Here is a 112,351-nt window from a genome sequence, read left to right as displayed (position 1 = left end):
GGACGACGCGGATGTCACCCGGGCGATGCCGCGCGGCGCGGCCGGTGGCGAGGATGCGGACGCGACGAGGGCCATACCCCGTGACGCGGCCGGCGGCGGGGACGACGTGGATGTCACCCGGGCGATGCCGCGCGGCGCGGATGCGGACGCGACTCGGGCGATGCCCCGCGACGCGGACGTCACGAGGGCGATGCCGGGTGACCGTGGCGGGGACGCGACGCGGGTCCAGCCCGGCGGCGCGGGCGGCGACGCCACCCGGCCGCTGCCCGGTGGCCCCTCGCGGCCCCTCGACGCCACCAGCCGGCAGGAGCCGGTCGGCGGTGGGGCCTGGTCGGGGCGGGCCGGGGTGCCGCCGCCGCGACCGGCCGGCTACCCGGAGCCGGGTGCCGAGTGGTACGGCGACGAGCAGGCCGGCCGCCGCTGGTGGATGCCGATCCTGTTGGGCGTCCTCGCCCTGGTCCTGATCGGGCTGATCGCGCTCGGCGTCTGGCTGGCGCTGCGCGCCGCGGACCGCGACTCCGGGCCGGGCACGTCGCCGTCGGCGGCGCCGAGCGCCTCCGCGCCGACGAGCGCCGCGCCGACCAGCGCGTCGCCGAGCAGTTCGTCGCCGAGCACGCCGCCGACCACGACGGCGGCGGAGGTGCCGATGCCGCCGTTGGTGGGGCTGCCGGAGTCGGCCGCCCGGGCGGCACTGGACCGGCTCGGTATCGACTACCGGGTGCAGCGCCGGCCGTCGGACCGGCCGGCCGGCACCGTGATCGCCACGGATCCGGAGGCCGGTTACTCCGTGGGCGAGGGCGAGCGGGTCACCCTCGTGGTGGCCGAGCCGGCGGAGCCCACCACCGGGGCGCCGACGACGGCGCGGACCACCTCGGGCTCCACGCCGACCACCACCGCGACCCCCTGACGCCTCACCACTGCCGGCGTCGGGTGCCGACCAGGCCGAGCCCGGCGAGTGAGATGGCGAGTCCGAGCAGCCCGGTGTAGAACAGCGACCGGCCGGGTTCGACCGGGTCGCCGGCACGGTCGGCGAGCGAGCCCTCCCCGGCACCGACGCCCGCCGTACCGGAGGTGGGTGGTGCCTCGGCGGCGACGCCCCCGGGTTCGTCCGGCTCGGGCTCGGTGGCCGAGCCGGCCTCCCGCTCGGCCACGGTGATCTCCGGGGCGGGCACGGGTTCGGCCAGTTGCTGGGTGGCGGAGAAGGCCGGGTTGCGGACCACGAGCGCGAGCGCGGTGGCGACCCCGAGGAACACGAGGAGCCCGAGGGCGTAGCCGATGCGGGACCGACGGTGCCGCCGCGCGGCGGGCAGTTTGACCATGACCATCCCTGGTTCAGGGTCCGGGGCGCGCGGGGTGGAACGTGCCGGGGTGGGCGTACCGATTCTATGGCGACGGCACGCCCACCCGGCCGGGAATCGTGAGGTCAGCCCACCCGGACCGGAGTCCGTGCGATCGGTCGCCGGGCGGTGCGGACGGTGTGCTGCCGAGGGACCGGCGCGGCCTGGACCTGCCGCAGCCCCTCCTGCTGTACGAAGATCGACCGTCGGTTGACCGCGTCCCCCGCCGCGTTCAACTCGTAGCCGTCGAGCCAGAGCCAACCGTCGTAGGTCGGCCAGTCGAGTACCCGGATCACCCGGAACATGATCGGTCGGAAGAACTGGACACTCGCCGCGCGCGTCACGTGCAGTACGTCACCGGAGCGGGGAAGCACATGGGCTCCTGGGAAGGTTCGGCCGGCGGCGGGGCCGGCGAGACTGAACGGGGGTCGGGTGCGGTCCGGTGACGGGGGTTCTGCCTCGTGGACCGACGGTCGGTGGGTCGGTGCTGGTCGGGCCGTACCCGCGGTGGCGGACCGCCACCCGACCATCACCCGGCTGCTCCCGGTTACCGCTCCCGCCGCCGCAGCCGAGCCGGCATGCAGCGGCGGGGTCTTCATTCCGGTGCAGGTCTCACGGCGCGGGACGGCTCCCCTCCGGCCGTCCCGCGAACCGTGGTGTCACCACGCCCGGAGATCAACCGAAGACGGTGAGTAACCCGTGCCATACGGACAGAGTGCATCAGCGACGTGCGTCATGCAAGTTGCACGTCGACTTTTGCCGATAGGTGAGCGGGACACGTGAACGGGACGCTTGAAGCCTCAGGTGTCGGGGCGGCACACTGGACGCCGGTTTCGCCCGTCGCGGCCGGTCGACGACCGGCACCACCCCCGCCGCGAACGCTTGCCCGCCGGCCCCGCAGCCGCGTACCGAGGAGTGCTCGTGAGCGAACGGCGCAGCCCGACCATCCGCCGGCGCCGTCTCGGGGCCGAACTCCGCCGCCAACGGGAGGCAGCCGGCATCACCATAGAGGCGGTCGCCGAGCAGTTGGAGTGCTCGGCGTCGAAGGTCTCCCGCATCGAGACCGGGCACACCACCGCCACACCCCGCGACGTGCGGGACATGCTCCGGATCTACGGGGTGGTCGGGGCGGAGAGCGACGAGCTGGTGCAGATCGCCCGGGAGGCGCGGCAGAAGGGCTGGTGGCACCCCTACAGCACGGTGCTGGTCGGCGCGTACGTCGGGCTGGAGGCCGCCGCCAGCTCGATCCGGGCGTACGAACAGCAGGTCGTGCCGGGCCTGTTGGAGACCGAGGAGTACGCCGGGGCGATGATCCGCGCCGCCCGGCCGGACTTCACCGCCGATCAGATCGAACAACGGGTGCGTGTCCGACTGGGCCGTCAGTCGTTGTTGACGCAGGACGATCCGGTCGATCTGTGGGTGGTGCTCGATGAGGCGGTGCTGAGCCGGCCGGTTGGCGGCGACGCGGTCATGCGTGGTCAGCTCAAGCGGTTGGTGGAGGTGGCCGAACTGCCGAACGTGACGGTGCAGGTCCTGCCCTTCGAGGTGGGTGCGCACGCCGGCATGGACGGGACCTTCACGATTCTCAGCTTCCCCGAACCTAGTGATCCGGATGTCGTGTACGCGGAGAACGCCACGGGTGGGCTCTTCCTGGAGAAGAGCGACGAACTGCAGAAGTACAGCTTCATCTTCGATCACATTCGAGCAGCGGCCATACGACCGGAGGAGTCCGTCGCACACATCGCGAAACTGGCAGAGGAGCCGCTGTGGAAATGGCGACCAAGGAGTTCCCCGTGGACCTGACGCAGGCGACGTGGTTCAAGAGCTCGAAGAGCGGGCCGAACTGCGACAACTGCGTGGAGGTCGCTTACGTGACCGGGGCGGTCGGCGTCCGGGACTCGAAGGACAAGGCCGGCCCGGCCTTGGTCTTCGCCCCGGGTGACTGGCACGCCTTCGTCGCCGGCGCCAGGGGCGAGGCCTTCGGCCGGAGCTGATCGGCACCACCCGAGCATGGTCCCGCCCGGCAGCGTCGCCGGGCGGGACCGTTTCGTCCGCCCGCACCGCCGCAGGCCGTCACCCGTCGCCAGTTCCGCTCCGCCTCGTTGAACCGCACGGATCGGCAACCGAACGAGGCAGGCGAGACGGATGACGACGATCGGTTCAGAGAATCTCACCAACGGCCCGGGCAAGCCGGAGCGGTTCGGTGGCAAGTACCGCGGCGCGCGCCGGGACACCGTCCTGACCGAGGTGGTCTCCGGTGACGGCGAGGAACCCGCCGGCCGGGACGCGGGCGCGCCGGAGCAGGCCGCCCCGGCGCTGTCCCTGCCGTCGCTCGACCCGAACCCGCTCACCGAGCCGTCCTTCCCGCCCAGCGGGTGGCCGATGGAGCAGCAGGAGTCCCTGGTGGACCATCCGCTGCTGCGCGGCCTGCTGCTGGAGTTGCCCCCGAAGGGCAGCGTCCCCCCGCCCGGCTGGCTGGACCGGTGGTTCGAGGCGACCCGGGCGATCCTGGAGCTGCTATACGTGCAGGGCGCGAGCCGGACGCGCTGACACCGCGCCGGCCGGCGGCATCGCCCGCTCGGCGAGCCGGTTGTGCCGCAGCGCGTGGCGTACCCCGATCGCGGCGACGCCGAGCACCGCGACCGTGATCGCCGGCCCGGCCACGCCCGGCGCGGCGAACAGGTCGAGCCCGACGGCCGGGAGCATCGCCGCGAGCACCGCGAGCGTTGTCGCGTGCAGCGGCAGGGCGATCAGCGGGTGCGCGGCGGCCGCCCGCAGTCCGTGCGGCGCCGGGGTGCCCGGCGCGGTGGCGAAGGCGCCCGCGCCGGCCCGCAGCCGGCGGACCCGGCGTACGGTGCAGGCCGCGACGAGCGTGGCCGGGACCGCAGCGACGGCGAGCCCGGCGGCGGCCCGGTCCAGCGCCGTGTCGCCGGCGCTCTGCAGGCCCGCGCCCAGGGCCGCCGCGGTGAGCGCGAGGCCGGTCAGCACCAGGGCGGACAACCATCCGGTACGCCGGCGCAGCGCCCGGGCGCGGTCCAGCCCGGGCAGGCCCTCCGCCACGAGGGCGGCGGCCAGCCAGACGGCGGCGACGGGGAGCAGCACGGCGAGACGGTCATCCATGGGCCCAGCCTTGCCCAGTTCGCCGTCCACCGAATCCGGGACGCCACCCCGGTCGACCCGGAACGTTCTCCCGTAGGGGACGTCGGGTCAGACGTCGAACGTGGCCGGACGCTCGGTGGCCGGCGGCGGCGGGGTGGCCTTCCACATGCCGGTCTTCTGCGCCGCCAGCCGGGCGAGGTAGGCCGGGTTGAGGATGACGTACCGACGCCACAGCCGCTTCGGCTCCAGGCCGAGCCGCCAGAACCACTCGAGCCCGGCCCGCTGCATCCACGGTGGCGGATTGCGCAGCAGCCCGGCGTGGTAGTCGAACGCCGCCCCGACGGCCATCAGCGGCATGTCCAGCAGGGGCCGCATGGCGTACGCGAAGACCTCCTGCCGGGGGCAGCCCAGCCCGACCAGGACGAGGCGGGCGCCGCTGTCGCGGATCCGGTCGGCGATCTCGGCGTCCTCGCCGGGGGTGGCCGCCCGGAACTTGGACGGCTCGACCCCGGCGATCTTCAGGGCGGGGAACTTTCGCTCCAGCGCCGGGATCAGCCGGGCCAGGGTCTCCTCGGTGGAGCCGTAGAGATAGACCGGCAGGCCCTCGTCGGCGAACCGGGCCAGCACCCGCAGGGTCAGCTCCGGGCCGTAGACGCGGTCGGTGAGGCCGGCACCGTGCAGCAGGTTGAGCGCCCAGCGCACCGGCTGCCCGTCCGGGGTGACCACGTCGAACGAGTTGAGCCGGGCGTTGTGCGCCGGGTCGAGCACGCCGGTCATCACGCCGTGCACGGCCAGCGCGGTCAGCGCCAGCGGGCGGCGCTCGCGGGCGGCGTCGACCACCGCATCGGTGGCCCGGGCGTAGTCGGTGGCGTCGACCCCGACGCCGAGCACGTTGCGCTTGGTGTCGGCGGTCATGCCTTCGGCACCCACTTGTCGGCGTTCGCCTCGTGGATCTCACGGAGGATCATCGGCACGTCGTAGGTGATCTTCCAGGCCGGGTAGTGCTCCTCGAACCGGGCCATGCTGCTGACGTACCACTGGTGGTCGCCGGTGCGCGCCTGCTCGACGTAGTTGATCTGCGCCTCGCGGCCGGTGATCTCCTGGGCGATCCGGAACGCCTCGATGTGCGAGGTGTTCGAGTGCCGGCCGCCACCGAGGTTGTAGACCTGGGCGGAGCGCGGCTCGCGGAAGAACGCCTCGAACGCGGTGAGCACATCGTGGGAGTGGATCGCGTCCCGGACCATCTTCCCCTTGTAGCCGAAGAGGTTGTAGGTCCGGCCCTCCATCACGCACCGCATCAGGTACGCCAGGAAGCCGTGCAGCTCGGCCGCAGAGTGCGCCGGGCCGGTCAGCGTGCCGCCCCGGAAGCAGGCGGTCTTCATGTCGAAGTAGCGGCCGTACTCCTGGACCATCACGTCGGCGGCGACCTTCGAGGCGCCGAAGATCGAGTGCAGCGACTCGTCGATCGACATGTCCTCGGTGATGCCGCCGTACCAGTGGTGGTCCTCGGGCAGCTCGTAGCGGGTCTCCAGCTCGATCAGCGGCAGCGTGTTCGGCCGGTCGCCGTAGACCTTGTTGGTGGAACAGTGGATGAACGGCGCGTCGATCGCGTGCCGCCGGGTGTTCTCCAGCACGTTGAGCGTGCCACCGGCGTTGACGTCGAAGTCGGTGTAGGGCTCCTTGGCGGCCCAGTCGTGACTCGGCTGGGCGGCGCTGTGGATCACCACGGCGATGTCCCGCCCGTAGCGGGTGAACACCTTCTCCAGGCCGTCGCGGTCCCGGATGTCCACGGCGTGGTGGGTGTAGGCGGGCCCGAGGTCGGCGGCGAGCCGGTCCAGGCTCCAGGCGGTCGAGCCGTCCTCGCCGAAGAAGTACCGGCGCATGTCGTTGTCGATGCCGACCACGTCGAGACCGAGGCCGGCGAAGTGCCGGGCCGCCTCGGAGCCGATCAGACCGCCGGAACCGGTCACCAACGCGACACTCACACGCCACTCCTGGTCCATGGGAGGCAGGGAAACTCTCGGAGCATAGCGTGACGTCCGGTACGCCCCGATACGGCGCGAGGGCCCCGCAGCCTGCGGAGCCCTCGTTCTGGTGGGGATGGGGGGAGTTGAACCCCCACGTCCTTTCGGACACACGGACCTGAACCGTGCGCGTCTGCCATTCCGCCACATCCCCGTGGCAAGACCCGGAACACCATATCGCATCCCACGCCCGCCATCTGCGGCGGGTGTCGGGACATATTACGCTGTCCACTGGTCACGCCACGAACGATCACCGCTCGTGGCGGGCGAAACTGTAGCACGCTCGCGGGCCTGGTCACGAACGGGTCGACGGTAGCCGGCCGAGCGGCGTGTGAGCTGCGGAGGCGGTGTCCGGATACCATCATTGCCTCGGGACCCGAGGAGGAGCCGGTGAGCGTGCTGCAACGCTTCGAGAAGCGTCTGGAAGGCCTGGTCGAGGGGGCCTTCGCCAAGGTCTTCAAAGGGGTGGTCCACCCCGTGGAGATCCTCAACGCCATGCAGCGGGAGGCCGAGGCGCACAAGGCGATCCTGGCCGGTGGGCGCACGTTGGTGCCCAACCGCTACGTGATCGATCTCTCGCCCTACGACCACAGTCGGTTGGCGCCGTACGCCGCCGCGCTGGCCCAGGAACTGGCCCAGTCGCAGGCGGAGTTCATCGGCGAGCAGGCCTGGACGGTCTACGGCGACGTGATCGTCGAGGTCGAGCGTGGTGAGGGGCTGGACACCGGCATGTTCCGGGTGACCGCCGAGGTCTACACCGGCGGCGACGTCGCGCCGGTCTCCGCGCCCGGCGGCTACGACCAGGGCGGCGGCTACGACGCCGGCCCGGCCTACCCGTCCTACGACCAGGGCGGCGGCTACGGCCCCCCGCCCGGGCACGGCGGCGGCCGCAACGTGCGGCTGGTCTCCGGCGACGGCCGCACCTACCCGCTGCAGATGGGCTCGACGGTGATCGGCCGCGGTGACCAGGCCAACCTGCGCCTGCCCGACGTCGGGATCTCCCGGCGGCACGCCCGGCTCGACTTCGACGGCGGCCAGGTCGTGCTGACCGACCTCGGGTCCACCAACGGCACGATGGTCAACGGCCAGCGGGTCTCGGCGGTGGCCCTCAACCCCGGCGACATGATCCAGCTCGGCACCACGACGCTGACCTTCCGCGTGGACGGCTGATCCCCGTTGCCGGAGCTCGTCATCACCGTCGCCCGGTTCGGGTTCCTCATCCTGCTGTGGATCTTCGTCTTCACGGTGGTCGGCGTGATCCGCCGGGACCTCTTCGCGGGGGCCCGGTCGGGTCGGCTGGTGGCCGCGCCACGGGGGGTCGGCGCGTCGACCAGCCAGCCCCCGAGCGGCAAGCCGGCGAAGGTCAAGCGGGGTCGCGCCGCCCACCAGATGGTGGTCACCGCCGGTCAGTTGGCCGGCACGCGGATCACCCTCGGGGAGGCCCAGATCACCATCGGTCGGGCGGAGGACTCCACCCTGGTGATCACCGACGACTACGCCTCGGCCCGACACGCCCGGCTCGTTCCGCGCGACGGGCAGTGGTACGTGGAGGACCTCGGATCGACTAACGGCACCTACCTCGATCGCGCTAAGGTCACCGGACCAACCCCCGTCCCCCTCGGCGTGCCGATCCGGATCGGCCGCACTTCCCTCGAATTACGGCCATGACTCTGACCCTGCGCTACGCGGCCCACAGCGACCGCGGTCTGATCCGAGACGGCAACCAGGATTCCGTCTACGCCGGACCGCGGCTGCTCGCCGTTGCCGACGGCATGGGCGGCATGGCCGCCGGTGACGTCGCCAGCAACATCGTCATCGGTGCCATGGCGCCGCTCGACGAGGACGTCCCCGGTGACGCCCTGGTCGACGCGCTCCGATCCGCCGTCGGCACCGCCAACCAGCAGCTCCGCGACACCGTGGACGCCAACCCGCAGCTGGAGGGGATGGGCACCACGCTCACCGCGACCCTCTTCTCCGGCAGCAAGCTCGGCATGGTCCACATCGGTGACTCGCGGGCCTACCTCCTGCGCAACGGTGAGTTCGCGCAGATCACCAAGGACGACACCTACGTCCAGATGCTCGTCGACGAGGGTCGGATCAGCGCGGAGGAGGCGAGCAGCCACCCCCAGCGCTCGCTGCTCACCCGCGCGCTCGACGGCCGCGACGTCGACCCGGAGTACAGCGTCCGCCAGGTGCTGCCCGGCGACCGCTACCTGATCTGCTCCGACGGCCTCTCCGGCGTGGTCAGCGCGGACACCATCGGCGACACCATGCGGGAATACCCGGACCCGCAGCAGTGCGTGGAGCGGCTGGTGCAGCTCGCGCTGCGCGGCGGCGGCCCGGACAACATCACCGTGATCATCGCCGACGCGACCGACCAGGACATCGTCGAGGCGTCCCCGATCGTCGGCGGCGCCGCCGCCCGCGACCGGGGCATGGCCACGTCGGCCGACGACTCCACCCCGGCGGCCCGCGCCTCGGCGCTGTCCGCCCCGCGTCCGCCCGCTCCCGAGGAGCCGGCCGACAACCGCGACGACGAGCCCGACCAGCGTCGACGCCGGCCGCTGCGGACGGTGGCGATGGTGCTCGCGCTGGCGGTGATCGTCGGTGGCGGCATCTTCGGCGGCTGGACCTACACCCAGCGGCAGTACTACGTCGGCGCCACCGACGACGGTCAGCTCGCGGTCTTCCGCGGCGTGCCCGGCCAGGTCGCCGGGCTCGACCTGTCGGCCGTGCACGAGCGCAGCGGGTCCCGGCTCGACGACCTCACCCTGGCCGCCCAGGAGCGGGTGAAGCAGGGCATCCAGGCCAAGAGCGAACCGGACGCCGAGCGCCGGCTGGCCGAGCTGACCAGCGACGACCCGGCCAACCCGAACCTCAAGCCGCTCTGCCCGCCCGGCCCGACGCCCGGCACGCCCGGTCCCACCCCGGTGGCGACCGCCGGTGCGCTGAGCCCGGCGGCCACCGGCACGCCCGGGTCGCCGACCCCGGCGGCGGGCACGCCGACGCCCGCGCCGACGTTGACCATCACGCCCGACGCCGTACCCTCCGACACCGTTCCGCCGGCCGATCCCGCCGGTTGCCGGTCGCCGGAGTGAGCGCCGGCTCGATCCCGAGGACGCATCCGTGACCGCAGCCGCCGTACCGGCAGCCTCGCCCGCCTCGACGGGCGAGCAGTCCGGCGTACGCCTGGCCCGGTCCCGGCGTAACGCCGAGTTGTCCCTGCTCCTGCTGGCCATGGTGCTGGTGGCGGCATACTCGGCGATGATCGAGGCGAAGGCGCTCGACACGATCACCGGGGATTTCTGGATCCCCGCCGCCGCGCTGGGGCTGGTCTTCCTCGGCCTGCACCTGGTGATCCGGTGGCTGGCGCCGTTCGCCGACCCGGCGCTGCTGCCGGCGGTGGCACTGCTCAACGGCATCGGGGTCGGCTTCCTGCGTCGCTTCGACCTGGCCCAGGCCGCGCCGGCGGAGCGGGAGGACCTGGCCATCTTCGCCGGCACCGGTGGCCGCCAGCTGGCCTGGACGCTCGCCTCGGTGGTGCTCGCCGCCGCGCTGCTGGCGATCCTGCGCGACCACCGCACGCTCTCCCGCTACGCGTACACGCTGGGGCTGGCCGGCATCGTGCTGGTGATGATCCCGGCGATCCTGCCCGGCCGCTTCTCCGAGATCAACGGCGCCAAGCTCTGGATCATCGTGCCCGGGCTGGGGCAGATCCAGCCGGGTGAGTTCGCGAAGCTGGCCCTGCTCACGTTCTTCGCCTACTACCTGGTGCGCAAGCGTGAGGTGCTCTCGCTGGCCAGCCGGCGGGTGCTCGGGATCGACTTCCCGCGTGGGCGGGATCTCGGCCCGGTCCTGGTGGTCTGGCTGATCAGCCTCATGGTGCTGGTCTTCGAGAAGGACCTGGGCACGTCGCTGCTCTACTTCGGCATGTTCGTGGTGACGCTCTACATCGCCACCGAACGGGTCAGCTGGCTGCTCATCGGTCTGCTCCTGTTCTTCGGCGGCGCCTACCTGGCCTATGTGCTGGGCAGCACGGTGGGTGGACCGTTCGCCAACTTCTACGACCGGGCGCAGATCTGGCTCGACCCGTTCGCCGAGCCGTACGACCGGGGTTACCAGCTCGTCCAGGGTCTGCTGACGTTGGGCACCGGCGGCCTCTTCGGCGCCGGGCCGGGCGGCGGCCAGCCGACGCTGCTGCCCGAGGTGCAGACCGACTTCATCTTCGCCGGCATCGGTGAGGAGATCGGCCTGTTCGGCCTCTCCGCGCTGCTGGTGGTATATCTGCTGATCGTCGAGCGGGGCCTGCGCGCCGCGCTGGCGGTGCGGGACTCGTTCGGCAAGCTGCTCGCCGGCGGTCTGGCGTTCACCCTGGGCCTCCAGGTCTTCGTCATCGTCGGCGGCATCAGCAAGCTCATCCCGCTGACCGGCCAGACCACTCCGTTCCTCTCCGCCGGTGGCTCCTCGCTGATGGCGAACTGGCTGCTGATCGCGGTGCTGCTACGGGTCTCCGACGGTGCCCGCCAGCCGGTGACCGGCGGTCGCGGTCCGGCGGCCCGGCCCGCCGGGGGTCCGCCCGAGCAGTTGCACGGCGCCCCCACGGAGGTGATCCGACCGTGAACGCACCCCTGCGCCGCGTCGGTGTGGTCGTGATGATCCTGTTCGGGTTGCTCTTCGCGAACCTCAACTGGATCCAGGCCTACAAGGCCGACGAATACCGGACCAGCGACTACAACGGTCGGGTCCAGGTCGCCGAGTACGACCGCAAGCGCGGCAACATCGAGGTCGGCGGCACCGCGTACGCGTTGAGCAAGGAGACCGGCGGGGAGCTGAAGTACCTGCGCACCTACCCCGAGGGGGAGATGTACGCGCACGTGCTCGGCTGGAAGCCGGTCAACGGCAGCGCGAGCGGCATCGAGCGGGTGGAGAACGACTTCCTCGCCGGCACCAGCGACGCGCTCATCGCCAACCGCATCAAGGACATGTTCACCGGTGACGAGACCGGTGGCGGCAACGTGCTGCTGACGCTCTCCAAGCGGGCGCAGGAGGCGGCGTACAAGCAGCTCAACGACAACCAGGTCGGGGCGAAGAAGGGCGCGGCGATCGCGATCGACCCGCGTACCGGGGCGGTCCAGGCGCTGGTCTCGATGCCGAGCTTCGACCCGAACCCGCTGGCCAGCCACTCCAGCGCGGAGGCCGACCGGGCCTACAACGCGTTGGAGAAGGACAAGGACCGGCCGCTGGCCAACCGGGCGCTCGCCGAGGTGCTGCCGCCGGGCTCCACCTTCAAGATCGTCATGGCTGCCGCCGCACTGGAGAACGGCATCGGCCAGCAGACCCAGATCCCGGCCGGTGCGAGCTACACCCCGCCGACCTCGGGGGCGCCGATCCGGAACGCGGCGCCGTCGATCTGTCCCGAGTCGCAGGTGACCCTGCGGGAGGCGGTGACCGAGTCCTGCAACACCGGCTTCGCGCAGCTCGGGGTGCGACTCGGCGCGGACAAGGTGAAGGAGAAGGCCCGGCAGTTCGGCTTCGAGCAGGAGGACCTCACGGTCGGCCAGACCGGCGACGGTGGCCTGCCGGTGGCGGCCAGCCGCACCGGCGACATGCAGAACCCGGACGGCAGCACCGACCCGGCCGCGCTGGCGCAGTCGTCTATCGGGCAGAACAACGTGCGGATGACGCCGTTGCAGGGCGCGCTGATCGCCGCCGCGGTCGCCAACGGCGGCAGCCAGATGCGCCCGTACCTCGTCAAGCAGCTGCTCGGGCCGGACCGCACCACGGTCTACGACGCCGCCAAGCCGCGCGAGCTGCGCCGCCCGGTCAGCAGCCAGGTGTCGGCCGACCTGCGGTCGATGATGCAGAACGTGGTGAAGGAGGGCACCGGCCGCCGGGCCGACATCGACGGCTTCGTGGTCGGCGGCAAGACCGGCACCGCCCAGTCCGGCCCGGACACGCCGGATCACGGCTGGTTCATCGGCTTCGCCATGGACAAGGACGGCACCCCGCTCTCCGCCGTCTGTGTGGAGTTGGAGCAGGCCGGCAGCGGCGGCAGCGCCGAGGCGGCCCGGATCGCCGGCCGGATCATGGCGGCGGCCATCGCGGACTCCGGGAGGCGCTGACGTGCTCAGCCCGGGGGTGCAGCTCGGCAACCGCTACCGGCTCGACGAACGGATCGCCAGCGGCGGCATGGGCGACGTGTGGCGCGGCACCGACCAGGTGCTGGGCCGTACGGTCGCGGTCAAGAGCCTGCTGCCCGCGCTGCTCGACGAGCCGGGCTTCGCCGAGCGGTTCCGCGGTGAGGCCCGGACGATGGCCACCATCAACCACCCGGGTGTGGTCGACGTCTACGACTTCGGCAGTGACCAGCAGATCGCGTTCCTGGTGATGGAGTACGTGGAGGGCGACGCGCTCTCCGCCACTCTCGGCCGGGTCGGCCGGCTCACCCCGGCCCGCACCATGGCGCTGTTGGCCCAGGCCGCCGACGCGTTGCACGCGGCGCACGAGAAGGGCATCGTGCACCGCGACGTGAAGCCCGGCAACCTGCTGGTCCGGCCGAACGGCACGCTTGTGCTCACCGACTTCGGCATCGCCCGCTCGGAGCTGGTCGGCCAGCTCACCGCCGCCGGCTCGGTGCTCGGCACCGCCTCGTACATCTCTCCCGAGCAGGCCACCGGCGCGGTCGCCACCCCCGCCTCGGACGTCTACGCCCTCGGCGTGGTCGCCTACCAGTGCCTCGCCGGCCGGCGCCCCTTCGAGGGCGACAATCCCCTCGAGATCGCCATGAAGCACGTGCGGGACAATCCCCGGGCGCTGCCCGGCGACATCCCGCCGCAGGTGCGGGCCATCGTCGAACGGGCCATGGCGAAGGACCCGAAGGCCCGCTGGCCCAGCGCCGCGGCGTTGGCGAGCGTGGCCCGGCAGGCCAAGCTCGTCCTCTCCCAGCAGGCGCGCGGTGGCCGCCCGATCTCCGGCGTACCGGCCTCCCCGGCCGCACCCGCCGCGCGGGCGCAGGTGCCGACCGCGGCGCCCCGCCCGCAGCCGCCCCGACCGCCGGTGGCGCCGCCCCGACCGCCGGTGGCGCCGGCCCGCCCGCCGGTGGCGCCGCGCCCGACCATGGTCGCGCATCCCGCCCCGCAGGCCCGCCCACCGGTGGCGCCGCGCGGCGCGGCGCCGGTTCCGCAACCGCGCCCGCCGCACAACCCCCTGGGGTACGCTCGCCCGCCGGCCGCGCCACCGCCGGCACCGCCCCGCCGCTCGCGTTCCGGGCTCTGGACCACCGCGATCCTGGTGGCCGTGCTGGTCATCCTCTGCTCGGGTGTGATCTCGTTCTGGTACCGGAAGTACGTGGCCGACGCCGCGGGCGCACCCGGTTCCGCGAGTGTGAGCGTGACCTCCGGCGCGGTGCGGGCGTACGGGGGCGACTATCCGGTCCGCACGTCGTACCGTCGTGAGGTACGCCTCCAGCCGGCCGACGGCGGTATGACGACGAGCGAAGGACGAGAGACGCGATGACAGCGCAGGCCCGCCTGCTCGGTGGCAGGTACCAGGTCGGCGAGCTGCTGGGCTACGGCGGCATGGCGGAGGTGCACCGCGGTCGCGATCTCCGGCTCGGGCGGGACGTCGCGATCAAGATGCTCCGTGCCGACCTGGCCCGCGACGCCACCTTCCAGATGCGGTTCCGCCGGGAGGCGCAGAACGCCGCCTCGCTCAACCACCCGGCCATCGTCGCCGTCTACGACACCGGCGAGGAGACCGCGCCGACCGGCGAGACACTGCCGTTCATCGTGATGGAGTTCGTCAACGGGCGGACCCTGAAGGAGGTCCTCGGCGTCGAGGGGCGGCTCCAGCCGCGCCGGGCGCTGGAGATCTGCGCCGACATGTGCGCGGCGCTGGAGTTCAGCCACCGGCACGGCATCATCCACCGGGACATCAAGCCCGGCAACGTGATGCTCACCCAGACCGGCCAGGTCAAGGTGATGGACTTCGGCATCGCCCGGGCGCTGGCCAGCGGCGCCACCACGATGACGCAGACCAGCGCGGTCATCGGCACGGCGCAATATCTCTCCCCGGAGCAGGCGCGTGGCGAGGCGGTCGACGCCCGGTCCGACGTCTACGCGGCCGGGTGCGTGCTGTTCGAGCTGCTCTGCGGGCACCCGCCGTTCGTCGGGGACAGCCCGGTCAGCGTCGCCTACCAGCACGTGCGGGAGCAGCCGCCGACGCCGAGCACGATCAACCCGGACGTCAACGCCGCGGTCGACGCGATCGTGTTGAAGGCGCTCTCCAAGAACCCGCTCAACCGCTACCAGAGCGCCGGTGAGATGCGGGCGGACCTGCTCCGCGCCGCCGCCGGCCGGCCGGTGCTGGCCACCCCGGTGATGCCCACCGAGGAGACCATGCCGATGGCGGCCGCCGCGGGCGGCTACCAGGCGGCGCAGCAGACCCAGATGATGGGCCCGCAGACCCGGCAGCAGGCGCCGGCCCGGGTCGGTGACCCGCGTAAGCGCAAGAGTTCCTCCTGGGTCATCGCCACGTTCGCCGCGCTCGGCGTGCTCGCGGTGATCGCGTTGGGCACGGCGCTCTGGCTCAACCAGTCCGGGGCCGAGAAGGTCTCCGTGCCGCAGCTGGTGGACCGCACGCAGGCCGAGGCGCAGACCGCGCTCACCCAGGCCGGGCTGCGCTTCGTGGCCGGCGCTCCGGTCAAGAACGCCGAGTGCAAGAAGGGGACTGTCGTCGACCAGAACCCGCCGTTCGGCCAGCGGGTGGAGAAGAACACGCCGGTCACGATCCAGGTCTGCGCCGGCCCGGACGACGTCCAGATCCCGCCGAACCTGGTGGGCGGCACCTACGCCAGCGTGAAGGCGCAGCTGGAAAACCTCGGGCTCGACGTCGACCGCGAGGACGTCACCAGCAGCGCGGCGGCGGGGCAGGTGGTCGACGTGTCGCCCAAGGAGGGCAGCACGGTGGCCCCGAAGACGAAGGTGACTCTCAAGGTCTCCAAGGGTGACCTGACCGAGGTGCCGGACGTGCGCGGCTTCACCGAGGACCAGGCGAAGAAGCGGCTGAAGGAAGCCGGCTACGAGGTCCGGGTGGTCGAGGGCGAGCAGGTCGAACCGGCCCAGGCGGGCAAGGTGAGCGGCCAGAACCCGTCCGCCGGGAAGAAGCTGGCCAAGGGCGAGCGGGTGACCATCGAGGTCGACGTGCCGCTGCCGGAGGAGACGCCCAGCGAGACGCCGAGCGGCACCCCCACTGCGACGCCGACCACGCCCGGTGGCGGCGGTGGCGGCTTCCCGTTCCCGACCGTCCCGCCGGCGCGGAGCAACGGCTGACGGCCCTCGACGCAGACGCAGACGTGGCGGTCGCCCCCACCGGGGCGCCGCCACGTGGCGTTTCCGGGGTGGTCAGGCGGTGGCGAAGGCGGCCCGGCGGCGCGCGTCGACCTCGGCGGCCAGCTCCGGCGCACGCTCCAGCGCCGCCGGGAAACCACAGGTGGCGAGCCAGTTAGCCAGCATGAGATGGCCGCCCTCGGTCAGCACCGACTCGGGGTGGAACTGGACGCCCTCGATCGGCAGCGTCCGGTGCCGCATCGCCATCACCACCCCGGAGGCGGTCCGGCCGGTGACCTCCAGCTCGTCCGGGAGCGTCTCGGGGAGCACGGCGAGCGAGTGGTAGCGGGTGGCGGTGAACGGGTCGGGCAGGCCGGCCAGCACGCCGACGCCCTGGTGGCGTACCTCGGAGGTCTTGCCGTGCAGCAGCTCCGGCGCCCGGGTGACGGTGGCGCCGAACGCCTCGCCGATGGCCTGGTGGCCGAGGCAGACGCCGAAGAGGGGAAGCTTGCCGGCGTACTCGCGGATCACGTCCAGGCAGATGCCGGCCCGGTCCGGGCTGCCCGGACCGGGTGAGAGCAGCACACCCGCCGCACCGGTCCGGCCGACCTCCGCCACGTCGATCTCGTCGTTGCGGCGGACGTCGCAGTCCACGCCGAGCTGGCCGAGATATTGCACCAGGTTGAAGACGAACGAGTCGTAGTTGTCGATCACCAGGACGCGCATCGGGTCACCTGTTCGGGGTGGAGGGCGGGGCGTTGTTCGTCTCGGTGCTGTAGGGCAGTTCCTCGTCCTCGGCAGGCTGCCCGGTCGGGTCGGTGATGTCTCCGGAGCCGCCGCCCGGCTCACCGGCGGGCTGCTCGACCTGCACGTCGTCGAAGGGCAGCAGCGGCTCGGCCCACGGGAAGACCACGAGCCAGAGCAGGGCGACCGTGGCGGTGGCCAGCAGCACCGAACCGATCAGCTTGCCGGGCAGCCCCAGGGGCAGTTTCCGCCAGATCCACGAGTACACGGGTCAGCCCTCCAGCTCGGCCGGTCGGCCCGCCGACTTCGCCTGGGCGTGGTCGAAGCGGGCATGGATGATCAGCCGCTGGTAGTTGTCGAACTTGGGGTTGCAGGTGGTCAGTGTGAGCAGCTTCTCGGTGGCCCGGTTGCCGGGCTTGCCCGGCACCGGCGCGACCACCTCGACCTGGGACGGTTTGACGATGCGTTGCTGGTAGACCCGGTAGACGAGCCACTCGGTCTTGGTCTCGACCACGATCGTGTCGTCCGTCTGCAGTTCGTCCAGCCGCCAGAACGTGGACCGGATGCGGTGCCCGGCGACGGAGAAGTTGCCGACCTGGCCGGGCATGGCACTGTCCGGGTAGTGGCCCGGGGCGTACCGGATGTCGTCCGGGGAGACGCCTTCGACCACGACCCAGTGCTTGTCGAGCTTGGGGATGTAGAGGCCGGCGACCGGTTTCCCCTCGGCCGGCGGCTTCGGCTTGGTGCTCGGGCCGGTCGTCGGGCCGACCGTCGGGTCCGTCGCCCACTCCTGGGCGAGCTGGCCGTTCAGGTCGTTCTGGTGGGCGTCGACGATGACCGACTTGCCCCAGATCTCGTAGCCCGCGAAGAGGAGCACCACCAGACCGAACGTGATCAGCAGTTCCCCCGCGCCCCGGACGAGGCTGCGCACGCGGGAGCCGGTGGTGGGGCGGGTCAGCTCGGAGTAGACGCTCTTGTAGCCCTCACCGGTCTGCTCGGGCCGGAGCTGCACCACCCGCTCGCCGCGCCGTGGTCGCGGCGCCTCGGCGGGCGGCTCGGCGTCGTCGTCGCCGGTGTCGGGCCGTGGCGGCACCGCGCCCATCAGCCCGGTGGCGTCGAGCCGCGGATCGGCCGGCGGGCGCGTGACGGGGGGCAGCACCGCTGTCGCACCGGGGTCGGCCGGCGCGGGCACGTCCGGTCCGCGGCCGGTCGGGCCACCCGATCGGGGTACGCCGGCGTGTCGCTCGGCCGCGTCGGCACGCCGTCGGGAGCGTTCTGCCACCGGCGGGATGAAATGGGTCGGCCCGTCGCCCGGCGCGGCCGGTCGTACGCCGGCGCCGCGCGCGTCGCCTCCGCGGCCCGAGGGGGCCGCCCCGGGTCGACCCGGTGTCGCATCGGGACGGCGCGTTGTCGTCTCGGGCCGGTCCGGTCCGGCCAGGGGATGATCCGGCATTCCTCCGGGCCGGCCCGGTGTGTCGAGCGGGCGGCCCGGCCCGGCACCGGGACGGCCCGGGGCGGCCGGCGGGCGCTCCGGTGTGACGGGGGCGGGTGCGGCGCCGTGGTCCCGGCCGGAGCGGCGGTCGGACGGGCCGTCGTCGACCGGGCGGAAGTTCCCTCCCCGGTCGGGGGAGTCGAACCGTCGGCCGGCGGCAGCACCGGGCGGACCGGCGGACCGGCGGGGTTCGGTGGCGGGCGGCCCGGCGCCGAGTCGGTCCTGCGGTCCGGCGGCGAATCGCGCCTCCGGCCCGGCGGGCCCGGGTGGGCCGGCGGACGGTGGGGCGCCGGTCATGTTCCGGCTCTCCCCGGCCCGGCTTCCCGCAGCCCGGCGTTCCGGACCGGCGGACGGCCGATCGGGACGGCGCGACGGCTGGTCGGGGTGGCGCGACGGCTGGTCGGGGTGGCGCGACGGCTGGTCGGGACGGCGCGACGGCGGGTACGCCTCGGCGCGGGACGCGCCGCCCGGCGGGCGAGCCTGGTTGCCCGGCCAGGCGGGCGGCGGGACGGGCGGTCGGGCGGGACCGCGTCGGGCCGGGGCGGCGTGGTCCGGGCCGGCGTCCGGCCAGGGCAGGTCGAGCGGGGGCGGCGGCGCCGGGCGTTCACCCTGTGGGGGCGCCGGGCGCTCCACCTTCGGGAGGAACGCGGTCGGCTCCTCCGGTCGGGCCCGGCCGCGACGGTCACGCTCGCCGGGACCGTCGCCGTTCACCTGGGCACCGTCGCGGACTGCAGCGCGGTGGAATCCTCGAACGCCGGCACGGTGACGGTGGAGACCTGCTCGCTGTAGCCGAGCTGGTAGTGGTCGGCCACTTCCTTGAACACCCGGACTCCCTCAGAGGCGGCGAGCGCCCGCTGGAACTCGGCGGGATCGCCGATGGCCACGATCTTGAAAGGAGGGGAGTAAACCCGGCCGTGCAGCAGCAGGGTGTTACCGACGCAGCGTACCGCGCTGGTGCTGAGTACGCGGACGTTCATGATTGACATGGCCTCGGCGCCGCCGGCCCAGAGCGCGTTCACCACCGCCTGCACGTCGCCCTGGTGCACGACCAGGTCGTCGTTGCTGGCACCCTTGGGCAGCGGCTGGCCGGCCCCCCAGTCGGCGTCGTTCAGCTCGATCGTGATCCCGGTGCCGGTGAGCGCCGTGAACCCGGCGGCCTGCCGGATCGCGGCGGCCCGGTCCCGCTGCGTCTTCACCGGCCCGTCGGTGCCGGCCAGGGCCTCGGTCTGTTCCTCCACCTCGTCGCGCAGCCGGGCGGCCTTGGCCTCGCTGGCCGCCACCTGCTCGCGGCGGTCCTCGATCAACTGGGTGAGTTGGGGGCGCCGATCCTCGCGCAGCGAGGTGCCGCCGGCGGTGGTCGCGGTGGTGGTGAACAGGAGCCCGGCCGCGGCGGCGATCAGGGGCACGCCGATCGACCAGCCCGGGCGGCGCTGGCGCGCTCGCCGGGGCAGCAGGCCGGCCACCGCGCGGCGGAGAGCCTTCTGCCAGGAGGCGGCGCCGGACGTGTACTCCACCGGGCGTTCCCTTTCCTGTCGTCTCGGCCCGCACCGATGCGAACCACCCTGCTCGACCCGAAAAGTCCGCTCTTTTCGGTAACTCGGTGCACCGGCCCGACCCCATTCGTGGCCTGGACGGTCCTTCGGGACTACGCTAACTGTCGAACATTATTGGCCATGGACCGTCGCCCCCGCGCCCGGTTGTCAGGCCGGACGAGGTCGTACCCCCCTCTGGAGAGCGTCGTGCCCAAGTCTCAGGTCCGCAAGAAGAAGGTGTACACCCCGCCGACGGACGTGCGTCCGACGGCGACGGCGTCGACGCGCAAGCCTAGCCCGATCTGGCTGCCGGTCACGGCCGTCGCGCTGATCGTGGTCGGCATCGGCTGGCTGGTGCTCTACTACCTCTCCGAGCAGGCGTACCCGGTCGCCTCCTGGGGCTACTGGAACCTCGCGGTGGGCTTCGGCGCGATGGTCTCCTCGCTGATCCTGCTCTCCCGCTGGCGCTGACCGGGGCGGATTCCGCCCCGGTCCACGTCACGCCACGCCGCCCCTGCCCGGCGCACCGGCGCCGGTCCACCTAAGGTGTCCGCAGGGCGGCGTGGCCGATGCGAGAAGACTCACGTTACTGCTGAGTAACCTTCCGCGTAGGCTGCACTGACAAGCAGCAGACCGGGAGGCCAACTCGATGGGCAGCGTCCAGATCGTCACCACGATCCTCGCGGCCGCCATCACCGCCGTTGCGGTGTGGCTTGCGGTACGCGCGGTCATGAAGATGACGGCCGTCATCCGGCTCGGGCAGCCCGCGCCCGAGCGGTTCGCCGACAAGGGCGCCCGCACGACGAAGATGCTGGTGGAGACTGCCGGTCACACCCGCATGCTGAAGTGGAGCGTGGTCGGGGCCGCGCACTGGTTCGTGATGGTCGGCTTCATCGTGCTGTCGCTGCTGGTGCTCGAGGCGTACTTCGAGGTGGTCACGCCCGGCGGCGGGCTGCCGATCATCGGGCACTGGACGGTCTTCGGCCTGGCCACCGAGTGGATCGGCATCCTGGGCCTGGTCGGCATCGTGGTGCTGATGGCCATCCGGCTGCGCAACCGGCCGACCCGACCCGGCGGCCTGTCCCGGTTCACCGGGTCCACCATGTGGCAGGGCTACTTCGTCGAGTGGGTCGTGCTGCTGGTCCTGATCTTCGGGTTCATCATCCGCGGCTTCAAGGTCGCCACCGACCACTTCGAGTACCCGGTCTGGGCCACCCCGCTCAGTCACGCGGTCGGCTCGGTGCTGCCCGACTGGTCGGCCGGCGTCAGCGTGGCCGCCCTCATCAAGATCATGATTTCGATGACCTGGCTCATCGTGATCTCGCTGAACGTCACCATGGGCGTGGCCTGGCACCGCTTCCTGGCCTTCCCCAACATCTTCTTCAAGCGCGACCCGAAGAAGCCGGCCGGCTCCGGCCTGGGCCCGCTGCGCCCGATGACCAGCGAGGGCAAGCCGCTCGACTTCGAGGAGGCCGACCCCGAGAAGGACCAGTTCGGCGTCGCCCAGGTCGAGCAGTTCACCTGGAAGGGCCTGCTCGACTTCAGCACCTGCACCGAGTGCGGTCGCTGCCAGTCGCAGTGCCCGGCCTGGAACACCGGCAAGCCGCTGTCGCCGAAGCTGCTGGTGCTGAGCCTGCGCGACCACGCGTACGCGAAGGCGCCCTATCTGCTGGCCGGCGGCGGCAAGGACCTGACCGGTGAGGAGAAGGCCACCGAGGCGCAGCTCGCCCACATGGACGTGCTGGCCCTGGCCGAGGCGGAGCGGCCGCTGATCGGCACCGCCGAGGAGGGCGGCGTCATCGACCCGGACGTGCTCTGGTCCTGCACCACCTGCGGCGCCTGCGTCGAGCAGTGCCCGGTGGACATCGAGCACGTCGACCACATCGTCGACATGCGCCGCTACCAGGTGCTGATCGAGTCGAGCTTCCCCTCCGAGGCCGGCGTGATGCTGCGCAACCTGGAGAACAAGGGCAACCCGTGGGGTGCGCCGCAGAACACCCGCGAGGACTGGACCAAGGGCCTCGACTTCGAGGTGCCCAAGGTCGGCGAGGTCGAGGACTTCGAGTACCTGTTCTGGGTCGGCTGCGCCGGTGCCTTCGAGGACAAGGCCAAGAAGACCACCCGCGCCGTCGCCACGCTGCTCAACGAGGCCGGCGTCAGCTTCGCCATCCTCGGTGAGGGCGAGACCTGCTCCGGTGACCCGGCCCGCCGGATCGGCAACGAGTTCGTGTTCCAGATGCTCGCCCAGCAGAACGTCGAGACGTTGAACGAGGCGTTCGAGGGTCGGGAGAAGGCCAAGCGGAAGATCGTGGCCACCTGCCCGCACTGCTTCAACACCCTGGGCAACGAGTACGGCCAGCTCGGCGGCGAGTTCGAGGTCGTGCACCACACCCAGTTGCTGGCCCACCTGGTCAGCGCCGGCAAGCTCACCCCGGTGCAGCCGGTCGACGGCGGCGTGACCTACCACGACCCCTGCTACCTGGGCCGGCACAACCGCGTCTTCGCCGCCCCCCGTGAGGTGCTGGGCAGCGCCATCGGCGATGCCCGAGGTGGCGCAGCGGCCGATTCCGGCGCGGGCCGCGACAGCGGCCTCGTCGAGATGCCGCGCAACAGCGAGCGCTCCTTCTGCTGCGGTGCCGGCGGCGCCCGGATGTGGATGGAGGAGAAGATCGGCAAGCGGATCAACGTGGACCGGGTCGAGGAGGCCATCTCCACCGGCGCGAAGACCATCGCGGTCGGCTGCCCGTTCTGCTCGACGATGCTCAACGACGGCGTGAACGGCAAGGGCGCGGGCGAGGACGTCGAGGTGGTCGACGTGGCCAGCGTGCTGCTGCGCTCGGTCAAGCCGGACGCGCCGGCCGGCGAGAAGGAGACCGCGCCGGCGGCCGGCTGAGGCGTACCCCGGCGAGAGCCGGACCACGACGGCGGCGGCACCCGTGCGGTGCCGCCGCCGTCGTCTCAGCTGGCCGTGGTGACGCTGATGGCGGCGGTGGCGGTGGTCGCCACCATCACCGCCGCCTGCATCTCCTCGATCGCCTTCTTCACGGCGGCGGACGCCCAGTCGCCGGCGGCGATCTCGTTCAGCCGGGCCTTGACCCGCTCCTTCGGCAACTCGCGGAAGAGCTTGCGGTCCAGGCCGACGGCCCGGGTCAGGGTGAGCAGCGCGGCGGTCCGCGCGTCGACCGGCCCGTCGCCGACCAGCGCGTCCACCATCCGCCGTCGGGCCGCGGTCTCCACCGCCGGCTCCGCGCCGGTCGGCGAGGGATAGCGGGTACGCGGGAAGACCAGCAACACCCGGTCGGACTCCCGGCGCAGCACCCCGGCGCCGACCAGCCCGTCGAGCACCCGGTCCGGCAGGCCCTTCGCCAGCTTGCCGATCCAGTCCTTCGGCTTGCGTGGTCGCCCGGCCCCCACGGTGGCGAGCGCCTCGTCGAGCAGCGGCACGCCGGTCGGGGTGGGATCGGTCACCACCAGCCGCTTGTCCGCCACCTCCACCCGGCGGGCCAGGGCCAGCTCCAGCAGCACCGCCCCGGCGAGGCCGTAGTCGAGGTGCGGGCGGCCGAGCCGGTTGACGCCGCCGTCGTCGTACGCGAGCAGGACCAGTTCGTCGGTGATCAGCAGACCGTCCATGTCGCCACGCTACGGGTGGTCCGCCACCGGCGCGCGCGTGCCACAATCACGCCCATCGACGGCCTGCTGGTTCTGACGCTGTTGCCCCTGGTCGGCTTCGTGCTGCTGACCGCCGGCAACGCCTTCTTCGTCGCGGCCGAGTTCGCCCTGGTCACCGTGGACCGGGCGGAGATCGACAGGCGGGCCGGCGAGGGAGACGGCCGGGCCGCCACGGTCCGCCGGGCGCTGCGGGACCTCTCCTTCCAGCTCTCCGGCGCCCAGCTGGGCATCACCATCACCGCGCTGCTCACCGGCTATCTGGCCGAGCCCGCGCTGGCCCGGCTCGTGGCGCCGCTGCTGCGCCCGTTCGGCGCGGTGGACCGTTTCTCCGGGCTGCTCGCCCTGGCCCTGGCCACGCTCGTCTCGATGCTCTTCGGCGAGCTGGTGCCGAAGAACCTGGCGCTGGCCCGCCCGATGCCGGCCGCGCTGGCCACCGCCGCGCCGATGCGCGCCTTCTCCCGCACCTTCGGCTGGCTGATCCGGCTGCTCAACGACTCGGCCAACCGGTTGGTCCGCCGGCTCGGCGTGGAGCCGCAGGAGGAGCTGGCCAGCGCCCGTTCCCCGGAGGAGTTGGGGCTGCTGGCCGCGATCTCGGCGCGGGCCGGCGCGTTGCCGCCGGACACCGCGATGCTGCTGCGTCGCACCATCCGCTTCGGCGACAAGCGGGCCGCCGAGGCGATGACCCCGCGGGTCGACGTGATCGCGCTGCGCGCCACCGCCTCGGTCGCCGAGTTGCTGGACCTGTCCCGGCAGACCGGCCGGACCCGGTTCCCGGTCTACGAGGAGACGCTCGACCTGGTCACCGGCGTCGCCGGGGTGCCCGACGCGCTCGGCGTGCCGCTGGCCCGCCGTTCCGCCACCACCGTCGCCTCGGTCGCCCGGGAACCGGTGTACGTCCCGGAGAGCCTGGACCTGGACGGGGTGCTGGCGGCGCTCAAGGACGCCGGCGCGGACCTGGCCATCGTGGTCGACGAGTACGGCGGCACCGACGGCGTGGTGACAGTGGAGGACCTGGTCGAGGAGCTGGTCGGGGAGATCGCCGACGAGTTCGACCCGGCCGCGGTGGACGGTCTCGGTCCGGCGGAGCTGACCGTGCCCGGTGGCGAACGGACCGTCCTGGTCGACGGCGTGCTGCGCGCCGACGAGCTGGTCGAGCAGACCGGTTTCCGGCTGCCCGAGGGGCCGTACGAGACGCTGGGCGGCTTCCTGATGGCGCGGCTCGGCCACATCCCGGTCCCCGGTGAGACGGTCGACGAGGCCGGTTACGAGTTCACCGTGGTGGAGGTCGACCGGCACCGGATCGAGCAGGTCCGGGTGGTGCGCCCCGAGGAGCCCGACGACGGTGCCTGAACTGCTTGTCGCCCTGGTGCTGCTGCTCGGCAACGCCTTCTTCGTGGGCAGCGAGTTCGCGTTGATCGCGTCCCGCCGTACCGTGATCGAACCGCTCGCGGCGACGTCGAAGCGGGCCCGGTGGGCGCTCGCCGCGATGAACCAGATCCCGCTGATGATCGCCGGCGCGCAGCTCGGCATCACGGTCTGCTCGCTGGGTCTCGGCGCGATCGCCGAGCCGGCGCTGGCGCACCTGCTGGAGGTGCCGTTCGAGGCACTCGGCCTGCCGGCGTCGGCGGTGCATCCGGTGGCGTTCGTGATCGCGCTGGCCGTGGTGGTGTTCCTGCACACCGTGGTCGGCGAGATGGTGCCGAAGAACATCACGCTGGCCGGACCGGAGCCGTCGGCGCTGTGGCTCGGCCCCGCGATGCTCGCGTTCTGCCTGGCCACCAAGCCGCTGCTGCTGGCGATGAAGTGGTCGGCCCGGCAGGTGCTGCGGTGGTGGCGGGTGGAGGCGACGGACGCGGTGAAGACGGTGTTCACCGCCGAGGAGCTGGCCGGGCTGGTCTCGCAGGCGCGCACCGAGGGGCTGCTGGACGCCGAGGAGCACGCCCGGATCACCGGCGCGCTGGCGCTGCACACCCGGACCGCCGCCGACGCCCTGCAACCGTGGTCCACGGTGACCACCGTGGCCGAGGACGTCTCACCGGCCTCGCTGGAGGTGCTGGCGACCCGCACCGGCCGGTCCCGCTTCCCGGTGGTGCAGCGGTCCACCCGGCGGGTGCTCGGCTTCGTGCACGTCAAGGACGTGCTCGGGTACGCCGGCGCGAGCCGGCGGGGCCCGGTGCCGGCGGAGGTCTACCGGCCGCTGGCCGTGGTGCCGCCGGACCGTACGCTGGCCGACCTGCTGCTGGCGATGCGCCGCGAGCGCCGGCACATGGTGCTGGTCAGCGACGGTCGCCGGCCCCTCGGCGTGGTGACCCTCGACGACGTATTGACGGCCATCGTCGGCAAGTGAATGAATACCCTTGGTGTGCAACTGATTGCGGACACGTGATTGAACAACGGGCCGCCTTGATTCCACCCGGGTGCCTTCCCTAATGTGATGCACCGACCGTTGTGGGTCGTCCGCCTCGATCTTCCCTCTCGCGAGGCGCCCGCCGGTCGGTTGCAAAGGAGTCCGTGCCGGTGGCAACCATGCCCCCTGAACGTCACGCCCCGAGCGCTCCACCCGGCCGGCCGGCCGGGTTCCACCGGGTGGTACGCCGTCTGGTCACCCTGGTCGCGGCCGTAGCGGTCGGCGCCGGGATGCTGGCCGCCCCCGCGCACGCGGCGCCCTCGGTGGACGAGATCGACGCGCAGATCGACAAGCAGTGGGAGAAGCTCGAACCCACGATCGAGCAGTTCAACAAGGTCCGCGCCCAGCTCAAGGTCAACAACAAGAAGTCCAAGGACCTCCAGAACAAGATGGTCCCGCTGGAGCTGGCCTCGACGCTGGCCATGAACAAGGTCGGCGACATCGCCGCCCGCTACTACATGCGGGGCCCGTCGCAGGAGATGGGCGCGCTGCTGGTGAGCACCAAGCCGGGCACGCTCGCCGAGCAGCTGGTCATGCTGGACCGGCTCGCCGACGACCAGCGTCGGCAGATCGCCGGCGTGCTCGCGACCCGCGACAAGTACAACCGGGAGAAGCAGAAGCTCGACGCGTTGATCGCGACCGAGGAGAAGCAGCAGGCCCAGCTGGCCTCGCAGAAGAAGCAGATCGACTCGGAGATCAAGCGGCTGACCGCGATGCTGCCGGTGAGCTCGATCCGGCCGGCCGGCTGCCCGAAGATCGACGGCGTGGTGAGCAGCGCCGCGCGTACCGCCATCAAGACGGCGTGCGCCCAGGTCGGTGACCCGTACGTGTGGGGCGCGACCGGGCCGAACTCGTTCGACTGCTCCGGCCTGACGCAGTACGCCTACAAGGCGGCGGGCATCTCGCTTACCCACTTCACCGGCGCCCAGTGGAACGAGGGCCGGAGGGTCAAGCAGTCCGAGGCCAGACCGGGTGACCTGGTCTTCTTCGGCAGCGACCTGCACCACGTCGGGCTCTATCTCGGCAACGGGGTGATGGTGCACGCGCCCCGGACGGGCAAACCGGTCCAGGTGTCGAGCATCAGCACACAGCCGCTCGCCGGTTTCATCCGGGTCGCCTGACCCGCACCGAACCGCTCGACGAAGGCCCCCGGTCCACCTGGACCGGGGGCCTTCGCGTGGGTGCGGTGGCGCTACCTCGGCGCGCCGATCGGCGACGGCAGGATCAGCACGTCGGCCAGGTTCACGAACATGATCCGGTGACCGAACTGGACCTGCACGTAGCGGTTCTTCCCGCGTACCACGGTCCGGTCGCCGGGTGCCGTGCCGTCGAACGAGACGGCCCGGTAGTACTCGCCCGGCAGCACGCCACCGACCGCGTACCGCTGGCCGGCGGCGAGCGTGTACTGGAGCGGGGAGATGGTCTGGTAGGGGATGGTGTCCGGGTAGGCGGCCTGCTCCGGGTAGGCGCGGCCGTACACCGGGATGGTGGCCTTCCCGGGCCGCGGCGTCACCACGAAGCCGGTCGCCCACTTCGCGGTGGGCGCCGACGCCGGGTTGCGGAACCACGCCTTCTGCCCGAGATACCAGATCGCCGTCCAGTCGCCCTGCCGGCCGGCCACCGCGTACGTCTGCCCGGCCGAGGCGCGGGCGCCGTGGTCCGAGATGTACATCGTGTCCGGCGTGCCGTCCGGGCGCAGCCCGAGGTCGTTGACCAGCGGGGCGTCCGCGCTCGGCGCGGTCCGCAGGATCACGGCCGAGGAGCCGCGCGAGGGGCAGGTCTCGGCCGGCGGGGTGGGCGTCGGGACGCCCGGCGGCTGCTGGTTGCAGCCGACGAACGCCGGCCGGTTGGTGGCGAAGTCCGGGTCGATGGTGACCAACCCGGTGCGCGACGTGCCGGTGGTCCGGAACGGCGCCTTCATCAGGTCGAAGTAGTGCGACCAGTCCCAGTAGGGCCCCGGGTCCCAGTGCATGCCCTTGACCGTGCCGGCGGTGGTGCCGGGCACGTTGTCGTGACCGATGATGTGCTGCCGGTCCATCGGGATGCCGAACTTCTGCGCCAGGTACCGGACCAGCTTCGCCGAGCTGCGGTACATCGCTTCGGTGTACCAGGTGCCCTGGCCGGCGAAGCCCTCGTGCTCCAGGCCGATGGACTTGGCGTTGACGTACCAGTTGCCGGCGTGCCAGCCGACGTCCTTGGCCTTGATGTGCTGGGCCACGTAGCCGTCCACCGAGCGCAGCGTGTAGTGCCAGCCCAGGTAGTCGGCCCGCTTCACCAGGTCGACGCTGGGGTCGAAGTAGCCCTCGGTGTCGTGGATGACGATGTATTCGATCTTCTGCTGCTTCGGCCGGTCGCCCAGGTCGTGGTTGCCGTAGTCACCCGGGTCGGCACTGAGCTGCTCGTAGGGCGCGGGGATCCACTCGCAGGCCAGCCGCACCGGGCACTCCAGCCCGTCCGGCCGCGCGGCGTGCCGCAGCCCGAGCCGGGTCAGGGCGGCGCGGTCCGGGCGCGCGGCGGTGGCGGCCAGCGTGACCCGCTGCCCGTCGTCGGTGGTGCGGCTCGCGCCCTGGCCGAGCTGGTCGTAGACCTCGTCGGCGAAGGCCGCCGCCGCGTCGGCGGTGTCCGCGCCGGAGTAGCGGGCCACCGCGCCGTACCAGGCCGCCGGGTCGCTGCCGGCGCCGACCGGCCCACCCAGTGCCTTCTGGTACGAGGCGAGCAGCGCCGCGCCACCCCGGATGTTCGCGGCGGGATCGGTGCGCAGCTTCTGCGCGTCGAGGCCGGTGAGCGTCGCGGCGGTGGCGAGCGTCTGCAGCGAGGCGGTCGGCAGCGGCGTCTCCCGGGCCGGCGCGGCGGCGGTGGCCGGGTCGAGGGTGAGCGGGCGCGAGTCGTCGCCGCGCGGGTCCTCGTCCTCGTCGACGTGCGCGCTGCCGGGCAGGGCGAGCACGTGGGTGGCGTCGGTCAGGTGCATCGGGCCGTAGCCGCCGCTGGTGCTGGGCTGGCCCGGGTGGGCGTCCCAGCGGGACTCCAGGTAGGAGACGCCGAGCAGCACGTTCTGCGGCACGCCGTACTCGGCCGCCGCGGCGGCGTACTGCTGCTGCCGGTCTCCGGCGGACGGCGCGGTCGGTGGCGCGGCGGTCACCGGGCCGGTGGTCGCCAGCGCGGCGGCTGTCGCCACGGCGGCGGCGAGCAGTATCCGTCCGCCCGAGGGCGGGGGTGAGAGGTGCATCGAACCTCCTGGACAGGGATGGGGGTCACTGCGTCCCCAACCCTCACTCCGTTGGCCCGGGAGGGTCAATACCTTTCCGGTGGGTAATCTGACGTGAAAGAAAGCTTCACTCGCGTTCGTCCGGCAGATTCGGTACGGAGTGTCACGGTCGTTCGGGTTGCGGATCGATAACAGAGGTACCTACTCTGGTCAATCGTCGGCCGCCAGTTTCATCGTCCAACCCGGGCGGTGACGGTCCGACACCGCCGAGTCGCCCACGGGCGAACCGGGGACCCAGGTACCTGGGGTGAATCCGCAGCCACTGCGGTAGGGCGGCTCCCTTCCCGCCCGAACCCGTCAGCTAACCCGGTAGGCGGTCAGACGAAGGAGTACGGACGCCCGGTGGCACACCATGCCCCGCGGCCGACGTCGAGCCGGTCTGTCGACCGGTCCGCAGTCGTGCCGCGTTCCCGCTGGTCCCGTTTCACCACCACAATCGCCGCCCTGGTCGGCGCCGCGGTCGTCCTGACCGGTGGCGCGACGGCGGCCCACGCCGAACCGTCGGTCGCCGAGATCGAGGCGCAGATCGACCGCGACTGGAACAAGCTCGAACCCGTCATCGAGCAGGTCAACGCCGTACGCGAGCAGCTCGCGGTGCGGCGTCGGCAGGCCGATGCGCTCGGCAGGCAGATCGCCCCGCTCCAGGCCCGGGTGGACGCCGCGCTCGGGCAGGTCGGCGGCCTCGCCGCCGACGCGTACAAGGGTGACAACCTCTCGACCGTGAACGCCCTGCTGGGCAGTCGCTCGCCGAGCGAACTGGTCAGCGGCCTGGAGATGCTCGACCGCTTCGCGCACCACCAGCAGGAGCAGGTGCGCGACATCGCCGAGCTGCGCGACGAGCTGGCCGCGAAGAAGAAGCCGCTGGACGCGATGGTCGCCGACCTGAGCCGCACCCAGGCGCAGCTCGCGGCGAAGAAGAAGCAGATCGATGCCGAGATCGCCAAGCTGCAGAAGCTGCGGCTCAAGGTGTACGGCAACGGTGGCGGTGGTCCGCTCCGGCCGGCCCCCTGCCCCGCCGGATATCCCGGTGGCGCGGCCGGGGTGGCGGTCAAGTTCGCCTGCGCCCAGATCGGCAAGATCTACGTCTGGGGCGCCGCCGGCCCGGACCACTTCGACTGCTCCGGCCTGACCATGGCCGCCTGGGCCAAGGCCGGTGTGTCACTGCCGCACAACGCCCGTCAGCAGCACAACGTCACCCAGCGAGTCAGTCGCGCCGAGCTGCGCGCCGGTGACCTGGTCTTCTACTACGGCGACCTGCACCACGTGGGCATGTACGTCGGCGACGGCTGGGTGGTGCACGCCTCCCAGTCTGGCAAGCCCATCACGATGAAGCGCGTCGACGACGGCGACATCAACAGCTACGGCCGCCCCGGCTGAGATGTAAGGAGGGGCCCCCTGTTAACGCATTCCGCATAACAGGGGGCCCCTCTTAACAGGCGGCGGGCGGCGTCAGCGCGTCGGCCAGGTGCGCCAGTTCTGCCACGAGCGGCTCGGCGTGGGGCCGCGCTGGCCCTGGTAGCGCGAACCGTAGACGGCCGACCCGTACGGGTGCTCGGCCGGCGAGGAGAGCCGGAAGATGCACAGCTGACCGATCTTCATGCCCGGCCAGAGCGTGATCGGCAGGTTCGCCACGTTGGACAGCTCCAGCGTGACGTGGCCGGAGAAGCCCGGATCGATGAAGCCGGCGGTGGAGTGGGTCAGCAGGCCGAGTCGCCCCAGCGACGACTTGCCCTCCAGCCGGCCGGCCAACTCCTCGCCCAGCGAGATCACTTCCAGCGTGGACGCGAGCACGAACTCGCCCGGGTGCAGCACGAACGGCTGCCCCTCCGGCACCTCCACCATCGATGTCAGGTCGTCCTGCTGCATCGACGGGTCGATGTGGGTGTAGAGATGGTTGTTGAAGACCCGGAACAGCCGGTCCAGGCGTACGTCGATGCTGGACGGCTGCACCAGCGTGGGCTCGAAGGGCTCCAGCGCGAGCGTGCCCGCCTTGATCTCGGAGACCAGGTCGCGGTCGGAGAGCAGCATCGGAACACCATAGCGACCGGTGCGGGTGACCTGCGTGTCGGACTGCGCTCTCGTACACGTGTTCGATAGAATGTCGACATGGCTTCCTGGTCCGAATTCGCCGCCGACGAGCCCCGCCTCGCCGACGAGATCCGCCTTCTGATCCAGCAGTACGGGCCGGGCTTCGGCTACCTCGCCACGGTCCGCGCAGACGGCGGCCCCCGGGTGCACCCGGTGTCCCCGCTGATCACCGACGACGGGCTCTGGTGCTTCGTCATCGACTCGCCGAAACGGCGTGACCTCGAACGCGACGGCCGCTACGCGCTGCACTCGTTCCCGCCGGAGGAGAGCGACGACGAGGCCTACGTGGCGGGGCGCGCCCGCCCGGTGTCCGACCCGGCCACGGTGGCCCGGCTGGCCCGGCTCGGCCGGGCGACGCCGCAGGGCGACTGGCGGCTGTTCGAGTTCACGGTCGACGTGGCCATGCTGACCCGGCGCGATCCGGTGGTCCGGTCCGGCGCCGGAGGGCCGCAGGTGCGGCTCTGGCTCGACCCGCGTGGATCCGGGCCGGCTTCCCGGCACGAGCCGCTCGACCCACTGAGGGCCGCGCCGGCTCGCCGTGACGACCCGCTCGTCCCGGCGGAGGATCGGCGCGGCCGACACGGGTTCGATACCCGTCGGCCGGCCGCCTGACCCGGCGACGACCGGGTCGTCGCGGTGGCTCGGCCAGGCCCGCGAACGACCGGCGCCGGCCCTGTCCGCAAGGACAGAGCCGGCGCCGGTTTCGTGGTGCGGCAGGTCAGGCCGCGCGGTAGGCGTTCCACGCGGTGAGCATGCGGCTCGCCTGGCCGGCGGTGAACTGGTACATGCAGGAGTCGTAGGTGTAGTCCATGAAGTTGGTGATCGGGTCCTTGCCGGCGGTGGAGCAGGTGTCACGGCCGGTCGGGCACTCGTACGCCGGGGAGGCCTCGGCCGGGGTGTCCGAGACGCTGTCGCCCGAGCCGGAGCAGCCGCCCTGGAAGGTGTGGTAGAGGTTCAGCCAGTGGCCGATCTCGTGGGTGCCGGTGTCGCCCTGGTTGTAGTTGGTCGCCGTGCCGCCGGGCAGCGACTCGTTGAGCACGACCACGCCGTCCATCTTGTCCAGCGTCCGCTTCGGGAACGTCGCCCAGCCGAGCAGGCCGTCGCTCAGCTCACCCAGGTACATGTTGAGCGTGTTCTTGCCGCCCGTGCGCAGCGAGGTCTTCATCGACCGCTCCGCCGAGGAGCCCTGCACGATCGGGTACCACGACGCGTTGGTCACCCGGTTGATCTTCGTGAGCTGGAACGAGAACGCGGTCGCCGCGCCGCCGGTCGAGCCCGCGTACGCCTGGTTGAGCACGCTGATCTGCTGGTTGATCAGCGAGTCCGGGATGTTGCCGCCGGCCCGGGTGCTGTTCTCCTGGATGACGTGCACGACGACCGGGATGGTGACGGTCGCCAGCGGGGCGACGGCGCCGGTCCGGAAGTTGGCCCGCTCGCGTTGCGCGGTGGCGAGGTCGGCCTCGCGCTCGCGTACCTGCTTGGCGGTCAGGTGGTTCGGGTCGAGCTTGGCGTGGCCGCCCTTGGCGACGCGGGCGTCGGCGTGGGCGTCGGCCGGCTCGGCGCAGACGCCGGCCGGGGCGGCCGAGAAGGCCGAAGCAGCGGGGACGACGCCGACGGCCGCGGTGCTGAGCAGCAGCGCGAGGGTCGACGTCGCGACACCGGCAGTACGCCGGGTCAGCAGGTTGGGACGGAGTCCCATGGGCCCACCTCTTTCTGACGACGTGACCGGGGGTGTGTCACGCCGGGTCGGAAACGTGGAGCAGACGTTACATCTCATCGACGGATTTGAGAACGACCATATGTTGCCGGCGTGCAACATTGCTTGATCAACCGGCCGGACCGTGCCGGCGGTGGTACCTGGGTGCACGGGCGCGGTGACCTCAGGTACAGTGGTGCCGCCTGCGGGTGTAGTTCAATGGCAGAACATCAGCTTCCCAAGCTGACAGTGCGGGTTCGATTCCCGTCACCCGCTCCAACGCGAAGGCCCTGCCCAGGACGTGAGTCCTGCTCGGGGCCTTCGAGGTTCCGCTCGACCGTTGAGGTCGCCCCTAGAGTTCCGGTATGGGCTTCTTCGCTGTGCATCGCAACGGCCGCCCGGCGACCGTCGACGACCTGGCGCCGCTCGCCTTCGCCGGGAACGCCCACTTCACCGCCATGCAGGTGCGCGACGGCCGGGCACGCGGCCTCGACCTGCACCTGGCCCGCCTGCGGGAAGCCTCCCGGGAGTTGTTCGGCGTCGCGCTGCCCGACGACCGGGTGCGCGCCGCGATGCGGGTGGCGGTCGAGGCCGGCCCGCCGGCCGTGACGCTGACCGCCACCATGTACCCGGGGCCCGGCGACGAACCGGATCTGCTGGTCCGGACCCGGGCCGCCGCGTCACCGCCGGCCGGGCCGCTGGCGCTGGCGGCGTACGAGTACGAGCGCTTCCTGCCGGCGGTGAAGCACGTCGGCGAGCTGGCGAAGAGTTACCTCGCCCGGCGGGCGGGGCGGGACGGCTTCGACGACGCCGCGTTCGTCGATCGAAACGGCCGGCTCACCGAGGCGTCCATCTGGAACCTGGTGTTCGCCGACGGTGACTCGATCGTCTGGCCGGAGGCGCCCATGCTGGTCGGCACCACCATGGGTGTCCTCCGGCGGCAGTTGGCGCGGCTCGGCGTGCCGCAGCGCACCCGGCCGGTCACGGTCGACGATCTGCCTGGATACGCCGGAGCCGCGGTGCTGAACTCGCGCACACCGGGGGTGCCGGTGTCCCGGATCGGTCCGGTACCCATGCCGGAGGCAGCGGGGTTCCTGGCCGCGCTGCACCGGGCCTACGAGGCGGAGCCGCCGGTGGAGATCTGAGCGGTCAGGTCGAGTACGTGCCGCACACCGGGCTCGCCGCTCAGCTCCACCTCGCCGGCGGGCACGAAGCCGGTACGCCGTAGCACCGCCAGCGACGCCGGGTTCGCCAGCGCCGCCGAGGCGACCAGCCGGCGCAGCCCGTACTCGTCGCGGGCCAGGTCGCAGACGCGCCGGACGCCGTGCCGGGCCAGGCCGCGTCCGGTGGCGCGCTCGGCCACCCGGTAGCCCAGCTCGGCGCCGCCGTCGGCCACGTCGACCAGGTTGAACCGCCCGAGCACGGCGCCGTCGCCGTCCACCAGCAGGTGGAAGTGGCAGGTGCCGCGCTCCTGCTCGTCGAGCAGGGCCGCGTGCCGGGCCGCGAAGCCGGCGAAGTACGCGTCGCCCCGGTCCGGCACGAACCGGGCGAAGTAGGCCCGGTTCTCCCGCTCGAACCGCAGCAGCGCGGGCGCGTGGTGGGCGGCGAGGCGTTCGAGGTGCGACACCGCGTCAGGCTAGTGAGTCGTAGGTGCGTAGTTCCACCGTGTTCCCGTCCGGGTCGCTGACGTAGATCGAGGTGCCGGTGCCCCGGGCGCCGAAGCGCGGTACCGGGCCGGTCAGCACGGTGAACCGCCCGGATTCGACCACGGACGGCCAGTCGACGGGCGCCACCACCAGGCAGAAGTGGTCCACGTTGGATCCGTCCGGCTCGCCCTTCACCAGGTCGATGACGGTGCCGGCGTCGACGCGGACCGACGGGAACGGCGCCTCGCCGACGCGCCAGCGGTCGACCCGCACCGGGGCGAGGCCGAGCGTTCCGCAGTAGAAGTCGAGGGAGCGCTCGACGTCGCCCACCGTCAGCACCAAGTGGTCGAAACCGGTCACACGCAGCGTCATCAGGTCCTCCTGACCAGGTCGGGAACACCGTCAACCCTGGTCGGCGGCGGCGGCCGGACCAAGCCGCGATCGCTCTACCATCGTTGACCGGGAGTCAACGACGGGAGCGCCGGGTGCTGGAGCGGTACGAGATCGAGGCGTTCCTGACCCTGGCCGAGGAGCTGCACTTCGGGCGCACCGCCGAGCGGCTGCGGGTGACCACCGGGCGGATCAGCCACGTGGTGCGCAGGCTGGAACGGCGGATCGGCGCGCCACTGTTCGAGCGGACCAGCCGGGTGGTCCGGCTCACCCCGATCGGCGAGCGCCTGGCCGAGGAGATGCGCCCGCTGGTGGCCGGCATCGAGGACGCGGTCCGGCGGGCCGTGGACGCCGGGCGCGGCCTCACCGGCGAGCTGCGGGTGGCGTACGTCGGGGAGTCGACCGCGCCGGTGCTGCTGCGGGCCGTGGCCCGGTTCGCCGAGCGGCATCCCGACTGCGAGGTGCACGTCCACGAGGCCCCGCTGGCCACCACCCGGTCGAGCCTGGTGGACGGCACGATCGACGTGCTGATCGCGTCGTACCCGTTCGACGGGATGGCGAACGGCCCGGCGCTGCTGCACGAACGCCGGCTGCTCGCGGTGGCCGCGGGTCACCCGCTGGCCGGCGCGCAGTCGGTGTCGTCGGAGGTGCTCGGCGACCATCCGGTGATCCAGTACCCGGCGGTCACGTCGGCCGCGTTCAAGCAGGACCGCACGCCGGACCGGACGCCGGCGGGCCGTCCGGTGCCGAAGGGCCCGGCCGGCGGCAGCTTCTCCGAGATGCTCGCGTTGGTCGCGCTCGGGCGTGGGGTGCTGCCGGTGGGCGAGCAGACCCGGCACTACCACGCGCGGCCGGACCTGGCCTACGTGCCGATCCACGACGCGCCGCCGATCCGTCGCGGTCCGGTCTGGCTGGCCAGCAACACCACCACCCGGGTACGCGAGTTCGTCCGCGCGGCGGTCGACGCCAACCCGCTCCCGGCGGACTGACACGGTCGAGCCGCACCTGGGCCGGATGCCGGCGAAGCTCAGCCGGGTGTGACGGTCACCGGACGTGGCTCGCGGCGAGGCGCGAGCGCGATGGCCAGCACCGTCGTCGCGCCGGCCAGCCCGAGCAGGAAGGCCAGCGAGAGCGCCGGCTGACCGAGCCACTCCCAGAGCGGGTGCCAGCTCGGGTGCGGCTCGGCGAGGTGGTGGCCGGCGAGCGACGCGGTGGCGGGCAGCGCGGGCATCCACCAGAAGAACAGGGTGAGCCCGAGCAGCAGGGGCACCCCTCGCCGTCCCTGGGTGCGCCGGCTGGCCCAGCCGAAGACCAGCCATGCCAGGACGCCGCCGGCGAGCCCGGCCAGGGTGGCGACGGGGAGGACGGCCGGCGGGGTGGCCCGCTGGGCCTCCACCGACAGGTAGGACCCGAAACTACGGGGGTCGTCGAAGGTGGCCCGCAGCACGGTGTCGCCCCGGCGGGCCACCAGCACGGTCTGCACCGGCTGGTCCGCGGTGTCGCAGCCGGTGCCGTCGCAGGTGCGCAGGACTTCCGAGGTCGGCTCGTACACCCGCCAGCCGTCGGCGCGCAGCCGGCGCACCGCCGTTTCCAGGGTCCGTTCCGGCGTCGCCGGCATCGGGCCGGCCGCCGACCCGGCGGCCGCGCCTTCCTGGTATTCACCACCGTCGCCGAGGAGGAGCCCGTGCCACTGCGCGAGCCGCGGCGGGTGGTTGTAGTAGACGAAGAGCGCGGGAGCGGTCTGCACGTCGGCGGCCAGCCGGTGGCCCGGGAACGCCGTCGCGAAGGTCGTCGTGAACTCGGCCCGGTCGGGCTGTGGACGCGAGGTCTCCCAGGCTGCCCGGGCGGCTACCGAGGCGGTGAACAGGCCGCAGATCAGCGCGGTGAGGACGGCCCACACGCCGACCGTGCGACTGGCCGGCCGGCCCAGACGGCAGCGCAGGCCGCCCCGGATCAGGTCGATCGCCTCACGCGGGGTGGGCCGGGCCCGCCCGGCCGGTGCGGTGTCCAGCAGCAGGCCGAGGATCTCCTCGCCGCGTTCCCGGCGGTACGCGCGGGGGTAGGCGAGCAGCAGCCGTCGGTAGCGGCGGATGAGCGACATGGTCTCCCCTGCGGTCGAGAGGCGTGGGCGGGTCGCGGGTCAGGTGGTCCGGGGGCGCAGGGCGCGCAGCCTGGCCTCGGCGGCCGTGGTGAGCTGCCGGAGGCGGGTCGTCTCGGTGCGCAGGGCATCGACACCGGGCGGGGTGAGCCGGTAGTAGCGGCGTAGCCGGCCGTCGACCACCTCCTGCCGGTCGGGCTCGACGAGACCTTGCGCGGTGAGCCGGTCGAGTGCCGTGTAGAGGGTGCCGGGCAGCAGCCGGACGCGTTCGTCGGAGAGGGTGGCGACCTCCTGGATGATCCCGTAGCCGTGGCGGGTGCCGCCGGCGAGCACGGTGAGGATCAGGAACGTCGGCTCCCGCATCTGAGTCACCTCACTAACATATATAAGTGATCAATATGTTGTCCATGTCTTGACCCGGACCCTGCGGCAAGGCCCAGCGTGGTCCCTGCCGGCCACCGGGGCCGGCGCGAGGAGGAGAGCGACATGCGGCTGCTGACCATCGGGGCGTTCGCCCGGGCGGCCCGCCTGACCGCCAAGGCGCTGCGGGTGTACGACGACTGCGGGCTGCTGCCGCCGGCCGCCGTGGACCCGCACTCCGGCTACCGCTACTACGCGCCGGAGCAGCTCGACCGGGCGCGGCTGATCGCCGCGCTGCGCCGGGCCGGTATGCCGCTGGCGGAGATCCGGGCCGTGTGCGGGCTGCCGCCGGACGCCGCCGCCGAGGCGCTCGACGCCTGGTGGCGGCGGGTCAGCGCGGACACCCTGGCCCGCGGCCGGACCGTCGCGCTCCTCGTCGACCAGCTCACCGAGAGGGGCACCACCATGTCCGGGAACACGAACTTCCGGTACGCGGCGCGTTGCGAGACCGGCGCCGTCCGGGACTCCAACGAGGACACCGCGTACGCGAGCGACACGCTGCTCGCGGTCGCCGACGGCGTACGCGGTCCGGGTGGCGCCGCCGCCGGCGCCGCCGCGGTGGACGCGCTGCGGTCGCTGGAGCGGGCCGACGCGCCGGCCGCCGACCTGCTCGCCGCGCTGGCCGACGCGGTCTCCCGCGCCGACCGTGCGGTACGCGCCCAGGGCACCGGCGACGACCGACCGGCGAGCACGCTCACCGCGATCGTGCGGCAGGGCACCCGGCTCGCCGTGGTGCACGTCGGCGACACCCGGGCCTACCTGCTGCGCGGCGGCGAGTTGTCCCGGCTCACCCAGGACCACACGTACGTGCAGACGCTCGTCGACCAGGGGCGGCTCACGTTGGCCGAGGCCGGTGCGCACCCGGATCGGGCGCTGCTGGCCCGGGCGCTGGGCGCGGGCGGCGAGGTGGAGGCGGACCTGGCGTTGCGCACGGCGTTGCCCGGCGACCGCTACCTGCTCTGCTCGGACGGCCTCTCCGCGGTGGTCGAGCCGGGCGCGCTGCACACCGCGTTGGCGGAGGCGGACGACCCGGAGACGGCCGTCGGGCGGCTGGTCGACCTGGCGTACGCGGCCGGCGCGCCGGACAACGTCGCCTGCGTGGTGGCCGACGTGCCGGCGTGATCGCCGACCCGGGCCGGCATGTCCGGCCCGGGTCGTACCCTGGCGATCATGCGAATTGGCATCGTGATCCTGCCGGACCAGCGCTGGTCGGAGGCGCGTCGGCGGTGGGCGCAGGCGGACGAGTGGGGTTTCGACCACGCGTGGACCTACGACCACCTGGGCTGGCGTGACCTGGTCGACGGGCCCTGGTTCGACTCGTGGACGACGTTGACCGCGGCGGCGACGGTCACCTCCCGGATCCGCCTCGGCACGCTCGTCGCCTCGCCGAACTTCCGCCACCCGGCGGCGTTCGCCCGCCAGGTCACCGCGCTCGACGACGTCTCCGACGGCCGGGTGCTGCTCGGGCTCGGCGCGGGCGGCATCGGCTTCGACTCGGCGGTGCTCGGCGGGGAGACGCTGCCGCCCCGGCAGCGGGTCGACCGGTTCGCCGAGTTCACCGAGCTGCTCGACCTGATCCTGCGCGAGGACGGCACGACGTGGCGCGGGGAGTGGTTCGCCGCGGTGGACGCCCGCAACAATCCCGGCTGCGTCCAGCGGCCCCGGGTGCCGTTCGTGATGGCCGCGAACGGGCCCCGCTCGATGCGCCTGGTCGCCCGGTTCGGGCAGGGCTGGGTCACCACCGGCCTCGACGGCGACGACCTGGAGTCCTGGTGGGGCACCGTGGCGGAGCTGTCCGACCGGATGAACCGGACGCTGGAGGAGGCGGGCCGCGATCCGGCCACGCTCGACCGCTACCTCTCGCTGGACTCGGCCCCGGTCTTCTCGCTGACCAGCGCCGACCTGTTCGCGGAGCAGGTGGCCCGGGCGGCCCGGCTGGGCTTCACCGACGTGGTGACGCACTGGCCCCGGGCCAGCAGTTGGTACGCCGGCGACGAGTCGGTGCTCGCCGAGGCGGCCGCGCTGCTGCCCGAGTTGCGCCAGGTGTAAGGAGGGGCCCCCGCTTAACGCATTCTGCATAGGCGGGGCCCCTGCTTAACACCTCAGGTGCCGACGCTGCCCTCGGCGGAGATGAGCCGGAAGCGCAGGCAGACGATCTGGCTGTCGTCGGTGACCGGCGTGCCCTGCCGGGCCCAGTAGGCGCCGTGGCCGGCCCGCCACTCCTCGATCGACCGGTCCCCCTCGCCCTCGGCGCGGGCGAACTCCCACGGCACGTCGGCGAAGCGGACCACCTCGACGCCGGTGATCTCGACGACGCCGACCAGCGCGTCGTGGTCGTCGACCAGGGCCAGCCGTTCGCCGACGTGCTCCAGTTCCTCGTTCTCCTCGGCGTACTCGCCGATCAGGCCGGCGGTGGCGGTCTTCACGCCGGCGAGCACGAGGTTGTTCAGGTCGGCGCGCAGCCCGCCGGGGGTGCCGAGGGCGAGCGCGCGCAGTCCACCGATGCGAGGCCACATGGGCACCGAGGCTACTCAGATCAGGCGGCCCGCGTGGGCGGGGGCGGCCAGTACCCGCTGGTCACCTGTCGTCGCGTAGGCCTCCAGCACCGCGTCGGCGAGCTTCACCACGTGTTCGTCGCCGTGCCGGGCCGCCCGGGCGAACACCTCGGCCGGGTCGGTGGACCCGCCGACCGGCGCCGCGGCGGCCGGCGTGGGTGCCGCGTACACCGAGGTCACCGCCGCCGTCGCGGACCAGGCCGCGGCGACGCTCGGCGCCCGCAGCGCCGGGTCCAGGGCCGGCAGGGTACGCAGCACCGCGGTCGGCGCGGTGACCGCGTGCACCAGCATGACCGGCTCGCCGTGGCCGAACCGCAGGTAGTCCAGCGCGGCCCGGTGGACCATCTCGCCGAGCGTGCGGGCGGCCTCCTCCGGGTCGGCCGGCGCGCGCAGCGCGGTCACCGCCCCGGACCATCCGGGTACGCCGGTCAGCCGACCCAGCCGCTCCCGGATCCCGCCGGTCCGCTCACTGATCCGGGGCACCCCGGCCAGCGCGGACGCGACGTCGGAGCGGCCGGTGAGCGGGCCGGCGCCGGGCACCGGCTGCCAGCGGGCCGCCCAGTAGCCGAGCGCCTGACCCAGCTCGGTGCGACGCTCCGGGGTCTCCCCGTCGACACGTAGCACCCGCACCGCGTGCCCGACCCGGATCACGCCGTGCGTGGCGCCGGCCGCGATGCCGGGCAGCAGCCGGGGCCACCACTCGCCGAGCACGTCCCGCCACGGCCGCTCCCGCAGCTCGCGATCGAAGTGGCGGAGCCAGTCGCCGGCCCGTTTCGGGTCACCGAGCGCGGCGCGCCAGTCGTCGATCGGCCGCAGCCCCCGGGGCAGCTCGTCCAGCCGGCGCAGGTAGCCGTCGAGCCAGCGGTGCACGCCGGCGCCCTGCCCGTGCCGGACCAGCGCCTCGGCGGCCATCGGCCCGTGGTTGGAGAGCCAGCCCTCGAACTCCGGGCCGGTGCGGTGCAGTCGTTGATACGCCTCGTCCAGGATGTCGTCCATCCGCCGATCGTCCGGGTTGAAGCTTGCTTGAGGTCAAGCGTCGGGGAGTTGGTCGCCGATGAGCAGGGCGCGCAGCCGCAGCCGTCCGGACACGGCGGGCGGGCAGGTGGACACCAGCGCGACGGCGCCGACCGGCTCGGCGGCGGCGTCCCGGACCAGCCGGTGCAGCGCGTCGAGCTGTGCGCCGGTGTCGACCCAGTCGTCCACCAGCAGCACCCGGTCGGCCGGGCCGAGGCGTCGGCCGTCCACGCCGATGCGCAGCCGCTGCCCACGGTGGTCGGGCGGGGTCTCCGCCCACCGCGTCGGCCCGACCCGCCGCCGTTCACCGCCCGCCTTGTACGCGGGCAGGAAACCGGCACCGGCGGCCGTCGCGACCAGCGGGCCGAGCAGCAGGCCGGTCACCTCGGGGGCGATCACCACGGTGGGCCGGGCGTCGGGGTGGAGACCGGCGAGCGCGGGCCCGATCTCGGCGAGCACGCCGGGGTCGCGCCACCAGCCGGAGAGGTCGCTGACCAGGTGGCTGCTGCCCGGCCCGGGATCGGTCCAGCGGAACAACTCGACCAGGCGACGGCTCAGCACGCGTTCCATCCTGCACGCCTTCCACCGTTCGGCCCAGCGGGGATGGCTTGATCGGCTACACGTACCAGGGTAAATGCGGGCATACCACCATGATCACGTTGACTTCGGAAGTACTTCTCTCGTTACGGTCCGGGCCGGTTTGTTGAGTTGACGAGAGGACCGACCCGGTGGCTGCTAGGCACCTTCGTACCCGTTCGTTGTTCTCCTCGCCCGCCGGCATCGCCGCCACCGCGGCGGTCGGCGTGGCGCTCGCCGTCGGTGGCACCGTCGGCGCGGTGCAGCTCACCTCCGCCGAGCCCCCGGCCGGGCCGGCCGCCGTCGAGGCGCTGCCCAGCACGCTCGCCCCCACCTCGGTCGCGCCGTCGCCGAGCGCGTCCGCCTCGCCGACGCTCAGCCCGTCGCCGAAGGCGACCCCGAGCGCGAAGCCCACCCGCACCCAGCCGGCGTCGCGCGGCAAGGCCCGGACCGCGGCGCCGAAGCCGACCGCCACGAAGAAGAAGACCACCGCCCCGAAGGTGGTGGACAGCGGCTCCTGCGGCGCGTCCTTCTACGACGAGGGCCAGATGACCGCGAACGGCGAGACGTTCAACCCGGACGCGCTGACCGCCGCGCACAAGACACTGCCGTTCAACACGAAGGTCCGGGTCACCAATCCGGCCAACGGCAAGTCCGTGGTGGTCCGGATCAACGACCGTGGCCCGTACATCGACGGCCGGTGCATCGACCTGTCCCGCGCCGCGTTCGCGGCCATCGCCTCGACCGGCCTCGGTGAGGTGGACGTCCGCTACGAGGTGCTCGGCTGACCGGCCCGTCAGGCAGAACTTCCGCGACGGACGGGCCAGGTTCATTCTCCGTCTCACATCCATCAGGCATGCTGTCCGATGTACGCACTCGACCCTTCCAGCCGGGCCACGGCCCGCTGAGCCCCGGATCCCGCGCCGGCCTCGGCGCGGCCCTCGCGCTGCTCGCGATCGTCTCGGCCGTGGAGGCCGGCGACGGTCGACCGGCGCACTACCTCGCGCTGATGGCCGCCGCGCCGGTCGTGGCCGCCGCGTTGGCCGACTGGCGGGTGGTGCTCGCGGTGGGGGCGCTGGCCACCTCGGCCGGCATCGCCTTCGCGATGTGCGAGCGGGGCGCCTCGCTGGTGACCGCGGTCAACGTGGCCGCGGTCGCGCTGGTCACCGTGATCGCCGCCGCCACGGCGGCGGTGCGGCAGCGTCAGGCGGAACGGATCGTGGAGCTGTCCCGGCTCGCCTCGGTGGCCCAACAGGCGGTGTTGCGTCCACTCGGCCCGCAGGTCGGCACGCTGGCGGTGGCCGCGCGCTACATCTCCTCCACCGCGACCGCCGAGATCGGCGGTGACCTGTACGAGGTGATGGACACCCCGTACGGCGTCCGCATGATCATCGGTGACGTGCGTGGCAAGGGCCTGGACGCGGTCCGGCTCGCCAGCATCGTGCTCGGTTCCTACCGCCACGTGGCCTACGAGCGGGCCGACCTGCGCGCGGTGGTGACCGACCTGGACCGGGCGGTGGCCCGCAACGTCGGCGACGAGGACTTCGTCACCGCCGCGCTGGTCGAGGAGCGCGGCGGCACGCTCACCATCGTCAACTGCGGGCATCCGCCGCCGCTGCTGCTGCGCCGCGGTCAGGTGATCCCGCTGGAGCCGCCGGCACCCGCGCCGCCGCTCGGCTTCATGCCTGTGGTCCGGCCCCGGGTGGAGCGGCTCGAGCCGGGCGATCGGCTGCTGCTGTTCACCGACGGGCTGGGCGAGGCCCGGCGGGACGGGGAGTTCTTCCCGACCGCCGACCGGGCCTGGCGCCTGCTCGGTCACGGCACCGTCGGCGACGGGCTCGCCTCGCTGGAGACCGCGCTCGTCGAGTGGGTGCACGGCCGCCTCGACGACGACATCGCCCTGGTCCTGATGGAGTACGCCGGCCCTCGGAGCGCCGCGGCGGCACCGGTGCCGAGCTGGGAGGTCGGCGCCGCCGACGGGTGAACCGGAAGTGTGTAATCGCTGTCACTTCCGAGATCGGCTTGTCGTTGCCTACCGGCGAGTAATACAGTTTGGAGTTACTGATCGGTAACACCTGTCCGGAAGCGGGGCCAGCGAGCATGACCCACTACAAGAGCAACCTTCGGGACCTCGAGTTCAACCTGTTCGAGGTATTCGGGGCGGACCGGACGTTCGGCCAGGAGCCGTACACGGATCTGGACGTCGACACCGCCCGCAGCTTCCTCTCCGAGGTCGACCGCCTGTCCCGCGAGGACCTGGCCGCCAGCTACACGGACAGTGACCGCAACCCGCCGGTCTTCGACCCGGCGACGCACACCGCGCCCCTGCCGGAGTCGTTCAAGAAGTCGTACCAGGCGTTCATGGACTCCGAGTTCTGGCGCCTCGACCTGCCCGAGGCGCTCGGCGGCACGAACGCCCCGCGCGCCCTCTGGTGGTCCCTGGCCGAGCTGGTGCTCGGCGCCAACGCCCCGGTCTGGATGTACGCCTCCGGCCCGTCCTTCGCCCACGTGCTGCACGTCGAGGGCAACGAGGAGCAGAAGAAGTGGGCCCGGCTGTTCATCGAGAAGCAGTGGGGCTCGACCATGGTGCTGACCGAGCCGGACGCCGGCTCGGACGTGGGCGCCGGCCGCACCCGGGCGGTCCAGCAGCCGGACGGCACCTGGCACATCGAGGGCGTCAAGCGCTTCATCACCTCCGGTGAGCACGACCTGAGCGACAACATCGTCCACTACGTGCTGGCCCGCCCGGTCGGCGTGAAGGGAGTCGGCGGCCCCGGCACCAAGGGCCTGTCCCTCTTCGTCGTGCCGAAGTTCCACTTCGACGCGGAGACCGGCGAGCTGGGCGAGCGCAACGGCGTCTACGCCACCAACGTCGAGCACAAGATGGGCCTGAAGGTCTCCAACACCTGCGAGGTGACCTTCGGCGAGCACGGCGTACCGGCCAAGGGCTGGCTGCTGGGCGACAAGCACGACGGCATCCGCCAGATGTTCATGATCATCGAGTACGCCCGGATGATGGTCGGCACCAAGGCCATCGCCACGCTCTCCACCGGTTACCTGAACGCGCTGGAGTACGCCAAGAACCGGGTGCAGGGCGCCGACCTGGTCCAGCAGGCCGACAAGACCGCCCCCCGGGTCACCATCACCCACCACCCGGACGTGCGTCGCTCGCTGCTGATGCAGAAGTCGTACGCCGAGGGCCTGCGCGCGCTGGTCTGCTACACCGCGAGCTGGCAGGACAAGGTCGCGATCGCCGAGGCGGCCGGCGACGAGAAGGCCACCAGGCTGGCCAAGCGGGTCAACGACCTGCTTCTGCCGCTGGTCAAGGGCGTCGGCTCGGAGCGGGCGTACGAGCTGCTCGGCCACGAGTCGCTCCAGACGTACGGCGGCTCCGGCTTCCTGCAGGACTACCCGCTGGAGCAGTACGTCCGGGACGCCAAGATCGACACCCTCTACGAGGGCACCACGGCCATCCAGAGCCTCGACCTGATCTTCCGGAAGATCGTGCGGGACAACGGCAAGGCCCTGATGGCGGTCGCCGGCGAGATCCAGGAACACATCACCTCCGAGGCCGGCAACGGCCAGCTCAAGGTGGAGCGCCAGGCGCTCGGCAAGGCGCTCGCCGAGATCCAGAGCATCCTCGGTGTGATGACCGGCTGGCTGGGCGAGGCCCAGGCCGGCGACGCCCGCGCGCTCTACAAGGTCGGCCTGAGCAGCCGCCGCTTCCTGCTCGCTATCGGCGACCTGGTGGTCGGCTGGCTGCTGCAGAAGCAGGCGGACGTGGCGCTCAAGGCGCTGGCCGGCGAGGTCTCCGCCACCGACAAGGCGTTCTACACCGGCAAGGTGGCCGCGGCCCGGTTCTTCGCCCGTGAGGTGCTGCCTCGCATCGGCGCGGACCGGCGGATCATCGAGGGCGCCGACCTGGAGATCATGGACCTCCCGGAGGAGGCGTTCTGACCCCTTCCGGGGTGATCCTCCCCTGAAGCATCATTCTCCCCCTCACGACGACGGCCGGCGGACGACATCCCGCCGGTCGTCGTCGTTGGTGGCCGGCAGGTGGATAGGCGGGGCGGTGGGCGGGTAACCGTCGCGGACCACGACCGGAGCACGCCCAAGGGCCATCGCACGGGGGAGTGCAGCGCACATGGGCATTGGCAGCGCCATCTTTCTCATCGCGCTCGGCGCGATCATGACCTTCGCCATCCGGGCCAACGTCTGGTGGATCGACCTGCGCGCGGTCGGCTGGGTCTTCATCCTGGCCGGGCTGGGCGTCCTGCTGACCACGCTGTGGTTCTGGCAGGACCGCCGCAAGCGGGCCCGCACCCTCATCGTGGAGGAGAACCGGCTCTCGCACCCGACCGCGATGATGCCGCCGCCACCTGACCCGCCCCCGCCCACGGCCCCACCGTCCTGACACCACCCCACGCCCAGCTGCCGTGCCCGCGCGGCGGCTGCGGTGCGCACGCGGCGGCTGCGGTGCGCACGCGGCGGGTGTTAAGAAGGGGCCCCGCCTCTACCGGAGGCGTTAACAGGGGGCCCCTCCTTGCACCTCAGCCGCGGGCGGTGTGGCGGGTGGTGAGGGGGGCGTGGGTGAGGGTGGGCCAGGCGGCCACGGGACGGTGCACCACGATGTCCGTGGTGCGCAGGCCGTCGGGATCCGCCTGGTCCGGGGCGAGCAGCGCCGAGAGCAGCGAGATGCCCGGGTTGTGGGCGATCAGCAGCACCGTGCCGGCCGCCGGGTCGACGGCCCGGATCAGCTCCAGCAGCTCGTCCGGGTGCGCCTCGTACGCGGTCGGCTCGTAGCGCACGGCCGGTTTCGAGCCGGCCGGACCACCCTCCGCCGGGGAGCCGGTCATGCCCATCGCCACCCCGTGCCAGGTCTGCCGGGTACGCCGGGCCGGCGAGCAGAGCACCACGTCGGGCAGCAGCTCGTGCCGGGCCAGCCAGGCGCCCGCCGCGGCGGCGTCGGCGTGACCACGGGCGGTCAGCGGCCGTTCCGCGTCGGATCCCTCCCGGGACTGCTCGGCCTTGGCGTGTCGCAGCAGCACCAACGTCCGCTGCCCGTTCCTGCCGTCCGTCATGCGCCCAGCTTGCCTGATTGACGATCAGAGCGCCTGGGTATGTCGATGCGTGCCGCTACCTCATCCATGGCCGCGGCGGGCAGGAAACGCCAGCAGGACGCCAAGGAGGCGACGTCATGGGCATCGGTGCCAGCATCTTCCTCATCGCGGTCGGCGCGATCTTCGCGTTCGCCGTCGACGCCAACCTGGGATGGCTGAACCTCAACGTGGTGGGCTGGGTGCTCATGCTCGCCGGGCTCGCCGGCCTGCTCACCACGCTCTACTTCTGGAACAGCCGCCGCCGCGTGGTCGCCGCGCCGGTGCGCGAGCAGGTCGTCGCGGAGCCGGTGGTGCCGGTGCAGGGCGATCGGGTCGTGCGCGAGGAGTACCGCGAGGTGCGCCGCCCGGGCTCGGGCTACCCGGCCTGACCCACCCCCGGACCCGAGGGCCCCGCAACGGCGCGGGGCCCTCGCGCACGTCCGGGGTCGGATCGTCGCCGAGGCCGGTCAGGCGAACAACGCGAAGTAGATCGCGATGTGGTGGCAGATCGCCGCGACCAGCGTGCACGCGTGGAAGAACTCGTGGTGGCCGAAGACGGTCGGCCACGGGTTCGGCCGGCGGAGCGCGTAGAACACCGCGCCCACGCTGTAGATCGCGCCGCCCACGCTCAACAGCACCAGCGCCGTGACGCCACCCTCATGCAGGATCTGCGGCAGCATCGCCACCGCCACCCAGCCGAGCGCCAGGTAGAGCGGCGCGGAGACCCAGCGCGGCGCGTGCGGCCAGATCATCTTGACCGCGACGCCGGCCAGCGCGCCGCCCCAGACCAGGCCGAGCATGATCGTGGCGTGCCGGGTGTCCAACAGCAGCGCGCAGAACGGCGTATAGGTGCCGGCGATGAACACGAAGATCATCGAATGGTCCATCCGGCGCATGATCTGGTAGCCGCGCTCGGACCAGACCCGTCGGTGGTAGAGCGCGCTGGTGCCGAAGAGCCCGCACACGGTGAAGCTGTAGATGAGACAGCTCACCAGCGGCGCCCAACCCGGGCGGGTGGCGGCGATCGAGCACAGCACGATGCCGCAGACGAGCGCGGCGAAGAACGCGTACGCGTGGAGCCAGCCGCGCATGCGCGGCTTTCCGATGTCGACCGGCCGGAGCCGGAGCGGTGCGGAGGTGGTCACCTCATCAGGTTACGACACCGTAGGTTACTTGCAAGTAGTGTGGACCGTCACGCTTGGCGGCGCGAGGATGGCCGAATGCGGATCCGGCCCGTCGGGGCGCACGCCCTGCTGCTCGACTGCGACGACGCCGACCAGGTCGAGGCATGGCGCGCCGAGCTGTGGCGCCGCCGTGCGGCCGGCGACCTGGCCGCCGTCGACATCGTCCCGGCCGCGGTCACCGTGCTGCTCGACGGCGTGCCCGACCCGGCGGCGACCGCCGCTCTCATCGCCGGCTGGCAGCCCCGGGACTCCACGGCCGGCGCCGACGCCGCCGAGGTCCGGGTGTCAACCGTGTACGACGGCGCGGACCTGCCGACCGTCGCCGGCCACTGGGGCGTGGACGTGCCGGCCGTGGTCGACCGGCTGCGGCGCACCGAGTTCCGGGTCGCGTTCTGCGGCTTCGCGCCCGGGTTCGCGTACCTCGCCGGGCTGCCGCCGGAGCTGGCCGTGCCGCGGCTCACCACCCCGCGTACCCGGGTGCCGGCCGGCTCGGTCGCGCTGGCCGGCCCGTACGCGGGCATCTACCCCGCCGCGTCGCCCGGCGGCTGGCTGCTGGTCGGGCGGACCGGGATGACCCTCTTCGACGTGCGGGCCGACCCGCCGGCCCGGCTCACCCCCGGCACCCGGGTCCGGCTGGTGCCGGCGTCGTGATCGAGGTGCTGCGGGCCGGCGCGCTCACCACCGTGCAGGACCAGGGCCGGCCCGGCTGGGCCCACCTCGGCGTCCCCCGCTCCGGCGCGCTCGACCCGGCCGCGCTGCGCCTGGCCAACCGGCTCGTCGGCAACCCGGAGCACGCCGCCGGGATGGAGATCACGGTGACCGGCTGCGTGCTGCGTCTCACCCGGGCGGTCACCGTCGCGCTCACCGGCGCCCCGGCCGACGTGCTCGTCGAACACCCACCTCGCCCAGGCATGACGCCCGGCGGGCGCATCAGGCGGCCCGGGGACGTGGGACGACCGCTGTCGCTGCCGGCCGGAGCGGTGCTGCGGATCGGGCCGGCCCACGTCGGGGTGCGGACCTGGCTGGCCGTCAGCGGCGGGATCGCGGTCGAGCCGGTGCTCGGCAGCCGCGCCACCGACACCCTTTCCGGCCTGGGCCCGCCACCGCTGCGCGACGGGGATCGGCTGCCCCTGGGCGCCCCGACCGGCCCGCCGCCGCCGGTGGACCTCGCCATCGTCCGGCCGGTACCGACCGACCTGCGGCTGGTCGTGCGACCCGGCCCCCGGCGGGACTGGTTCGCCCCGGACGCGTTCGACGGGCTGCGCCGCGCCGCGTACACCGTCGGCACGGACAGCAACCGGGTCGGCGCGCGGCTCGCCGGCGCCGCCCTGCCCCGCGCGGTGGCCGGCGAACTGCCGAGCGAGGGCCTGGTGCTCGGCGCGGTGCAGGTGCCGCCGGACGGCCAGCCGCTGGTCTTCCTGGCCGACCACCCCACCACCGGCGGCTACCCGGTCATCGGGGTGGTCGACGACGTGACGCCGCTCGCCCAGGCCCGCCCAGGGACTACGGTGAGGTTCCATGGACCTCAACGCTGACCTCGGCGAGGGATTCGGCAGCTGGCGGCTCGGCGACGACGAGGCGCTGCTCGGGCTGATCAGCTCCGCCAACGTGGCCTGCGGCTTCCACGCCGGTGACGCGGCCACCATGCACCGGGTCTGCGCCGGCGCCGCGGAGCGCGGCGTCGCGGTCGGCGCCCAGGTCGGCTACCGGGACCTCGCCGGCTTCGGCCGCCGGCACATCGCCTACGACTTCGCCGAGCTGCGCGACGAGACGATCTACCAGCTCGGGGCGCTCGACGCCTTCTGCCGGCTCTACCGCACCCGGGTGCGCTACCTGAAGCCGCACGGTGCGCTCTACCACGCCGCCGCGTGCGACGAGGCGCAGGCGGCCGCGCTGGTGGCGGCGATCAGCGGCTACGACCACGAGCTGCCGGTGCTCTGCCAGCCCGGCACCGTGCTCGCGCAGCTCGCGGCCGGCGCCGGGCTGCGGGTGGTCGCCGAGGGCTTCGCCGACCGCAACTATCTGCCCAACGGCACGCTGGTGCCCCGCGGCGCCGCGAACGCGCTGGTCACCGACCCGGATCAGGTCGCCGCGCGGGCGGTCCGGATGGCCGTCGAGCGGACCGTGGTCGCCGTCGACGGCAGCGTGGTGCCCTGCCCGGTGGAGTCGATCTGCCTGCACGGGGACACGCCGGGGGCGGTGCGCTGCGCCGAGCTGGTGCGGGCGGCGCTTGTCGACGCGGGGGTCACGCTCACTCCGTTCGCGTGAAAGGAGGGGCCCCCTGTTAACGCATTCTGCATAACAGGGGGCCCCTCCTAACAACTCGTCAGCTCAGGACTCGTCGAGGCCGCGCAGGACCAGGGGGAGGCGGGTGGCGCCGCCGGTGACCACCCGGACCGGTACGCCCCAGTCCTGCCGGGTCAGGTGGCAGGCGGCGTGCTCCACGTCGGCGTCGCACGTGGCCGCCTGGGCGGTCACCTGGAGCACCCCCTGCGCCACGTCACCGCTGACCACCAGCCGGCGGGACAGGTCGGTGGTCGTGCCCGCGCCCTCCACCAGCAGCTCCGGCGGGGACGCCGAGACCACCAGCCGGGTCGACGGACCGTACGTCTCGTCCAGCTTCTGCCCCGGCGCCGGCGTGAAGATCACGTCGAGCGTCAGCTCGCCCGCCGTCACGTCGGTCGGCTTGCGCTCCATCCGGTGCCTCGGCCCGGCCACCGTGTTCGCGCCGGCCGCGGTCAGCGCGCCCGGTGCCAGCCGGGTCAGCCGGTGCGCGGCCGACTCGACCACCAGCACCTCACCCTCGGCCGTGACCACCAGGTCGCTCGGCTCGGCCAGCCCGTCGGCCACGGTCCCGACCTGGCCGGTCTCCGGATCGAAGCGGCGCACCGCGCCGTTGTACGTGTCCGCGATCAGCACCGAACCGTCGGGCAGCGCGCACACGCCCAGCGGGTGCTGGAGCAACGCCTGGTCGGCCGGACCGTCGACGTGGCCGAAGTCGAACAGGCCCTGCCCGACGGCGGTGTGCATCTCGCCGCCCTCGACCCACCGGATCGCGCTGGTCTCGCTGTCGGCCACCCAGAGCCGGGCACCGTCGGCCGACACCGACAGCCCGGAGGGTTGGGCCATCCAGACGTCCGGCAGCGGACCGTCCCGCAGCGCCTCGACAGTGGTGCCGGCGTACATGCCGGCGGTCCGCTTGATCGGGTCGAACCACCAGAGCTGGTGGATGCCGGCCATCGCCACCACCACCCGGTCGTCGTACCAGGCCACGTCCCAGGGGGAGGAGAGGTCGACCGCGCGGGCGTCGTGCGCGTGGTCGTCGACGGTCGAGCGCCACTGCCGCCCGGTGCCGGCCACCGTGACCACCTCGCCGGAGGACAGCCGTACGCCGCGCAGCAGGTGGTTGACCGTGTCCGCGACCACGACGTCGTAGCCGGCCACCTCGGCCACGTGCGGGGGCAGCAGGCAGAGCCCCTGCGGCTCGGCGAAGGTGGCGGCGGTCGCCGGGCCGTCCGTGCGGCCGCGCCCGCCCGCACCGATCCGGCGCACCACCGTCTCCCCGTCCGGGGCCAGCTCGACCAGGGAGTGCCGGGCCGAGTCGGAGACCAGCAGGTTGCCGCCGTCGAGCGCGACGGCCTTGCCGGGGAAGCGCAGCGCCGTCTCCGGCTCGGCCGGCGGCACGTACGGGCCCTCGCCCCGGTGCAGGGTGCCCTTCGCCTCGTGCGTGGCGATCAGGTCGTCGACCAGCCGGGCCAGTCCCTCGGCGTGGCCCTCGCCGGCCATGGTGGCGACCACGTACCCCTCGGGGTCGACGACCGAGAGCGTCGGCCAGGCCTTCGCCGCGTACTGCTGCCACATGTCCATCTCGGGGTCGTCGAGCACCGGGTGGTGCACGCCGTACCGTTCGACGGCCGCGGCCAGCGCGTCCGGGTCCTTCTCGTGCTCGAACTTCGGCGAGTGCACGCCGATCACCACCAGCACGTCGCCGTACTTCTCCTCGAGCGGGCGCAGCTCGTCGAGCACGTGCAGGCAGTTGATGCAGCAGAAGGTCCAGAAGTCGAGCAAGACGATCTTGCCGCGCAGGTCGGCCAGCGTGACGGCCCGGCCGCCGGTGTTCAGCCAGCCGCGACCCCGCAGCTCAGGTGCCCGTACTCGTGCGCTCATCCCCCCATCGTGCCGTACCCCCCGTCCCACGGTTCGGGGACCGCCGGGTGAAGAGCCGCACACCCGCAGCGCGAAGCGCCCGCCCCCGGGTGGGGACGGGCGCTTCTGCGGAGGTGTTACTGGCCGGCCGGCTTCAGGCAGAGGACCCGGTTGGTGCCGCCGCCCTGGAGGACGACGGTGGGCTGGGCCAGGTCGGCGCACTTGTCCTTGTTGTCCACCTTCGACACGATGCTGAACGCGCCCGGCTCGTTGCAGTTCGTGGCCACGGCGGTCGTGCCGGACTGCTTGATGCACGAGCCGACCGCCGGGTCGAAGCCCGCCGGCTTGTCATCGCCGTTGATCTTGCCCAGCAGCGTGAGCAGGCCGAGCGGAACGGCGAGGATGAGCACGGCCGCGACCAGCACGGCGGCGAGCACCCGGCCGTTGCGTACCTTCGGCGTGGGCGCCTCGGTCTGCGGCTCGGCGTCCGGCTTGAACGCGTCGAAGCGGCCCTGGTCCGAGTCGCCCGACGGGCCGTCGGACGACCAGGCCGGCGGCGCCTGCTGCGGCGGCGGCGGGAACGCGGGCGGGAAGCCGCCCGGCTCACCCGCCGGACCCTGACCGGGCACGGCGACCGAGGCGCGTCCACCGGCCGGCGGGGCGTACGGGTCCGGCTGACCACCGGGGCCACCGAACGGGTCGGGCCGGCCGGCGGGCCCGTGGAACGCGTCCTGGTGACCGCCGGGGCCGCCGTACGGGTTCTGCTGGCCGCCCGGGGCGCCGAACGGGTCGCGCGGCCCACCGGACTGCTCCGCGTCGTGCGGGTGCACCCCGTTGGCGGGCCGGTTGTTGCCGGGCGGGTCGACGAAGGAGGGCACGCCGACCGGGAACGGGGGCGGGCCGGCCGGCGACGACGGCTCGGCGTATCCCCGCGGCTCGTCGTCGTGCCGCGACTGCGGCCCACCGAAGCCGGCCGGGCCGTCCTGGCCGGGGTAGCGGTGCGGGTCGTCCGACCGCGACTGCGGCCCACCGAAGGCGGCCGGGCCGTCCTGGCCGGGATAGCCGGGCGCGTCGTCCGGGCCGTCGGTCTCCTCGGGCTCCGGTCGGGCCGGTCGGCCGTACACCCGGGGCTGTGGCGCCGGAGTGCCGGTCGGGTGCACCGGCTGGTCCGACGGCGGGGCGACGCGGCTGGCCACCGGCACCGACGCGCTGGCCGACACCGCGCCCGCCTCGGGCGAGGTACGCGGGCCGGGAACGACCGGGCCGGCCGGCGACTGCGGCTCCTCGTGGCCGGACCGGGCGGTGCCCCAACCGGCGTCACCGCGCTCCGGCTCGTACGCCTGGGGTTCCCGCTCGTCCGGCCCGAACTGCGCGGCCGGGTGGTCGGCGGGCGGCGAGGCCGCCAGGGCGGCGCCCGGCACGCGCTGCCCCTGCGCGGGCAGCGGCACCGCGTTGCCGGGGGCGATGCCCGGCGCGGGTGCGGGTTGGTATGCCGGGCCGTCATCGGCCGGCTGCCAGCCGCGCGACGGCGCCGGCTCGGCCTCGTCGGACCGGCCCCACGCCTCGGCGGGGGACCACGGCTCGGCGTCCGGCACCGACGGGCGCTCGGGCGCCCGTTCGTCGGGGTTGCCGCCCCAGCCGGACGGCGCGTCGGGAGTCGGTACGGACGCGCTGGCCCGGGCCGGCGTCCCGGCGGCGCCCCAACCGGGCTGCGCCGGCTCGTCCGCGCGTCGTTCGGGCTCCCGCTGGGACGGCACGGCGCCGCCGCCGTGCCAGTTGCCCGCCTGCTCGTCGGAGTCACGTCGGGGCAGCGCTCCGGCCGCGTTCCAGCCGCCGGCCTGCTCGTCGCCCTGGCGCTGCGACGCCGCGGCGGCGTTCCAGCCGTCGGCCTGTTCGTCGCCCTGGCGCTGCGGCGGCGCCGCGGCGCCGTTCCAGCCGGTGGCGCGGGGCTGCTCCGGCTCGCCCCAGGCGTTGGCCTGCGGCGCCTCGGCGGAAGCGGCCGCCCGGCCGCCCGCCGACCAGCCACCGGACCGGTCGGGGTCGTCGTCCCGGGTGGACTCGTCCCAGCCACCGGACCGATTCTCGGTCTGCGGGGCCGGCCAGCCGCCGGAGCGCGCCGGGTCGTCCTGCTGCGACCCACCGGCCGGACTCCAGCCGCCGGAGCGCCGCGGGTCGTCCTCGGAGCGACCGTCCTGGTCGGACTGCTCCGCAGTGGACCACGCCTGCTCCGGGCGGACGGCGCCGGGCACGGAGACCTTGGCGGCGGCCCGGGCGGTCGGCTCGGCCGGCGGCCAGGTGGCACCGCTCTGCTGGCCGGGCGGGGCCCAGGCCGGCTGCGTGTCGCGGGGTGTCCAGCCGCCGGAGCGGTGGGGGTCGTCGGCCTGCTCGTCGCGGGGCGTCCAGCCGCCGGAGCGGTGGGGGTCGTCCGTCTGCGCGCCGGCCCCGACGGCCCAGCCGCCGGAGTGGCTCACGTCGTCGCCCTGCTGCGCGGCGTGAGCGGCTCCACCGGAGTCCGCGGCGACCGGGGTGACCCAGGTCTCGTTCGGCACGGTGGCCGGGGCGGGGACGTAACCGGTGCCCCGCGCACCCTCGTCTCCGGGCTGCTCCCAGGCGGGTTGCTCACCGGCCTGCCCGCCGCCCCAGGCGGGCCGGTTCTGCTCGGCGGCCCAGGCGGGCGGCGCCGGCTCCGCAGGGCTGTTCGGCGGTGCCGCGGCCCAGGACGGCGGCGTCGGACCGGTCCGCTCCGGACCGGCCTGCTCGGCGGCGGCCCACGCGGGTGCGCCCTGGCCGGGGGTGGCCCACGCGGGTGCGCCCGATTCGGGGGCGCCCCAGGCGGGCTGCTGGCCGCGGCCGCCGGAGTCGGCGGGCGGGGGTACCTGGGCGCTCGCCCGGCCGGTGACCTGCTGACCCGCGGGCGGAGCCCAGGCGGGGGGTTGGTCGTCGGCCGCGGCCCAGGCCGGAGCCGACGGGGCGGGCCGGCCGGCCGGCGGGGGCGGGGCCCAGCCGAGGTCGGGCGTGCCGGGGTACCCGTTGTCCTGCTGCGCCGGCTGATCGCCGTACGGCACCGGTCCGCCGGTGCCCGGCGACACCTCGCCCGGCTCTTGGCCGGGGCGGTGCGGAGCCTCGGACGTCATGGGTGCGCCTCCTCCATCACAGGTCGGCCGCCGATGCCGGTCGGGGACCGTCGGCATGGCTGCCGGCGTCGCCGGCGGGTACCGGCCGTGCGGGCTCCCCGCACCGTATCCGGTGGTCGCCCGAGGGCGCTCGGGAGAGCCTCGGCCGTCACCGAAAGTCACCGGTCGACGTCGATGGGTTTCACTTTCCCGCGTCGGGCCGGAGGCGGTCGGTTGGCGACCGTGCCAACCGTACCGGGCGGTGCCGCGAGGTGGAATCCCGGTGCCGAACGACGCGGAACGCCGAAGCCCCGCCCGGTGTGCCGGGCGGGGCTTCGAACTGGAGGAGGTGAGAAAGGTCGGTGGCGTCAGCTCATGTGACGCTGGGCGATGGCGAGAAGCTCCTGGCGGACCGCGGGCGAGTTGGCGGAACGCAGGGCGTGCTCGATGGCACGGGCCCGGCGGTTGGCGTCGCGGCGGGTGCGGATTCGCTCGATCATGCTCATCTTGGGTCTCTCCTCCTGGCTATTCGGTTGTCAGCCCTTGATGTCTCTATTTAAGCGCACCGCGTCGCCGATTGCCATCGATTAGAAGGTGAGCTGAGCCACGCGCCTAAGGATCGTAGGTCGACAGCGGCATCGGGCCGACGATTTCGCCCCCAACGGCAACGGCCGGTGTGCCGGGCGTTCACCCGTGGCACACCGGCCGTGGCCGGAACCGTGGTAGGTCAGGTCCAGGCGAGCAGCGCCGCCTCCGGGTCGGCCAGGAAGTCCCCCACGTCGCGCAGGAACTTCGAACCCAGCTCACCGTCGACGATCCGGTGGTCGAAGGAGAGACCGAGCGTGGTGACCAGGCGCGGCTTCACCTTCCCCTTGTGCACCCACGGCTGCTCGCGTACCGCGCCGAAGGCCAGGATCGCCGACTCGCCAGGAGGCAGGATCGGCGTGCCGGTGTCCACGCCGAAGACGCCGACGTTGGTGATGGTGAGCGTGCCGCCGGACATGTCCGCCGGGGACGTCCTCCCCGACTTCGCGGTCTGCACCAGCGCCGTCATCGCGTCCGCCAGCTCGCGCAGCGAGAGCCGGCCGGCGTCCTTGATGTTCGGCACGATCAGGCCGCGCTCGGTGGCCGCCGCGATGCCCAGGTTGACGTACTCCTTCACCACGATCTCGTCGCCGGCCCAGGTCGAGTTGACCATCGGGTGGCGCTTCACCGCCAGCAGCACCGCCTTGGCAACCAGCAGCAGCGGCGACACCCGGACGTCCCGCCACTCGCGCCGGTCGCGGAGCCGGTCCAGCGCCTTCATCGACCGGGTCACGTCGACGGTGAGGAACTCCGTCACGTGCGGGGCGGTGAACGCCGAGCGGGCCATGTTCTCCGCGGTCAGCTTGCGTACCCCCTTGACCGGGATGCGCTGCTCGCGGTCCGCGCCGAAGCTCGCGACCGACGCGGCCGGGGCCGCGACCGTCAGCGGCTCGGCCGCCGCCGGGGTCCCGCTCGCCGCCCGCTGTACGTCCTCGCGGGTGATCGAGCCCAGCGGACCGGAACCGGTAAGCGTGGCCAGGTCGACCCCGAGGTCCTTGGCGAGCTTGCGGACCGGCGGCTTGGCCAGCACCGGACCGGAGACCCGGCCGTTGCCGTTCACCGCCGGGGCGGGCGCGGGCGCGACCGGAGCCGGAGCCGGAGCGACCGGAGCCGGCGTCGCGGCCTGCGCCGGCACGTCACCCTTGCGGGCCCGGCGCTTGGCCGGCGCGTTACGCGGGCCGTAGCCGACCAGCACGGCGGTACGCCCACCCGGGGCGGCGCCACCGATCAGGCCCGGCTCGACCATGCCCTCGGCCGGCGCGATCTCCACCGCGGCCAGCGACGCGGCCGACGGGGTCGGCAGCGTCTCGGCCGGCGCGCCGGCCGTGGACTGCTCCAGCGGCCCGGCGTTCGGGTCGGTGTCGATCGCGATGATCGGCACGCCCACCTCGACCGTGGCGCCCTCCGGGTGGAAGATCGCCTGCACCCGGCCGGCCCACTTCGCCGGGATCTCCACCGCCGCCTTCGCGGTCTCCACCTCGACGATCGGCTGGTTCAGCTCGATGTCGTCGCCCACCTTGACCAGCCAGGCGAGGATCTCGCCCTCGGTCAGGCCCTCGCCCAGGTCGGGCAGGTTGAACTCCTTGACCCGTGACATGCCGCTCACCAGCCGAAGGTGCGGTCGACGGCGTCGAGCACCCGGTCGAGGTCGGGCAGGTACTCCTCCTCCACCCGGGCGGCCGGGTAGGGGATGTCGTAGCCGGTCACCCGCAGCACCGGGGACTCCAGGGAGTAGAAGCACTCCTCGGTGATCCGGGCCGCGACCTCCGAGCCGAGGCCCAGGTTGCCCGGGGCCTCGTGCACGACCACGCAGCGGCCGGTGCGCTTCACCGACTCGTACGCGGCGGTCAGGTCCAGCGGCGAGAGCGTGCGCAGGTCGATGACCTCCAGCTCCCGGCCGTCCTCGGCGGCGGCGGTGGCCGCGTCCAGCGCGGTGCGCACCATCGGGCCGTAGGCCAGCACGGTGGCGTCCGTGCCGGACCGCGCGACCCGCGCGGAGTGCAGCGGGTACGCGTCCGCGAGCGGGGCGTCCAGGTCGACCGGACCCTTCTCCCAGTAGCGCCGCTTCGGCTCCAGGAACACGATCGGGTCGTCCGACGCGATCGCCTGCTGGATCATCACGTACGCGTCCTGCGGGTTCGCGCAGGTCACCACCTTCAGGCCGGCGGTGTGCGCGAAGTAGGCCTCGGGCGACTCGGAGTGGTGCTCGACCGCGCCGATGCCACCGCCGTAGGGGATCCGGATCACCATCGGGATCCGCACCTTGCCCTGCGAGCGGTAGTGCATCTTCGCCACCTGCGACACGATCTGGTCGTACGCCGGGTAGACGAAGCCGTCGAACTGGATCTCGCAGACCGGCCGGAAGCCCCGGATGGCCAGGCCGACCGCGGTGCCGATGATGCCGGACTCGGCCAGCGGGGTGTCGATCACCCGCTGGTCGCCGAAGTCCTTCTGCAGGCCGTCGGTGATGCGGAACACGCCGCCGAGCTTGCCGACGTCCTCGCCCATGATGACGACCTTCGGGTCGTTCTCCAGGGCCCGCCGCAGGCCGGTGTTGAGCGCCTTGCCGAGGGTGAGCGTCTCCGTGGCCATCAGTGCGCGCTCCCCTCGAACGACTCCATGTACTGCGCGAACCGGGCCCGCTGCTCGTCCAGCTCCGGCGACCCGTGCGGGTAGGCGTGGTCGAACATGCTGACCGGCTGCGGGTCGGGCATGTTGAGCACCCGCTCGCGCAGGTGCACCGACTCGGCGCGGGCCTGCTCGTCGACCTCGGCGAAGAACGACTCGTCGACGATCTGCTGCTTGAGCAGGAACGCCTTCATCCGGGCGATCGGGTCCTTGGCCTGCCAGGCCTCGACCTCGCTGGCGATCCGGTAACGCGTCGGGTCGTCGGAGGTGGTGTGCGCGCCCATCCGGTAGGTGTACGCCTCGATCAGCGACGGGCCCTGGCCGTTGCGCGCGGTGTCCAGCGCGTGCCGGGTCACCGCGTACGAGGCGAGCACGTCGTTGCCGTCCACCCGGACGCCGGGGAAGCCGAACCCGCCGGCGCGCCGGTAGAGCGGGACGCGGGTCTGCCGCTCCAGCGGCTCCGAGATGGCGTACTGGTTGTTCTGGCAGAAGAAGACCAGCGGGGCGTTGAACACGCTGGCCCAGACGAACGACTCGTTGACGTCGCCCTGGCTGGTGGCACCGTCGCCGAAGTAGGCGATCACCGCCTCGCCGTCCTCGCCGCCTGTCTTCCCGTCCATCGCGACGCCCATGGCGTACCCGGTCGCGTGCAGGGTCTGCGCCCCGATCACGATCGTGTACATGTTGAACTTGAACTCGTTCGGGTCCCATCCGCCCTGGTCGACGCCGCGGAACAGGCCGAGCGGCATGATCGGGTCGATGCCCCGGCAGTAGAGCACGCCGTGCTCCCGGTAGGTCGGGAAGGCCATGTCCTGCGCGCGCAGCGCCCGGCCGGAGCCCACCTGCGCGGCCTCCTGGCCCAGCAGGCTGGCCCACAGGCCCAGCTCGCCCTGTCGTTGCAGGGCGGTCGCCTCGGCGTCGAGCTTGCGGACCAGGACGAGGTCCCGGTAGAGCCCGCGGTACTCGTCGTCGGTGAAGTCGACGCGGTACTCGGTCCCGTCCGGACCGAGCGCGGTCTCGATCCGCTCGCCCTCCGGGGTGAGCAGCTGTACGAGTTCCGGTTCGCCGGTCGCGGCGGCGCGCCTGGTACGGGGTGCGGCCCGCTTGCTGCGGGTGGCGCCCCCGGGGTCGCCCTTTGCCATCCGTCTCTCCCTGTCTGTCTGCGCCGCGCCGGGGGTGACCCGAGCCGCGCACGTCGTGCGCCCGCCCGGCAGGTGCCGGGTCGGTCCCTGGCGGCCGCGCCATAGCCCCGGTGAGGGTTGCCGCGCGGCGTGAGCCGGGGTCCGTCGGGGACCCAGGCCCGGGAGCGCCGGCGCCGTTCCGCACCAGCCGCGGGGTGCGCGGAGGTGTCGGCTGCGTTGCCGTCGTGCCTGAATGATTGCAGAGGAGGTGAGCGGGCCCACAGTATGGCCTCCCCCACCGGTGAGGTTCCATCGGGTTCGTGGGTGCCTGGACGCTTTTGTCGGATAGGCCGCGACGGACGGTCGGACAAATTGTGTGTCGACACGCCGTCGTGGCTGGTGAACTGAGCGTCACTGGGTCAAGCTGACCGGTAGTCATTGCGCGGCATTTGTCCGTTATTCGCGCGTACTCGTCCGCCCCGTCGACACGTACGAGGAGTGTGCCGGTGTCCGAGCCAGAGGGTCCTCCCGGTGCTCCCTTCCTCGGTCGGCATCGGGCGACGCCCGCCCGCTACCGGCGGGTCGTCGGCGCGCACCGCGCCCCCGGCGCCGGCGGACCGAGTCGCGGCTACCTGCTGACCGTGGCGTTGCTCGCCGGCACCGCGTCGATGCCGATCCTCGCCGCGATCAGCACCGGCTCGGCCTCCGTGGGCAACAGCGCACTGCCCGACGCGGGCACCCGGTTCATCCCGACCCCCTCGGTCGGGCCGGTGGTCATCCCGCTGCCCCAGACCACCCAGGGCCCGGTGCCACCCGCACCCACGCCGGCGGTCGGCGTCACCACCACCGCGCCCCCGCGCCCGCTGCTCCCGGCCGCACCGTCCCTGCCCGACGGCAGCGACCCGGGTTCCGGCCACCGGTCCCGGCCGTCCGTCGTGCCGGCCCCGGCACCCCCGCCCACCCGGCCGTCGCCCCGTCCGCCCCGACAGTCGCCGTCACCCTCGCCGTCCCCGTCGCCCTCGCCGTCTCCCGACCCGAGCCCGGCCCCGGAGCCGACCGTCACCTCCGCCACACCGAACCCGTCCGACCCCTCGACGACGCCGGATCCGTCCACCAGCACATCGGAGCCGAGCCCGAGCGGCGGTCCGGAACCGACCACCACGCCGCCGGGCGAGACGCCGGAGCCGAGCCCCAGCGCCGGTCCCACCGCCACGTCGAAGCCGACCCGCTCCGCGACGCCGACCAGCCCCGCGTCCGATCCGTTTTCGTCATCAGGTCCGTAGGCCGCCTCGCGGCACCCCTTCGCGCGGACCGGCGGCGAGGGGATCAGGCGGGGTCGTCGGTGAGGCGGTGCCGGTTCGCCTCGATCCAGGCGTTCAGCGCCTCCGGGTCGTCCGGGTCCACCCCGTCCGCCATCAGCTGCGCCACCGCCGCGGTGGCCGGGCTGCGTCGCTCACCGGTGCTGTAGAGCCGGGCGAACTCCGGGACCATCTCGGTGATCGCCTCGTCCGTCCGGTCGGCGGCGGCCTGCGACAGCCCCCGCTGCCGGGCCGCGTACGCCGCCCAGGCGCGCAGCACCCGGGGCAGCATCGCGGCGTCGTCCATGTCCAGCACGGCGCGGCGGTGCACCCAGTCGAGCAGGAACAGCTCGGCCACCATCGGGCTCCACCGCATCGGATCGGCGTCCGGGAAGCTCGCCGCGTGGTCCAGCAGCAGGCCCAGGCAGAAGTGCAGGGAGGCCAGCTCGCCGTCGGCCACCTCGGGCAGGCCGAACCGGGTGGCCTCGGGCGCGTCGAGGAAGGCGCGTACCAGCCGGGTCCGTTCCTCGTCGGTGGGCGGCGGCGTGCCGCTCGGGCCGGCCGACGGGGCCGGCCCGGGCAGCGCGGCCAGCCGGGCGCCCACCAGCGCCCGGTCGGTCGCGAGCGAACCCTGGGCGGGCAGCTCGCCGAGGTCGTCGGTCACCGCCAGATGACGGCTCACCTCGGCGCGCATCCGCGCCGGGTCCTCGGTGCGGAACCAGGTCAGCTCGTCCTCGGTGCAGATCTCCCGGGCCTGCTCGACGATCCGGCCCGCCGGACCGCCGACGAACACGTCCTTGGTGATGCCGATGTTGTGGTCGACGAGAGCCACCAGGGCGTGCTCCGGCCCGCCCTGCTCCTCGTCGTCGTAGGCGAACGTGGCGAGGTAGGAGGTCTGGTCGCCGTACACGTCGCCGTAGGCCCAGGTGCCGGTGAGGCGCACCCGGCCGAGCTGCCCGGCCCACGCCGGGGCGTGCGCGCCGGGCCGGACCCGGGCGGCGCCCGCGGCGTCCGGAACCAGGCTGGCGAAGACGGCGCGGATGGTGGTCGCGGCGGCGCTGCGCCGGCGGGACGTGGCGGCCAGGAAGCCGGCCACGAACTCGCGGACGGCCTGCTCCCGGTCGTGCTCGGCGACGGCGTAGACGCTGCCCAGCAGCGCGGCGCCGAGCATCTCCGCGTCCAGCGCGGAGTCGAGCCTCGTCACGTCGCGCGCGGCGTGCAGCACCGCGTCGTAAGGGGTCTGTGGCGTGGCCATGCACCGACCCTACGCCGCGCTCCGGGCCACCACACCGGTCAGCGCGCCGGGTTCAGCGCCGCTCGGCCTCCCGCAGCGCGTCCCGCGCCGCGCCGTAGCGCGCCAGCACCGCCCAGACCGGATCCAGCACGTACTTCTCGCCGACGCTGCCCACGGAGGTGAGCAGGCGCTGCTCAGCGCGACGCCGGGCCCGCCGGGCCGCCCAGCCCACCACCGGCCGGGTCAGCGCCGCGACCAGCAACCCGGCCAACAGGCCGCCCAGCAGCAGCACGGTGGGCCAGGGCACCTCGCCGAGCCTCGGGTGCTCCAGCGGTGGCAGGCCGAGGAAGCGCAGCGCGTAGCCCAGGACCAGCCAGAGCAGACCGCCCAGCGCGGCGAGGGTGACCAGCCACTGGATCCCGCCGACCACCCGCCACCACGCGGGCCGCCGGTCCATGCCGAGATCGGTGGCGGCGACGGCGTGGTCGAGCGCGCCCGGCAGGTCGGTCAGCCGGGACCGGGCCGCGGTGGTCACCGCGGTCGGCCAGGGTGCCGGCAGGTCGGTGCTGGACCGGTCGGCCACCGCCCGGATGGCCAGGTGCAGCGACGAACGCTGTGCAGCGGTCGGATCGGGTACGGAGGTGGCCGAGATCAGGCTCTCCGCCGGCGCGTCCGGCTCACGCCCCGGCAGGTGCAGCCGGCGCAGCGGATCCGGGCGCAGCTTCCGCCAGCTCCGCACCAGCGGCCAGCCGGTGCTGCTCACCGCCCGGTGCCGGTACGCGCCCTCGACCGCCTGCGCGACGGTCGGCACGCCGGCCGCCCCGGCGAGCGCCCGGGTGAGCTCCTGGGCCGAGGCGTCACCGGGCCGGGTGCGCGGCGGCTCCGGCCCGACCAGCGGTTCCAGATCGGCCACCACGGCGTCCACGTCCCCGGAGAGCCGGCGCAGGGCCGCCTGCCGTTCGGCGACCGTCTTCTCCAACTCGGCCCGCAGCCCGGCCAGCCCGGCCGGGTCCGTCGCCACGGTGGGCAGCACCGGCACCCCGCCCAGCCCGTCGGCGTCGAGCAGCCGGCGCAGGTCGTCGAGGACCGTGGGCAGCTCGGTCGGGTGCAACCGGTCGGCCTGGTTGAGCACCACCACGGTCACGTCCTTGTGCCGGTGGAACTCGCGCAGGTAGCTGGTGTGGATCACGCGGTCGGCGTACTTCTGCGGGTCGACCACCCAGACCACGAGGTCGACCAGGCCGAGCAGCCGGTCGACCTCCAGCCGGTGGTGGTGCTGCACCGAGTCGAAGTCGGGCAGGTCCAGCAGGACGAGGCCGTGCAGGGTGGACTCGTCGTCGCCGTCCAGCGGGCTTTCCCGGACGAAACGGTGCCGGGGAAGCACGCCTACCCAGTCGAGCAGCCGGACCGCGCCGTCGAGCGGACCCCACACGCAGGCGTGGGCCACCCCGGTGGTCGGACGGCGTACGCCGACCGGGGAGAGGTCCATCCGGGCGAGCGCGTTGAACAGACTCGACTTGCCGCTCCCGGTCGCGCCCGCGAGCGCGACGAGAGTGTGGCGGCCGGAGAGGGCCAGCCGGTCGCCGGCCCGCTCGACCACCGTGTGCCCGGCCACCAGTTGGGCGTCGGGCACCTGGCCGTCCACCGCGCGGAGGAACCGCTGGACCGCCTCCAGGCGCGCGATCAGGACGTCCGGGTCGACCCGCTGGTCGGCCCGGAACGCCTCGCGTACCCGTCCCACGATGTTCGTCATGGGCGGAGACCGTCCTGTTCGGTGGTGGGCATTGCGGCGTCGGCCGTGGACAGACCGCTGCGGTGCCGGGCCCGTTCGACAGTCACGGCGGCCCGGCGCAGCGTCTCGCCGGCGTCGGCGGCCGGGCGGGCGGCCTCGGTGCGGGCCAGGAAACGGGCGGCCTCCTCGGCCATCAACGCGCCGACCCGGTCGAGCAGGTCGACCCGCGCCTTGCGGGACAGGTTCCGCACCGCCTGGTCGCCGAAGATGGCCTGGAGCACGGTCTGGCCGGCGACCGCGGTGCCGGTGCCCGCGGCGACCTCCAGCCCGGTGGGGATGAAGGCGGTGGAGGCGAAGACGCCGATCATGACGGCCAGGCCGGTGGCGTTGACCGCATACGCGGCCGTGCGGGCCACGAAACGGCGGTCGGCACCCTCGACGCGGACCAGCTCCAGCACCCCGCGCTGCCAGTCGCGGACCAGTTGCTCAGCGCGCGCGGGCAGGTCGGCCGAGGCGTGCGCCAGCTCCGGTTCGAGCAGCGCCGCGCCCGCCGGGTGCGCCTTCCACCCGGTGTACGCGTTCTCCGCCGCCTCGGCGGCCACCCCGCGCAGCAGCGTGACCAGTTGGGACTCGATAGCCGTACGCAGCTCGGCGGCCGGGGCGGGTCGCCCGGTGACCGCCGCGACCACCCGGTCGCGCAGCCGCCCGATCCGCGCCTCCAGGCCGCGGAAGAAGTCGCCGGTGCCGATGAACTCCTGCCAGCGGGCCAGCACCTCGCCGCGGAGCAGCCGGCCGTCCTTGAGCCCCTGGTCGACGGTGCGCTCCGCGCCCCGGTAGGCGGCCCGGACCCGCTCGTCGAGCGCCTCGGCGGAGGCCACCTGCTCGTCGGCGGCGTCGGCCAGCGCCTCGACCACCGGGTGCAGGGCGGCCAGCGCGCCGTCGAGGGTCTGCCGGACCACCGCCGAGCGGGCCTCCGCGTCGCCGGCGAGCCGGGCGAACCATCCGCTCAGCGGGGCGGTCATCCGGTCGGGCAGCAGCCCCTGCCCGTCCACCCACGTCTCCGGCAGCACGAACAGCGGCGCGGCGCCCAGCTCCTGGCTCGCCAGCATCTGCGACAGGTGGGCGGCAATCTCGTCGGCCGCCTCGGGCGGGACCCGGTCGAGCACCATGGCCACGGCCGTACCCCGGGCCCGGGCGCTGCGCAGCAGCTCCCACGGGACGGCGTCGGCGTAGCGCGCGGCGGTGGTGACGAACAGCCAGAGGTCGGCGGCGGCGAGCAGCTGCCCGGCGAGCGCCCGGTTGGCGTCGACCACCGAGTCGATGTCGGGGGCGTCGAGGAAGGCCAGGCCGGGCGGCAGTGCCGGGGCGGTGACCAGTTGCAGGGTGCCGGGGTGCTCGCTCGGGTCGGTGGTGCGGGTCAGGCCGGGCAGCAGCTCGCCCTGGCGGAACCAGGCCGCGTCGGCGGGGTTGCAGACCAGCACCGGGGAGCGGGTGGTCGGGCGGAGCACACCCGCCGCGCTGACCCGCGCCTGGACCAGGCTGTTGACCAACGTCGACTTGCCGGCGCCGGTCGAGCCGCCGACCACCACGAGCAGCGGGGCGTCGAGCCGGGCCAGGCGCGGCAGCAGGTAGTCGTCGAGCTGGTCGGTCAGGCTGCGGGCCGCCTGCCGGGCCGACTCGGCCGACGGCAGCGTCAGCGGGAAGCGAGCCGCGTCGATCGCGGACCGCAGGCCGGCGAGCGCGGCGGGCAGACCGGCGGCGTCTCCGGCCTGCTGGTTCTCGCCGTGGGTGGTTCCGGTGCGGGCTGCGACGGCGGGCGCGCCGGCACGGGTGGCGGGATCGCCATGCGTCGTCACCGCTAAAGCGTGCCCGACCGACGCAAGGTAAGACAACCGGACGGTAATAACGGTCAGGTTGCGCCGAGTCGACTCAACCTCGACTTGCGGTTTGCCGAGGGCGTGGCACTATTGAGTCAAGTTCACTCAACTTGTGGTGCGGCCGCCTTCCGGGCGACCCGCCTGGCAGGTCGTCTGACCTGCTCACCCGTTACGAAGCGAGGAAGCGAACATGGCACGTGCGGTCGGCATCGACCTCGGCACGACGAACTCCTGCGTCAGCGTTCTCGAGGGCGGTGAGCCCACCGTCATCGCCAACGCCGAGGGCTCGCGGACGACTCCCTCGATCGTCGCGTTCGCCCGCAACGGCGAGGTGCTCGTCGGTGAGGTCGCCAAGCGCCAGGCGGTGACCAACCCCGACCGGACCATCCGCTCGGTCAAGCGGGAGATCGGCACCAACTGGACCGTCGACATCGACGGCAAGAAGTACACCCCGCAGGAGATCTCGGCCCGGACGCTGATGAAGCTCAAGCGGGACGCCGAGGCGTACCTGGGCGAGCAGATCGCCGACGCGGTGATCACCGTCCCGGCCTACTTCAACGACGGCCAGCGCCAGGCCACCAAGGAGGCCGGCGAGATCGCCGGCTTCAACGTGCTGCGGATCGTGAACGAGCCGACCGCGGCCGCCCTGGCGTACGGCCTGGACAAGGGCTCCAAGGAGCAGACCGTCCTGGTCTTCGACCTCGGTGGCGGCACCTTCGACGTGTCGCTGCTGGAGCTGGCCGAGGGCGTGGTCGAGGTCAAGTCGACGAGCGGTGACAACCAGCTCGGCGGCGACGACTGGGACCAGCGGATCATCGACCACCTGGTGAAGACGTTCCGCGGCGAGCACGGCATCGACCTCTCGCAGGACAAGATGGCCATGCAGCGGCTCAAGGAGGCGGCCGAGAAGGCCAAGATCGAGCTGTCCGCGGCCACCACCAGCAACATCAACCTGCCGTACATCACCGCCGGCTCGGCCGGCCCGCTGCACCTCGACGTGACGCTGAGCCGCGCCGAGTTCCAGCGCATGACGCAGGACCTGCTGGACCGCTGCAAGGGCCCGTTCGAGCAGGCCGTCAAGGACGCCGGGATCAAGGTCTCCGACGTCGACCACGTCATCCTGGTCGGCGGTTCCACCCGGATGCCGGCCGTCACCGACCTGGTCAAGCAGCTCACCGGCCGCGACCCGAACAAGGGCGTCAACCCGGACGAGGTCGTCGCCGTCGGCGCCGCCCTCCAGGCCGGCGTGCTCAAGGGCGAGGTCAAGGACGTCCTGCTGCTCGACGTGACCCCGCTGAGCCTGGGCATCGAGACCAAGGGCGGCATCTTCACCAAGCTCATCGAGCGCAACACCACCATCCCGACCAAGCGCTCCGAGGTCTTCACCACGGCCGACGACAACCAGCCGTCGGTGCTGATCCAGGTGTTCCAGGGCGAGCGGGAGATCGCGGCCTACAACAAGAAGCTCGGCACCTTCGAGCTGACCGGCCTCCCGCCGGCGCCGCGCGGCGTGCCGCAGATCGAGGTCACGTTCGACATCGACGCCAACGGCATCGTGAACGTGCACGCCAAGGACCTGGGCACCGGCAAGGAGCAGAAGATGACGATCACCGGCGGCTCCTCGCTGCCGAAGGACGACATCGAGCGCATGCGCCGGGACGCCGAGGAGCACGCCGACGAGGACAAGCGTCGCCGCGAGGAGGCGGAGACCCGCAACGTCGCCGAGGCGCTCCAGTGGCAGACCGAGAAGTTCCTCGCCGAGAGCGGCGACAAGCTGCCGGGTGAGAACCGTGACCAGCTCAACGAGGCGCTCGGCGAGCTGCGCAGCGCCCTCGGCGGGCAGGACATCGACAAGATCAAGGCCGCGCACGAGAAGCTGGCCCAGGTCTCCCAGCAGGCCGGTTCGCTGCTCTACGCCCAGCAGCAGGAGGGCGAGCCGGGTGCCCAGGGCGCTCCGGGCGCCGGTGCGGCCGGGCCGGGTGCCGGCGCCGGTGCGACCGGTGGCCCGCAGGCCGGCGGCGCCGACGACGTGGTCGACGCGGAGATCGTGGACGAGGACAAGAAGTGACCTTCGGTCCCCGGACACGACTCGCACGGCAGAGGGATGAGGTAACCGCATGACGGACAAGCCACGAGCGGCCGACCCGGGCTCCACCGGGTCGGCGCCGGGTGGCTCCGCGGGCGCCGGCAAGGACACCGGCGACGAGCCGCGGGTCGTCATCCGCGACAAGCGAAAGCTCGGCAAGGTGACCGAGGAACCCGCGAACGACGCCTCGGCCGCCGACGCCGCCGCCGACGCGCCCGCCGAGGGGCTGGTCGAGGAGGCCGAGGTCGTGGTCGACGAGATCGTCGGCGAGGCCGAGGTCTCCGGGCCGCCGGTGGTCGACTCGCCCGCCGAGCCGAGCGGGGAGAGCGGTGGCACGACGGCCCCGCTCGGGGCCGAGCTGGAGTCGCTCCGCTCCGACCTGGAGGAGCGCACCCGCGACCTCCAGCGGGTCTCGGCGGAGTACGCCAACTACCGCAAGCGTGTCGACCGCGACCGCAACCTGGTCCAGGAGCAGGCCACCGGCGGGGTGCTCACCGCGCTGCTGCCGATCCTCGACGACCTGGACCGGGCTCGCGAGCACGGTGACCTGGTGGGCCCGTTCGGCAGCGTGGCCGAGCAGCTCACCGGGGCGCTGGGCAAGTTCGGCCTGACCGCCTTCGGCGAGCAGGGCGACCCGTTCGACCCGACCCGGCACGAGGCGGTGGCCCACCAGACCTCCGCCGACGTGACCGAACCGACCTGCGTGCAGGTCATGCGCCGGGGCTACCAGCTCGGTGAGCGGCTGCTGCGGCCGGCCCTGGTCGCGGTCGCGGACCCGGAGTAGTGCCGACCCGTGACGTCCCGCCCGCCCCTGTCGGGCGGGCGGGACGACCGGGATTCGACCCGTGGAAGGGGGTGGACCGGTGAGTTCCAAGGACTGGATCGAGAAGGACTACTACGCCGCGTTGGGCGTGGACAAGTCCGCCTCCTCGGACGACATCAAGAAGTCGTACCGAAAATTGGCCCGGGAGTCGCACCCGGACCACAACCCCGGCGACACCGGGGCCGAGGAGCGGTTCAAGACCGTCTCCGAGGCGTACGCGGTGCTCGGCGACGAGAAGAAGCGGCGCGAGTACGACGAGATGCGGTCGCTCTTCGGCTCGGGGGCCTTCCGGCGCGGCGCCCGCGGCGCGGGCCAGCCCGGCGGCGCGCCGTTCGACGTCTCCGACCTGTTCGGCGGCGGTGGCGCCGGCGGCGCCGACAACCGGTTCGGCGGCGGTGGCTTCACCGACCTGTTCAGCACGATCTTCTCCGGCGGTGGCGGTGGAGGCGCGGCCCGTCCGCGCGGCCCGGCCCGCGGCCGGGACGTCGAGGCCGAGGTGGCGCTCGACTTCTCCGACGCGGTCCGCGGCGTCACGCTGCCGCTGACCCTGCGCGCGCCCGGGGTCTGCGACACCTGCCACGGCAACGGCGCGAAGCCGGGCACCCAGCCGGTCTCCTGCCCGGTCTGCCACGGCGCCGGGGTCACCACCCGCAACCAGGGGTCGTTCAGCTTCTCCGAGCCGTGCCGCAACTGTCAGGGCGTCGGCACGATCGTCGAGGAGAAGTGCCCGGAGTGCCACGGCACCGGCGGGGTCACCAAGACCCGCACGTTGACCGTGCGCTTCCCGGCCGGGGTGGCCGACGGGCAGCGGATCCGCCTGGCGGGTCGGGGTGAGCCCGGTGAGCGGGGCGGCCCGGCCGGGGATCTGTTCGTGCACGTGAAGGTCCGCCCGGACGAGCTGTTCGGGCGCACCGGGGACGATCTCACCCTGAACGTCCCGATCACGTACGCCGAGGCCGTGCTCGGCACCGACCTGCGGGTCCCGACCCTGGACGGCACCGTGACGCTGCGGGTGCCACCGGGTACTCCCGCCGGACGGGTGCTGCGGGCCCGGGGCAAGGGCGTCGTACGCAAGGACGGCCGCGCCGGTGACCTGCTGGTCACGCTGGACGTGGTGGTCCCGGCGACGGTGTCGGACGAGGCGCGGGCGGCGCTGGAGACCTTCGCGGCGCAGACCCCGCCCGCCGCGCGGGAACATCTCGAAGCGCGGGTACGTCGATTCAGTTGACGGCGGCAGCGGAGGTGAGCGGGCATGTCGGAGGAGTACGTCGGGTCGGGTGACCCGGCCTACGAGGCCAAGATCTTGATGATCTCGGTGGCCGCGCGGATGGCGGGCATGCACCCCCAGACGCTGCGCCAGTACGACCGGTTGGGCCTGGTGCAGGCCGGCCGGGCGGCCGGTGGCGGCCGGCGGTACAGCGTCCGGGACGTGGTGCTGCTCCGCGAGGTGCAGCGCCTCAGCCAGGACGACGGGATCAACCTTGCCGGGGTGAAGCGGATCATCGGGCTGGAGCGGCTGCTGGAGGAGGCGCAGCAGCGAGTGGCCCGGCTGGAGGCGGAACTGGACGCCGCATACCGGCGGATCACCGAGCTGGAGTCGCTGGGCGGCTTCGCCCGCGGCGACCTCGTGCCGACCAACCGCACCTCCACCGCGCTCGTCGTCTGGCGTCCGCGCCGCGCCCCCGACCGCTGACGCTCGCGGCTCGCTCCGCTGAAGGCCGGCACGCGCCCCACTGTCCCGGGGCCCGTGCCGGCCTTCTGCCTTCCTTGTAGCGGCTCTCGGGCCGCTTCCGCCCCCGCTGCTGCCGGGCCTCACACGCCACGGGTGTCTCCCGGGCCGCTGAGATCCGGGGCCGTCCACCCGTGTCGGTCCGCGCGGAGGTTGCGGAAAGTGGGAGTGCGGCGGCGCGGGTTCCACTACGCTTTCGATCAGGGATAAATGCCCCGAAACGGAATCCGGGCTGGCGGGGGGAGCCATGGCGGAACCGGCGAAGAAAGTAGCGGAACGGGCGGAAGAACGGCTGGAGAAGGTGGCCGAGAACGTCAAGGAGCGGTTCGACCGGGTGACCGAGGGCCGCTTCAGCGACAAGGTCAAGGAAGGGCGGTTCGCCGACCAGACCGACCACGGAGTGGACCGGGCCAGGGACGACGAGCGCCGGAAGAAGCAGGGCGGATCGACCTGACGACGATCCGCCGACGTGCGGGCCGGGACCCACGGGGGGTCCCGGCCCGTTCGCCATGTCGTGCGGCCGCCCACCCTGCCCACGAGCGGAACGGCATGGGTGTGTCAGGGCCGGGCCGGCACCCACCGCGTTCCACTCGGGCCCCACTTCGGCCGTGGGTGGAGCGGCATGGGTGTGTCGTGTGCTCATGAGGTTCCCCCGACCGTCGGACGACCCGCTCAAAGGAGGCGCCCCCGACACGACGCCCCGCGACGCAGCTCTCACCTCCCCGCGCAGCCCGCACGACCACCCCCCACCCCGCTGACGCCCGAAGCCTGACCAGGTGGAAGCGCACGCCAGCCGGTTGATCAAGGACTTTCTGTCGGAGTCGATCTCCAGGGCGCCGCAAACTCCTTGATCAAGCCCGAGGAGTGCTCGGGTGGGCGGCCGAGTGGTGGGAGCGGGTCGATCATGAACCTGGCGGCATCGGGTGGAGATCGACAAGGCGGTCAACTTCATGATCACCGCTTCGGGGGCGCGGGCCGCCCGCCCTCAGCGTCGATCTTGGAGTTGTGGCACCTCGTTCATCGCCGCAAAGGGGATGTTTTGGGCGCCACAAGTCCAAGATCGGCAGGGCAGAGCAGGGCTAGAGGCGGCGGTTCTCGCGGACCAGGCCGCCCTCGCACCAGTCCCGGTAGACGAAGAGGTCGGGGCGGGCGAGCAGCACCCGGCTGTTGTGCGCCCAGTTGCGCATCAGGTCGTCGCCGGCCCGCTCGGCGTGCTCGACCAGCTTCCGGAAGCGCCGTTTCGGGTGCGCCCGGAAGTTCGTCCGGATGCCGTCGGCGGCGTAGATGTAGAGGCAGTGCAGCGCGAACCGGCGGGCCGGGCAGTTCTGGTCCATGGCCAGGTCGAACAGCGTCTGGACCAGGTGGTCACCGGCGACCAGCAGGTCCCAGTCCGGCGGCATGGAGGTCAGCGGCACCGAGTCCGGCTGGTAGGCCCAGGCCCGCAGCTCGGCGGGCGAGGGGTCGACCGGGTTGGCGAAGCCGTGGAACGTCTCTTCCTGCACGCTCACCGGCCGACCTTCCGCAATCGCTGGCGGGGGCGCTGGCCACCCGCAGATGCTGCCTGCTGGGGCGACACGTTAACGCGGTTGGGCGGAGCAGTGGTAGACCTTCCCGGGATCAATTTGACAACCGTTGGCCGGGCCGGGCCGCTGAGTCGCGACTCCGGCCCGGCCGAGGTCAGTCGCCCACCCGTACCTGGGCCGCGGCCCGGGTGGCGGCGGCGCGCTGGCGCAGCCACTGCTTGAACCACGGCGTGTCCGGCAGCCGGGCGAGCAGCGGCCCGGTCACCACCGTGATCAGCACGTACGCCGTGGCGAGCGCGGCCAGCTTGGGCTCCACCGGGTAGATGGCCGAGACGGCCAGCCCGGCGATGACGATGGAGAACTCGCCGCGCGGGGTGAGCGCCAGGCCGGCCCGCCAGCGGCCGGGCTCGGCGATCCCGGCCCGACGGGCGGCCAGGTAGCCGGTGGCGACCTTCGTCGCCATGGTCACCACGGCCAGCAGCAGCGCGGGCAGCAGCACCGGCGGCATGTCCAGCGGGTTGGTGACCAACCCGAAGAACACGAAGAAGACCGCGGCGAAGAGGTCCCGCAGCGGCGAGAGCAACTGGGTGGCGTGGTGCGCGACCGGGCCGGACAGCGCGATGCCGACCAGGAACGCGCCGACCGCGGCGGAGACCTGGAGCTTCGCCGCGAGGCCGGCGACCAGCAGGGTCAGGCCGAGCACCCCGAGCAGGAGCGCCTCCGGATCCTTGGCGGAGAGCGCGGTGGAGATCAGGTGGCCGTACCGGATCGCCACGGCCAGCACCACGACCACGGTGAGCACCGCGACGGCGAGCGCGAATCCGCCCTTCACCAGGCCGACCCCGGCGAGCAGCGCGGTGACCAGCGGCAGGTAGAGGGCCATCGCCAGGTCCTCGATCACCAGGACGGAGAGGATCACCGGGGTCTCCCGGTTACCGACCCGGCCCAGGTCGCCGAGCACCTTGGCGATCACGCCCGAGGACGACACCCAGGTGACGCCGGCGAGCACCACGGCGGCCACCCAGCCCCAGCCGAGCAGCAGCGCGAAGGCGAAACCGGGCAGCGCGTTGAACACCGCGTCGATCAGTCCGGCCGGCGCCGCCGACCGGAGGTTGCCCACCAGTTCGTTGGCGCTGTATTCCAGGCCGAGCATGACCAGCAGCAGAATCACGCCGATCTCCGCCCCGACGGCGAAGAACTCCTCGCTGGCGTTCAGCGGCAGCAGGCCACCGTGGCCGAACGCGAGGCCGGCGAGGAGGTAGAGCGGGATGGGCGAGACGCCGACACGACGGCTCAGCCGGCCCAGCAGGCCGAGCAGGAGCAGCAGCGCCCCGACCTCGATGAGCAGGATGGTGGTTTCGTGCATACGCGTCAGCCGTCCGGATCGGTCTCGGCGAGGATCGCTGTCACGCCGTCGAGACCCTGACGGGTGCCGACCACGACGATCACGTCGCCGGATTCGAACCGGAAGGTGGGGTCGGGCGAGACGTTGACCTCGCCCTGACGCAGCACGGCCACGATCGACGCGCTGGTCCGGGTGCGTGCCTTGGTGTCGCCGAGCCGCCGACCGACGTACTTGGAGCCGGCCGGGATCACGATCTGCTCGGTCAGCAGCCCGGCGGCCTGCTCGCGCAGGCCGGAGAGCTGACCCAGCATCAGCGACGCGCCGAGGATGTCGGCGAGCGCCTCCGCCTCGTCGTCGGTCAGCGGTATGTCGTGCTGACAGGAGTCGGGATCGTCCGGGTCGTAGAGGACCAGGTCGCGGCGGCCATTGCGGTGGGAGACCACGCCGAGCCGGCGGCCGGATTCCGTCATGAGGTCATGACGTACGCCGATCCCGGGTAAGGCGGTCTGTTCGACACGTACTCGCACGCGGGTGAGGCTACCTCTGCCGGGCACGTGGTGGTCGGCGGGCCGCGTCACCTCCCGGAGACTCCCGTCGATTCGGGCTCCGGCTCCGACCTGGCCCGGGCCAGGATGCTCGGTCGCACGGCCGGCCAGTCGCTGGGTTTCCTCGCCGTGGTCGAGTTGGGCGGGATCACCGTCTCGGCCGAGGACGACCAGTGCGTACGCCACTGGGTGTTCTGCGACCGCAAGCTCGACGGCGGCCGGCGCTGCGTGCTGCGCGCCGACCACGTGACGCCCTGCGCCGCACGCCTCCCCGGACGCCGAAGTCGCTGACGACTGGGTGCACCTGTCGTCGCCCCAGCGACAACAGGTGCACCCAGACACCGGGCCGGTCAGCGGAGCCCGGCGAAGAACTGCCGGATGTCGCCGACCAGCACGTCGGTCGCCTCGTGCGCGGCGTAGTGCCCGCCGACGCCACCGGGCTGCCCGGGCCCGGCCTGGAAGGCGTGCCAGCTGACGATGTTGGTGTGATCGCGGTCGGCGAACCGGCGGATGGACTGGAAGTCGCCGGGGAACATCGCCAGCGCGGTCGGCGCCGTCGTCGGCCCGGTCGGCTGCTCGGCGGCGTGCGCGTCCTCCCAGTAGAACCGCATCGCCGAGGCGGCGGTGCCGGTGAACCAGTAGATCGCCACGTGGGCCAGGACGAAGTCCGGGTCGAGGCTCTCGTCGAGCAGTTGGGCGTTCCAGGCGAGCAGGCCGACCGGCGAGTCGGCCAGCGCGAACGCGAGGGTCTGCGGCTGCTGGCTCTGCACCTGGTTGAAGGAGAACTTGTTGTCGTAGAACCACTGGAGGTGCCGCAACGCGGCCTGGTCGGCCTCGGTCAGCTCCTCGAACTCCGCCGGGTCGCCGGACGGGAACGAGAAGAGCTGGGTGACGTGCACGCCGAGCACGTGGTCGGGGCCGAGCCGGCCCAGCTCGGGCGAGACCATCGAGCCGGCGTCGTTGCCGACCGCGCCATACCTGTCGTAGCCGAGACGGGCCATCAGCTCGGCCCAGGCCCGGGCGGTGCGGAAGCGGTTCCAGCCGGCGCTGCGGGTCGGGCCGGAGAAGCCGAAGCCGGGCAGCGACGGGATCACCAGGTGGAACGCGGGCGCGTCCGGGTCGGTCGGCTCGGTGAGCGGGGTGATCACGTCCAGGTACTCGACCACGGAGCCGGGCCAGCCGTGGGTGAGCACCAGCGGGGTGGCGTCCGCCCGGGACGACCGGACGTGCAGGAAGTGGATCTCCTCGCCGTCGATCTCGGTGACGAACTGTGGGTGGGCGTTCAGTCGGGCCTCAACCGCCCGCCAGTCGAACTTCTCCCGCCAGTAGGTCGCCAGGGTGCGCACCCGGTCGGTCGGCATTCCGTAGGCAGTGCCGCCGTCGGGCAGCTCGTTCGGCCAGATGGTCCGGTCGAGCCGGTCGGCGAGGTCGTCGAGGGCGTGCTGGGGGACCTCGACGCGGAACGGGCGGAGAGACATGACGGCTCCTTCAGAACGGAATGCTTCGTTCCGTTTCACAGTAGCAGAGCGGAACGATCCGTTCCACTGGTATCGTCGACGCATGCCGAACCCGACCGAGAACCCGCCGCTGGCCGGCCGTCGCGCGCAGGCGGCGCGCAACGACGCCACGATCCTGGCCGCCGCCCGCGCGGTCTTCCTGGACGACCCGAAGGCGCCCATCGCCGCCGTCGCCGAGCGGGCCGGCGTCGGCATCAGCGCCCTCTACCGGCGGTACGCCGGCAAGGAGGACCTGCTGCGCAAGCTCTGCCACGACGGGCTGCTCCGGTTCGTCGCGGCAGCCGAGGAGGCCGCCGCCGAGTCGGACGACTGGGCCGCGCTCGCCGGCTTCCTGGAGCGGGTCGTCGACGCCGACGTGCACTCGCTGACCGTGCACCTGGCCGGCACCTTCACCCCGACCGAGGAGATGGGCCGGGCCGCGGTGCGGGCGAACGAGTTGGTCGACGGGCTCGTCGGGCGGGCGCGAGACGCCGGGCGCCTCCGACCGGACGCGGTGACGCAGGACGTCGGACTGCTGCTGGAGGGGTGCGCGGCGATTCGCGTACCCGATCCGGACCGGACCCGGGAATTGCGTCGCCGCCATCTCGCGGTGCTGCTGGCCGGCCTGGCCGCCCCGGGGCCACCCCTGCCCGGGCCGCCGCCGGCCGCCGGAGAGCTCGACTGGCGGTGGCGATCGACAGGTAAGTGACTCGGGTCACACCGCTGGAGTTGAGCGGAATAGACTCAAGTCTGGTTGTGTCGTTCCCAGTGGACACGCCGATCCCGGGGGAGCCCATGAACACGGAACGTCTCACCACCAAGAGCCGCGAGACCATCACCGGTGCCGTCGCGCTGGCGAACCAGCGCGGTCACGCCACCGTGGAGCCCTGGCACCTGCTGCTGTCACTGCTGGACACCGACGGCTCGACCGCCGCGGGCCTGCTGCGCGCCGTCGGGGCCGACCCCGCCGAGCTGCGCCGGGTCGCGCTGCGCTCGGTCGACGCGCTGCCCGCCGCGCGCGGCTCCAGCCTCGCCGAGCCGACCCTGGCCCGCGAGTTCGTCAACGCCATCGGCGCCGCCGAGCAGATCGCCCGGCCGCTGGGCGACGAATACACCTCCACCGAGCACCTGCTGGCCGGGCTGGCCCGGGTCGGCGGCGCGGTCTCGGTCGCGCTGAAGAACTCCGGCGCCACCGAGGAGAACTTGGTCGCGGCGTTCCCGACCGTCCGCGGCGGCGACCGGCGGGTCACCACTGCCGACCCGGAGCAGACCTACCAGGCGCTGGCCAAGTACGGCGTCGACCTCACCGCGAGCGCCCGCGACGGCAAGATCGACCCGGTGATCGGCCGGGACTCGGAGATCCGCCGGGTGATCCAGGTGCTGTCCCGGCGCACCAAGAACAACCCGGTGCTGATCGGCGAGCCGGGCGTCGGCAAGACCGCCATCGTCGAGGGCCTGGCCCAGCGGATCGTGGCCGGCGACGTGCCGGAGTCGCTGCGGGACAAGAAGCTGGTCTCGCTCGACCTCGGCGCCATGGTCGCCGGCGCGTCCTACCGCGGGCAGTTCGAGGAGCGGCTGAAGTCCGTCCTGGAGGAGATCAAGAACTCCGACGGGCAGGTCATCACGTTCCTCGACGAGCTGCACACCGTGGTCGGCGCCGGCAAGGGCGAAGGCTCGATGGACGCCGGCAACATGCTCAAGCCGATGCTGGCCCGTGGCGAGCTGCGGATGGTCGGCGCGACCACGCTCGACGAATACCGCGAGCACATCGAGAAGGACCCGGCGCTGGAGCGCCGGTTCCAGCCGGTGCTGGTCGGCGAGCCGACCATCGAGGACACCATCGGCATCCTGCGCGGGCTCAAGGAGCGCTACGAGGTGCACCACGGCGTACGGATCACCGACGCCGCGCTCGTCGCCGCCGCCGCGCTGTCCGACCGCTACATCACCGACCGGTTCCTGCCGGACAAGGCCATCGACCTGGTCGACGAGTCCGCGTCCCGGCTGCGCATGGAGATCGACTCGCGGCCGGTGGAGGTGGACGAGATCGAGCGGGCGGTGCGCCGGCTGGAGATCGAGGAGATGGCGCTGGCCAAGGAGCCCGACGCCGCCTCCGCCGAGCGCCTGGAGCGGCTGCGCAAGGAGCTGGCCGACAAGCGTGAGCAGCTCACCGCGCTCTCCGAGCGCTGGCAGACCGAGAAGAGCCACATCACCAAGCTCTCCACCGCCAAGGAGGAGCTGGAGCGCCTCGGCGGTGAGGCCGAGCGGGCCGAGCGGGACGGCGAGCTGGAACGCGCCGCCGAGCTGCGGTACGGCCGGATCCCCGCGCTCCAGGGTGAGCTGAAGCAGGCCGAGGAGGAGCTGGCCCGGCTCCAGGCCGACGGCGCGATGCTCAAGGAGGAGGTCGGCGCCGACGACATCGCGGCAGTGGTCGCCTCCTGGACCGGCATCCCGGCCGGTCGGCTGCTGGAGGGTGAGACCGCCAAGCTGCTGCGGATGGAGGACTCGCTCGGCTCCCGGGTGGTCGGCCAGGCCGAGGCGGTCGGCGCGGTCTCCGACGCGGTCCGCCGCGCCCGCGCCGGCGTCGCCGACCCGGACCGCCCGACCGGCAGCTTCCTCTTCCTGGGCCCGACCGGTGTCGGCAAGACCGAGCTGGCCAAGGCGCTCGCCGAGTTCCTCTTCGACGACGAGCGGGCCATGGTCCGCATCGACATGAGCGAGTACGGCGAGAAGCACTCGGTGGCCCGGCTGGTCGGTGCCCCGCCCGGTTACGTCGGCTACGAGGAGGGCGGCCAGCTCACCGAGGCGGTGCGCCGCCGGCCGTACTCGGTGATCCTGCTGGACGAGGTGGAGAAGGCCCACCCGGACGTCTTCGACGTGCTGCTCCAGGTGCTCGACGACGGCCGGCTCACCGACGGCCAGGGCCGCACTGTGGACTTCCGCAACGCGATCCTGATCCTCACCTCGAACCTCGGCTCGTCGGTGATCAGCGACCTCACGCTGACCGAGGAGGAGCGGCGGGAGGGTGTGCTCGCGACGGTCCGGTCGCACTTCAAGCCGGAGTTCCTCAACCGGCTCGACGACATCGTGGTGTTCGCCGCGCTCCAGGGCCAGGACCTGCGGGCGATCGTCGACATCCAGCTCGACCGGCTGCGGCGCCGGCTGGCCGACCGCCGGCTGGGCCTGGACATCACCGACCCCGCCCGGACCTGGCTGGCCGAGCACGGGTACGACCCGATCTACGGTGCCCGGCCGTTGCGCCGCCTGGTGCAGTCGGCCATCGGCGACCGCCTCGCCAAGGCGCTGCTGTCCGGCGACATCCGCGACGGCGACACCGTCCGGGTGGACCTCGCGGACACGAAGGAGTCCCTGACGGTCACCCCCGCCTGACCCCAGTCCGTCGATCATGAAGTTGTTGCCGCGACACGCCGGTGCCGGCGGCAACAACTTCATGATCAACAGCGTCGGGGTCGGCCGCGGCGGGCACTAGGAGGGCATGTTGGGGCTGGGGAAGAAGGATCGCGAGCTGGACGCGGCGATGCGGGAACTCGCCGGGGCGGACACGGTGGCGTTCGGCGGGGTCGGGTTCGCCGGCCAGATCCTGCCGGCCACGGATGCGTATCGGCACGTCGAGCGGGCGCTCGCCGACCATCCGGAACAGGCTCGGAAGAAGGTCGACCGGCTGCTCAGGGACGGCACGCCCGCCGGCAAGGCGTACGCGGCGACGTTGCTGGAGGCGGTCGACCCGGCCGCCGGGCGGGACGCCTGGGAGCGGCTGCGCGGCGACGACGGCGAGTTCACCACGTTCAGTGGTTGCGTGATGGGTCGGACGACGCTGCGCGAGTACGCCGCCGAGCGCCTCGCCGGCGGCTGACCGTAGCTGATCACACACTCAGCGAACAGCACTTCAGGCAAGGTGCGCGGGGTTGTTACCGTCTCCGCCGATGCACGTTGGGGGAGGCGAGTCGTGAACGGTTCGTTGGCGTACGTGGTGGCCACGCTGGGGTGTCTGCTCGGGGTGGCCGGTGTGGTGATCGCCGTGATCGCCCTGCGCAGGTCCCGGTCGGCGACCCGTCCGAAGGCGGCGGCGCCCGGTGACCCGTTCCGGGACTCCGACGCGGACGCGTTGCGCGGTGACCCGCGCGCGCTCAAGCCCGGCGACATCGTCGAGATCCGCCAGGTGCCCTACACCGTGCGCGGCTCGGTGCACCTGGTCGAGGGCGGTTGGAGCTGGGCGGAGCACCTGCTCGACGACGCGGGCGGGGTGAAGCGCTGGCTCTCCGTCGAGGCGGAGCCGGACCTGGAGATGGTGCTCTGGGCCAGCGAGCCGGGGGCCACGATCACGCCGGGCGCACCGACGCTGGAGATCGCCGGTCGTCGCTACAACTGGGACGAGTCCGGTCAGGCCCGCTACACCGCGACCGAGGGCACCGGGCTCGACCCGCGCGGCACCATGCGCTACCACGACTACCAGGCGCCCGGCGGGGCCCGGCTGTCGTTCGAGGCGTACGGCGAGGCCGGCTGGGAGGTGAACCTCGGTGAGGAGCTGCGCCGTGCCGAGGTGATGATCTACCCGCAGGGCGGCCCGGACCAGGTGAAGTGAGCGTGCTCGTCGCCCTTCGGACCCCGTACGTCGACAGCCGCGCCGCCGACCTGAGCCTGACCCTCGGCGGCCCGGAACTGCCGGCGCTCGCCGTCCGCGACCTCGACCTGCCCGGCCGGCCACCGCTGCGGTTGCGCCTGCTCGGCGCCTCGCACCAGGTCGTCGCCGGCGCGCTGACCGAGACGGTCGCCTGCCTGCCCGGCCGCCGGCCGCACCTGCCGGACACCCTGCACGACGCGACCGCCGGCTACCGCTTCACCGCCACCGTGCTCCGGCCGGCGGGCGACGGCCTGCGCACCCGGGTCGCGGCGCTCCGCGCCGAGCTGGCCGGCGACCCGTACGCGCTGGTCGGCGTGTTTCCCGGCGACGAGGACGCGGTCACCGCGCTCGCCGTCGCGCCCGACCCGCCGGACGGCGCGGTCGCGTGGCGCACCTGGCACGCCTACCCGCAGACCAACGAGCTGGTCCTGACCGAGACGGTGGTGGAGGAGCTGTGACGTACCGACGGTGGTTCGTGGTGGGCGTGGCGGTCGCCGTCGTCGGCGCCCTGGTCGCCGCGTTCGCGATCTTCTACGGCAACTTCTCGCCCCGCGGCTACGTGCAGGACCACTTCTCCCGGGCGTCCGGGCGGGACATCGGCTCGCAGGCGGTCGCGTACACCTCGAACAAGTCGCCCAGCCAGGTGTCGAAGGAGATCACCGACACCTGGCAGCCGGCCGACCAGTACGTTGACGGCAGCGGCGTCTACCTGCGCTACGACGACGACTCGGTGGTGATCCTCCCGCTCGCGGTCGGCTCGGTGATCCTGCTGGAGCGGATGAGAACCGCATATCCCCGGTACCACGGCGTCGTCGGCAACAGCTGGGGCTGGGGCCGAGGCAGCACCGTCCGGGGCGGCGGCCCCGGCGCCGGCAAGTAGCCCGTCCGACCCCCTCACCCTGGAGTAGTCCCTGTGGAGCATCTCGTCACCGACCTGCTGGTCACCCTCGCCTACGGCGTGGTCGGCGTGGTCCTGATGGCCGTCGGTTACCTGCTGGTCGACCTGGCCACCCCCGGCAAGCTCCACGAGCTGATCTGGGTCGAACGCAACCGCAACGCCACGCTGCTGCTCGCCTCCAACCTGCTCGGCGTCGGCACCGTCGTGGTCGCCGCGATCGTGGCCAGCGACGACGACTTCGCGCTCGGGCTGGTCGGCGCCGCCGCGTACGGGATCCTCGGCCTGGTGATCATGGCGGCGGCGTTCGTGCTGCTCGACGTGGCCACCCCCGGCAAGCTCGGCGAGCTGCTGGTCGACCCGGAGCCGCACCCGGCGGTCTGGATCTCCGCCACCGTGCACGTCGCCACCGGCGCGATCATCGCCGCCGCGATCAGCTGATGACCGGAACGGCCGCCACCGCGAAGGCGAAGGACAAACGGAGTACGGCGGTGGTCTGGACCGTCGTGCTCGGGCTGTTCGTCGGCGTGCCCTGCGCCATCGGGATCGTCAACGGCGGCGAGAGCACCGACGTGCCCGCGCCGACGACCGAGCAGCGCACCGCCACCGTGCCGCTGCTGGCGTCCGCGTTCGAAGCCCAGGGCGTCTGCTACGGCTGGCGGCTCTACGACTGGAGCACCGAGATCAGCGTCGGCTCCAACCTGGGCGACGGGACGTCGGTGCGGGACGACCCACGCTGCCCGCGCTGGATCGAGGTCTCCGCCGCCGTCCGTTACACCTCCTCCAGCAGCGAGTCGCAGGACTCGGCGAGCATCGCCGTCGACGGTTCCCCCGACATCGAGCGGGCCGACCTGTACCCGATCGCCTCCGGGCTGGGCCGGTTCGGGCTGGACGACGACGCGTTCGTCGACGAGCCCGGCTGGGCGATCACCCGGGCGACCACCGTGCTGCCGCTGCTCGCCGCCGAGGTCGGCCTGGCCGACCCCGCCCCCACCGCCGCGCCCCCGGCGCCGTCCGGCACGCCGGCCCCGCTGCCGAGCGCCGGCAACGACCTGCTGCGGGACCGCAAGGGCTGGCTTATCACCGCCGCCGTCCTGCTCCTGGTCGCCGCGCTGTTCATCACGGTGGGCGTGCGGCAGCGCCGCCGGGCGACCGCTCCGGGTCGCGGCGCGGCGCCGGGCGCGCCCAGCGGGAGCGGTCGGCAGCCTCGGGGACCGGTGACCGCGCAGCGCCCCGGGGCGGGCGTCGCCGGGCGTACCCGGGAGGAAGCGTGACCGTCGACGTGCCCGCGCGGCCGCGGTGGCGCGCGGCCCGCGCGGCGGTCCTGCTCGCGGTCTTCGTCTGCGCGGCCTGCGGCCTGGTGTACGAGCTGGCGCTGGTCGCGCTCGGCAGCTACCTGATCGGCGACGCGGTCGGCCAGGCGTCGATCGTGCTCGGCGTGATGGTCTTCGCGATGGGCGTCGGCGCGTTGGTGGCGAAGCCGTTGCAGTCCCGGGCGGCGGTCGCGTTCGCCGCGATCGAGCTGACTCTGGCGCTGCTCGGCGGCCTCTCCGTGCTCGGGCTCTACGCGGCGTTCGCCTGGCTCGACCTCTACGGCCCGGCGCTGGTCGGCACCGCGTTCGTGCTCGGGCTGCTGATCGGCGCGGAGATCCCGCTGCTGATGGTGATGCTGCAACGCATCCGGGAGCAGTCCGCCGGCAGCGCGGTGGCCGACCTGTTCGCCGCCGACTACGTGGGCGCGCTGCTCGGCGGGTTGGCCTTCCCGTTCCTGCTGATGCCGGTCTTCGGCCAGCTCAAGGGCGCACTCGTGGTCGGCGCGGTGAACGCGGTCGCCGGCGTCGCGCTGGTCCTCACCGTGTTCCGCGACGAACTCGGTCGGCGGGCGCGGGTCGGCCTCTGCGCCGGCTCCGTCGTGGTCGGGCTGCTGCTCGGGTACGCGTGGGTCACCGCCGGAGACTTCGAGGTGACCGCCCGCCAGCAGCTCTACCGCGACCCGGTGGTGCACGCCGAGCGCAGCCGCTACCAGGAGATCGTGCTGACCCGGTCGGTGCGGGAGGTCGGCCACGCCGACACCGACCTGCGGCTGTTCCTCAACGGCGACCTCCAGTTCAGCTCCGTCGACGAGTACCGCTACCACGAGGCGCTGGTGCACCCGGCGATGCGCGGTCCGCACGGCGACGTGCTGGTGCTCGGCGCCGGTGACGGGCTGGCGGCGCGGGAGATCCTCAAGTACCCGGACGTGCGCTCGGTGACGCTCGTCGACCTCGACCCGGCCGTGGTGGCGCTGGCCCGCAGCGAGCCGCAACTGCGCGACCTGAACCGCCGGTCGCTCACCGACCCCCGGGTGCGGGTGCTCAACCTGGACGCGTTCGGCTGGCTGCGGACCGCCACGCAACGCTTCGACGTGGTGATCGCCGACCTGCCCGACCCGGACGAGACGGCCACCGCGAAGCTCTACACGGTCGAGTTCTACTCGCTGATCCGCCCGGTGCTGGCCCCCGGCGGGCGGCTCGTCGTGCAGTCCGGGTCGCCCTACTTCGCGCCCCGGTCGTACTGGTCGATCGAGCGGTCGGTGCGGGAGGCGGGCTTCGCCACCGTGCCCTACCACGTCGACGTGCCGAGCTTCGGCGACTGGGGCTTCGTGCTCGCCGCGCCCGGCGGAACCGCCCCCGAGCTGGCGCTGCCGGCCGACGTGCCGCCGCTGCGCTTCCTCACCCCGGCGGTGCTCGCCGCCGCCGCCACGTTCCCCGCCGACCGGGGCCGGGCCGACGTGCCGGCCTCGACGTTGTTGCAGCCCAGGGTGCTGGAGTACGCCCGCGAGGAGTGGCGCGGCTACTAGGTTTCGGAGCATGCGGTCACACCACCGGCTGGCCCGCCGGCTGCCGACCCGGGCGATCGACGCGGCCGCGTACCTCCAGGCGTTCGTGCTGTCCGGCGTGGTCACCGTGCTGGCCGTGCGGGCGTACCTCCAGGCCACCGACTACCCGCAGCTCGGCGGTGGAGGGCTGCACATCGCGCACGTGCTCTGGGGCGGCCTGCTGCTCGTCGTCGGCCTGGGGATCGCGCTGGTCTTCCTCGGCGGCGGCCCGCGCACCGCCGGCGCGGTGATCGGCGGCATCGGGTTCGGGCTCTTCATCGACGAGGTGGGCAAGTTCGTCACCGCCCGCACCGACTACTTCTACGCCCCGGCCGCCGCCATCATCTACGTCGCGTTCGCCCTGCTCGTCCTGCTCACCCAGGCGGTACGCGGACGCACCGGCCGGTCCCGGCTGACCCCGCCCGAACGCACCGCCAACGCGTTGGATGTGGTGCTCAGCGGGCTGCCGCGCGGGCTGACCGACAGGCGTCGCGCCGCCGTGCTGCGCCTCGTGCAGGGCACCGGGCCGGCCACCGAGGCGGCCCTCGTCCAACTCTTGGACGCGGTGCCCCGCCGGGAACCGCCGCCGGTGCGGTTCTGGCAGCGCGGCGCCGAGTGGGCCCGGCGACTCGCCGCCTGGGCGGTCAACCGGCGCTGGCTGGTCTGGCCGGTGGTGGTCTGGCTGGTCGCGGAGCCGCTGGTGACGGTGGTGGCGGTGATCCTCGACGGCGTGACCGGTGAGCTGGACCAGGAACGGGAATGGGGCGCGGTGCTCGGCGTCAGCGCCACCGCGCTGGTCACCGCCGTGCTGAGCCTGCGGGCGGCCTGGCTGCTGCGTCGCGACCGGACGCAGGCGTTCCGGCTGTTCAAGCTGGCGCTGCTGGTCGACCTGCTGTTCGGGCAGGTCTTCAACTTCACTGTCAACCAGTTCGGCGCGGTCTTCGCGGTCGCGCTGGACCTGGCGCTGCTCGGCGTGGTCACCGCCGAGCACCGGCGGCTGCGCCGCGCCGCCGACCGCTGAGCCCTTCTACCGTGCCCACCTGGCCCGGGATCGCTACGGTGGTCACCTGATCCAGGGAGGGAGAATCATGGTCGATGCTCCGGGCACCACGCCCCGCGCGCGTCCCAGTGTGGTGACGCTTTCCAGTTGGCTGCTCATTCTCGTCGCCGTCATCCAGGTGCTGAACCTGATCGTGACGCTGGCCGTCATCGGCAAGATCCGCGACGTGCTCAAGGACGCGTACGCCGGCACGTCGGCCGAGTCGGCAGGCGACCTCGCGTACGCCTTCACCATCGGCTCGTCGGTGCTGACGCTGCTGCTCGCGATCGGTCTGGTCGTGCTCGCGCTGCTGAACAACCGGGGGCGCAACGTCTCCCGGATCATCACCTGGGTGGTGGGCGGCATCCTGCTCTGCTGCACCGGTGGCAGCCTGCTCAACGGCGTCTCCGGCGGCATGATGGGCGGTGGCGGCAACGCCAACGGTGACTTGCCCAGCACGCAGGAGATCCAGCGCCGGCTGGAGGACGCGCTGCCGTCCTGGTACGCCCCGGTCAGCCTGCTGCTCGGCATCGTCGCGCTGCTCGCCCTGCTGGGCGCGCTGATCCTGCTGGCGTTGCCGAAGGCGAACGAGTTCTTCCGCAAGCCGAAGGCGGCCTGGGAGCCGCCGGTCCCGGGTGGCGCCTACCCGGCGTACCCGTCGGCCCCGGGCCAGTCCGCCGACCCGGGCTACCCGTCGACCCCGGGGCAGTCGGGCGACCCCGCGTACCCGTCGACGCCGGGCCCGTCGGCCACGCCGCCGACCGCACCCGGTGACCAGCCGCCGGCCGGGCCGACCGGTCAGCCGGGCGAGCGGCGCGACCCGGAGCCGCCACCCGGAAGTTGACCGCCGGATAACAGCGACGCCGACGATCCCTCCGAGTAGGTTGCTTGCCAACGCCTACCGGAGGGATCCGTCGTGTCGTACCCCGATCGGGCCGCGCCCCGCCGGCCGGCCACGGTCGTCGCGGCGGTGGCGGTGCTGCTGCTGATGGCGGTCGGCGCCGTGGCGTACGCGGCGACGAACCTGGCGGTGGCCGGCGGCACCGTCGAGAGATTCCGGGCCGCCGCGGCGGAAACCGACGCGGGCGGCGGCGACGTCGACCGGGTGGCCGGCCTGCTGCGCGGTTCGACAGTGCTGGCCGCCGTGCTCGGCGTGCTGGCGGCGGCGCTGCTGGTCGGGCTCGCGCTCGGTCTGTTCGCGGGTCGCCCCGGCGCGCGGGTGGCCACCTGGGTGGTCGCCGGGCTGGGCCTGCTCTGCGGCTGCTGCGGGCTCGCGGTGCTGGTCGGGCAGCGGGCCGCCCCGCTGCGGCTCGGCGCCGACGACCGGGTCACCGCCGACCTGCTGGGGCTGGTCGGCGACGCGTACCCGGCGTGGTGGATCCCGGTGAACGCGGCGCTGTCGGTGGCGCAGATCCTCGGCTACCTGGTGGTGGCCGCACTGCTCACGCTGCCCTCGGCCAACGCCTTCCTGCACCGCCACACGGCCGCGGCGGGTCGGCCGCCCGGTCCGCCGACCGGCTACGGCACGACCGCGTCCGGCGCTCCCGTGGCCGGGCCGACGCCCTGGGGCCCGCCGTCCGGCCTGCCCGCGCCGTCGGCGTCACCCTCGTCCGCGCCGCCGGTCTCGTCCGGCCCGGCGCCCGGGCCCACTCCACCCACTCCGTCGTCCGGTCCGGTGCCGCCCCCGTCCGTCCCGCCCGCGCCACCGGCCGGGCCGCCGTCACCCCCGGAGGACCGCGCATGACCGGCGCATCCCAGCCCGCCCGCCGCTGCGCCGTGGTCACCGGCGCCAGTCTGGGCATCGGCGAGGCGTTCGCGCGCCGGCTCGCCGCCGACGGCTGGGACCTGGTGCTGGTGGCCCGGGACTACGCCCGGCTCGACGCCCTGGCGACCGAGCTGACCGGGCGGCACGGCGGCGAGGTGCGGACGATCCCGGCCGATCTGTCCACGGACGACGGTTGCGCCGTGGTGGAGCGCCGGTTGATCGGCGGGCCGCCGGTGCATCTCCTGGTGAACAACGCCGGGATCAGCCTCAACACCCCGTTCGTGCGGTCGGCCGTTCCGGACGAGTCCCGGCTGGTGCGGCTCAACGTGCTGGCGGTGCTCCGACTGACCCACGCGGCGCTCGGTCCGATGATCGAACGGGGCGAAGGGGCAGTGATTAATGTCTCTTCGGTTGCGAGTTTCGGCGTCCCCATGCCGGGATCGACCTATTCGGCCAGCAAGGCGTGGGTGACGAATTTCAGTGAATCGATCGGCCAGTCGGTGGCGCCGCTCGGTGTGCGGGTGATGGCCCTCTGCCCCGGCTACACCCGCACCGGCAATCACGAGCGCGCCGGCATCGACATGTCGCGCCTGCCGGCCTGGGCCTGGCTGCGGGCCGACGAGGTGGTCGACGAAGGCCTGCTTGACCTGCGCAAAGGCAAGCTGGTGAGCGTTCCGGACTGGAAGTACAAGGTGGCCGTGGCCGGGCTTCGGCACGCGCCGAAGCGGCTGCTGCGGCGCTTCACGCGGGACACCCGGGGTCGGGTCGACCGGGCCCGCGACTGACCGGACACGGTGCGGGCGGCCGGCTCCGGGCGGCGGTGGACCGGGATGGACGGTCGCACAGCGTAGCCGGGCATCGCCACTCATCGGTCGCCCGCCGGGTGGACCGCGGTGGACCCCACGGACGGCGCACAGACTCGCGAAGTACGCTCTGTTGCCATGGGGGACCACGACGACCTGCGTAAATTCATCACTGACCTGGCCGTGGTCCACGGTCGGGTCGTGCTCTCATCGGGCCGCGAGGCGGACTGGTACGTCGATCTGCGTCGCGTCACGCTCCATCACCAGGCCGCCCCGCTGATCGGCCGGGTGATGCGCGACCTCACCGCGGACTGGGCGTACGACGCGGTCGGCGGGCTGACCCTCGGCGCCGACCCGGTGGCCGTCGCGATGCTGCACGCCTCGGCCGGCACGGAACGTCCGCTGGACGCCTTCGTGGTCCGCAAGGAGGGCAAGGCGCACGGCCTCCAGCGTCGCATCGAGGGGCCGGACGTGGCCGGGCGTCGCGTCCTGGCGGTGGAGGACACCTCGACGACGGGCGGAAGTGTGTTGACCGCCATCGAGGCGTTGCGTGCGGCCGGGGCGGAAGTCGTGGGTGTTGCGGTTATTGTTGATCGAGGTGCCGGCGACGCGGTGCGAGCCGCCGGATTGCCTTATCGGGCGGCCTATACGTTGGCTGACCTTGGCCTTGTGGCCTAAAAGTTTGCCGATTCGGATCTGCTGATATGCAGGCGGATCGATGCTGCTGGTGGAAGGATGGAATACGTGGGAACTGCGTTGGCTGAAATGACCATGCCTCAGATCTCGCCGCTTGCCGGCGAGCCGATCGAACGCGCCGATGCCGAGCGGCTGGCGGGGGTCCTCAAGGCCCTCGCCGACCCCGCCCGGCTGCGGCTGCTCAGCCTGATCCAGTCGGCTCCCGAGGGGGAGGCGTGCGTGTGTGACCTCACCGCGCCGCTCGGCCTCTCGCAGCCGACGGTCAGCCACCACCTGCGTATCCTCACCGAGGCCGGCTTGCTGGAGCGGGAGAAGCGCGGGGTCTGGGCGTACTACCGGCTGGTGCCGACCGCGATCGCGACGATCGCGGATCTGCTCACCCCGCCGCGGAAGCGGGCCACCAAGAAGGCTCGCTGACATCCCGGCTCGTCCGTGGACGGGCCGGCCGGGTCGAGGTCCCGACGCGATGACACGCGCGTCGGATCCGACGGACGTCCCGTCGGCGTGATCGGTGGCGTGCCAGGGGTGGCGCCATCAGTCACACGTCGACGTCCACGGTGCCTCGGTTCGACAGGTCATGCGCGAAGGCCGGCCCCCGCCCGGGAGCCGGCCTTCGGTGTCCCTGCCGGTCAGCGGCGGTGCTGACCGCCGTGCCCGTGCGGGTGGTCGTCGCCGTCGAGGGCGTCGCGGGCCGCGTCCACCGCACCGGCGGCGGTCGCCGCGGCGATCACCGCGACCGCCTCGCCGCGCTTGCGCGCCTTCCGGTCGCGGAGGAACTCGAAGAAGATCGGCAGCACCGAGATCAGGATGATCAGCGCGACCACCGGCAGGATGTACCGGTCGATCTTGTCGCCGATGGCGTCGTAGATCTGGCGGGCCAGCAGGTAGCCGATCAGCAGGATGCCGTCCACCCAGAGGACCGCGCCGACCACGTTCCACACGAAGAACTGCCGGGCCGGCATGCCGAGCACCCCGGCCACCGGGTTCAGGAACGTCCGCACGATCGGGATGAACCGAGCCAGCACCACGGCCTTGGCCGGGCCGAACTTCTGGAAGTAGTACTCCGCCTTCGCCACGTACTCCCGCTTGAACAGGCGGGAGTTGGGCTTGTCGAACATGCGCCGGCCGTAGCGCGCGCCGAGCCAGTGCCCGAGCTGGGCGCCGGCGATCGCGCAAATCGGGCCGCCGATCATCAGCCCGGCCAGCGAGAGCCGGGTGCCGTCACCGAAGATGGCGTCGGCCACCGGGGACGCGGCCACCCCGGCCAGGAAGAGCAGCGAGTCGCCGGGGAAGAAGAAGCCGACGAGCAGACCGGTCTCGGCGAACAGGATCGCCCAGACGCCGATCATCCCGAAGGTGTGGATGAGGTCCTTCGGGTCGAGCGGATTCAACGCCATGTTCTCGGAGATCATCCGGGTCTTCTCAGCTGTGTCCACGGCCACAAAGGGTACCCGGGCCCGGTCCGGCCGCGCGGCGGACCGGGCCACCTCCTCACAGCCGCGGGTCGACCGGTTCCGACTCGCAGGCGAGGATCGCGAAGACCAGCTCGTGCCGACGCCAGAGCGGGGCGTCCTCGGCCAACGCGTCCAGCGCGGCCAGACCCAGGCCGTGCTCACGCAGGGCCAACCCGCGCTTACGGCCCAGCGAACGCCGGCGCAGCGCGGCGAGCTGCGCCGGCTCGGTGTAGCCGGGACCGTAGATGATCCGCAGGTACTCCCGGCCCCGGCACTTGATCCCCGGCTGGAGCAGCGCACCCTTCGGCGAGCGCGCGGCCAGGCCCGCGTACGGCTTGACCACCATGCCCTCGCCGCCGGAGGCGGTCAGCGCCAGCCACCAGTCGGTCGCGGCCGCCACCGCCGCCTCGTCGGCCAGCTCCACCACCAGCCGCCGGGTCGGCGTGAAGAACTCCGGGTCGGCGGCGCGGAGCCGGTCCGCCAGCGCCAGGTGCCAGCCGTGGTCGCGGTCCGCGTAACTCACCCCGGCCCCGGCCAGCACCGCGAACGGCGCCAGCGTCACCCCGCGCAGCCCGTCGGTCGGCCCGACGTACGCCCGGTACGCCGCCGAGTACGCCGTCACCTCGGCCGCCCGATCGACCATCCGGGCCCGCAGCCCGTCCACCGGCAGCCCTCGCCCGGCAGCGGCGTCCACGGTGGCCAGCACCGCCGGCAGCGCCGCCCGGCCGGCCGCGCCGACCCCGGCGTACTGCTCGCGGATCAGCCCGCCGGCCTTCGCCGACCAGGGCAGCAGCTCCGCGTCGAGCAGCAGCCAGTCGGTGTCCAACTCGGCCCAGAGGCCGGCGGTGGTGACCGCCGCGCGGACCCGGGCCAGCAGCTCCTCGTCCAGCGGTGGACCGAAGAACGGCCGACCGGTACGGGTGTGCACGACACCACCGCCGAACCGGCCCGGCTCCCGCTCCACCAGCACCACGGCCCGCGAGCCCATGTGCTTCTCCTCGCAGACCACCCGGTCCACACCGGCCGCGCGGTAGTCGGCGAACGCCTCCGCCGGGTGCTCCAGGAACCCCTCCACGCTCGACGTCGAGCAGGGCGCCATCGTCGGCGGCAGCCACACCAGCCGGCCCGGGTCGACCGCGAACCGGCTCATCACCTCGAGCGCGGCGGCGGCGTTCTCGGCCGGCACGGTCAGCGACCCGTACGCGTGGGTCAGGTGCCGGCGACCGGTCACGTCGGCCAGGTCCAGCACGGTGTCCGGCCGCGTCGGCGTCGGCGGGACCAGCGGGCGGGCCGGCGCGTACCACTCCCGCTCGGCCGGCACCGCCACCAGTTCCTTCTCCGGGTAGCGCAGCGCGGTCAGCTTGCCGCCGAACACGCAGCCGGTGTCCAGGCAGATGGTGTTGTTGACCCACTCCGGCTCCGGCGTCGGCGTGTGCCCGTACACGACCATGGCCGAGCCCCGGTAGTCGCGCGCCCACGGGTAGCGCACCGGCAGGCCGTACTCGTCGGTCTCGCCGGTCGTCTCGCCGTACAGCGCGAACGACCGCACCCGGCCGGACGCCCGGCCGTGGTAGGCCTCCTTGAGCCCGGCGTGCGCCACCACCAGCCGGCCGCCGTCCAGCACGTAGTGGCTGACCAGGCCGTCGATGAACGTCTCCGCCTCGGCGACGAACTCCGCCGGCTCCGCGGCGAGCTGCGCCATCGTCTCGGCCAGGCCGTGGGTGAGCCGCACGTCCCGGCCGCGCAGCTTCCGCAGCAGCTTCTGCTCGTGGTTGCCCGGCACGCAGATCGCGTGGCCGGCCGCCACCATGCCCATCACCAGGCGGAGCACCCCGGGCGAGTCCGGGCCGCGGTCCACCAGGTCACCGACGAAGACCGCGGTACGCCCGGCGGGGTGCGTCGCGTCCACCGGGCGGCCGGCGTCGTCGCGGCGCAGCGCGTAACCGAGCCGGGACAGCAGCGCCTCCAGCTCGCTGCGGCAGCCGTGCACGTCACCCACCACGTCGAACGGGCCGGTCAGTTCCCGCCGGTCGTTGAACAGCCGTTCGTAGCGCACCTCGGCGGCGTCGATCTCCTCCACCCCGCGCAGCACGTGCACCTTGCGGAAGCCCTCCCGGGCCAGCCGCCCGTACGACTGCCGCAGGTCGCGCCGCATCCGGGTGAGCACCGGCCGGCCGTGCGTGCGGTCGGCGCGCGCCTCGGTGCGTTCCCACGCCACCGCCTCCGGCACGTCCAGCACGATCGCCACCGGCAGCACGTCGTGTTCCCGGGCCACCCGGATCAGCCCGGCCCGGGCGTGCGGCTGGAGGTTGGTCGCGTCCACCACGGTCAGTCGGCCCCGCCGCAGCCGGATGCCGGCCACGTGGTGCAGCGCGTCGAACGCGTCGGCGGACGCGGACTGGTCGTTCTCGTCGTCGGCGACCAGGCCGCGGAACATGTCCGACGACAGCACCTGGCTCGGCGCGAAGTGCCGGCGGGCGAACGTCGACTTGCCGGCGCCGGAGACGCCGACCAGCGCCACCAACGCCAGCTCGGGAATGTCCAGGACGGTCATCGGTCCGTCTCCTCCTTCCGGTCGTCGCGGGTGAACACCGCCATCTGGGTCGGGGTGCCCACCTCCGGGTCGTCGTCGCCGACACCGGTGATCGTGGCGGTGTAGCCGTGCGCCGCCGCCACCCGCTCCACCCAGGCGACGAACTCCGTCCGGGTCCACTCGAAACGGTGGTCGGTGTGCCGGAACCGGCCCGGCCCGAGCCCCTCGTAGCGGACGTTGTACTCCACGTTCGGGGTGGTCACCACCACCGTGCCGGGCCGGGCGTGGCCGAACACCGCGTCCTGGAGCGCCGGTAGCCGGGGCGGGTCCAGGTGCTCGACCACCTCCATCAGCACCGCCGCGTCATAGCCGCGCAGTCGGTCGTCCCGGTAGGTCAGCGCCGACTGGCGCAGCCGGATCCGCTCCCGCTGCCGCTCCGGCAGCCGGTCCAGCCGCAGCCGCCGGGCCGCCACGGCGAGCGACCGGTCGGCCACGTCGACGCCCACCACCTCGGTGAACCGCCGGTCGGCCACCAGCGCGGTGAGCAGCGCCCCGCCGCCGCAACCCAGGTCCAGCACCCGGCTCGCGCCACTGTCCCGCAGGGCGCCGAGCACCGCCTCGCGCCGGAGCACGGCCAGCGAGGCCCGGTGCTTCTCCGGGGTCCCGGCGCCGTCGGCGGCCGGTTCGACGCTGTCGTCGGCGGGCGGCTCGTCGGCCAGGCGCAGCTCGGTCAGGCGGGCCAGCGCCACGCCGGCCAGCGCCCGGCGGTGCGCCAGGTAGCGGCGGATGATCAGGCCCCGCTCCGGGTGACCGGCCAGCCAGCCGGAGCCGGCCCGCAGCAGCTTGTCCACCTCGTCCGGCGCGACCCAGTAGTGCTTGGCGTCGTCCAGCACCGGCAGCAGCACGTACAGGTGGTTGAGGGCGTCGGCGAGCCGCAGCGAGCCGGTGAGCGTCAGGTCCACGTAGCGGCTGTCACCCCACTCCGGGTACGCCTCGTCGAGCGGGATCGGGGTGGCCGTCACGGTCCAGCCGAGCGGTGCGAACACCCGTACCGCCAGGTCGGCGCCGCCGCGGCAACGCAGCACCGGCACCCGCACGGTGAGCGGGATCGCGGTGGCGGCCAGCTCGGGCCGGTCCCGGGACTCGCCGCGCAGCGCCGAGCGGAACACCTTGGCCAGCGCGGAGGAGAGCAGGCTGGAGGCCGCGTACGCGCGGTCGTTGACGTACTGCCCGAGGGTGAAGCCCTCCGGCGTGGTCGCCTGCCGGCGACCCCGGCCACCACCCAGCTTGAGCGGGTCCACCTCGACCAGCAGCGCCGCCGTGCACCGCGCCTCGTCCGCCTCGGGATAGAACACGTGCGCGGTGCCGGTGGGAAGGTCGAAGCTCTGCACGCGGTCCGGGTGCTTGACGAGGAGGTGGCCGAGGTCGGTGGCGGGGTGGTGGGTCGTGGTGAGGGTCAGCAGCACTCGGTTGATGTTCCTTGCTCTTGGCTGGTCTGTCGTGGGGGTTTCTTCGCGGGCTCCCCCGGAAACCTGTCGTGCTTGCGCTTCCACCGCCCGTGCTGCTTCTGGGGCTGGGTAGCCAGGTGCCCCGCCGACCGCTGGTCGACGGGGCACCTGGCTCGGTCGGGGGTCAGGCGACGAAGTGGGTCCTGCGGCGGCGGGAGACCACGTAGCCGGCGGCGCCGCCGGCGAGCAGCAGCGCGCCGATGCCGGCGATCAGGCCGGTGGAGGAACCGGTGATCGGCAGCGTGCCGCCGCCACCCTGGCCGCCCTCCGCGGCGCCGACGACCAGCGCGGCGGTGTCGTTCTTCGGGTTCAGGTCGGCGACCTGGCCCTTGTCGCCGAGGTCGAAGTGACGCAGCTCCACCTTGCCCGGCGCGCCGCCCGCCTCGACGATCTTCAGGCCGAAGGCGAAGACCGCCGCGTCACCCTTGTGCAGCACGTCGTACCACTCGCAGGAGTAGACGCGCGCGCCCGGCTCGCCGTAGCCCCCGGTCGGCTCCTCGAGGGTGCCCGGCGAGCACCCCTCGGGGGCCTTGACGACCTTCGCGCCGGCCGGAACGGTCACCTGGGCGATGGTGACGACCTCACCCGGCGTGAAGGTGTTGGCCATGGCCGGGCCGTTGTTCACGAAGCCGACCTCGGCGGTGACGGTGCGTCCGGGCGTACCCGGCAGTTCGGCGCCGGTGGCGGCGAGATCGGCCCGCTGGTTGCCGGTCACGTCGACCTCGACGGACGTGACGTTGTTGGTCGGGTCGTTGTCGGTCTGCCGCAGCGACCTGGCCTGCGCCGACGGGGCCGGCACCAGCGTGAGCGCGGACCCGCTGCCCGGCTGCCAGCCGTCCGGCGGCAGGACGTCCGCGGCGAACTCCTCGAAGTCGGCCCCGGTGAACCAGAAGGCCGAACCGTACTGGCGGCTCGGCGCCCAAGCGTCACCGGCGATCTTCAGGGCCGAGGAGCTGTCGACCTGCCGGGCCGCACCCGCCGGGATGTCGTCGTCGAAGCGGCACACGGTCAGCGTCGAGCCGAAGTCGACGACCGACGAGCAGTTGCGGTAGCTCGTGGTCGGCGTGAGCGTCGGCATGGTGGCCAGCAGCAGCACCGTCCCGTGCACGTCACGGTCGCCGATGTTCGCCACGCCGAGCGAGGTCCGGACCGTGGCGCCCGGGGCGCCGGTCAGGCCGAGCCGCTCCGGCGCCCGAAGGTCCACGCCCTCGCCGATCTCCACGGTCGACCGCGTGCTGACCGCCTTGCCGCCCTTGGGCGCCAGGCTCAGCAGCAGGTCGCCCTTGGCGCCCTCCGCGGCCTCGTCCTTCGCCTTGACGGTCAGGTCGAGCACGTAGTCGATGACGTCGGCGCCCTTGAGCTGGCAGGTGAGGACGCCCGCGGTGTCCGCGCACCCGGGCATCCGGTCGGTCAGGGTGACGTCGGCGAAGGCGTCGACCGCGCGGTGGTCGACGGTGACGGTGACGTCCTTCGGCAGCGCCTCGGTGAAGGCGTAGAGGGTGACCGCCTTGGCCGGACCGCCCGGCGCGACGATCGCGCCGTTGGCGTAGAGCAGCAGGTCGTCCGCGGGCGGCTCGGGGAGCGCGGGCGGGGCGGCGAGCGCGGGAGTGGCGGAGGCGGCGACGAACGCGCCTACGACGCCCAACCCGGCGAACCAACGCCGGGTGGAGTTGCTGAGCATGCGGGGGTCCTCCCGTGGGGGTGATCAGGTGGAGCCCGTGGATCTTAAAGATTCCTTAAGTCACCTGCTGTCCCGCATACCGAACATTGACCGAACGGTTGATCGACTTCGCCGGGCCGGTCAGCGGTAGTCGTCCTCGTCGGCGGTGACCACCCGGGCCTGCTCCATGGCGTCCCAGTCGTCGACCTCCAGGCCCCGGTGCGGCTCCCCGTCGACGTCGTCGCTGACCGGTGCGGCCTGCTCGACCGCGTCGGCCGGCTCCGCCTCGGGATCCCGCTCCTCCGGAGCGAGGTGGTCGCTCGGGGTGAAGTCCTCGTCGGGCTGACCCATCGTCCCTCCCTGCGTCTCGTGCGGGCGTCTTTCCCCACCGTACGGGCTGGTCCGGGCCACCGCTCGGAGCCGGGCGAACGGCCGAGTCGGCGATTGTCCCTCCCCGGGCGCGCGGCCGGTGCCAGGATGGTGGCGTGGGCTTCCTGATCCGGCTGGCGATCACCGCGGTCGCACTGTGGATCGCGACGCTGATCGTGCCCGGGGTGGAGGTGACCGGCCGCAACGGTGGCAACACGGTGTTCACCCTGATCGTGGTGGCGCTCGTCTTCGGTGTGGTCAACGCGGTGCTCAAGCCGCTCATCAAGGTGTTCGGCTGCGTGTTCTACCTGCTCACGCTCGGCCTGTTCGCGCTCGTGGTGAACGCCCTGCTGTTCCTGCTGACCGACTGGATCGCCGGCGTGCTGCGACTGCCGTTCCACGTCGACGGCTTCTGGGCCGCCTTCTGGGGCGCCATCGTGGTGTCGGTGGTGAGCTGGCTGATCAGCGTCGCCGTGCCGGACCGGCTGGAGGAGCGGTGAGCGGTGTCCGGGTCGGTTGTGCCCCGCGTTCGCTCCTACGGGATACTTCCCGCGGTGGACAGCGCGGTCCGGCGCACCCGAGGAAAGACGGCGGCCTGCACGGCCGAGAGCGGTAAGTAAGGAGCGTTCGACATGCCCATCGCTTCCCCCGAGGCTTACGCGGAGATGCTGGACCGGGCCAAGGCCGGCCGGTACGCGTACCCCGCGATCAACGTGACCTCCTCCCAGACGCTGAACGCGGCGCTCAAGGGCTTCGCCGACGCGGAGAGCGACGGCATCATCCAGGTCTCCACCGGCGGCGCGGAATACCTGTCCGGCCCGTCGGTCAAGGACATGGTGACCGGCGCGTCGGCGTTCGCCGCGTACGCGCACGAGGTGGCCAAGAACTACCCGGTGACCGTCGCGCTGCACACCGACCACTGCCCGAAGGACAAGCTGGACAAGTTCGTCCGGCCGCTGATGGCCATCTCCCAGGAGCGGGTCAAGAACGGCCAGGAGCCGCTGTTCCAGTCGCACATGTGGGACGGCTCGGCCGTGCCGGTGGCGGAGAACCTTCAGATCGCCGAGCAGCTCCTCGCCGAGGCCGCCAAGGGCAAGATCGTCCTCGAGATCGAGGTCGGCGTCGTCGGTGGCGAGGAGGACGGCGTCGAGAACGCCATCAACGACAAGCTCTACACCACCGTCGACGACGGTCTGGCCATGGTCGAGGCGCTCGGCCTGGGCGAGAAGGGCCGCTACATGGCGGCGCTGACCTTCGGCAACGTGCACGGCGTCTACAAGCCGGGCAACGTCAAGCTCCGCCCGGAGGTGCTCAAGCAGATCCAGGACGCGGTCGGTGCCAAGTACGGCAAGGAGAAGCCGCTCAGCCTGGTCTTCCACGGCGGCTCCGGCTCGCTGCTGGAGGAGATCCGGGAGGCGCTCGACTACGGCGTGGTGAAGATGAACATCGACACCGACACGCAGTACGCCTTCACCCGCCCGGTCGCGGACCACATGCTGCGCAACTACGACGGCGTGCTGAAGGTCGACGGCGAGGTCGGCAACAAGAAGCAGTACGACCCGCGGGCGTGGGGCAAGCTGGCCGAGGCCGGCCTGGCCGCCCGCGTGGTCGAGGCCTGCGAGCACCTGCGCTCCACCGGCACCCGGATGAAGTAACCCGCTTCGCGGGTAAGGAGGGGCCCCTGTTAACGCGGCAGTTAACAGGGGGCCCCTCCTCTACCGGAGGCGTTAAGAGGGGGCCCCTCCTTTCACCGCACCAGGAGGGCGACCGCCTCGCGGACGTCGTCGGTGAGGTGGATCGTGCGGGACAGGTCGCCGAACGGGGAGCCGGCGAAGAGCGGCCGCAGCAGCGACTCCACCGGCAGCTCGGTGGTCCAGAACGCCCGGTCCAGGAAGACGTACGCGCCACTGGCACCGTCGGTGCCGTAGAACGTCTTCGTCGCCGCCTGGAACACCTCCTGCACGGTGCCGGCCCGGCCGGGCGCGAACACGATCCCGCCCCGGGCCAGCCGCAGGATGGTGTCCTCCCGGATGGCGTTGGAGAAGTACTTCGCAATCCGGCCGGCGAACAGGTTCGCCGGTTCGTGGCCGTACAGCCAGGTGGGGATGGCCAGGCCGCCGGAGCGGGCCCACTCGGTGCCCGGCGCCGCCGGGCGGGGCGTGGGCAGCGACGGGCCGTCCGCGTACCGCTTGCGCACCGCCAGCGCAGCCGCCGTGTAGCGGTCGTGGTCGGTGAAGTCCGGCGCGGCGGCCAGCACGTCGATCGCGGCGGACAGCTCCTCGGCCGGCCAGGCCGCGAGGAAGGCGCCGAGGTTCGCCGCCTCCATCACGCCCGGGCCGCCGCCGGTCACCACCAGGCGGTCGGCCCGCGCCAGCTCCCAACCCAGCACGGCCGCCATCCGGTACGCGGCGCTGCCGCGCGCCACCGCGTGCCCACCCATCACGCCCACCACGGACTGCGGCCCGTGCGCGGCCAGCCACGAGCGGGTGGCGTCGGCCAGCGCGTTGTCCACACCGTGGTCGTGCAGCCGCTGACCGAGCGCCTCGCGGACGTCGGGCAGCGCGCCGCCGTGCGCCCGGAAGTGCGCGTACACCCGGGTGTCGTACATCTCGGTGAACCCGCCCTCGGCGAAGCCGGCGGCCAGGTCGTCGGCGGTGTAGAGGTGGGACGGCTGGGTCGGGTAGGGCAGCCCGGAGAACGGCGGGACGACGTTGGCGCCCCGGAGGACCAGGTCCGCGCCCACCTCGCGGCCGGCGAACCGGCAGCCCACGAAGAGGGTGCCGGCGACGTCGACGTCGCGCAGGTCGGGGACCGGGTCCAGGTCGAGGCGGAGGCCCTGCACGGTCACGCCGGCGAGGGTCCCCTCGGTCAGCCGCCGGTCGAACTCGACACGGGTCTCGACTTCGTTGACGTGCGGGGCGTGCGGCTCGATGACGTCCGCGGGTGGTGGGGTCGGCACCGGACCATCCTGCCCCGACCCGGCAACCTCGCAAACCCGGGCGGTACGGACAGGAGCCCGGCGGGCACGCCGCCGGGCTCCTGCGTAACCGGTTCCTGGGGAGGCTCCGGATCTGTAGTTGTAGTGCAATTTCCATGCCGGCGGCATGGGCCGCGGGTACGTCTGGTCCCACCGCAGGCGTGACGAAACCCTCAGCCGTTCAGCCGACGGGCCGGCCCGACCCCCTCGCGCGGCCGGGGGCGAAGCGGGTTGAATGGGGCGATGCAGAACCTGTTGCCTGAGCCACCGGCCACCCTGCTCCCCGTCTCCGAGGAGGCCGACGCCGCGCTCGCCGCCGCGGCCGAGCAGGGCACCGAGGACGCGTACGCCGAGGTCGCGGCCCGCTTCCCGACCTACAGCGCGGCCTGGGGGGCGCTGGCCGGCCGCGCGCTCACCGCGGGTGAGGTCGTCCCGGCCTACGCCTACGCCCGCACCGGTTACCACCGGGGCCTGGACCAGCTGCGCCGCAGCGGCTGGAAGGGGCACGGCCCGGTGCCCTGGTCGCACGCGCCCAACCAGGGCTTCCTCCGCTGCCTCTACGTGCTCTCCCGGGCTGCCGGCGAGATCGGCGAGGCGGACGAGGCGGCCCGCTGCGCCCAGTTCCTCCGCGACTGCGACCCGGCCGCCGGGGACGCGCTGGCCAGCGACTGACCCGTCCGACGACGGCCGGCCCCACCACCGGGCCGGCCGTCGTGCCGTCTCCTACAGCCCTTCCGCCACCGACGCGGCGATCTTCAACCAGGCGTCGCGGGTGGCGGTGGAGAGCTGGCCGTAGCGCAGCGGCTCGCCGGTGTCGATGAGCCGCTCGTACGGCGCCAGCAGCACCGCCCGGGTGCGGGCGGCGAAGTGGGCCTGGATGGCCGGCAGGTCGATCTCCTTGCGGGACGGCGGCATCGAGACCACGGTGACCGCCTGCCGGACCAGCCGCTGCCGGCCGCTCTGCTCCAGGTGGTCGAGCATCCGGGCGGCGGTCTCGGCCGAGTCGTTCCGCGCCGACATGGTGACCACGAGCTGGTCCGTCGCGTCCATGGCGGCCTGCCAGTTCTGCGCCCGGACGTTGTTCCCGGTGTCCACGAAGATCAGCTTGTAGAAGCGGCTGACCACCTCGCGGATCTCCGCGAACGCGGCGGCGGTCAGCATCTCGCCGCCGGTCGCCGACTCGTCCGAGGCGAGCACGTCGAACATGCCCTCGCCCTGCGAGCGGACGTACTGCGACAGGTCGCCGACCCGACCGTGGGCACCCTGGAACTGGCCCAGATCGCGCAGCATGTCGCGCACCGTGCGGGCGTGGAAGTCCTGCTGGGCGCGCATCCCGAGGGTGCCCTGCGTCTCGTTGTTGTCCCAGGCCAGCACGTACCCGCCGCGCTTCTGACCGAACGTCATGGCGAGCAGCAGGATGGCCACCGTCTTGCCGGCCCCGCCCTTGGGGTTGACCACTGTCACCTGGCGCAGTCCGCCGAAGTTGCGGCGGACCATCTCGATGTCGCGCTTCAGCTCCTGCTCGTGGCGGCCGGGCGCGAGCCGGACCAGCCCTGTCCGGTTGACCACCGCGCGGACGCCCATGGTGGCCACCGGGTCGACCGGGCGGGCCTGCCGCCGGCGGGCGAAGTCCTCGGCGGTCGGGGGCACCGCCTGCTGGGGCGTCCACCCCGGCTCCGGGTACACCCCGGGCGGCAGGGGGTGCGGCGGCGCCTGCGGGCCGGACGCCTGCGAGGGCTGCGCCGGCCCGCCGGGCTGGGGCGGCGCGCTCTCCTGCCCGGGCCCGGCGTGCGGGATCGGCCCAGCCTGCTGCGCCGGCCCGGCGTGCGGGATCGGCGCGGGCTGCTGCGCCGGCCCGCCCGCCTGGGGCGCCTCGGTCTGCGGGGGCCACCCGGGTGGGTACCAGCCCGGCTGGCCGGTCTGGCCGGGTTGCTGCGGGTAGGGGACCGGCGGGTAGGCGGTTCCGTTGCCGTACGGCGGCGGCTGCTGCATCGGCACCCCCGGCGACGGCGGGAACGGACCGAGTCGGGGCGGCGCGTCCTCGGCGGGCCCGTCCGGCCCCGCCGGCTGATGCGGGCCGGCGACCCGCGCCGTGCCGATGGACGTCGGGCCGTCGACCGTGGTCAGGCCCTGGACCGGCGTCGGGGCGTCGAGCGGTGTCGGAGCGACGGCCGGTGTCGGCGCGTCGGCCGGTGTCGGCCCGACGGGGGCGGGGCCGGCGGACGGTCCGGCGCCGAGCCCGACAGGGCCGCCGACGGCCGGCTGGCCCGGCGCGTGGGGATGAACCGGCGCGCCGAGGGCGGGCGCCGGGACGGGACCCGCCGAGCCGGCGGCATCAGGAGTGGTGCGCTGCGGCGGCTGCGCCCACGGCGATGCGGCCCGCCCGTTGGCCGGGGCGTCACCGCCGCCGGCCGCCGGTGCCGAGGTGATGGGACCGCCCTCGTGGGCGGCGGGTGGGTCGTTCGTGGCCCCCGGACCCGGCGTGGTCGCCACCGGGACGCTGCCGGACGCCGCCGGCCCGGGTGCCGGCCCGAACTGCGACGGTCGGGCGCCGGCGTGCGGCGGTGCCGGGCTGGCCTGTGGCGGCACCGGGCTGGCCTGCGGCGACGGAGCCGGGGTGAGCTGCGGCGCCGGCACGGGGGCGTCGGCGGGCGGGAGAGGCCAGGGCGGTGCGGCCGGCTGGGCCGGAGCCGCCCACGGCGGCGCGGCCACCACCCCGTCGATCTCCTCGGGCGGCCAGAGCGGCTCGACGTCCCGCTCCGGCACCTGCGATCGGCCCGGCACGGGGGTTCGGTCGTCGTTCTCATGCACCACGCGGTTCCTCCCCATCCCTCCCGCCGAGGATAGGCGGTCCGGCCAGCCGGGCGAGCCGGGTGCGGATCGATCGAGGTCAGCCCGTCCAGACCGCCCAGGCTCCCGGCTCGGTCCACCAGGACCGCTTCCGGCTCAGCTCACCCTCGACACCGTCGTCGAGGAACGGCACCTTCTCGTCGCGGGGCACCACCGCCACCGCCCGGCCCCGGGCCCGGCGCACCTCGAGCCGGACCCTCTTCCGGCCCAACGCGGATCGGGTGACCACGGGCACGGCCACGCCCACCGCCAGTCGGCCGTCGGCCGGATCCGGGTCGGCCAGCAGGGCCACCTCGCCGAGGTGCGCGTACCCGCCGGCGTTGCCGATCGCGCAGGCGCTGATCGGCTCGCTGCCGTCGCTGAGCACCGTGCCGTCGACCTCGACCCGGGCCCGCCAGTGCAGCGGCCGGCCGGCGTCGTCCGCCGCGCCGAGCAACGCGCCGTCCAGCGTCACCGAGCCGCCGTCGTTGCGCAGCAGGTCGAGTCGGCGGGGCGTACCGTCCAGCACCGCAGCGGCCACCGCCGCCGGGTCACGCGGCAGCCCGAGCTGCGCGGCGAGGTCCCGCGCCGTCGGAGTCCGGGCCGGATCCAACGGGAGTACGCCGACCGGCGGCAGGTCGGGCAGCGTCCGGTCCTCGGCCAGGTCGGCCGGGCGGCGGCTGGGCGGCGGAGCGTACCGCCGGACCAGCCGGCGCAGCACGGCGCGCAACTGGCCGTCACTGGCCGTGGCGACGACCAGCCGGGTCTTGCCGTCGGAGTCCGGCCAGGCGAGACCGTCGGCGCGGGGCGGCCCGTCCAGGCGGGCCAGCACCTCGTCGATCTCCGCGTCCGACCGGGCGGTCACCGTGGTCACCCGGGCGCCCCGGGCGGTCAGTGCGTCCGCGCAGGCCAGCACCGGTACGCGCGGCGTCTCGCAGCGTTCGGCGTCGGGCGCGGCGGCGGTGTCGTCCGCGCCACCGCAGCAGGCTCCGCCACTGCCGCAGGCCCCACCGGGAGCGTCCCGCCCCGAGCCGAGGGTGAGCAGCACCACGTCGTACACGAAGGAGCCTCCTGCTTCTCGACGAACCCCTGCCGGTCCCGCCGTCACTACTTGTTAGCCTGACACCCCGGGCTCGCCGACCGGTCGCCACCTGGCACCCGAGCCTTCTGGAGGCGGAGAAGATGCCAGCGATCGTGCTCCTCGGCGCCCAATGGGGCGACGAGGGCAAGGGCAAGGTTACCGACCTGCTGGGTGAGCGGGTCGACTACGTCGTGCGCTACTCCGGCGGCAACAACGCCGGTCACACGGTGATCACCCCGGACGGCCAGAAGTACGCGTTGCACCTGATGCCGTCCGGCGCGCTCTCCCCGAGCGCGATGATCGTCATCGGCAACGGCGTGGTGGTCGACCCGAAGGTGCTGCTGCAGGAGATCGACGGTCTCGCCGAGCGGGGCGTGGACGTCTCCCGGCTGCGCATCTCCGGCGACGCGCACCTGATCATGCCGCACCACCGGGGGATCGACCGGGTGGTCGAGCGCTACCTGGGCAGCTCCCGGATCGGCACCACCGGGCGGGGCATCGGCCCCGCCTACGGCGACAAGGTCGCCCGGATGGGCATCCGGCTGCAGGACCTGCTCGACCCGGGCATCCTGCGCAAGAAGCTGGAACTGGCGCTGCGCGAGAAGAACCAGCTGCTGTTCAAGATCTACAACCGCAAGGCGATCGACGTCGACGAGACCGTCGAGGAATACCTCCAGTACGCCGAGCGGCTGCGGCCGTACATCGCGGAGACCCGGGTGATGCTCTGGGACGCGCTGGACCGCGGTGAGACCGTGCTGCTGGAGGGCGCCCAGGCCACCATGCTCGACATGGACCACGGCACCTATCCGTTCGTCACCTCGTCGAACCCGACGGCCGGTGGCGCGTGCGTGGGCGCGGGCATCCCACCGACCGCGATCACCAAGGTCATCGCGGTGAGCAAGGCGTACACCACCCGCGTGGGCGCGGGCCCGTTCCCCACCGAGCTGTTCGACGACAACGGCCGCCACCTGGTCAAGATCGGCCACGAGTACGGCACCACCACCGGCCGGGAGCGCCGCGCCGGCTGGTTCGACGCCGTCGTGGCCCGCTACGCGTGTCGCCTGAACGGTGTGACCGACCTGGTCGTCACGAAGCTGGACGTGTTGACCGGCCTGCCCAAGGTGCCGATCTGCGTCGGTTACGAGATCAACGGTGAGCGTTTCGACGACATGCCGATGACGCAGACCGACTTCCACCACGCCACGCCGATCTACGAAGAGCTGGACGGCTGGTGGGAGGACATCACCAAGGCGAGGACCGAGCAGGAACTCCCCGAGAACGCGAGACGCTACATCGCAAGGATCGAGGAGCTCACCAACACCCGAGTGAGCGTGGTCGGAGTAGGCCCAGGCCGAGACGAAAACGTCCTCCGCCACCCCCTCCTCCCCTAACCCCCACCCCCCCCGGGCCCCCCGGCCCTCCTGGGTTGATCATGAAGTTATTGCCCTGACACGCCGATTCAGGTGACAACAACTTCATGATCACCGGGGAGGTCGGCGGGGGAGGGGGCAGCGGGCTGTCCACAGGGTTGTCCACAGGGGTGGTTTGGGGTGGGCGGGGCGGCGACTGTGGGTACGTGGATGTGTCGGAGAGAGTGCGGCGGGTGGCGGCCGGACAGGACGGGATGGTCACCCTCGCGCAGGCGCGGGCTGCCGGCCTCAACGTGCACGAGGTCCAGCGGCTGTGTCGGGCCGGACGCTGGCGGGTCCTGGCGCGAAGCGGCTACCTGGTCGACGCGGATGCGTACGAGGTCGTGCCGCGACGGGCTCGGATCCGTGCCGCGCTCGCATCCTTCGGGCCGGGCGCGGTTGCCGTGCTCGGCACCGCTGCGGAGTTGCAACTGATCAGCGGGCTCCCGAGTGGAGGACCGGTCCACCTGTCGGTGCCGGGCCCTCGGGCCCGGCCGGCCAGAAGATCCCATCCCGATGTGGTGGTGCACCAGTTCGTCATCCCGTCCGGGCAGCTCCGGCGGGTGGCCGGGGTCATGACGACGAGCCCGCTGCGTACGATCGCCGATCTGGTGCTGCGCGAGGAGCGCTTCACGTCGGTCTCGCTGCTGGACTCGGCACTCAACCGGCGGCTGCTCTCGTCGAGCGACCTGGAACGGCTTCCGATTCTGCTCCGGGGGCGACGTGGAGCCGTGGCCGCGCGGCGGTTCCTCGCCGAGGCGAACGGCCTGGCCCAGTCGCCGTTGGAAACGCGTACCCGCCTGCGCTGCGTCGACGGTGGCGTTCCCCCCGATGCCCTGCAGGTCGAGGTGCGCGACTCCGACGGGTACCTGTTGGGAATCGGAGACCTCGGCTGGCGCGCTGCCCGGGTCATCGCCGAGGCGGACGGGCGGCAGGCGCACAGCGGACCGGCCGCGCTCCTGGCCGACCGGCGTCGTCAGAACCGACTGGTGAACGCCGGTTGGAAGGTGCTCCGCTTCACCTGGGCGGACACGATCCGCCCCGACTACATCCCGTGGGTCGTGCGGCAGGCCGTCGCCAACGGGCGACCACCATCCGGTCGCTCGGCTCCTTGATCCGCTGCGGGGGCGTGGGGTCGGTAGGATGCTCGGTCGTGCGGGTTCTTCTTGTGGGTGGTGGCGGGCGGGAGCATGCTCTCGCGCTCGGACTGGTCGCCGATCCGTCGGTGGAGGCGCTGGTCGCGGCTCCGGGCAACCCGGGGATCGCCGAGGTGGCCTCGCTGCGGGAGGTGACCGCGACCGATCCGGCCGCGGTGGCCGCGCTCGCCGTCGAGGTCGCGGCGGACCTGGTGATCGTCGGCCCCGAGGCGCCGCTGGTCGCGGGCGTCGCCGACGCGGTACGCGCCAAGGGCATCGCGGTCTTCGGCCCCGGTGCGGAGGCGGCCCGGCTGGAGGGCTCGAAGACGTTTGCGAAGGACGTGATGACCGCCGCCGGCGTGCCGACTGCGCGCGCGTACACCTGCACCGACGCGGCGGCCGTGGCGCGGGCGCTCGACGAGTTCGGCGCGCCCTACGTGGTGAAGGACGACGGGCTCGCCGCCGGCAAGGGCGTGGTGGTCACCGACGACCGGGCAGCCGCCGAGCGGCACGCGGCCGAGTGCGGCCGGGTGGTGATCGAGGAGTACCTGTCCGGACCCGAGGTCTCGCTCTTCGTGGTCACCGACGGTGAGGCGGCCCTGCCGCTGCTGCCCGCGCAGGACTTCAAGCGGGTCGGCGACGGCGACGCCGGGCCGAACACCGGCGGCATGGGGGCCTACTCGCCGCTGCCGTGGGCGCCACCGACCCTGGTCGACGACGTGATGCGCGACGTGGTGCACCCGACGCTTGCCGAGCTGCGTCGCCGGGGCACCCCGTTCGTCGGCCTGCTCTACGTGGGCCTGGCGATGACCCCGGCCGGCCCGCGGGTGATCGAGTTCAACGCGCGCTTCGGCGACCCGGAGACCCAGGTGGTGCTGGCGCTGCTGGAGACGCCGCTGGGCGGGCTGTTGCACGCCGCCGCCACCGGCTCGCTGGGCGCGCACCCGCCGCTGCGCTGGCGCGACGGCGCGGCGGTCACCGTCGTGGTCGCGGCCGAGGGTTATCCGCAGGGTCCGCGTACCGGTGATGTGATCACCGGCGCGGACCGCGCCGGGATCATCCACGCCGGCACCCGCCGGGACGCCGATGGCACGTTGCGCTCCGCGGGCGGCCGGGTCCTCTGCGGTACGGCGACCGGCGCGGACCTGGCCGCCGCGCGCGACGCCGCCTACCAGCTGGTACGCGGCATCGAGCTGGCCGGCGCCCACCACCGCACCGACATCGCGGCGGCGGCGGTCGACGGTCGGGTCACCATCCCCGGCTGACCGTCGCCGGCGGTCAGCCGAAGTAGCGGCGCAGCTCCCGGCCGAGCACCTTGCCGGTGGCGTTGCGGGGCAGGTACTTGACGAGGACCACGTCCCGGGGCACCGAGAAGCGGGCCAGGTAGCGCCGGACGTACTCGCGGACCGCCTCCGGGTCGAGCGTCTCGCCGGGGCGCAGCGCCAGGAACGCGGCCAGCCGCTGCCCGTACTCCGGGTCCGGCACGCCGATCACCGCCACCTCACGGACCTGCGGCAGCCGGGCGATCAGATCCTCCACCTCGGAGGGGAAGACGTTCTCCCCACCCGAGACGATCATGTCGTCGGCGCGTCCGTCGACGAAGAGCAGGCCGTCGGCGTTCAGCCGGCCGAGGTCGCCGGTGTCCAGCAGGCCGTCGCGGCTCTCCCGGCCGGCGCCCGAGGTGTAGCCCTCGAAGAGCATCTCGTTGCCGACGAAGATCCGCCCGACCTGGCCGGTGCGGACCGGCTGGCCGGCCTCGTCCACGATCTCCAGCCGGGTGCCGTGCGGTGGCCGGCCGGCCGTGGTGGGCGCGGCGCGCAGCTCGGCCGGGCCGGCGATGGACGCCCAGGAGACCTCCGTCGAGCCGTAGAGGTTGTAGAGCACGTCGCCGTAACGGTCCATGAACGCCGTGGCCAGGTTGCCCGGCAGGGCGGAGCCGCTGACCGCGGCGACCTTGAGCGGCGGCCGGGGCTGCGGCGGCGCGACCTCCATGAGCCGTTGCAGCATCACCGGTACGGCGAAGAGCGCGTCGCAGGGCTGCTCGGCCAGCGCGGCCACGGTGGCGGCCGGGTCGAAGCGGCGGTGCAGCACCACCGTGGCGCGCAGCGCGAACGAGACCTGGAGGGCGGCGTACCCCCAGGTGTGGAAGACGGGCGCGGCGATCATCACGACGTCGTGCACGTGCAGCGGGATCCGGTCGATGATGGACACCAGCGGACCGAAGCCGTGCGGGGTGGGGCGGCGGGCGCCCTTGGGGGTGCCGGTGGTGCCGGAGGTCAGCACGATGGTCCGGCCGTCGCGCTCCGGCGGTTGGAGCTTGTCGCCCGGCACGGCGCCGGCGATCAGCTCCTCCTGCCGCCGCTCGTCGACGCGGTGCAGCTCGGCCGGGAGGCCGAGGACCCGGTCGGCGAACTCGGCGTCGTGCACCAGCGCCCGTAGCCCCTGTTCCTCGGCGACGGTGACCAGCTGCGCGGCGGAGAGACCGGTGTTGACGAGGACGGCGTCCGCGCCGAGCAGCATCGACGCGACGATCGCCTCGATCAGGCCGTGGTGGTTGCGGCAGAGCAGCCCGACCCGGTCGCCGGCCTGCACGCCGAGGCCGGCGCGCAGGGAGCGGGCCAGCCGCTCGGACCGGTCCAGCAGTTGCTGGTAGGTGAACGTGGCGCCGTGCTCGTCCACGACGGCGACGCGGCCCGGATCCCGGGCGGCGGCCTGGCGCAGTTCCCCGGCGAGGCTCCAGCCCCACCGGCGCAGCGCGTTGAGCTGCGAGGCGACCCGGATCGGGCGGCCCGGGGTGAGCAGACCGCGTCGGGTCAGCGTGGCGACGATGAACGGCAGGTCCAAGGCGCAACCTCCTTCGCGTTCGTGGTCTCCCGATCATGCCTCCGGCCCGTCCGGCCGATGCGGCCGGACGGGCCGGAGGGGCCCGACCCGCGACGATGCGCCCGGCACGGCGCGGTCCGTCGCGGGTCGGGGTCCGGCGGCGATCAGCGGATCTGCATCCCGGAGATGGCCCGGGAGATGACCAGCCGCTGGATCTCGGAGGTGCCCTCGAAGATGGTGTAGATCTTGGCGTCCCGGTACCACCGCTCGACCGGGTGGTCGCGCAGGAACCCGGCCCCGCCGAGGAGCTGGACCGCCCGGTCGGTCACCGAGACGGCCACCTCGCCGGCCTTGAGCTTGGACATCGAGCCCTCACCGGCGGTGAACGGCCGGTTGTTGCGGCCCATCCAGGAGGCCCGCCAGACCAGCAGCCGGGCGGCGTCGATCTCCATCTTCATGTCGGCGAGCGCGAACGCGACCGCCTGGTTGGCGATGATCGGCCGCCCGAACTGCACCCGGCTCTTGGCGTAGTCGAGCGCGTACTCGTAGGCCGCGCGGGCCACGCCGAGCGCCTGCGCGCCGACGGTCGGGCGGGACAGCTCGAACGTGCGCATCGCCGCCTGGCCGGAGGCGCGCTGGCCGGCGCGCGCCCGGGCGAGCCGTTCGTCGAGGGCGTCCTTGCCCCCGAGCAGGCAGCGGCCCGGCACCCGGACGTCGTCGAGGAAGACGTCGGCGGTGTGCGAGGCGCGCAGCCCGAGCTTGCGCAGCTTGCGAGTGGCGTTGAGGCCGGGCGTGCCCGGCGGTACGACGAACGCGGCCTGTCCGCGTGAGCCCAGCTCCGGCTCGATCGAGGCGGTGACCACGTGCACCCCGGCGATGCCACCGTTGGTGGCGTACGCCTTCTGGCCGTTGAGCACCCACTCGTCGGTGGCCTGGTCGTAGACGGCGCGGGTCCGCATCGACCCGACGTCGGAGCCGGCCTCCGGCTCGCTGGTGCAGAACGCGGCGACGGCTGGCTTGTCGACGTCGCCGAAGCACTGCGGCACCCACTCGACGAGCTGGTCGGGGGTGCCGGCGCCGTAGATCCCGGCGACCGCGAGGGCGGTGCCGAAGATGCTCAGGCCGATGCCGGCGTCACCCCAGAAGAGTTCCTCGCTGGCGATCGGCAGCGAGAGGCCGGTGGGGTCGGCCCAGCAGGTGGCGAGGAACTCGAACCCGTACAGGCCGACCTTGGCCGCCTCCTGGATGACCGGCCAGGGAGTCTCCTCCCGGGCGTCCCACTCGGCCGCGGCCGGGCGCACGACTTCGGCCGCGAAGCCGTGCACCCAGTCGCGAAGGTCCCGCTGCTCCTCGTTCAGGTCGAGCGAGAACTCGGCCATGGTCAGGCCTTGGGGATGTCGAACAGGTTGGCGATGTTGGCGGCCAGGCCCAGGTCGCCCTTGGCCTTCAGCTTGCCGGTCATGAACATCATCACCGGGTTGGCGCCGCCGGAGACGATCTTCAGGAACTCGACCGGGCCCATGGTGAGGCTGAGCTTCGGGTCCCGGGTCGGGGTCTCCGAGACGGTGCAGGTGCCGTTCTCGACGACGATCTCGTAGGTGTCGGTGCCGCCGTCCGGACGGCCGGTGATGTTCCAGTGGATGACCGCGTTGGTGGAGCCGGCGCGGTCGGCGCGGAACAGCGTGGGCATCCGGTTGAAGACCTCGCTGAGGATCTTGCCGCGCGCCTCGCCGGACATGATCTCGGCGATCTTGTCGTCCGGCGTGGACTTGACCAGCTGCGCGAACTCCTTCGGGCCGACGTTGGCGAAGTTGGCCGGGTCGAAGTCAGTCATGGGGGATGCACCTCTCGACTTGGTTACTCTGGCGTAACCCTACGCACGAGTAGGTATGCTCGCAAGGGTGTCCAGCCCACCGACCTTCAAGCGTCTGCCCCGGGCCGTACGCGAGCAGCAGATGCTCGACGCGGCGGTCAAGGTCTTCTCCCGGCGCGGCTTCCACGCGGCCAGCATGGACGAGATCGCCGACGACGCCGGCATCTCCAAGCCGATGGTCTACGCCTACCTCGGCACCAAGGAAGAACTCTTCGTCGCCTGCCTGCACCGCGAGGGCACCCGGATGATGGAGGCCATCGCCGGGGCCGCCGCCCCCGAACTGCCCGCCGACGAGCGGCTCTGGCGCGGGCTGCGCGCGTTCTTCGGCTTCGTCGGCGCGCACCGGGACGGCTGGGCGGTTCTCTACCGGCAGGCGCGCGGATCCCAGCCGTTCGCCGCCGAACTGGCCACCATGCGCGGCCGGCTGGTCGAGGTGGTCGCCGGGATGCTCGACCACGCGCTACGCGCCTCCGGGCGTGAGGTCGGTGCCACCGACCTGGAGGTGGTGTCGTACGCGCTGGTCGGCGCCACCGAGTCGCTCGCCGACTGGCTGGCCGACCACCCCGAGGCGGACGCGGAGAAGACCGCCACCCGGATGATGAACGTCGCGTGGCTCGGTGCCGACCAGCTCCTGCGCGGCGTCACCTGGCGCCCGGGTGCGGTGTAAGGAGGGGCCCCCTGTTAACGCCTTCGGTAGAGGAGGGGCCCCCTATTAACACCCCCGCCGCGTGGCGGCCCGGGATCGCGCCCGCCGCCGGGCCCAGCGGGCGGCCTCGAACAGCCCGGTGACCGCCAGCGAGATGCCGACGCCGGCGAGCAGGCCGGTGACCGGGTTGTGTTCGAAGGCCAGGCCGCCGAAGTAGCCGAGCAACCCGCAGTAGATCCCCCAGGTGCCGCAGGCCAGCGCGTCGTAGACCAGGAACGAGCGCGGCGGGTAGCGGACCGCCCCCATGGTGAGCGTGACCGCGGTGCGGCCGCCGGGGACGTAGCGGGCGGTGGTCAGGATCATCCCGCCCCGCCGGTCGACCGCCCGGCGCGCCCAGTCGGAACTCGCCCGCCGCCGGCTGTCGGCGGGCAGCCGGGCCAGCCGGTGCGCGCCGCCGCCACGCCCGATGGCGTACGAGACGTGGTCGCCGATCAGCGCGCCGAGCGCGGCGGTCACGATCACGGCCACCAGGTTCGGTTCGCCGCTCGCCGCGAAGACCCCGGCGGTGATCACCACCGTCTCGCCCGGCACCGCCGGGAAGAACGCGTCGACGGCGGTGACCGCGATGATCACCAGGTACACCCACGGTGAGGTCACCGTCTGGTGCAGCAGGTCGAGCACGTCCCCCATGCACCCATGCTCGACGCTGGGGTGTTAAGCGGGGGCCCTTCCTCGACAAAAGGCGTTAACAAGGGGCCCCTCCTTCTCCTCAGCAGTAGCACCGCGCGAGGTGAGCAGCACGCGCGCGCCCAGCGCCTCCTCGACCGCCGCCACCCAGTCCCCCGGCACCTCCTCCAACACCGGCCGCGCCCGCATCAGCCGCCCGGTCAGCGCCGCCTGCCGCTCCAGGTCTCCGGCCGGCCCGGGATCGAGCCGGTCGACGCCGCCGACGTAACGACGACACATGCGCAGTCGACGCCCGGCCAGGTCGAGGTGGGTCAGCGCCAGCCCGTCCACCCCGCCGGCAACCGCCAGCGCGTACCGGTGGGCGACCGCGTCGAAGTGCCCGAACCGGAACCGGCCCTGCCAGGCATTGGTGGGGTTGCGCGGGTCGGCGTACGGCAGCGTCGGGTCCTCGGTGACCAGCGGCCCGGGGCCGTGCCGGGTGGTGGTCACCCGCAGCACACCGAGCCGCTGGGCGGTGCCGGCCATCCCGGCCTCGGCGAGCAGCGTCTCCGCGTTGGCGAACGTCGTGGTGCTCCACGTGGTGTACGGGTGGAAGCCGTGCCACTCGTCCAGCAGCACCCCCTGCGCGCCCTCGAAGACGCAGGTACCGGCGCGCAGCGCCCCGGCCAGCCAACTCCGGTCGACGATCGCCACCCGGTCGGCGAAGGCCGCGTACGCCGGCAGGCAGTCGTCGACCGGCGGCGCGTCCAGCGGGCCGAGTTCGGCGGTGAGCCGGTCGCGCAGCGCGGCCAGCCGGCGGCGCAGCAGCGCCGGCTCGCGGCAGTCGGCCACCCGGGGCGCCTCGTCGGGGTGGGCGAGGCCGTACGCGACGGCCTCGCCCACCCCCAGCCCGCAGGAGCCGTGCCGGTCGGCTCCCCGGGCGGTCTCCCGGGCCCGGTTGGCGGCCCGGTGGTACGGGGTGGCCAGCAGCGCCTCCCCGTCCACGGTCAGCCGGTCGAGCGCGTCGGGCACCCCGACCGCCGCGAGGTGGTCGGCCTCGGCGGCCAGCGCCAGCGGGTCCACCACCACGTGCCGCGCCAGGTGCGTCCGCACGCCGGGGCGGAACGTGCCCGCCCCGAACTGGGCGAACGTGTGCTGCCGTCCGTCGCGCAGCACGACATTGTGCGCCGCCTGCGCGCCCCCGTTGAACCGGACGACGGTGTGCACCGGGCGGGTGGCGCAGAGCGCGTCGACGACGGTGCCCTTGCCGGCGTCGCCGTAGCCGAGGTCGACCACCATCACGTGGTTCACAGCCGGGTGACCCCGCTCCCGCCGTCGGTGGGGGCGAACGGCAGCGCCGCCACCGCCCGCCGGTCGCCGCCGAGCCGGGCGAGCGCCCGGGAGACGGTACGGGTGGCGGTCGAGCCGGTCCGGGCCAGGTCGTCCAGGCCGGCGTCCAGGTCGATGGCCTGTTCGCCGAGGCCGACGGTGAGCGCGATGGTCTCGCAGACCGCGTCCAGGTCGTCCAACTCGACCGCGTTCTGCCCGAGCAGGCCGCGCCAGAAGTCGAGCACCTTGCGGTTGCCGGCGTAGTGGCTGCCGGCGGGGAGCAGGTAGTAGGTGTCCCAGCGGGCGGTCACCTCGTCCACGACCTGCCGGATCGGCTGGTCCTCGGCCGGGCCGTCGCCGATCCACCGGGTCACCTCGCGGGCCTTCAACCGGGGGTACGCCAACTCGTCGCCGATGACGAA

General features: G+C 73.2%; 107 protein-coding genes, 2 tRNA genes, 1 pseudogene and 1 riboswitch (2 of these 111 running past the window's edge). Of the genes and pseudogenes, 59 read left to right on the top strand and 51 right to left on the bottom strand.

Annotated elements, in window-relative coordinates:
* Positions 1 to 907, top strand: partial view of a PASTA domain-containing protein gene (locus O7598_RS29585; protein WP_269694460.1) — the 3' portion only. The gene continues 158 nt to the left of window position 1, outside the view; the window shows 907 of its 1,065 coding nt (coding positions 159–1,065); its start codon lies beyond the left edge, outside the window; it ends in the stop codon at positions 905 to 907.
* 4 nt (positions 908 to 911) lie between these two features.
* Here O7598_RS29585 and O7598_RS29580 read toward each other — a convergent pair whose 3' ends face one another.
* Together O7598_RS29580 and O7598_RS29575 are read right to left on the bottom strand one after the other, a co-directional pair.
* Positions 912 to 1,319 (bottom strand): hypothetical protein, encoded by a 408-nt coding sequence (locus tag O7598_RS29580; RefSeq protein WP_269694459.1) that lies wholly within the window; start codon positions 1,317 to 1,319, stop codon positions 912 to 914.
* A 104-nt stretch (positions 1,320 to 1,423) separates the two neighbouring features.
* The gene (locus O7598_RS29575) at positions 1,424 to 1,711 is read right to left on the bottom strand and encodes a hypothetical protein (protein ID WP_269694458.1); all 288 of its coding nucleotides are present in this window, start codon (positions 1,709 to 1,711) and stop codon (positions 1,424 to 1,426) included.
* Positions 1,712 to 2,258: 547 nt separating this feature from the next.
* Here O7598_RS29575 and O7598_RS29570 point away from each other — a divergent pair.
* The 3 genes from O7598_RS29570 to O7598_RS29560 all read left to right on the top strand — a co-directional run bounded on the left by O7598_RS29570 (position 2,259) and on the right by O7598_RS29560 (position 3,887).
* Complete coding sequence (locus O7598_RS29570) at positions 2,259 to 3,140, top strand: helix-turn-helix domain-containing protein (RefSeq protein WP_091062407.1); 882 nt, start codon at positions 2,259 to 2,261, stop codon at positions 3,138 to 3,140.
* Positions 3,110 to 3,331, top strand: coding sequence for a DUF397 domain-containing protein (locus O7598_RS29565; RefSeq protein WP_269694457.1), 222 nt, complete (start codon positions 3,110 to 3,112; stop codon positions 3,329 to 3,331). The genes O7598_RS29570 and O7598_RS29565 overlap by 31 nt, the downstream gene beginning before the upstream one ends.
* A 151-nt stretch (positions 3,332 to 3,482) precedes the next feature.
* On the top strand, positions 3,483 to 3,887 hold the full coding sequence (locus tag O7598_RS29560; RefSeq protein WP_269694456.1) for a hypothetical protein: 405 nt from the start codon (positions 3,483 to 3,485) through the stop codon (positions 3,885 to 3,887).
* On the opposite strand, the gene O7598_RS29555 is transcribed toward O7598_RS29560, so the two are convergent.
* From O7598_RS29555 to O7598_RS29540, 4 genes are all read right to left on the bottom strand, one after another.
* Complete coding sequence (locus O7598_RS29555) at positions 3,855 to 4,457, bottom strand: hypothetical protein (RefSeq protein WP_269694455.1); 603 nt, start codon at positions 4,455 to 4,457, stop codon at positions 3,855 to 3,857. The genes O7598_RS29560 and O7598_RS29555 overlap by 33 nt on opposite strands.
* A gap of 87 nt (positions 4,458 to 4,544) precedes the next feature.
* Positions 4,545 to 5,351 (bottom strand): WecB/TagA/CpsF family glycosyltransferase, encoded by an 807-nt coding sequence (locus O7598_RS29550; protein ID WP_269694454.1) that lies wholly within the window; start codon positions 5,349 to 5,351, stop codon positions 4,545 to 4,547.
* Positions 5,348 to 6,439, bottom strand: coding sequence for an NAD-dependent epimerase/dehydratase family protein (locus O7598_RS29545; RefSeq protein WP_269694453.1), 1,092 nt, complete (start codon positions 6,437 to 6,439; stop codon positions 5,348 to 5,350). Before O7598_RS29545 ends, O7598_RS29550 begins: the two co-directional genes overlap by 4 nt.
* A gap of 89 nt (positions 6,440 to 6,528) precedes the next feature.
* Positions 6,529 to 6,614 (bottom strand) — tRNA-Leu (locus tag O7598_RS29540).
* A 209-nt stretch (positions 6,615 to 6,823) separates the two neighbouring features.
* Here O7598_RS29540 and O7598_RS29535 point away from each other — a divergent pair.
* The 7 genes from O7598_RS29535 to pknB are packed head-to-tail and all read left to right on the top strand — an operon-like array spanning position 6,824 to position 15,789.
* Positions 6,824 to 7,630, top strand: a complete 807-nt coding sequence (locus O7598_RS29535; RefSeq protein WP_091062017.1) for an FhaA domain-containing protein — start codon at positions 6,824 to 6,826, stop codon at positions 7,628 to 7,630.
* Positions 7,631 to 7,636: 6 nt separating this feature from the next.
* Positions 7,637 to 8,128, top strand: coding sequence for an FHA domain-containing protein FhaB/FipA (locus O7598_RS29530; protein ID WP_091062019.1), 492 nt, complete (start codon positions 7,637 to 7,639; stop codon positions 8,126 to 8,128).
* Complete coding sequence (locus O7598_RS29525; protein WP_269694452.1) at positions 8,125 to 9,558, top strand: PP2C family protein-serine/threonine phosphatase; 1,434 nt, start codon at positions 8,125 to 8,127, stop codon at positions 9,556 to 9,558. Before O7598_RS29530 ends, O7598_RS29525 begins: the two co-directional genes overlap by 4 nt.
* 28 nt (positions 9,559 to 9,586) lie before the next feature.
* Positions 9,587 to 11,080 carry an FtsW/RodA/SpoVE family cell cycle protein gene (locus O7598_RS29520; RefSeq protein WP_269694451.1) on the top strand — a complete coding sequence of 498 codons (1,494 nt, stop codon included), beginning with the start codon at positions 9,587 to 9,589 and terminating at the stop codon, positions 11,078 to 11,080.
* Entirely contained in the window at positions 11,077 to 12,582 is a 1,506-nt protein-coding gene (locus O7598_RS29515) for a peptidoglycan D,D-transpeptidase FtsI family protein (RefSeq protein ID WP_269694450.1), read from the top strand. Before O7598_RS29520 ends, O7598_RS29515 begins: the two co-directional genes overlap by 4 nt.
* Before the next feature lies 1 nt (position 12,583).
* The gene (locus O7598_RS29510) at positions 12,584 to 13,975 is read left to right on the top strand and encodes a serine/threonine-protein kinase (RefSeq protein ID WP_269694449.1); all 1,392 of its coding nucleotides are present in this window, start codon (positions 12,584 to 12,586) and stop codon (positions 13,973 to 13,975) included.
* The gene (gene pknB, locus O7598_RS29505) at positions 13,972 to 15,789 is read left to right on the top strand and encodes a Stk1 family PASTA domain-containing Ser/Thr kinase (RefSeq protein ID WP_269694448.1); all 1,818 of its coding nucleotides are present in this window, start codon (positions 13,972 to 13,974) and stop codon (positions 15,787 to 15,789) included. The genes O7598_RS29510 and pknB overlap by 4 nt, the downstream gene beginning before the upstream one ends.
* A gap of 72 nt (positions 15,790 to 15,861) precedes the next feature.
* On the opposite strand, the gene O7598_RS29500 is transcribed toward pknB, so the two are convergent.
* The 4 genes and pseudogenes from O7598_RS29500 to O7598_RS29485 form a co-directional block, all read right to left on the bottom strand.
* Positions 15,862 to 16,512, bottom strand: coding sequence for an aminodeoxychorismate/anthranilate synthase component II (locus O7598_RS29500; protein WP_269694447.1), 651 nt, complete (start codon positions 16,510 to 16,512; stop codon positions 15,862 to 15,864).
* Positions 16,513 to 16,516: 4 nt separating this feature from the next.
* Complete coding sequence (locus tag O7598_RS29495) at positions 16,517 to 16,798, bottom strand: hypothetical protein (protein ID WP_269694446.1); 282 nt, start codon at positions 16,796 to 16,798, stop codon at positions 16,517 to 16,519.
* Between the two features lie 3 nt (positions 16,799 to 16,801).
* A pseudogene (locus tag O7598_RS29490) lies at positions 16,802 to 17,857 on the bottom strand (class E sortase); the annotation flags it as partial.
* 872 nt (positions 17,858 to 18,729) lie between these two features.
* Positions 18,730 to 19,536, bottom strand: coding sequence for a DUF881 domain-containing protein (locus O7598_RS29485; protein ID WP_269694444.1), 807 nt, complete (start codon positions 19,534 to 19,536; stop codon positions 18,730 to 18,732).
* 225 nt (positions 19,537 to 19,761) lie between these two features.
* On the opposite strand from O7598_RS29485, the gene O7598_RS29480 reads away from it, so the two are divergent.
* Both O7598_RS29480 and O7598_RS29475 read left to right on the top strand, forming a co-directional pair.
* Positions 19,762 to 20,025 (top strand): cell division protein CrgA, encoded by a 264-nt coding sequence (locus O7598_RS29480; RefSeq protein WP_181571065.1) that lies wholly within the window; start codon positions 19,762 to 19,764, stop codon positions 20,023 to 20,025.
* A 178-nt stretch (positions 20,026 to 20,203) separates the two neighbouring features.
* Positions 20,204 to 22,447, top strand: coding sequence for a (Fe-S)-binding protein (locus tag O7598_RS29475; RefSeq protein WP_269694443.1), 2,244 nt, complete (start codon positions 20,204 to 20,206; stop codon positions 22,445 to 22,447).
* 65 nt (positions 22,448 to 22,512) lie between these two features.
* On the opposite strand, the gene O7598_RS29470 is transcribed toward O7598_RS29475, so the two are convergent.
* Positions 22,513 to 23,184 (bottom strand): GOLPH3/VPS74 family protein, encoded by a 672-nt coding sequence (locus O7598_RS29470; RefSeq protein WP_269694442.1) that lies wholly within the window; start codon positions 23,182 to 23,184, stop codon positions 22,513 to 22,515.
* Positions 23,185 to 23,265: 81 nt separating this feature from the next.
* Here O7598_RS29470 and O7598_RS29465 point away from each other — a divergent pair, with 81 nt between their 5' ends.
* The 3 genes from O7598_RS29465 (at position 23,266) to O7598_RS29455 (ending at position 26,751) form a co-directional block, all read left to right on the top strand.
* Complete coding sequence (locus O7598_RS29465; protein WP_269695026.1) at positions 23,266 to 24,573, top strand: hemolysin family protein; 1,308 nt, start codon at positions 23,266 to 23,268, stop codon at positions 24,571 to 24,573.
* Positions 24,566 to 25,570, top strand: coding sequence for a hemolysin family protein (locus O7598_RS29460; protein ID WP_269694441.1), 1,005 nt, complete (start codon positions 24,566 to 24,568; stop codon positions 25,568 to 25,570). The genes O7598_RS29465 and O7598_RS29460 overlap by 8 nt, the downstream gene beginning before the upstream one ends.
* Before the next feature lie 179 nt (positions 25,571 to 25,749).
* The gene (locus O7598_RS29455) at positions 25,750 to 26,751 is read left to right on the top strand and encodes a C40 family peptidase (RefSeq protein WP_442929904.1); all 1,002 of its coding nucleotides are present in this window, start codon (positions 25,750 to 25,752) and stop codon (positions 26,749 to 26,751) included.
* Positions 26,752 to 26,822: 71 nt separating this feature from the next.
* Here O7598_RS29455 and O7598_RS29450 read toward each other — a convergent pair whose 3' ends face one another.
* The gene (locus tag O7598_RS29450; protein ID WP_269694439.1) at positions 26,823 to 28,856 is read right to left on the bottom strand and encodes an N-acetylmuramoyl-L-alanine amidase; all 2,034 of its coding nucleotides are present in this window, start codon (positions 28,854 to 28,856) and stop codon (positions 26,823 to 26,825) included.
* Between the two features lie 233 nt (positions 28,857 to 29,089).
* Positions 29,090 to 29,227, top strand: a riboswitch (cyclic di-AMP (ydaO/yuaA leader).
* Positions 29,228 to 29,294: 67 nt separating this feature from the next.
* Between O7598_RS29450 and O7598_RS29445 the strand changes: the two genes are divergently transcribed.
* Positions 29,295 to 30,272, top strand: a complete 978-nt coding sequence (locus O7598_RS29445; protein ID WP_269694438.1) for a C40 family peptidase — start codon at positions 29,295 to 29,297, stop codon at positions 30,270 to 30,272.
* Positions 30,273 to 30,344: 72 nt separating this feature from the next.
* On the opposite strand, the gene dcd is transcribed toward O7598_RS29445, so the two are convergent.
* Entirely contained in the window at positions 30,345 to 30,923 is a 579-nt protein-coding gene (gene dcd / locus O7598_RS29440; protein WP_269694437.1) for a dCTP deaminase, read from the bottom strand.
* A gap of 78 nt (positions 30,924 to 31,001) precedes the next feature.
* On the opposite strand from dcd, the gene O7598_RS29435 reads away from it, so the two are divergent.
* Positions 31,002 to 31,595: a pyridoxamine 5'-phosphate oxidase family protein gene (locus O7598_RS29435; RefSeq protein WP_269694436.1), complete on the top strand. Its 594-nt coding sequence runs from the start codon at positions 31,002 to 31,004 to the stop codon at positions 31,593 to 31,595.
* Between the two features lie 106 nt (positions 31,596 to 31,701).
* Here O7598_RS29435 and O7598_RS29430 read toward each other — a convergent pair whose 3' ends face one another.
* Entirely contained in the window at positions 31,702 to 32,682 is a 981-nt protein-coding gene (locus O7598_RS29430; protein WP_269694435.1) for a zinc metalloprotease, read from the bottom strand.
* 202 nt (positions 32,683 to 32,884) lie between these two features.
* On the opposite strand from O7598_RS29430, the gene O7598_RS29425 reads away from it, so the two are divergent.
* Positions 32,885 to 32,958, top strand: a tRNA-Gly gene (locus O7598_RS29425).
* A gap of 86 nt (positions 32,959 to 33,044) precedes the next feature.
* Positions 33,045 to 33,824: an aminotransferase class IV family protein gene (locus O7598_RS29420; RefSeq protein WP_269694434.1), complete on the top strand. Its 780-nt coding sequence runs from the start codon at positions 33,045 to 33,047 to the stop codon at positions 33,822 to 33,824.
* On the opposite strand, the gene O7598_RS29415 is transcribed toward O7598_RS29420, so the two are convergent.
* Complete coding sequence (locus O7598_RS29415; RefSeq protein WP_269694433.1) at positions 33,794 to 34,306, bottom strand: GNAT family N-acetyltransferase; 513 nt, start codon at positions 34,304 to 34,306, stop codon at positions 33,794 to 33,796. The two genes, O7598_RS29420 and O7598_RS29415, sit on opposite strands and share 31 nt — an antisense overlap.
* 4 nt (positions 34,307 to 34,310) lie before the next feature.
* Positions 34,311 to 34,697, bottom strand: a complete 387-nt coding sequence (locus tag O7598_RS29410; RefSeq protein ID WP_269694432.1) for a VOC family protein — start codon at positions 34,695 to 34,697, stop codon at positions 34,311 to 34,313.
* A gap of 113 nt (positions 34,698 to 34,810) precedes the next feature.
* Here O7598_RS29410 and O7598_RS29405 point away from each other — a divergent pair, with 113 nt between their 5' ends.
* Positions 34,811 to 35,704, top strand: a complete 894-nt coding sequence (locus O7598_RS29405; protein WP_269694431.1) for a LysR family transcriptional regulator — start codon at positions 34,811 to 34,813, stop codon at positions 35,702 to 35,704.
* A 38-nt stretch (positions 35,705 to 35,742) separates the two neighbouring features.
* On the opposite strand, the gene O7598_RS29400 is transcribed toward O7598_RS29405, so the two are convergent.
* Entirely contained in the window at positions 35,743 to 36,816 is a 1,074-nt protein-coding gene (locus tag O7598_RS29400) for a hypothetical protein (RefSeq protein WP_269694430.1), read from the bottom strand.
* 39 nt (positions 36,817 to 36,855) lie between these two features.
* The gene (locus O7598_RS29395; protein WP_269694429.1) at positions 36,856 to 37,176 is read right to left on the bottom strand and encodes a PadR family transcriptional regulator; all 321 of its coding nucleotides are present in this window, start codon (positions 37,174 to 37,176) and stop codon (positions 36,856 to 36,858) included.
* Positions 37,177 to 37,299: 123 nt separating this feature from the next.
* On the opposite strand from O7598_RS29395, the gene O7598_RS29390 reads away from it, so the two are divergent.
* Both O7598_RS29390 and O7598_RS29385 read left to right on the top strand, forming a co-directional pair.
* On the top strand, positions 37,300 to 38,355 hold the full coding sequence (locus O7598_RS29390; RefSeq protein ID WP_269694428.1) for a MerR family transcriptional regulator: 1,056 nt from the start codon (positions 37,300 to 37,302) through the stop codon (positions 38,353 to 38,355).
* 18 nt (positions 38,356 to 38,373) lie between these two features.
* Positions 38,374 to 39,282 carry an LLM class flavin-dependent oxidoreductase gene (locus O7598_RS29385; RefSeq protein ID WP_269694427.1) on the top strand — a complete coding sequence of 303 codons (909 nt, stop codon included), beginning with the start codon at positions 38,374 to 38,376 and terminating at the stop codon, positions 39,280 to 39,282.
* Positions 39,283 to 39,335: 53 nt separating this feature from the next.
* Here the strand turns inward: O7598_RS29385 and O7598_RS29380 are convergent, their stop codons facing one another.
* Genes O7598_RS29380 through O7598_RS29370 form a run of 3 tightly spaced genes read right to left on the bottom strand, consistent with a single transcriptional unit; the run spans position 39,336 to position 41,372 of the window.
* Positions 39,336 to 39,749 carry an ASCH domain-containing protein gene (locus O7598_RS29380; protein WP_269694426.1) on the bottom strand — a complete coding sequence of 138 codons (414 nt, stop codon included), beginning with the start codon at positions 39,747 to 39,749 and terminating at the stop codon, positions 39,336 to 39,338.
* 15 nt (positions 39,750 to 39,764) lie between these two features.
* Positions 39,765 to 40,784 carry a questin oxidase family protein gene (locus O7598_RS29375; RefSeq protein ID WP_269694425.1) on the bottom strand — a complete coding sequence of 340 codons (1,020 nt, stop codon included), beginning with the start codon at positions 40,782 to 40,784 and terminating at the stop codon, positions 39,765 to 39,767.
* Positions 40,785 to 40,817: 33 nt separating this feature from the next.
* Positions 40,818 to 41,372, bottom strand: coding sequence for a phosphoribosyltransferase (locus O7598_RS29370; RefSeq protein WP_269694424.1), 555 nt, complete (start codon positions 41,370 to 41,372; stop codon positions 40,818 to 40,820).
* A gap of 158 nt (positions 41,373 to 41,530) precedes the next feature.
* Between O7598_RS29370 and O7598_RS29365 the strand changes: the two genes are divergently transcribed.
* The 4 genes from O7598_RS29365 to O7598_RS29350 all read left to right on the top strand — a co-directional run bounded on the left by O7598_RS29365 (position 41,531) and on the right by O7598_RS29350 (position 45,792).
* Positions 41,531 to 42,166, top strand: a complete 636-nt coding sequence (locus tag O7598_RS29365; protein WP_269694423.1) for a septal ring lytic transglycosylase RlpA family protein — start codon at positions 41,531 to 41,533, stop codon at positions 42,164 to 42,166.
* Between the two features lie 68 nt (positions 42,167 to 42,234).
* On the top strand, positions 42,235 to 43,362 hold the full coding sequence (locus O7598_RS29360) for a PP2C family protein-serine/threonine phosphatase (protein ID WP_269694422.1): 1,128 nt from the start codon (positions 42,235 to 42,237) through the stop codon (positions 43,360 to 43,362).
* A 116-nt stretch (positions 43,363 to 43,478) separates the two neighbouring features.
* Positions 43,479 to 45,335: an acyl-CoA dehydrogenase gene (locus O7598_RS29355; protein ID WP_269694421.1), complete on the top strand. Its 1,857-nt coding sequence runs from the start codon at positions 43,479 to 43,481 to the stop codon at positions 45,333 to 45,335.
* 187 nt (positions 45,336 to 45,522) lie between these two features.
* Positions 45,523 to 45,792 (top strand): DUF6458 family protein, encoded by a 270-nt coding sequence (locus O7598_RS29350; protein ID WP_013283345.1) that lies wholly within the window; start codon positions 45,523 to 45,525, stop codon positions 45,790 to 45,792.
* 136 nt (positions 45,793 to 45,928) lie between these two features.
* Here O7598_RS29350 and O7598_RS29345 read toward each other — a convergent pair whose 3' ends face one another.
* Positions 45,929 to 46,459 carry a SixA phosphatase family protein gene (locus O7598_RS29345; RefSeq protein ID WP_269694420.1) on the bottom strand — a complete coding sequence of 177 codons (531 nt, stop codon included), beginning with the start codon at positions 46,457 to 46,459 and terminating at the stop codon, positions 45,929 to 45,931.
* Positions 46,460 to 46,575: 116 nt separating this feature from the next.
* Between O7598_RS29345 and O7598_RS29340 the strand changes: the two genes are divergently transcribed.
* Positions 46,576 to 46,866 (top strand): DUF6458 family protein, encoded by a 291-nt coding sequence (locus O7598_RS29340; protein WP_091062077.1) that lies wholly within the window; start codon positions 46,576 to 46,578, stop codon positions 46,864 to 46,866.
* 78 nt (positions 46,867 to 46,944) lie between these two features.
* Here the strand turns inward: O7598_RS29340 and trhA are convergent, their stop codons facing one another.
* The gene (trhA, locus tag O7598_RS29335; protein ID WP_269694419.1) at positions 46,945 to 47,622 is read right to left on the bottom strand and encodes a PAQR family membrane homeostasis protein TrhA; all 678 of its coding nucleotides are present in this window, start codon (positions 47,620 to 47,622) and stop codon (positions 46,945 to 46,947) included.
* Between the two features lie 75 nt (positions 47,623 to 47,697).
* On the opposite strand from trhA, the gene O7598_RS29330 reads away from it, so the two are divergent.
* The 3 genes from O7598_RS29330 to O7598_RS29320 are packed head-to-tail and all read left to right on the top strand — an operon-like array spanning position 47,698 to position 49,929.
* Positions 47,698 to 48,312 (top strand): 5-oxoprolinase subunit B family protein, encoded by a 615-nt coding sequence (locus O7598_RS29330; RefSeq protein WP_269694418.1) that lies wholly within the window; start codon positions 47,698 to 47,700, stop codon positions 48,310 to 48,312.
* Positions 48,207 to 49,196, top strand: a complete 990-nt coding sequence (locus O7598_RS29325; RefSeq protein ID WP_442929945.1) for a biotin-dependent carboxyltransferase family protein — start codon at positions 48,207 to 48,209, stop codon at positions 49,194 to 49,196. The genes O7598_RS29330 and O7598_RS29325 overlap by 106 nt, the downstream gene beginning before the upstream one ends.
* A complete protein-coding gene (locus O7598_RS29320; protein WP_269694416.1) occupies positions 49,180 to 49,929 on the top strand; it encodes a LamB/YcsF family protein in 750 nt (249 codons plus the stop codon). The genes O7598_RS29325 and O7598_RS29320 overlap by 17 nt, the downstream gene beginning before the upstream one ends.
* Before the next feature lie 63 nt (positions 49,930 to 49,992).
* On the opposite strand, the gene O7598_RS29315 is transcribed toward O7598_RS29320, so the two are convergent.
* The 10 genes from O7598_RS29315 to O7598_RS29270 all read right to left on the bottom strand — a co-directional run bounded on the left by O7598_RS29315 (position 49,993) and on the right by O7598_RS29270 (position 65,374).
* Positions 49,993 to 51,828: an NHL domain-containing thioredoxin family protein gene (locus tag O7598_RS29315; protein ID WP_269694415.1), complete on the bottom strand. Its 1,836-nt coding sequence runs from the start codon at positions 51,826 to 51,828 to the stop codon at positions 49,993 to 49,995.
* A 116-nt stretch (positions 51,829 to 51,944) separates the two neighbouring features.
* The gene (locus O7598_RS29310; protein ID WP_269694414.1) at positions 51,945 to 54,941 is read right to left on the bottom strand and encodes an LppU/SCO3897 family protein; all 2,997 of its coding nucleotides are present in this window, start codon (positions 54,939 to 54,941) and stop codon (positions 51,945 to 51,947) included.
* A 347-nt stretch (positions 54,942 to 55,288) separates the two neighbouring features.
* The gene (locus O7598_RS29305) at positions 55,289 to 55,426 is read right to left on the bottom strand and encodes a hypothetical protein (RefSeq protein WP_175441309.1); all 138 of its coding nucleotides are present in this window, start codon (positions 55,424 to 55,426) and stop codon (positions 55,289 to 55,291) included.
* Positions 55,427 to 55,647: 221 nt separating this feature from the next.
* On the bottom strand, positions 55,648 to 57,102 hold the full coding sequence (locus O7598_RS29300; protein WP_269695025.1) for a dihydrolipoamide acetyltransferase family protein: 1,455 nt from the start codon (positions 57,100 to 57,102) through the stop codon (positions 55,648 to 55,650).
* Between the two features lie 5 nt (positions 57,103 to 57,107).
* Positions 57,108 to 58,097, bottom strand: a complete 990-nt coding sequence (locus tag O7598_RS29295) for an alpha-ketoacid dehydrogenase subunit beta (protein WP_269694413.1) — start codon at positions 58,095 to 58,097, stop codon at positions 57,108 to 57,110.
* Complete coding sequence (pdhA, locus tag O7598_RS29290) at positions 58,097 to 59,275, bottom strand: pyruvate dehydrogenase (acetyl-transferring) E1 component subunit alpha (protein WP_269694412.1); 1,179 nt, start codon at positions 59,273 to 59,275, stop codon at positions 58,097 to 58,099. The genes O7598_RS29295 and pdhA overlap by 1 nt, the downstream gene beginning before the upstream one ends.
* 607 nt (positions 59,276 to 59,882) lie before the next feature.
* Positions 59,883 to 60,467 (bottom strand): hypothetical protein, encoded by a 585-nt coding sequence (locus tag O7598_RS29285; RefSeq protein ID WP_269694411.1) that lies wholly within the window; start codon positions 60,465 to 60,467, stop codon positions 59,883 to 59,885.
* 113 nt (positions 60,468 to 60,580) lie between these two features.
* The gene (locus O7598_RS29280; RefSeq protein ID WP_269694410.1) at positions 60,581 to 61,807 is read right to left on the bottom strand and encodes a hypothetical protein; all 1,227 of its coding nucleotides are present in this window, start codon (positions 61,805 to 61,807) and stop codon (positions 60,581 to 60,583) included.
* 52 nt (positions 61,808 to 61,859) lie between these two features.
* Positions 61,860 to 63,539, bottom strand: a complete 1,680-nt coding sequence (locus O7598_RS29275) for a GTPase (protein WP_269694409.1) — start codon at positions 63,537 to 63,539, stop codon at positions 61,860 to 61,862.
* The gene (locus O7598_RS29270; RefSeq protein WP_269694408.1) at positions 63,536 to 65,374 is read right to left on the bottom strand and encodes an ABC transporter; all 1,839 of its coding nucleotides are present in this window, start codon (positions 65,372 to 65,374) and stop codon (positions 63,536 to 63,538) included. The genes O7598_RS29275 and O7598_RS29270 overlap by 4 nt, the downstream gene beginning before the upstream one ends.
* A 211-nt stretch (positions 65,375 to 65,585) precedes the next feature.
* On the opposite strand from O7598_RS29270, the gene dnaK reads away from it, so the two are divergent.
* The 5 genes from dnaK (at position 65,586) to O7598_RS29245 (ending at position 70,487) form a co-directional block, all read left to right on the top strand.
* A complete protein-coding gene (gene dnaK, locus O7598_RS29265) occupies positions 65,586 to 67,463 on the top strand; it encodes a molecular chaperone DnaK (protein WP_269694407.1) in 1,878 nt (625 codons plus the stop codon).
* Positions 67,464 to 67,512: 49 nt separating this feature from the next.
* Positions 67,513 to 68,265, top strand: coding sequence for a nucleotide exchange factor GrpE (gene grpE / locus O7598_RS29260; RefSeq protein ID WP_269694406.1), 753 nt, complete (start codon positions 67,513 to 67,515; stop codon positions 68,263 to 68,265).
* 79 nt (positions 68,266 to 68,344) lie between these two features.
* Positions 68,345 to 69,532 (top strand): molecular chaperone DnaJ, encoded by a 1,188-nt coding sequence (dnaJ, locus tag O7598_RS29255; protein ID WP_269694405.1) that lies wholly within the window; start codon positions 68,345 to 68,347, stop codon positions 69,530 to 69,532.
* Positions 69,533 to 69,556: 24 nt separating this feature from the next.
* The gene (locus tag O7598_RS29250) at positions 69,557 to 69,997 is read left to right on the top strand and encodes a heat shock protein transcriptional repressor HspR (protein WP_269694404.1); all 441 of its coding nucleotides are present in this window, start codon (positions 69,557 to 69,559) and stop codon (positions 69,995 to 69,997) included.
* A gap of 283 nt (positions 69,998 to 70,280) precedes the next feature.
* Entirely contained in the window at positions 70,281 to 70,487 is a 207-nt protein-coding gene (locus O7598_RS29245; protein ID WP_107158247.1) for a hypothetical protein, read from the top strand.
* A gap of 625 nt (positions 70,488 to 71,112) precedes the next feature.
* Here O7598_RS29245 and O7598_RS29240 read toward each other — a convergent pair.
* The 3 genes from O7598_RS29240 to O7598_RS29230 form a co-directional block, all read right to left on the bottom strand.
* The gene (locus tag O7598_RS29240; protein ID WP_091062119.1) at positions 71,113 to 71,541 is read right to left on the bottom strand and encodes a hypothetical protein; all 429 of its coding nucleotides are present in this window, start codon (positions 71,539 to 71,541) and stop codon (positions 71,113 to 71,115) included.
* Between the two features lie 169 nt (positions 71,542 to 71,710).
* The gene (locus tag O7598_RS29235) at positions 71,711 to 72,922 is read right to left on the bottom strand and encodes a cation:proton antiporter (RefSeq protein ID WP_269694403.1); all 1,212 of its coding nucleotides are present in this window, start codon (positions 72,920 to 72,922) and stop codon (positions 71,711 to 71,713) included.
* A gap of 5 nt (positions 72,923 to 72,927) precedes the next feature.
* The gene (locus O7598_RS29230; RefSeq protein WP_269694402.1) at positions 72,928 to 73,428 is read right to left on the bottom strand and encodes a cation:proton antiporter regulatory subunit; all 501 of its coding nucleotides are present in this window, start codon (positions 73,426 to 73,428) and stop codon (positions 72,928 to 72,930) included.
* A gap of 105 nt (positions 73,429 to 73,533) precedes the next feature.
* Between O7598_RS29230 and O7598_RS29225 the strand changes: the two genes are divergently transcribed.
* Complete coding sequence (locus tag O7598_RS29225) at positions 73,534 to 73,737, top strand: hypothetical protein (RefSeq protein ID WP_269694401.1); 204 nt, start codon at positions 73,534 to 73,536, stop codon at positions 73,735 to 73,737.
* A 59-nt stretch (positions 73,738 to 73,796) separates the two neighbouring features.
* Here the strand turns inward: O7598_RS29225 and O7598_RS29220 are convergent, their stop codons facing one another.
* The gene (locus O7598_RS29220) at positions 73,797 to 74,924 is read right to left on the bottom strand and encodes an epoxide hydrolase family protein (protein ID WP_269694400.1); all 1,128 of its coding nucleotides are present in this window, start codon (positions 74,922 to 74,924) and stop codon (positions 73,797 to 73,799) included.
* An 82-nt stretch (positions 74,925 to 75,006) separates the two neighbouring features.
* Between O7598_RS29220 and O7598_RS29215 the strand changes: the two genes are divergently transcribed.
* The 15 genes from O7598_RS29215 to O7598_RS29145 all read left to right on the top strand — a co-directional run bounded on the left by O7598_RS29215 (position 75,007) and on the right by O7598_RS29145 (position 88,053).
* A complete protein-coding gene (locus tag O7598_RS29215; RefSeq protein WP_269694399.1) occupies positions 75,007 to 75,651 on the top strand; it encodes a TetR/AcrR family transcriptional regulator in 645 nt (214 codons plus the stop codon).
* 86 nt (positions 75,652 to 75,737) lie between these two features.
* The gene (gene clpB, locus O7598_RS29210) at positions 75,738 to 78,329 is read left to right on the top strand and encodes an ATP-dependent chaperone ClpB (protein WP_269694398.1); all 2,592 of its coding nucleotides are present in this window, start codon (positions 75,738 to 75,740) and stop codon (positions 78,327 to 78,329) included.
* Between the two features lie 106 nt (positions 78,330 to 78,435).
* Positions 78,436 to 78,813 (top strand): hypothetical protein, encoded by a 378-nt coding sequence (locus O7598_RS29205; protein ID WP_269694397.1) that lies wholly within the window; start codon positions 78,436 to 78,438, stop codon positions 78,811 to 78,813.
* A gap of 93 nt (positions 78,814 to 78,906) precedes the next feature.
* Entirely contained in the window at positions 78,907 to 79,542 is a 636-nt protein-coding gene (locus O7598_RS29200; RefSeq protein WP_091062133.1) for a DUF4178 domain-containing protein, read from the top strand.
* A 2-nt stretch (positions 79,543 to 79,544) separates the two neighbouring features.
* Complete coding sequence (locus tag O7598_RS29195) at positions 79,545 to 80,039, top strand: DUF2617 family protein (protein WP_269694396.1); 495 nt, start codon at positions 79,545 to 79,547, stop codon at positions 80,037 to 80,039.
* Positions 80,036 to 80,461 (top strand): DUF4247 domain-containing protein, encoded by a 426-nt coding sequence (locus O7598_RS29190; RefSeq protein WP_269694395.1) that lies wholly within the window; start codon positions 80,036 to 80,038, stop codon positions 80,459 to 80,461. Before O7598_RS29195 ends, O7598_RS29190 begins: the two co-directional genes overlap by 4 nt.
* Before the next feature lie 33 nt (positions 80,462 to 80,494).
* Positions 80,495 to 80,917, top strand: coding sequence for a DUF350 domain-containing protein (locus tag O7598_RS29185; RefSeq protein ID WP_091062136.1), 423 nt, complete (start codon positions 80,495 to 80,497; stop codon positions 80,915 to 80,917).
* Entirely contained in the window at positions 80,917 to 81,750 is an 834-nt protein-coding gene (locus O7598_RS29180; protein ID WP_269694394.1) for a hypothetical protein, read from the top strand. The genes O7598_RS29185 and O7598_RS29180 overlap by 1 nt, the downstream gene beginning before the upstream one ends.
* On the top strand, positions 81,747 to 83,315 hold the full coding sequence (locus O7598_RS29175) for a polyamine aminopropyltransferase (protein ID WP_269694393.1): 1,569 nt from the start codon (positions 81,747 to 81,749) through the stop codon (positions 83,313 to 83,315). Before O7598_RS29180 ends, O7598_RS29175 begins: the two co-directional genes overlap by 4 nt.
* Positions 83,316 to 83,355: 40 nt before the next feature.
* Complete coding sequence (locus tag O7598_RS29170) at positions 83,356 to 84,354, top strand: hypothetical protein (protein ID WP_269695024.1); 999 nt, start codon at positions 83,356 to 83,358, stop codon at positions 84,352 to 84,354.
* Positions 84,355 to 84,421: 67 nt separating this feature from the next.
* On the top strand, positions 84,422 to 85,216 hold the full coding sequence (locus O7598_RS29165) for a hypothetical protein (RefSeq protein ID WP_269694392.1): 795 nt from the start codon (positions 84,422 to 84,424) through the stop codon (positions 85,214 to 85,216).
* Positions 85,217 to 85,288: 72 nt separating this feature from the next.
* Positions 85,289 to 86,116, top strand: coding sequence for a hypothetical protein (locus O7598_RS29160; RefSeq protein WP_269694391.1), 828 nt, complete (start codon positions 85,289 to 85,291; stop codon positions 86,114 to 86,116).
* Positions 86,113 to 86,922 carry an SDR family NAD(P)-dependent oxidoreductase gene (locus tag O7598_RS29155; RefSeq protein WP_269694390.1) on the top strand — a complete coding sequence of 270 codons (810 nt, stop codon included), beginning with the start codon at positions 86,113 to 86,115 and terminating at the stop codon, positions 86,920 to 86,922. The genes O7598_RS29160 and O7598_RS29155 overlap by 4 nt, the downstream gene beginning before the upstream one ends.
* A gap of 156 nt (positions 86,923 to 87,078) precedes the next feature.
* Positions 87,079 to 87,618: an orotate phosphoribosyltransferase gene (gene pyrE, locus O7598_RS29150; RefSeq protein ID WP_091062149.1), complete on the top strand. Its 540-nt coding sequence runs from the start codon at positions 87,079 to 87,081 to the stop codon at positions 87,616 to 87,618.
* A 57-nt stretch (positions 87,619 to 87,675) separates the two neighbouring features.
* Complete coding sequence (locus O7598_RS29145; protein ID WP_007073957.1) at positions 87,676 to 88,053, top strand: ArsR/SmtB family transcription factor; 378 nt, start codon at positions 87,676 to 87,678, stop codon at positions 88,051 to 88,053.
* Between the two features lie 212 nt (positions 88,054 to 88,265).
* Here O7598_RS29145 and O7598_RS29140 read toward each other — a convergent pair whose 3' ends face one another.
* From O7598_RS29140 to O7598_RS29120, 5 genes are all read right to left on the bottom strand, one after another.
* Positions 88,266 to 89,048, bottom strand: a complete 783-nt coding sequence (locus tag O7598_RS29140; RefSeq protein ID WP_269695022.1) for a DedA family protein — start codon at positions 89,046 to 89,048, stop codon at positions 88,266 to 88,268.
* Positions 89,049 to 89,127: 79 nt separating this feature from the next.
* The gene (locus tag O7598_RS29135; protein WP_269694389.1) at positions 89,128 to 91,644 is read right to left on the bottom strand and encodes a polynucleotide kinase-phosphatase; all 2,517 of its coding nucleotides are present in this window, start codon (positions 91,642 to 91,644) and stop codon (positions 89,128 to 89,130) included.
* Entirely contained in the window at positions 91,641 to 93,089 is a 1,449-nt protein-coding gene (locus tag O7598_RS29130; protein ID WP_269694388.1) for a 3' terminal RNA ribose 2'-O-methyltransferase Hen1, read from the bottom strand. The genes O7598_RS29135 and O7598_RS29130 overlap by 4 nt, the downstream gene beginning before the upstream one ends.
* A gap of 166 nt (positions 93,090 to 93,255) precedes the next feature.
* The gene (locus O7598_RS29125; protein ID WP_269694387.1) at positions 93,256 to 94,812 is read right to left on the bottom strand and encodes an LPXTG cell wall anchor domain-containing protein; all 1,557 of its coding nucleotides are present in this window, start codon (positions 94,810 to 94,812) and stop codon (positions 93,256 to 93,258) included.
* 120 nt (positions 94,813 to 94,932) lie between these two features.
* A complete protein-coding gene (locus tag O7598_RS29120) occupies positions 94,933 to 95,142 on the bottom strand; it encodes a hypothetical protein (protein ID WP_269694386.1) in 210 nt (69 codons plus the stop codon).
* 134 nt (positions 95,143 to 95,276) lie between these two features.
* Here O7598_RS29120 and O7598_RS29115 point away from each other — a divergent pair, with 134 nt between their 5' ends.
* Both O7598_RS29115 and fbaA read left to right on the top strand, forming a co-directional pair.
* Entirely contained in the window at positions 95,277 to 95,660 is a 384-nt protein-coding gene (locus O7598_RS29115) for a phage holin family protein (RefSeq protein WP_269694385.1), read from the top strand.
* A 132-nt stretch (positions 95,661 to 95,792) separates the two neighbouring features.
* Entirely contained in the window at positions 95,793 to 96,815 is a 1,023-nt protein-coding gene (gene fbaA, locus O7598_RS29110) for a class II fructose-bisphosphate aldolase (RefSeq protein WP_269694384.1), read from the top strand.
* 92 nt (positions 96,816 to 96,907) lie between these two features.
* On the opposite strand, the gene O7598_RS29105 is transcribed toward fbaA, so the two are convergent.
* Positions 96,908 to 98,119, bottom strand: coding sequence for an LOG family protein (locus tag O7598_RS29105; protein WP_269694383.1), 1,212 nt, complete (start codon positions 98,117 to 98,119; stop codon positions 96,908 to 96,910).
* A 261-nt stretch (positions 98,120 to 98,380) separates the two neighbouring features.
* Between O7598_RS29105 and O7598_RS29100 the strand changes: the two genes are divergently transcribed.
* Positions 98,381 to 98,809: a DUF3151 domain-containing protein gene (locus tag O7598_RS29100; RefSeq protein WP_269694382.1), complete on the top strand. Its 429-nt coding sequence runs from the start codon at positions 98,381 to 98,383 to the stop codon at positions 98,807 to 98,809.
* Between the two features lie 51 nt (positions 98,810 to 98,860).
* On the opposite strand, the gene O7598_RS29095 is transcribed toward O7598_RS29100, so the two are convergent.
* Entirely contained in the window at positions 98,861 to 100,948 is a 2,088-nt protein-coding gene (locus tag O7598_RS29095) for a chromosome partitioning protein (protein WP_442929903.1), read from the bottom strand.
* A 79-nt stretch (positions 100,949 to 101,027) separates the two neighbouring features.
* Positions 101,028 to 102,026 (bottom strand): hypothetical protein, encoded by a 999-nt coding sequence (locus O7598_RS29090; protein WP_269694380.1) that lies wholly within the window; start codon positions 102,024 to 102,026, stop codon positions 101,028 to 101,030.
* 122 nt (positions 102,027 to 102,148) lie between these two features.
* Between O7598_RS29090 and O7598_RS29085 the strand changes: the two genes are divergently transcribed.
* The 3 genes from O7598_RS29085 (at position 102,149) to purD (ending at position 105,857) form a co-directional block, all read left to right on the top strand.
* Positions 102,149 to 103,438 carry an adenylosuccinate synthase gene (locus O7598_RS29085; protein WP_269694379.1) on the top strand — a complete coding sequence of 430 codons (1,290 nt, stop codon included), beginning with the start codon at positions 102,149 to 102,151 and terminating at the stop codon, positions 103,436 to 103,438.
* An 86-nt stretch (positions 103,439 to 103,524) separates the two neighbouring features.
* Complete coding sequence (locus tag O7598_RS29080; protein WP_269694378.1) at positions 103,525 to 104,571, top strand: type IV toxin-antitoxin system AbiEi family antitoxin domain-containing protein; 1,047 nt, start codon at positions 103,525 to 103,527, stop codon at positions 104,569 to 104,571.
* A 38-nt stretch (positions 104,572 to 104,609) separates the two neighbouring features.
* Positions 104,610 to 105,857, top strand: coding sequence for a phosphoribosylamine--glycine ligase (gene purD / locus O7598_RS29075; protein WP_269694377.1), 1,248 nt, complete (start codon positions 104,610 to 104,612; stop codon positions 105,855 to 105,857).
* Positions 105,858 to 105,870: 13 nt separating this feature from the next.
* Here the strand turns inward: purD and O7598_RS29070 are convergent, their stop codons facing one another.
* From O7598_RS29070 to O7598_RS29060, 3 genes are all read right to left on the bottom strand, one after another.
* The gene (locus O7598_RS29070; protein WP_269694376.1) at positions 105,871 to 107,436 is read right to left on the bottom strand and encodes an AMP-binding protein; all 1,566 of its coding nucleotides are present in this window, start codon (positions 107,434 to 107,436) and stop codon (positions 105,871 to 105,873) included.
* 143 nt (positions 107,437 to 107,579) lie between these two features.
* Complete coding sequence (locus tag O7598_RS29065; protein ID WP_269694375.1) at positions 107,580 to 108,794, bottom strand: acyl-CoA dehydrogenase family protein; 1,215 nt, start codon at positions 108,792 to 108,794, stop codon at positions 107,580 to 107,582.
* 2 nt (positions 108,795 to 108,796) lie between these two features.
* A complete protein-coding gene (locus tag O7598_RS29060) occupies positions 108,797 to 109,249 on the bottom strand; it encodes an SCP2 sterol-binding domain-containing protein (RefSeq protein WP_269694374.1) in 453 nt (150 codons plus the stop codon).
* 67 nt (positions 109,250 to 109,316) lie between these two features.
* On the opposite strand from O7598_RS29060, the gene O7598_RS29055 reads away from it, so the two are divergent.
* A complete protein-coding gene (locus O7598_RS29055; RefSeq protein WP_269694373.1) occupies positions 109,317 to 109,955 on the top strand; it encodes a TetR/AcrR family transcriptional regulator in 639 nt (212 codons plus the stop codon).
* 45 nt (positions 109,956 to 110,000) lie between these two features.
* Here O7598_RS29055 and O7598_RS29050 read toward each other — a convergent pair whose 3' ends face one another.
* The 3 genes in view from O7598_RS29050 to O7598_RS29040 are tightly spaced (at most 24 nt apart) and all read right to left on the bottom strand, a layout consistent with a single transcriptional unit that may run on beyond the window.
* Entirely contained in the window at positions 110,001 to 110,624 is a 624-nt protein-coding gene (locus tag O7598_RS29050; RefSeq protein ID WP_269694372.1) for a DedA family protein, read from the bottom strand.
* A gap of 24 nt (positions 110,625 to 110,648) precedes the next feature.
* Complete coding sequence (locus tag O7598_RS29045; RefSeq protein ID WP_269694371.1) at positions 110,649 to 111,911, bottom strand: adenylosuccinate synthetase; 1,263 nt, start codon at positions 111,909 to 111,911, stop codon at positions 110,649 to 110,651.
* Positions 111,908 to 112,351, bottom strand: partial view of a hypothetical protein gene (locus tag O7598_RS29040; RefSeq protein WP_269694370.1) — the 3' portion only. 516 nt of this gene lie beyond the right edge of the window; 444 of the gene's 960 nt are visible here — the last part of the coding sequence; its start codon lies beyond the right edge, outside the window; the stop codon is at positions 111,908 to 111,910. The genes O7598_RS29045 and O7598_RS29040 overlap by 4 nt, the downstream gene beginning before the upstream one ends.

The sequence above is a fragment of the Micromonospora sp. WMMC241 genome, from assembly GCF_027460165.1.
GTDB lineage: Bacteria > Actinomycetota > Actinomycetes > Mycobacteriales > Micromonosporaceae > Micromonospora > Micromonospora humi.
Note: the sequence above shows the minus strand (reverse complement) of the source record. Positions and strands in the feature narration are given on the sequence as shown.

Excerpts from the sequence above, each read along its gene's own strand:
- O7598_RS29385 (WP_269694427.1), top strand. The coding sequence starts at position 38,374 with ATGTCCGGCCCGGGTCGTACCCTGGCGATCATGCGAATTGGCATCGTG.
- dcd (WP_269694437.1), bottom strand. The coding sequence starts at position 30,923 with ATGCTGCTCTCCGACCGCGACCTGGTCTCCGAGATCAAGGCGGGCACG.
- O7598_RS29180 (WP_269694394.1), top strand. The coding sequence starts at position 80,917 with ATGACCGGAACGGCCGCCACCGCGAAGGCGAAGGACAAACGGAGTACG.
- O7598_RS29500 (WP_269694447.1), bottom strand. The coding sequence starts at position 16,512 with ATGCGCGTCCTGGTGATCGACAACTACGACTCGTTCGTCTTCAACCTG.
- O7598_RS29315 (WP_269694415.1), bottom strand. The coding sequence starts at position 51,828 with ATGAGCGCACGAGTACGGGCACCTGAGCTGCGGGGTCGCGGCTGGCTG.
- O7598_RS29455 (WP_442929904.1), top strand. The coding sequence starts at position 25,750 with ATGCCCCCTGAACGTCACGCCCCGAGCGCTCCACCCGGCCGGCCGGCC.
- O7598_RS29215 (WP_269694399.1), top strand. The coding sequence starts at position 75,007 with ATGCCGAACCCGACCGAGAACCCGCCGCTGGCCGGCCGTCGCGCGCAG.
- O7598_RS29580 (WP_269694459.1), bottom strand. The coding sequence starts at position 1,319 with ATGGTCAAACTGCCCGCCGCGCGGCGGCACCGTCGGTCCCGCATCGGC.
- pknB (WP_269694448.1), top strand. The coding sequence starts at position 13,972 with ATGACAGCGCAGGCCCGCCTGCTCGGTGGCAGGTACCAGGTCGGCGAG.
- O7598_RS29525 (WP_269694452.1), top strand. The coding sequence starts at position 8,125 with ATGACTCTGACCCTGCGCTACGCGGCCCACAGCGACCGCGGTCTGATC.
- O7598_RS29100 (WP_269694382.1), top strand. The coding sequence starts at position 98,381 with ATGCAGAACCTGTTGCCTGAGCCACCGGCCACCCTGCTCCCCGTCTCC.
- fbaA (WP_269694384.1), top strand. The coding sequence starts at position 95,793 with ATGCCCATCGCTTCCCCCGAGGCTTACGCGGAGATGCTGGACCGGGCC.
- O7598_RS29390 (WP_269694428.1), top strand. The coding sequence starts at position 37,300 with ATGCGGCTGCTGACCATCGGGGCGTTCGCCCGGGCGGCCCGCCTGACC.
- O7598_RS29375 (WP_269694425.1), bottom strand. The coding sequence starts at position 40,784 with ATGGACGACATCCTGGACGAGGCGTATCAACGACTGCACCGCACCGGC.
- O7598_RS29395 (WP_269694429.1), bottom strand. The coding sequence starts at position 37,176 with ATGCGGGAGCCGACGTTCCTGATCCTCACCGTGCTCGCCGGCGGCACC.
- O7598_RS29140 (WP_269695022.1), bottom strand. The coding sequence starts at position 89,048 with ATGATCTCCGAGAACATGGCGTTGAATCCGCTCGACCCGAAGGACCTC.
- O7598_RS29165 (WP_269694392.1), top strand. The coding sequence starts at position 84,422 with ATGGTCGATGCTCCGGGCACCACGCCCCGCGCGCGTCCCAGTGTGGTG.
- O7598_RS29205 (WP_269694397.1), top strand. The coding sequence starts at position 78,436 with ATGTTGGGGCTGGGGAAGAAGGATCGCGAGCTGGACGCGGCGATGCGG.
- O7598_RS29450 (WP_269694439.1), bottom strand. The coding sequence starts at position 28,856 with ATGCACCTCTCACCCCCGCCCTCGGGCGGACGGATACTGCTCGCCGCC.
- O7598_RS29145 (WP_007073957.1), top strand. The coding sequence starts at position 87,676 with ATGGAATACGTGGGAACTGCGTTGGCTGAAATGACCATGCCTCAGATC.
- O7598_RS29370 (WP_269694424.1), bottom strand. The coding sequence starts at position 41,372 with ATGGAACGCGTGCTGAGCCGTCGCCTGGTCGAGTTGTTCCGCTGGACC.
- O7598_RS29350 (WP_013283345.1), top strand. The coding sequence starts at position 45,523 with ATGGGCATTGGCAGCGCCATCTTTCTCATCGCGCTCGGCGCGATCATG.
- O7598_RS29065 (WP_269694375.1), bottom strand. The coding sequence starts at position 108,794 with ATGGCCGAGTTCTCGCTCGACCTGAACGAGGAGCAGCGGGACCTTCGC.
- O7598_RS29310 (WP_269694414.1), bottom strand. The coding sequence starts at position 54,941 with ATGACGTCCGAGGCTCCGCACCGCCCCGGCCAAGAGCCGGGCGAGGTG.
- O7598_RS29305 (WP_175441309.1), bottom strand. The coding sequence starts at position 55,426 with ATGAGCATGATCGAGCGAATCCGCACCCGCCGCGACGCCAACCGCCGG.
- O7598_RS29245 (WP_107158247.1), top strand. The coding sequence starts at position 70,281 with ATGGCGGAACCGGCGAAGAAAGTAGCGGAACGGGCGGAAGAACGGCTG.
- O7598_RS29295 (WP_269694413.1), bottom strand. The coding sequence starts at position 58,097 with ATGGCCACGGAGACGCTCACCCTCGGCAAGGCGCTCAACACCGGCCTG.
- O7598_RS29545 (WP_269694453.1), bottom strand. The coding sequence starts at position 6,439 with ATGGACCAGGAGTGGCGTGTGAGTGTCGCGTTGGTGACCGGTTCCGGC.
- grpE (WP_269694406.1), top strand. The coding sequence starts at position 67,513 with ATGACGGACAAGCCACGAGCGGCCGACCCGGGCTCCACCGGGTCGGCG.
- O7598_RS29275 (WP_269694409.1), bottom strand. The coding sequence starts at position 63,539 with ATGACGAACATCGTGGGACGGGTACGCGAGGCGTTCCGGGCCGACCAG.
- O7598_RS29050 (WP_269694372.1), bottom strand. The coding sequence starts at position 110,624 with ATGGGGGACGTGCTCGACCTGCTGCACCAGACGGTGACCTCACCGTGG.
- O7598_RS29560 (WP_269694456.1), top strand. The coding sequence starts at position 3,483 with ATGACGACGATCGGTTCAGAGAATCTCACCAACGGCCCGGGCAAGCCG.
- O7598_RS29435 (WP_269694436.1), top strand. The coding sequence starts at position 31,002 with ATGGCTTCCTGGTCCGAATTCGCCGCCGACGAGCCCCGCCTCGCCGAC.
- O7598_RS29340 (WP_091062077.1), top strand. The coding sequence starts at position 46,576 with ATGGGCATCGGTGCCAGCATCTTCCTCATCGCGGTCGGCGCGATCTTC.
- dnaK (WP_269694407.1), top strand. The coding sequence starts at position 65,586 with ATGGCACGTGCGGTCGGCATCGACCTCGGCACGACGAACTCCTGCGTC.
- O7598_RS29380 (WP_269694426.1), bottom strand. The coding sequence starts at position 39,749 with ATGTGGCCTCGCATCGGTGGACTGCGCGCGCTCGCCCTCGGCACCCCC.
- O7598_RS29120 (WP_269694386.1), bottom strand. The coding sequence starts at position 95,142 with ATGGGTCAGCCCGACGAGGACTTCACCCCGAGCGACCACCTCGCTCCG.
- O7598_RS29430 (WP_269694435.1), bottom strand. The coding sequence starts at position 32,682 with ATGGGACTCCGTCCCAACCTGCTGACCCGGCGTACTGCCGGTGTCGCG.
- O7598_RS29060 (WP_269694374.1), bottom strand. The coding sequence starts at position 109,249 with ATGACTGACTTCGACCCGGCCAACTTCGCCAACGTCGGCCCGAAGGAG.
- O7598_RS29400 (WP_269694430.1), bottom strand. The coding sequence starts at position 36,816 with ATGTCGCTCATCCGCCGCTACCGACGGCTGCTGCTCGCCTACCCCCGC.
- O7598_RS29125 (WP_269694387.1), bottom strand. The coding sequence starts at position 94,812 with ATGCTCAGCAACTCCACCCGGCGTTGGTTCGCCGGGTTGGGCGTCGTA.
- O7598_RS29555 (WP_269694455.1), bottom strand. The coding sequence starts at position 4,457 with ATGGATGACCGTCTCGCCGTGCTGCTCCCCGTCGCCGCCGTCTGGCTG.
- O7598_RS29470 (WP_269694442.1), bottom strand. The coding sequence starts at position 23,184 with ATGGACGGTCTGCTGATCACCGACGAACTGGTCCTGCTCGCGTACGAC.
- O7598_RS29330 (WP_269694418.1), top strand. The coding sequence starts at position 47,698 with ATGCGGATCCGGCCCGTCGGGGCGCACGCCCTGCTGCTCGACTGCGAC.
- O7598_RS29155 (WP_269694390.1), top strand. The coding sequence starts at position 86,113 with ATGACCGGCGCATCCCAGCCCGCCCGCCGCTGCGCCGTGGTCACCGGC.
- O7598_RS29410 (WP_269694432.1), bottom strand. The coding sequence starts at position 34,697 with ATGACGCTGCGTGTGACCGGTTTCGACCACTTGGTGCTGACGGTGGGC.
- O7598_RS29420 (WP_269694434.1), top strand. The coding sequence starts at position 33,045 with ATGGGCTTCTTCGCTGTGCATCGCAACGGCCGCCCGGCGACCGTCGAC.
- pyrE (WP_091062149.1), top strand. The coding sequence starts at position 87,079 with ATGGGGGACCACGACGACCTGCGTAAATTCATCACTGACCTGGCCGTG.
- O7598_RS29345 (WP_269694420.1), bottom strand. The coding sequence starts at position 46,459 with ATGACGGACGGCAGGAACGGGCAGCGGACGTTGGTGCTGCTGCGACAC.
- O7598_RS29080 (WP_269694378.1), top strand. The coding sequence starts at position 103,525 with ATGATCACCGGGGAGGTCGGCGGGGGAGGGGGCAGCGGGCTGTCCACA.
- O7598_RS29085 (WP_269694379.1), top strand. The coding sequence starts at position 102,149 with ATGCCAGCGATCGTGCTCCTCGGCGCCCAATGGGGCGACGAGGGCAAG.
- clpB (WP_269694398.1), top strand. The coding sequence starts at position 75,738 with ATGAACACGGAACGTCTCACCACCAAGAGCCGCGAGACCATCACCGGT.
- O7598_RS29220 (WP_269694400.1), bottom strand. The coding sequence starts at position 74,924 with ATGTCTCTCCGCCCGTTCCGCGTCGAGGTCCCCCAGCACGCCCTCGAC.
- O7598_RS29135 (WP_269694389.1), bottom strand. The coding sequence starts at position 91,644 with ATGACCGTCCTGGACATTCCCGAGCTGGCGTTGGTGGCGCTGGTCGGC.
- O7598_RS29550 (WP_269694454.1), bottom strand. The coding sequence starts at position 5,351 with ATGACCGCCGACACCAAGCGCAACGTGCTCGGCGTCGGGGTCGACGCC.
- O7598_RS29475 (WP_269694443.1), top strand. The coding sequence starts at position 20,204 with ATGGGCAGCGTCCAGATCGTCACCACGATCCTCGCGGCCGCCATCACC.
- O7598_RS29225 (WP_269694401.1), top strand. The coding sequence starts at position 73,534 with ATGCTCGGTCGCACGGCCGGCCAGTCGCTGGGTTTCCTCGCCGTGGTC.
- O7598_RS29565 (WP_269694457.1), top strand. The coding sequence starts at position 3,110 with ATGGCGACCAAGGAGTTCCCCGTGGACCTGACGCAGGCGACGTGGTTC.
- O7598_RS29360 (WP_269694422.1), top strand. The coding sequence starts at position 42,235 with ATGCTGTCCGATGTACGCACTCGACCCTTCCAGCCGGGCCACGGCCCG.
- O7598_RS29320 (WP_269694416.1), top strand. The coding sequence starts at position 49,180 with ATGGACCTCAACGCTGACCTCGGCGAGGGATTCGGCAGCTGGCGGCTC.
- pdhA (WP_269694412.1), bottom strand. The coding sequence starts at position 59,275 with ATGGCAAAGGGCGACCCCGGGGGCGCCACCCGCAGCAAGCGGGCCGCA.
- O7598_RS29280 (WP_269694410.1), bottom strand. The coding sequence starts at position 61,807 with ATGGCCACGCCACAGACCCCTTACGACGCGGTGCTGCACGCCGCGCGC.
- O7598_RS29300 (WP_269695025.1), bottom strand. The coding sequence starts at position 57,102 with ATGTCACGGGTCAAGGAGTTCAACCTGCCCGACCTGGGCGAGGGCCTG.
- O7598_RS29355 (WP_269694421.1), top strand. The coding sequence starts at position 43,479 with ATGACCCACTACAAGAGCAACCTTCGGGACCTCGAGTTCAACCTGTTC.
- O7598_RS29235 (WP_269694403.1), bottom strand. The coding sequence starts at position 72,922 with ATGCACGAAACCACCATCCTGCTCATCGAGGTCGGGGCGCTGCTGCTC.
- O7598_RS29250 (WP_269694404.1), top strand. The coding sequence starts at position 69,557 with ATGTCGGAGGAGTACGTCGGGTCGGGTGACCCGGCCTACGAGGCCAAG.